The following is a 115,343-nucleotide window of genomic DNA, read 5'->3' as shown; positions in this document are numbered from 1 at the left end:
AAGCAGTAGAAGTGCAGGTGAGGAAATTGACTTTAATGGCGAAAAAGTGACGGTTTTAGATGTAGAAGAGTTTGACTTTTCGAACGCACATATTGGTTTATTTTCTGCTGGTGGCAGTGTGTCAGAAAAATATGCACCGATTGCCGCAGAAGCGGGTTGTGTTGTAATCGACAATACCTCACATTTCAGATACGACTATGACGTTCCTCTGATTGTGCCTGAGGTAAATGCACATAACTTAGCAGACTTTAGAAATCGCAACATTATTGCTAACCCAAACTGTTCTACGATTCAAATGCTGGTGGCGCTTAAGCCTATCTACGATGCTTATGGAATAGACCGTATTAATGTATCTACATACCAAGCGGTTTCTGGTGCTGGTAAAGAAGCGGTTGATGAGCTGGCAAAGCAAACAGCTAACTTAATGAATGCGCGCCCGATGGAAAATGATATTTTCCCTAAGCAAATTGCGTTTAACGTGATCCCGCAAATCGATGCTTTCCAAGAAAATGGCTATACCAAAGAAGAAATGAAAATGGTGTGGGAGACGCAAAAGATTTTAGGTGACAGTTCGTTAATGGTGAACCCAACAGCAGTGCGTGTGCCTGTGTTCTTTGGTCATGCTGAAGCCATTCATTTAGAAACGCGCATGCCATATGATTTAGAGCAGGTTAAGCAGCTGCTTAACGATGCCCCTGGTGTTGAACTCATTGAAGACGAAAACGATTACCCTACGCCTGTGTCTGACGCTAGCGGTAATGATACTGTTTATGTTGGCCGTTTACGCGCTGATATATCTCACCCACATGGTTTAAACCTATGGGTGGTTTCTGATAACACTCGCAAGGGTGCAGCGACTAACAGTGTGCAAATTGCTGAAGAGTTAATAAATAACTATCTCTAATTCGCAATGACAAAACCCTGCTTCGGCAGGGTTTTGCCGCTTTTTACAGCTGCCCGTTTAAAAACCAGCCAATATATTGACTATAAACAATATTCTTTGTTCACATCTTCTCATACTTTAGTACGCTCTAGGCACTATTTATCAAAGCTTTGCCATAGATATTCCAATGTAACTGGTTTATAGTTTGCAGTTGGAATAGAGCTTGCAAAAGCCACCATTAGCAATATTTTAATGTTTAGCACGATGTTGGACATGATATCTAAAGGATCAACATGCGCGGTTTAGTGTTTATTTGTTTCTTTGCATTTGCATTGATAACCATACCAGCCTACACACAAGACGGTACCATTTTAAAGGGCCCTAAGAATGCCGATTATGGTCAAATGGGTCGCTCTATTGGCCCAATAAAGCCCTCGGACACTTTGTGGCGAATTGCGCAAAAAATTAGGCCAGATGACGGCTCTGTTACTGTTTATCAGGTAATGAGCGCCCTTTATCGCAAAAACCCCAATGCTTTTTTAGATAAGAACCTCAATCATATTCGCGATGGCGCATATCTCAAAATACCGACCATTGCAGAAATGCGTCGAGAAAACCCTGCCATAGCAAAGCAGCGCTCAGATCAAGACGATGACTTGTGGGAGCTAAAAAAGAGCGGCATGCTCGACAACCAAACCATTGAAGAAGCGCAAAAAAAAGTTACTCAAGCTCGAAAAATCGATGTTGATAATGCACAACAGCAACTCACTTCGCAGCTTAAGTCATTGCAAATGGAGCAAGACGCTAAGTTACAAGAGCTACAATCACAATTTAAGAACTCTGTTCGCAGTGTTGAAGAAATACTAGAAGAGAACAACAAGCTAAAAGGCCAGCTAACAAGCATTTCTGAAGAGCTACAAAATGTTCGTAATCAGCTCGGCCAAGATTCTGAAATTCAGCAGCAGCTTCAATCAGTCATCGAACTCCAAAATGCCTTGATTGAACGTCAAAGAGCACAGCAACAAGAAGAACAAAGTACTGAATTACTCTCAAACCCTGTGATGATTGGAGTGTTAGCAACTTTACCTGCTTTATTAGTGATTGGTGGTTTAGTGATGTTCTTGCGTAAACGCAAGAGTGCCAATAATACTGATGACGAAGATGATTTCCTACCACAAACACCAGCTACACCAGCTACACCAGTTGCAGCCGAAGTTGCAGGAGTTGCAAGTGCAGCAGCGGTGGATCCACTCGATTTAGATGTACCGCCGTTAGATAGTAGCATGCCAGTCGAAGATAGCGTTCAGCTCGATGATGACATCCTGCCTGAAGATGATGAGGTTTTTGACTCTTTAGAAGATCATAAATTTGATGATATTTTAGATCAAGATGAGCTTGATAGTATTTTAGGGGGAGACATATCCTTTGAAGATGGTCTTGATGGTCTTGATGGTCTTGATGGTCTTGATGGTCTTGATGGTGATGATGATTTAGATGAATTCTTGCAACAAAGCTTTGATTCAGATGACATGGTCGACCTCGATGGTGATTCTAGCCCTATTGAAACTGACGAACTGTACAGTAAATCAGATGAATCCGCTGATGACGAGTTAGATGTTAGTGATGATGCATTAGCCGCATTAAGTGAAGAGCTAGCAACTGAACAGCAGGAAGATGTCGATGTAGATTCAATACTTAATGAGACATTGACTGATCAGGCAGAAAGTACTGACGACGACTTTGATTTAGATGATATTGACAGCTTAATTGACGAGGTTGCTGATCAGCCCCCAAAGAATGAAAGTATTGAAGGAGCAGATGAAGACTTCGAGCTGGATGATATCGATAACTTGCTAGATGAAGTCGCGCAAACTGATGAACCAGCAGTTGAGATCAGCGATGAAGATGATTTTGATATTGATAATATTGATGACCTCTTAGACGAAGTGGGCGGCACAGTAGAAGAGAACCCTGATATTGTGAGGAATGACTCACAATTGGTAGACGCTGACGGTGTTGATAGCTTGCTTGATGATATCGCTTCAGATGATCTTGATACTGATGACATAGACTCACTAATAGATGAAGCTCAGGGGCAGGGCGAACCAGAGAGTGTGCATACCGATGAGGGTGATGTTGATATAGATGACATTGATTCTTTAATTACGGAGTCAAATCAAGATGAGTTATCGATTAATGAAGATCCGTTAGAAGCAGATGACTTGGATCTCGACATGGATGATTTAATCGATGAACCAGGTTTTGAAGAAGGATTGAGTGAAGACACCGTTGATGAAATTCAAGAGACAGCCACACCTGAAACAACTGAGGAAGTTGTAACTTCGGAAGATGACATCGCACTTGATGATTTAGAAGACCTCCTCGAATATGATTTATTAACAGAACCGGCATTAACAGATGAAAGCGAGCTTGATGCTGCCTTTGATGAATTAACCGAAGAACCAGACTTTGAAAATGAGTTAAGTGAAGAAAACGTTGATGAAGTTCCAGAGACAGCCACACCTGAAACAACTGAGGAAGTTGTAACTTCAAAAGATGACATCGCACTTGATGATTTAGAAGACCTCCTCGAAGATGATTTATTAACAGAACCGGCATCAACAGATGAAAGCGAGCTTGATTCTGCCTTTGATGAATTAACCGAAGAACCAGATTTTGAAGAAGCGTTAAGTGAAGAAAACGTTGATGAAGTTCCAGAGACAGCCACATCTGAAACAACTGAGGAAGTTGTAACTTCAAAAGATGACATCGCACTTGATGATTTAGAAGACCTCCTTGAAGATGATCTATTAACAGAACAGGCATCAACAGATGAAAGCGAGCTTGATGTTGCCTTTGATGAATTAACCGAAGACCCAGACTTTGAAGATGAGTTAAGTGAAGAAACCGTTGATGAAGTTCCAGAGACAGCCACACCTGAAACAACAGAGGAAGTTGTAACTTCAGAAGATGACACCGCACTTGATGATTTAGATGACCTCCTTGAAGATGATCTATTAACAGAACCCACATCAATAGATGAAAGCGAGCTTGATGAAGCCCTTGATGACTTAATCGACGAGCCAGACTTTGACGAAGAGTTAAGCGAAGAGTTAAGCGAAGAGAACATTGATTTAGTTCAAGAGACAGCCATACCTGAAACAACAGAGGCAGTTGTAACTTCAGAAGATGACACCGCACTTGATGATTTAGATGACCTCCTTGAAGATGATCTATTAACAGAACCCACATCAACAGATGAAAACGAGCTTGATGAAGCCCTTGATGACTTAATCGACGAGCCAGACTTTGACGAAGAGTTAAGCGAAGAGAGCATTGATTTAGTTCAAGAGACAGCCACACCTGAAACAACTGAGGAAGTTGTAACTTCGGAAGATGACATCGCACTTGATGATTTAGATGACCTCCTTGAAGATGATTTATTAACAGAACCCACATCAACAGATGAAAACGAGCTTGGTGCAGTCATTGGTGGCTTAATCGACGAACCAGACTTTGAAGAAGAGTTAATTGAAGAACACACTGATGAGTTTCAAAAGTTAGTTGAAGAAAGCCAAGTTGAAGAAGCTGCAACTTCCGAAAATGAAGTATTCGAGCCTAAATCTGTGGAGCAGAGTATTGTTGATGAGTTAAACGCGATGAATCAACATACTTCAACTGATATTGATGATGACGTACCGACCGAACCTGAAGCTCAAACACCACAAGCACCTTTGAAAAGTGTTGATGAAATGCTCGATGAGCTCGAGTCGGAAGATGAGTGGCAAAGTAGTGATGAGTACGACGGAGAAGTGGAGCTTGGTGATGACCCGCTTTCAGACGATATTGATTTATCATCTGAAGAAGAGTTGCCAGAAGTTGATACTGTTACACCAAGTGCTGAATTAGAGAGTTATCCAGAATTAGATTTAGATGAAGAACTGGACGAGGACGTTCTAAATATCACTGAAACTGAACAAGAACTTTCTCAAGCATTAGAAGCAGGTAGTTCGCTAGAAGGCTCACTTGACGATGAGTTACTCACTGATGATGAACTTTCTTTTGATGATTTATTAGATGCTGATATTGAGCCAGAATTAGGTGATTTATCTGATACCGACATTGAACATGAAATCAACAGTGAAGAACCTGAAGTTGAACAAGGTGAGACTACTTCCTTAACAGATAGCATCGAAGATGAGCCAGAGATCGAAGACTTCCGAGAGTTTGATGAAGATGCCGCACTAGAGTCTGTAACTGAAGAACAAGCTCCAGAAATTCAGGATACACCAGCTCAAGAAGAGGCACTTCACGAAGAAGTTGAGTCGCCTTCTGAAGATGAGATAACTGTTGACACCATCGAAGATGAGTTGGAAATCGAAGACTTCCCTGAGTTTGATGAAGAGGCCGCACTAGAGGCTTTAACAGAAGAACAAGCTCAAAAAATTCAGGATACACCAGCTCAAGAAGAGGCACTTCACGAAGACGTTGAGTTGCCTTCTAAAGATGAATTAACTGTTGACACCATCGAAGATGAGTTGGAAATCGAAGACTTCCCTGAGTTTGATGAAGAGGCCGCACTAGAGGCTTTAACAGAAGAACAAGCTCAAAAAATTCAGGATACACCAGCTCAAGAAGAGGCACTTCACGAAGAAGTTGAGTTGCCTTCTGAGGATGAGCTACATGCAGACAACATCGAAGATGAGCTGGAAATCGAAGACTTTCCTGAGTTTGATGAAGATGCCGTACTAGAGGCTGCTACTGAAGCGCAAGCACTAGAAATTCAAGATACACCAGCTCAAGAAGATACAGGTCAGGAAGAAGTTGAATCTCTATTTGAAGATGAACTAATTGCAGACAACATCGAAGATGATCTTGAAATCGAAGAGTTCTCACATTTTGACGAAGCTGCCGCGCTAGAATCTGCTACTGAAGCGCAAGCACTCGAAATTCAAGATACGTCTATTCAAGAAGAGAGAGCGCTAGAAGAAGCTGAATCACCAATCGAAGACAACATCGAAGATGAGCTTGAAATCGAAGACTTCCCGGAGTTTGGTGAGGATGCAGCGCTAGAAGCTGTTACTGATGAGCAGACTCTTGAAGTTCAAGATGCGCCTATTCAAGAAGAGATAGCCCAGGAAGAAGCTGAATCTCTAATCGAAGATGAACTAATTGCAGACAGCATCGAAGATGAGCTTGAAATTGAAGACTTCCCGGAGTTTGATGAAGATGCAGCGCTAGAAGCTGTTACTGAAGAGCAAGCACTTGAAATTCAAGATACGCCTATTCAAGAAGAGCCTATTCTAGAAGAGATAGCTCAGGAAGAAGTTGAACCTCTAATCGAAGATGAGCTTGAAATAGAAGACTTCCCAGAGTTTGACGAAGCTGCCGCGCTAGAAGCTGCAACTGAAGAGCAAGCACTTGAAATTCAAGAGATGTCTATTCAAGAAGAGACAGCTCAGGAAGAAATTGAATCTCCAATCGAAGATAAGTTACTTGAAGACGCTATAGGCGATGAACTTGAAGGCGAAGCTCAAAATGAGCAAGCTTTAACGGATCTCGAAGAAATATCTCCTGAAGCGTTTTTAAATGAGTTAGATGATCTTGCCAACAACGAAGAAGTTGAATCGCCTGTTGAGATAGCTATTGATGAAGCGGCGATAGAAGATCAGTTTATGTCAGAGATTTCTGATACTGATTTTGATGCATTGCTGAATGATTTAGCTGAACCAGAACCAATCGATACAGAATCATTAGATGAAGTAGAACTTAATTTCGATGCGTTATTAAGTGAAGAACTAAACAAAGATCTTGGAACATTAGATACTGAAACTGTAAGTGGTGATGAAGTTTCTCAGCCAGACGTTGAAGAGTATCTAGAAATTGACGACTTACTCGCAGAAAGTGACGACTTTGAAACAGAAGAAGAGCCTTACCAAGAAGCGAATATGGATGTTGGCTTAGGCGATTTTGATGATTTACTTGCCGGCGAGAATGCCCTTGATGTGGATCTAGAAGCCGATGGCTTTTCTGCAAAGTTAGATTTAGCAAGAGCATATATTGAAATTGATGACAGTGAGAGTGCGCTTGCTATTATCGAAGAAGTGATAAATGCAGGGCCTGAATCAGTTCAAGCTGAAGCAAGTTCACTAAGAGAAAAAATACAGTCTTAGTGTATAAGCTGAGTTTTGGTCATTTTAACAATCAGTATAAAGGAGGCGTTAGCCTCCTTTATTTTTTCTAGCTCTCAGTTCTCTCTTTAATTCAAAGTCGCGATGGCTTAGAATGCTGCGCTAGTCTAGACAGAGGTAATAAATTCATGCGTGTAGCACTTGGTATCGAATATAACGGCGCTCAATACAGTGGTTGGCAAAGACAGTCTCATGTAAACAGTATTCAACAAGAGTTAGAAACTGTTTTGTCTCGCATTTGCAACCATGAAGTCGAAGTAGTGTGTGCAGGTCGAACTGATGCAGGTGTTCATGCGACAGGGCAGGTCGTGCATTTCGATACTCACTCAGAGCGAGATATGAGTGCATTTACGCTAGGCGCAAACTCTCAATTACCTGACGATATTGCAATACAGTTTGCACAAGTTGTCGATGATGAGTTTCATGCTCGCTTTAGTGCGACAGCACGCCGTTACCGCTACGTGATTTACAATAACCCTTATCGCCCAGGCATTTTAAGAAGTGGAGTGACGCATTACCATCATCCGCTTGATGAAAAGCTAATGCAAGCGGCTTGCCCGGTGATGTTAGGTGAGCAAGACTTTACTTCATTTCGTGCTGTGCATTGCCAATCAAACACACCATTTCGAAAAATGCTGCACTTAAGTGTCGAACGTGTAGGCAACTTTGTCATCATCGACGTGAAAGCCAATGCCTTTTTGCACCATATGGTGAGAAACATTACAGGCACTCTGCTTGATATTGGCACGGGTAAATATCCACCTGAATGGATGGCTGAGTTACTGGCACTCAAAGACAGAACTCAAGCAAGTGCAACAGCAAAGCCTAATGGGCTGTATTTAGTCGATGTTGACTACCCTGAGCAATGGCAAATTCCTTCGACACCACTTGGACCGTTATTCTTGCCAGATACTGAAATTGAGTGATTTTATAGCGAAAGCTTGGGTTAGTTAATGAATTATGGCGGCTTATTTAAGACTTATACGACCAGTTTTTTATACCTTTGTCTAATAAATCATGGTTTAATGAGTGCAGTTTGTCTGAATAAATACAGACGCCACAACACAGAATTAGCATAAGAGAATTGCAAATGAGTTGGTTAGAAAAAATTTTACCTAGAACCACCAAATCATCAGGTAATAACAAAAAAGAAGTCCCAGAGGGCGTTTGGGCAAAATGTTCATCATGTGATGCTATTTTATATAAAGCAGAATTAGAGAAGTCACACAATGTATGTCCTAAGTGTGATCACCACATGCGTATTAGCGCACGTCAGCGCCTTGAAATGTTTTTAGACGATGCTGATCGTAAAGAAATTGGCATCGAGCACGAGCCACAAGATGTGCTTAAATTTAAAGATTCTAAAAAGTACTCTGACAGAATCACAGCTGCGCAAAAAGTAAGTGGCGAAAAAGATGCCCTAGTTGCGATGACGGGTCGTCTTAAAGGTATGCCGGTTGCAGCTGTAGCTTTTGAATTCTCATTCATGGGTGGTTCAATGGCGTCGGTTGTTGGTGCACGTTTTGTTGATGCCGTAAACGAATGTTTAGAGCACAACATGCCATTAGTATGTTTCTCAGCATCTGGCGGTGCGCGTATGCAAGAAGCACTTATGTCATTGATGCAAATGGCAAAAACAAGTGCGGCACTGGCTAAAATGAGTGAAAGAGGCCTGCCATTTATCTCAGTAATGACCGACCCTACAATGGGTGGTGTATCTGCTTCACTGGCAATGTTAGGTGATATCAATGTTGCAGAACCTAAAGCACTTATTGGTTTCGCAGGTCCGCGTGTTATCGAACAAACAGTTCGTGAAACATTACCTGAAGGTTTCCAACGTTCAGAGTTCCTACTTGAGCATGGTGCAATCGACATGATTGTTGATCGTCGTGAAATGCGTGACACACTAGCACGTAATTTAGCGAAGTTTATGGACTTGCCATCTACTGAACAAGAGCATAGAGTAGCGTAAATTTTTTAATTTAAGCTGTTTTTATGTCACAAAATATACCTTGCCAATCATCAAGTCTTGATGATTGGCTTTGTTATTTAGAGCGTGTTCATCCTGCCAATATCGAAATGGGTTTGGAGCGCATCAAACAAGTAGCCGATTCGGTTAATCTTCTCAATTCTTCCTCGAAAATCATCATGATTGCCGGTACTAACGGTAAAGGTACCACCGCACGTTGCTTAGAAAGTCTGCTACTCGCTCAGGGTTACTCAGTAGGTACGTATGCTTCACCACATTTAATTCGTTATAACGAACGTGTTCGTGTAAATGGTAAAGAGTTAGACGATCAATATCATGTTGATGCTTTTGACTTGTTAGAAAAAGGCCGGGGCGAAACACCCCTGACTTATTTTGAATTTGGTACGCTTGGCGCTCTGGCGATTTTTAAACGCTGCGAAGTCGATTATGTCTTACTTGAAGTGGGTTTGGGCGGTCGATTCGATGCTACAAATATTGTCGAGCCGATTGCAAGCGTTATTACAACTATCGACCTTGACCATAAAGAGTACTTAGGCGATACGCGTGAATTAGTTGGCTATGATAAAGCAGGTATTTTCCGTGCAAATAAACCTGCGGTAGTGGGTGATCTAAATATTCCACATACAGTGACAGAGTATGGTGATGAGATTTCAGCTGAGCTCATACTCTCTAAGCGAGACTTTTTCTTTGAACCAAAACAATCATCGTTTGTTTGGCGTTATAAATCGCATTCGTTTGAGTTTGAAAAGCCAAGTATTCCGGCACAAAATGTCGCCACAGCTTTGACATTACTGACTCGTTTAGAGTTACTTCCTGAGCTATCAGTGATTGAAAAATGTTTAGCTGATTTAAAAGTAGAAGGCCGCTTTCAAAAGCTAAGTAACTCACCAATAGTATTTACTGATGTTGCTCATAACCCTGAATCAGCACGCTACCTAAAGCAAAAATTAGTAGAGTTGAAGCAGCAAGGGTTTAAAATACATGCATTAATCGCTATGCTTGCTGATAAAGATAAAGCCAGTGTAATCAATGAAGTGTCTGAACTAATTGATTTTTGGTCATTAGCGTCTTTAGATGGTCCACGTGCAGAGCGAGCATCGAACTTGTTACCTTTGCTATCGCAAGAACAACAGCAAAGCGCAAACATGTTTGATTCGGTCCATATGGCACTCGATAGTCAGTTATCGCAACTTGATGATCAAACGGCAATGATTGTATTTGGCTCCTTCTTTACTGTTGCAGAAGCAATTCAGTATTGGCAAAAATAGAGAGATAAGCTGTGAACTCAGGATTTTTAAACCGTTTAGTGGGTACTAGTATTGTGGTGGTTGCCGCCATCATTTTTATACCGAATATTCTTGATGGTGAAAAGGTTCACTTCAAAGACGGTTTTAAAGCCATTCCTGAGCGCCCTGAGTTCACTACAATTGAAATTCAGCAAGAGATTGACGCAAAAGCTGAGCTTGCCCCTGCTATTAAACCTGTAGCTTTGCATGATGAAGTTGCACTTGACGCTGAGCCAGTGTCTAAAGAAAAAGTAGATAGCTTAGAAATAAAAGACGTTGTGAACACAGCGGCAAACGATTCAGGCTCACAACCAATACAAGTTGTTGAAGAGGCAAAACCCGAAGTTGAAGAAGTAAAACCGCAACAGCAAGTGGTAGAGGCAAAAGTAACGCCTTTGCAGCGTTCAGAAGCGTCTAATTTAACCAGCATGGCGTATGTCATACAACTGGGCAGTTTTTCTCATAAAGCCAATGTTGAAGCCTTAATGAAAAAACTAAAAAATGCAGGTTTTACCGCATTTACCCGACCCATTAAAACGCGAAATGGCGAATTAACAAAAGTATTCGTAGGCCCTCAATTAGATAAAGCAGATTTAGAACAAAAATTGCCTGATTTAGAAAAGCTTACAAAACTAAAAGGCCGACTAACCCAATTCGATATAACAAAATGATCTGGTAATTGACGCGTGGCTCTTATAGAATGCGCCCCAAATTAACGACTTGTTGGTTATTATGAACTGGGTTGATTACGCGATTCTCGGTATAGTTGGTCTTTCCACCTTATTCGGACTAATGCGAGGCTTTGTAAAAGAAGCAATGTCATTGGTTGTTTGGATCAGCGCATTCTTCATTTCTAGTTTATTCTATCAATATCTAGCAACCTTCCTTACTTCCATTTCAGAACCCCTTTTAAGAAATGCGGCCGCAATTGCCATATTATTTTTTGCGACCATACTGTTGGGTGGGCTTGTTAATTATATTCTGTCAGAACTTGTGCAACGTACAGGCCTGTCAGGCACCGACCGTATCATAGGTATTGTGTTTGGTGCACTTCGAGGTGTGTTAGTCGTAAGCGCCTTACTGTTTTTTCTGGATGCGTTTACCGGTGCACCAGATGCACCTTGGTGGACAGCATCAACTTTGATCCCTGAATTTAGTTTTGTTATTGAGTGGTTTTTCTCGTACTTAGAAGACAACTCAAGCTTTTTAAATTCAGTCAACCGTTAATCGGAAACCGTTAATCGGCGAGGAAAAATTTAATGTGTGGTATCGTTGGTATAGTCGCAACATCTCCTGTTAATCAGGCTTTGTATGATGGCTTAACTGTTTTGCAACACCGCGGGCAAGATGCAGCAGGCATCATCACAATCGACAACAATACGTTTAGCTTAAGAAAAGCAAATGGTCTTGTTAAAGATGTGTTTCATACCCGCCATATGAAGCGCCTTCAAGGCAATATTGGTATCGGCCATGTGCGTTACCCAACTGCAGGCTCTTCAAGTTCTGCAGAAGCACAGCCATTTTATGTAAACTCTCCATTTGGTATTGCCTTAGCGCACAATGGTAACCTTACAAACGCAGAAGCGCTTAAAGAGTTATTATTTAGCCAAGCTCGCCGTCATGTAAACACCACTTCAGATTCTGAAATTCTTTTAAACATTCTAGCGCATCAACTTTGCAAATCAGGCAAGTTAAAGCTTGAAGCTGAAGATATGTTCAGTGCAATTTCAAATGTGAATGAGCTAGTTGTTGGTGGTTACGCAAGTATTGCGATGATCATCGGTCACGGTATTGTGGCTTTCCGTGATCCTAAAGGCATTCGTCCACTTGTATATGGTAAGCGTGAAACTGAAAGCGGTACTGAATACATGTTTGCTTCAGAAAGCGTAGCTCTTAAAGCCGATGGCTTCGAGTTTGTACGTGACGTAGCACCTGGTGAAGCGATTTACGTGACTGAAGATGGTCAACTATTCTCGCAAATGTGTGCTGTTAATACACAACACGCACCGTGTATTTTTGAGTTTGTATACTTCGCGCGTCCTGATTCTGTAATCGACAACATGTCAGTTTACGCAACACGTGTAAATATGGGTACTAAGTTAGGCGAAAAGATTGCACGTGAGTGGGCTGATAAAGACATTGATGTGGTTATTCCTATTCCTGAAACCTCGTGTGATGTAGCGCTAGAAATAGCAACGGTTTTAGACAAGCCTTACCGTCAAGGTTTCGTTAAAAACCGTTATATTGGCCGTACATTCATCATGCCAGGTCAAGAAATGCGTAAGAAATCTGTACGTCGTAAATTAAATGCGATTGACAGAGAATTCGAAGGGAAAAACGTATTACTTGTAGACGACTCAATTGTTCGTGGTACAACTTCAGCTCAAATCGTTGAGATGGCACGTGAAGCAGGCGCTAAAAACGTATACTTTGCTTCAGCTGCACCAGAAGTTCGTTTCCCGAATGTTTATGGTATCGACATGCCGTCCGCTGCTGAGCTAATTGCACACGGTCGTGAAGTAGATGACATTAACCAAAGCATTGGTGCTGATGGCTTAATCTACCAATCTATTGAAGATCTCATTGCTGCAGTTCGTCAAGAAAACCCAGATGTTACTGAATTCGAAACGTCAGTATTTGATGGTCAGTACATCACAGGTGATATCGACCAAGAATATCTAAATCGTATCGACGCGCTACGTAACGACTCTGCAAAGTCGACTCGAGAGCAAGCAATGTCAGCTTCACTTGAGTTACATAACCAAGAAGAGTCAGAAGGCGAGTAAATTAGTTAGCAATAACTAATAAATACACCTTAAATAAAAAGGAGCGATTATTCGCTCCTTTTAACTTTTGGATAAAAGCAAAAATTTAGGTGCTATTCAAAGCACCCTAACTAAAAGTAGGGCTAATTATGCCATTAGTCCATAAAATAGCTGTACCAGCCATAATAATTACTATTAAGACTAACCCGCAGGTCACAACAGAGCTAGCATAGATAAAGCCTCGCTCTTCGGGAATATGCATTAAAATAGGAACTCCGGTATAAAGTAAATAAACCGAATAAGCCAATGCTGCCATGCCTACAGTCACTACAAACCAAAGCTCAGGGAATACAGCTGATACTGCTGACATAAATACCGGTGTGGCCGTGTAAGCCGCGAGCTCTAAAGTTTGTGTATAAGTTGGTTTAGCCCCGAACGTGACAGCCATCCAATGTGCTAAATAGGCCAGTGCAAATACACCCATAATGAGTGCAAAATACATTGCGACACCAATAAGTAGCGCACTTTCATGTGTTAGAAAGGCAATATCTGACGTACCAATACGCCAGCCAATATGTACAGAAGAGATATAACCCATAATACTTGGGATCAGTGCGATAAGCGCGATATGAGACAAGCTGTATTGAATACTCTCATGACGATTATCTATGGTTTGCCACTCTTCGAGTGGGTGAGCGTACAAGCCCCATAAATGATTTAAAATCATAAGGCCTCCTTATCAGAATTTGGCAAAGGGTGTGTGTTTTTTATACATCTTTCATTGTTATTTATGCGTAAGAAGCATTTCTTTGTCAAGAAATGGTTAAACTTTCGTCTAATTGAAAAGTTTTAAATTCTTTGAACGCAATAATCTTCCTTTGATCCAATGCATTAGCCTGAGCCAGTTTTATGATACAATTCGCGGTAATTTTTATTAGAGCCACTTTGAGAGTCAGCCTTGGATAAGCTTTTAGAGCCAATAAATCAATTCTTACAATGCGAAACACCTATTAGTTGGATTGAAGCAGCAAAAGACCCTAAAAACCTACCTGTCATTTTAATTGACCACATGGTCTGTGAGCTAAAAGCAGCACAATCTGCCATGTATTTGATCCGTAAATACGCAGTAGATAAAGACAGTGGCACTGCGCTTCTAGAATGGCTGAAGCCGTATGAAGATTTTACCTATCGTAAAACAGGCAGTTGGCAAGACTTAGCTGATTGCAATAAGCTGAATAAATCTATGGTGCCTAAAGCACAGACCGCTTATGGCCAAGATTTAATTGATAAAATGGTCTTGCTTATCAAAGAAGAGTTACATCACTTTTATCAAGTATTAGAGATAATGCATGACTGCGGCGTTGAATACGAATATTGTGCATCAAGTCGCTACGCAAGTGGACTACTTAAACATGTTCGCACGTATGAGCCAGAAAAACTCATAGATAAACTGATCTGTGGCGCTTATATCGAAGCCCGCTCTTGTGAGCGATTTGCAAAACTAGCCCCACATGTAGACAAGAAACTCGGTGATTTTTATGAGTCTTTACTTCGTTCTGAAGCGCGTCATTATCAAGACTACCTGACGCTGGCAGAAGAAATTGCAGGGAAAGACATCTCTGAGCGCGTCGCATTTTTTGGTGAGGTTGAAGCTGAATTAATAGCCTCTCCAGATGAAGACTTTAAGTTCCATTCAGGTGCACCAATAATTTAATATTATTAGTCTAAATTAGTTTCAAAGCTATCCGCAATATAAAACAATAATAAGGAAAAAAGATGAAGAAGTTATTTGCTTTGATTTTTGTAACTTTACTAGGTGGTTGTGCAAGTTCTTATCACAATATAGATCTTGAAGGAGAAAGTGCTCTAGGAGGTGGTTTTAGGGATAAAAAAATAGCTGAAGGAATGTACAAAATTATGGCTAAGACAAATTTTGCTCCTTGGCTTAACTATTCTGCGGCACACAAGACGTTTAACCGTAGAGCCAAAGAGTTATGTGACGGAGATTATCAAATACTACGCACTACTGAATCCCAATCTGAGCATATGGAAACCGAGGGCTTAGCTAAATATATTATTTCTAAAGTCGATGGATATGTATTGTGTGAAAATACACTTACATCAAAAGAAGAAGCCAAAAGGCTGTTAAAGTTAGAATATTAATTCAGGTTGAATGGGATAAATTTAGTTGCTAAAAGCGATTATTTTACTGGGCGGACCAAATAATGCTCAAGGGGAGTTGTCTGAAATTGTCAAATCACGATGTAAGACAACTTTCGAATACCATTTAAATTATCCAGAGTTAAAGATCCTTTGTACTGGCGGGTTTGGTGCGCATTTTAATGTGACTGAACAGGCCCATGCAGACTACGTAAAGGCTTACTTAACAGCGTTGGGTGTCCCCGATACTCAATTTTTACCCATTTCCGAAAGCCGTTTTACGCTAGAAGATGCTTTGCTTGCAAAGCCTATCTTAAAAAGGCTGCGATTTCTGAAGTTGTACTGATCACTTCGAGTTTTCATATGAAAAGAGCAAAGTACATTTTCAACCGTCTTTGTCCTGAACTTTTGCTTGAATGTGTCGAAGCACCAACGCCTGTTTGTGATCATGAACTAGAAAAGTTATTAGCACATGAAGTAAAGGCGTTACAAAGAGAAGCTAAAAATATAGATACATTATTGGCTAGTGCTGATACCAATGCTCAATAACCTTGGTCATCTTGAGGATAAAGCCTAGGTCGCTCTATTCAGATTCTACATAGGGTAGTTATCAGTTAAAAGGGCTACCTTGGTGCAGAATTTGCTCATTTTCAGTCACAACTAAGTAAGAGCTTTGCGAATACCAATCACCGAGTACGGTTCTGGTTAAGGAATCTTCACCTTTTTCAATTGTGTGCACATTTGGTCTGTGTGTATGACCATGGATCATGTGTTTTACATGGTGTTTCGCAAACATGTCCAAAACTGCATCAGCAGTCACATCTAGAATATCTAATGGCTTGCCTTTTTGGCTCTCAATACTTTTTTGGCGCGCTTGTTTGGCGACTTTTCTTCTATAACTGAGTGGCATGGCTAGCATTAGTTTAGGCCACCACCAGCCTCGACTTTTTTTACGAAATTTTTGATAGGCAATGTCTTGTGTACACATTTCATCACCATGCAATATCACTGTAGGCGTACCGTATAAATCAATGACTTGTTGTTCAGGTAGTAATGTTATACCTGCTTGCTTTGCATATTTCTTCCCAAGTAAAAAATCTCGATTACCATGGGTAAAAAAGACTGAAATGCCTTTGTCTGACAAAGATTTCAACAGAGATGCAACTTCGTCGGTCAGTGTTGTATGACCGTCATCACCTATCCATACTTCAAAAAAATCTCCAAGAATATATAAAGAATCGACATCATCAGTCATATGTGTTTCAAGAAATAGCTTGAATGCATTGGTGATGTCAGGACGGTCTTCTGTTAAATGTAAGTCAGAGATAAAGTAGGTTTTGCGAGATGCCATTCAAAAAGCCTAAAAGAAAATGAATAGTGAGTGAGAAAAAGACAAGGCTAGGTGCATACCTAGCCTTAGTTGCTTAACACTCAGATTTAAGCAACAGTCACCTTCTCGATGATCACTTCTTCAAGTGGTACGTCTTGGTGGAAGCCTGTAGAACCTGTAGCAACAGATTTGATCTTGTTTACGATGTCCATGCCTTCTACAACTTCACCGAATACACAGTAACCCCAACCTTGCGAAGTTTCGCTAGAGAAGTTTAAGAAGTCATTGTCGTTCACGTTGATGAAGAACTGAGCTGTTGCTGAGTGAGGATCTGGTGTACGAGCCATAGCCAGCGTGCCAGTTTTGTTGCTCAGACCATTGTTCGCTTCATTTTGAATTGGTGCTTGAACAGACTTTTGTTCCATACCTTGAGCGAAACCACCACCTTGAACCATGAAACCGTCGATTACACGGTGGAAGATAGTGCCGTCATAAAAGCCTGATTTTGCATAGTTTAAAAAGTTTTCAACTGTTGCAGGCGCTTCTTCTGCAAAAAGGTTTACTTTGATTTCACCAAAGTTTGTTTGAAGTACAACCATTGTGGTTACCTATTCGATATGTTTTTATTAAAGGAATGTATTTTATAGCAGAATATAAATCGGTTAAAGCTTTGTGTTAATAGTGTATTTATCGGGAAATAGCTGCAATCGGGTATAGAGCAGGGCGTATTCAAGTGTTATGATTGCGGCTTATGTCTATTATTGGATTAGGAAACAGACTCAATGTTGCAGATATACAACACACTTACTCGTGAAAAAGCGCCGTTTAAACCTCTCGTCGAAGGCAAAGTCGACATGTATGTGTGTGGTATCACCATTTATGATTTCTGCCACGTGGGTCATGCGCGTACTTATGTTTCGTTTGATGTAATGAATCGCTACCTTCGCTATTTAGGGTTTGATGTGACATATGTACGTAACATCACCGATGTAGACGACAAAATTATTAAGCGTGCTACTGAAAACAACGAAGAGATCAACGATTTAACGGTTCGTATGACCAAAGCAATGCATGAAGATTTCGAAGCATTGAATATGTTGCCAGCTGATATTGAGCCAACGGTAACCGGCCATATGAATGAGATCATCGACATGATAGAACGTCTAGTTGAGAAAAAACACGCTTATGTTGCACAAAACGGTGACGTACTATTTGATGTATCAACATTCGAGCAATACGGCCAATTGTCTCAGCAAGATTTAGATATGCTGCAAGCCGGTGCGCGTGTTGAAGTCGCTGAAGGCAAAGATGATCCTCTAGATTTCGTACTTTGGAAGAAAGCCAAAGCGGGAGAACCTTCTTGGTCATCACCTTGGGGCGAAGGTCGTCCTGGCTGGCATATCGAATGTAGTGCAATGAGCCAAAAGCATTTAGGTGAGCACTTTGATATTCATGGTGGTGGTTCGGACTTACAGTTCCCGCACCATGAGAATGAAATTGCCCAGTCATGCTGTGCTAATGACGGTAACTACGTAAATACTTGGATCCACACGGGTATGGTACAAGTAAATAAAGAGAAGATGTCTAAATCATTAGGCAATTTCTTTACAGTGCGTGAAGTTTTAAAGCAATACGACCGCGAAACAGTACGTTACTTTTTAATTAACGGTCACTATCGTAGCCAGCTTAACTACTCGCAAGAAAATCTAGATCAAGCACGTTCTTCTCTTGAACGTATTTACACAGCGTTACGTGATGTTGAGTTAGTTGAAGTTGATTATAAGCAAACAGAATTTGCCAAGCGTTTTGAAACAGCGATGAACGACGACTTCAATACACCAGAAGCGCTGCCAGTCATCTTTGAATTAGCAAAAGAAGTGAACTTGCTAAAAGAAAAGGATGCAAAAGCGGCGGGCGAGCACGCGTTTATCCTTGTTAAGTTAGCTGAAGTTCTAGGTATTGCACAGCAACAGCCAGAGCAATTCTTACAAGGCGACCAAGATGACGACGAAGTCGCTAAGATTGAAGCGTTAATTGAGCAGCGTTTAACAGCGCGTGCGAATAAAGATTGGGCTGCTGCGGATGCAGCGCGTGATGCGTTAACTGCGATGGGCGTTGTACTTGAAGACAGTGCAGGTAAAACGACGTGGCGCAAAGCATAACCTAACGTTTTAAAGAATATAAAACCCAGCGAATATGCTGGGTTTTTTATTTCTTAAAGCTTGTTTTTAGCTATGTACTTTTATCGTTAAAGCTATATGTTTCTAAAGATGCTTATACTTGGTTCATTCTGACATTTAGATTTAATAGCTAAATCATCTATGTCTCTATTTAGCTGTTTCATATCTGTTTGGCACTCAATAATGGCTTCTCTTAGGATCATATAAATCGAGTTCACACCTCACACCTATACCTTCCCAAGCCTTGAGTTATCTGACTAGAATCAAAGTTTTAAGTTTCTCAACCTGTTAATAAAAGCTTTGTTGTGACAAAAATATGCGCAGTCCTATGATTATCCTTTTATTTGGCTTAGGGTTCAAAAAAGAAACACCTGCAAGGTATTTAATTTTTGAAACTACCTTGTTATCATGGTGTAAATTTTTCATAGATACCTATGACAATCTTCATAAACACCACTTTATTGTTTAGAGCTAAGGAAGTAGCTTTAATGGAAAGGATGTAATGAAAACGACCGAGCGACAAAAGAAGACTTTTAGCTTTAAGGTTGAAGCACAAAGATTCATAAGACAAATTCGAAGAGAGTTAGGGCTAAGCCAAGCTGAGCTTGCCAAAAAAATGATATCTGAGTGCGATCAATCAACCATCTCAAATTGGGAAAGCGGCAAAAATGAGATCCCATTAAGCAAATTTATCGACATACTGTTGATCAGTGGTCGTGATCCTGCCTCATACTTTGATATTTTTGGTAAGAAAAATGACAAAGAAAATAAGAATAATAAAGATGTTGAAGAGGTGAAAGAATGAGCGCTGCCTTATTTGATTATTTAATACCGATAACGTTTATTACTGGCTTGTTTGTATGTTGGAAAGATATTAATGCAAGGTTTACGATATCATGTTTTTTGATCCCAACAACAATTAGTACAATGACCTTAAGTTGGGCTATGTCGATGCCTGTAGGTTTTTATATTTGGTCGATTGTAACATCAGGTATTTTTCTGTGTTTTGTTTTTAGCAGGAGATATTTAGCTTATAAGTTTAAGCAGATACCGTTTTTTGAAGATGCATATAAACAACACACTTATTCAGTACAAGAAGCAGTTTTAATACTCATTTCTCTAGTTTGTATTTTTAATAATACGATAGCGTTAGTCGAAGTATGTCTGTATTTGAACTATTGGATCGATAATGCATATTACAAACTTTACGTAAGAGATAATTTACAAAGAATTATGATTATTATGTCTGCTGTTGTAGGTTTTTCGTATGCTATTAAGAAGGCTTATTATATTAGTCATCTTCAAAAAAGTTAAAATTTTGAATAGGCACAGTTTATTTTAAAGGTTTAATTCTTATGTTTTTAGATAAAAAGAGTTTAAAGAAAGTTGTAGGTGGAAGTCCTGCAAACGGCGGCACAAGTCCAGACCTTCCACCAAGGGAAGTTCAAGCTACACAACAGCAAAAAGTTGAATCAGCTTCAACTGATCCAACTAAACCAGTAGAACCAGCTAAGCCTTAGCTTAAGTCGTTCTAGAATCAAATACTAAAAAGCCGTTCAATTCGAACGGCTTTTATATTTCTAGCTTCTGACTCTTAGGTCTTCTCGAAACTAGCTAGTTTTCATTCTTTATCGTCACTACGCGTTGTGGGAATGGTATTTCAATATCTGCAGCTTTAATTTGCGCATAGATTTGTTGGTTAATGTCTAGCTTAGTATCAATAAGCTCAGTTGTAGGAGCCCAATAGCGATAACTTATTACAACAGCACTATCATCAAATCTTTCAATCCCAACTTTAGCGTGCGGCTCGTTGGCTACTTTTGCGTGGGAAGATAAAATTGATCTTATGACTGCAATGGCCTGATCACTGTCAGCACAATAAGCGATACCAATTTCACCCATTACTAATGAATTATTAAACGAGTTATGTAATACCTCACCAACAATATGTTTGTTAGGAATGGTGATCTCGACATTTTCTTCGTTGATTAAAATGGTGTGACCTAATTCAATCATTTTAACCTGACCCGACTCACCTTTAACTGAAATGGTATCGCCAACAACAAATGGGCGAGTTGCAATAATTGCTAGGCCAGAACCGTAGTTCGACAACATACCTTGCAGAGCCAAACCAGCACCGAGTGAAGCTGCACCAATTGCTGCAACAAATGGCGTTATACTGATCCCAAGTTTACCGAGTGCGATGACAACAAACATCACAATGAGTAAAACTTTAACCACATTGGCAATAAAATTTGTCAGTGCAATGTCTATGTTATGTTTAAGTAAAAGTCGCTCAACGGTTTTGGAGATTTTTTTAGATACCCATAAACCTATAATTAAAATCAGTATGGCCGCAACAACTTGCATACTGTAATTAACTAAGTAATCTTTAATGATGGTGTAATAGCGTTCAACTTGTTCTATTTCTTGTTGGATCACGATAAATACCTAATAAATTCAATAGCCAAATAATGATATAAGTATAGCGTACAGTATTGGTACCCAAAGCGCAGTGATTAATGCGCTAATTATCATAGATGCTGATGCAAACGCACCAGCTTGAGGGTGGTGCTCAATGGCTGTCGCAGTGCCGACACCATGACATACCACACCTAGCGCAATACCCTTTGCTCTTTGGTCTGACACTTTAAACAAGCTAAGTAGAGTTAGCCCAAATACAGCACCAAACATACCAATTAAAATCACCATAACAGCGGCTATTGCAGGTAAACCAGCTAAAAGATCAGTGATAATGAGCGTAATGGGCGTTGTGACAGAAAGTGCCATAAGTGAGTTATATAGTGCTTCAGGGGCCGAAAACAGATGACATAGCAAAAATGCAAGCCCAGTAGCACTGCTAACACCAATAAAGCTGCACACACATAATAAGCCAAAGCTTCGCTTGATATCATGAAATTGGGTGTACAAGGGGTAGGCTAAAGCGACAACTGCGATTTCTAAAAAGAGATGGATCGGCAAACTTGCAGAAGCAAAGTCTTCATAACTGACTCCAGTTAAAATTAACAACAATGAAAGTATTAAAATACTCACAAGAAGTGGGTTAAATAATGGGGAGTCAAATCTTGCATTAAGCTTTCGAGCCGCAAAAAATAAAACGATGATGAATAAACAGGTTATTGCAGAGGTAAACACTGAGAATAATAAAGCCTTATCCATTACTTCCTCTGCGTTTCGCAATATAAGAAACAAAAAATAGGCCAAATGAGGGAACCAAAATTAAAGTGCTCATTAGTAAGGGCCAGTGCATGGCAATTATATTGAGATGCTCAACAAGACCAACACCAGCAGGGATAAAAAACAATGCCATGTATTTCAAAACCGGCTGACTTGCAGGCGCAATCCACGCGGCTTTTATCACTCCGATACTCAGTAATAAAAACAGTAATAGCATAGCAATTAAAGCACTCGGAAAATTGATTTCAAAGAAATGCGTTGTGGCTTTGGCGATTATTAAACATGCAATCATCAACAACAGGCTTGTTAAAAATTGCATGACAGTAAAGAGTATCGGCTTAATTTTTATCATGATTTTATTTTATCAGCCTGTCATTTTGATGCGATGCGACTTATTTACCATTTCTTTCTTGGTTTGTAAGGTTTTGCATCCTCTTTTGTCGCATTATACATAGCGATACGGGTATTTTTATTTAGCAATAGTTTTATTTGTGACCAAGTTTCTTTGGCTAATAAACTTCTGCGATTGTATTGGAAACTTGCTTGGTTCACACGTTTAATCGCACTGATTGCATCAGGTGAGCGAATGGCTAATTGCTCAATAATGTCTTGGCTTCTCTGTTCAGGGTTTTGTGAAATTTCGGTGAGTAAACCCATCTCTTTAGCTTGCTGAGCAGAAATAGGGTTGCCAAGTGAGCTCAATAGCAGGGCATTATCATAATTGGTAAGTCCCATTAGCAATGGTGAGCTGCCCATATCAGGGCAGAGCCCCCAGCGGGATTCCATAATAGCAATTTGGCTTTGGTTATCAGCAATACGAATATCTGCACCGAGTGCAATATGAAAACCACCACCAAAACAATTACCTTTTAATAAGGCGATGACAGGGACTGGTATAGATTGCCATCCTAAAACCACTCTTTGTACTAGGTTCGCATTACCAGGTAACCACTTAAATAATAGCTTCAATATATTCAGTGGTTTAGCCATTACTGATTTGACATCTAACCCAGAACAAAAGTGCTCACCTTCAGCTTGTATAATCACAGCTCTGACATCTCGTTGTTTCTTTATTGCTTTAATGTGTTTGTCGAGTTGCACAAACATCTCAACACTTAAAGCGTTTTGCTTTTCAGGTCGATTAAGGGTGACATAAGCAATGTTGTTTACTATTTCAAGAGAAATCATAGAGGGCCTGTTTATTATAGTTGTAGAGCTAACACTCTAACTGGCTTTTTTTGCCATGTAAAATCATCAATTCGACTCAAGACCGTAGCCAAGTTATTGACGGTTTTGTATGATAACCCTACTATTTGTTAGCGAGTCAGTTCTATGTCAGCACGTCTTTGCAGTATTGAAGAAGCCACTCATCAAGCTTATGAAATTTTTCTTGAGTTAGCACCCCAAAACTTATCTGAATTAGACATAAATGAGTTTAATCAGCATCATGAAGAATATGGCTTTATAGAAGACAGTGAGCCAGACGATAGTTGGCAAGATTTTGTATCGCTAGAAAGTGACCTAGAAGATTTTGTACAAGTTTTAGTGGGTATTGAGTACGAAGATGATGACGAAGTACTAGCTAAAATACTTATCAGCCGCGACTTGGATGCGCCGTTTTGTCATGTGTTATGGAAGCAAGAAGCCGAAGAAAACACTCAATAAAAAAGCATGTTAAGAAGAAAAATAACAACGCCGGTACTAATAGCCGGAGCCAGTTTTATTGCTGTAAGCACACCTTGTTTTGCGGTAGACCCGTTTGAAGATTTTCGTGAATATGGAGAGCTTTCTGAAGAAGAAATCCATGAACTTCATAAAGGGGAATTCTTATACGGTGATACAGAGTTTGGTCTTATCATTAACAAGGGCAATGCTGAGAGTACGGCTTTCAAATTAAAAGGAAATTTATACCAAGATTTCACCCATTGGCGTAATCATTTCAAGTTTGATGGTTTATACCGTGAAGACACAGATGAAGAAACCGGTGAAGAAAACGTGTCAGCTGAGCGTTATTTTGTATCAATGCAGGGTAACTATAAAATTGGTCAAGACAATCAGTCACTGTTTTTATATGGCGATTATGAAGACGATGAATTTAGTGGTAAAGAATACACTGCAACTTTTGCACTAGGTTACGGTACTCGATTATTTGAAGGCCGAAAAAATACCATAGACCTGGATGTAGGCCCTGGTTTATCAGTCAGCCGCACCGATGATGAGGTGGATTTACTAGAAGGTGTAAGCCGCGTTCAGCAAGGCCAATTAATGCGATTTTCAGTGCAGTGGGAGCGTAAAATATCTGAGCGAACTCGCTTCAACCAAGATGTCAGTGTTGAGCGCTCTTTATCCGGACTGAATTCACGTGTTTTAAGCGAAACATCATTGGTAACGCAAGTTTTAGGTGGTATTGGCTTTAAAGTCGCCTACACATATCGTTATAACTCAAAACCAGAAGAAGATAAGCTGAAAGTTGATAGCGAGGTGAGCGCCACCTTGATTTATAGTTTTAGTGGCGGGTTACAAGATTTCACCCGTCCAACACCTGTTGTAATAGAAGATTAATCTAAAGAGAGTTTATGTATAAGAATACGCAGTTTGCTTGGGTAATTTGGGCAATTTTATTATGGATCAGCAGCTTCTTAGTAGTTGCAGCACAGCTCCTTGGTTTTAATATAGGTGTTGTCGGCTTTGCAGGCTTATTAGTGTTGGTTGCCATCGCATTTTATGGGCTAACTGTTGAAGTTGATCAGAAGAAAAAAACGGTAAGCTGGTGGTTTGGACCAGGGGTTGGCAAAAAAACACTTAATTTTGAAGAAATTGATTCAGTTAGCGCTGTTCGTAATTCTCTGCGCCATGGTGTTGGTATGCGAATTAGTAACGATGGTTGGGTATATTCAGCTGCTGGGTTTAGTGCCATTGAAATAGCGCTAAAAGACGGCATGAAATATCGTATTGGCACAAATGATAAAGATACATTACTGAGTAGTTTTCCCGAAGCATTGAGAAAGCAGCCTGAAATCACACCGACACCTAGTGATGATGATTTGGATGAAGAAAGTGGAGCACCGGTTAAGAAGCGTAAAGACCCATTTGATTTTCATTGATTGCTTCGAGTTTAAAAAAATAGCGCCATTCATAGGCGCTATTTTTATTTATACCAATCGGTTTAACTAAGAGGTCTATTTTGAGGTAAGAAAACCTTGTTGGTAGCACCGCAAATGAGAAATGTTTAACGCAGCTTTCATCAGGTTTAATCCGTCAAAATGAGTAAGTGTTATCGCAGATTGGTATAACAAGTTGTGGATTAATGGTCGTGTCCACAACCACCTGCGCCATGAACATGGCCATGTTGTACTTCAACAGCAGTTGCCTGGCGTACATCAATAATTTCAACATCAAAGGTGAGTGTTAAACCTGAAAGCGGGTGATTTCCGTCAATGATCACTTCATCACCTTCAATTCCTATGATAATCACAGTGTGTTCACCTTCATCCGTGGTTGCTCTAAATTGCATGCCTACATCGATATCCATACCTTCAAACATAGACTTTTCGACAACTTGAGTTAAGTTATCGTGACGCTCACCATAGCCTTGCTCTGGTTCAACGGTGATTGAGAATGTATCGCCAGCTTGTTTGTCGGTAATAGCAGCTTCAAGACCTGGTACTAAGTAACCGTGGCCTGCGATGATTTCTAGTGGTTCACCGTCATAGGTATTATCTATGGTATTTTGCTCATCATCCATTACTGAGAAGTGCATTTTGACAACGGCGTCTTTTGTGATTTTCATAATAGGATCCAATTATTGATCTTCAAGAGAATAAGGGAGAGGTTGGATTGAAACCAACTGCTCAGGAGAATGCTTTAGTCTTAGTGTAGCATCTAATTGAGTGTCGTTAGGTAACACAGCTAGTGCGCTATATTTATTTGTCTCACGGTTAAACACTTGGCTAACGACTTTACCAGCTCTACGCCAATTATCTTCAAGCTGAATTTCTAAATCACTCTCTTGCGTTGCTTGCTCAGCGTTACCTTGAACAATATACATAGCCCGTTTGTTTTTACCTAAATAACGCATGCGGGCAACGGTTTCCTGGCCCGTATAACAGCCTTTTTTAAAGCTAATTCCATCAAGCGCCTGCAAGTTAATCATTTGCGGAACAAACTCTTCAATATAATCACTATTCAAAGATGGTTCACCAGCTAAGATGGCTGCTTCTTCAAATACTACAGCATCGCTTTCCAGCTTAATCTCTTGGGGTAATTCAGCTTCATCATTGAGTAAAACGACTAAACGTTCGTTATCTAACTTTAAGGCGATACCTTGCTCAAACTCACAACAGTTCTGTTCGTCTAAGAATGAGACACCTAAAACTTCACAGGTTGCATTAAGATCAGAAGTTAAAATACCAAATAAGGCAGCGTTATCGATTAAATTGATATCAACATTAGCAAATACGCCATATTTTTTTAACTCACGCGCTGACGCTTCACATTCAGCTGGACTACCTAATAAATAAAATTGAGTTTGGTGTTTAAATAACTTGAATGCACCCCAAAGCTTGCCTTTTGGAGAGCAGTGTCCAGCCCATAAAAATTGTTGTTCGTTGATTAAATTTAAATCTTGAGTCAACTGGCCATGTAAGTAACTGAGTTGATCTTGGCCTGATACTGCGATGAGATGTTGATTCAAAGGAAAAGCACGGCTGTGCGACATAGTATTCATCCCTACGAAATGATTTGCGTTAAGTTTAGCGCATTTAAGTATTTGCTTAAATGGCAAATACTTAAATGCGTGTACTATGTGCAAAAATATTGCGTAATAATTAGCCTAAAATGATATGTGGTACAAAGCGGCTGAGATCTTGTGTGATCAAAGAGCTATCTTCACGAATACTCATAGCGACAGCTTCGTCGTTAACCATCCAACTGCCAATAAGTGGATAATGACCATCAAAGTTGGGAAGCGCATGAAAAGCTTGATATACGAAGCCCTCTTCACCATACCCACCCGAAGAGCTGGCGAGTAGTTTCCCTGCTTTGGTGATCTCGATATTTGCCCCTTCACGTGAAAATAAAGGTTTTTTGACTACACCTTGGCTTAAATCGAGTTTATGTTTGTCTTCTGCAAAGTAAGCAGGAAGCAGGTTAGGGTGCCCTTCGTACATTTGCCAAAGTAAGGGCAGAATGGCTTTATTAGAAATAATAGATTTCCATGCCGGCTCCAACCACTGCATCTTCAAATTAGAAAGTGCAGGAGCAAACTCGTCTGTAAACATAAACTCCCAAGGATAAAGTTTAAATAACCATTTTATGGGGTTTTCGTGAAGATCAGTGAGTTGTTCTGCCTCATTTAGTCCGAGATCTTCGACATAACAAAATGCGGTTTTGAGCCCGGCCTCCATGGCGCAACTTCGCATATATTCAACAGTGCCAAAATCTTCATCACTTTCTTTGCAGCACGCAAAAAAGAGTCTTTGTGAGCGGTGAAAGCGGTGCAATTGCCTAAAATGTTTAATGAGCGCTTCTTGTAAGGCATTAAACTGATCAGCTTGACGCGCTATTTTTCCGCTATTAACCATATCTTCAAGCCAGCGCCATTGAAAATATCCAGCTTCAAAGAGCGAGGTCGGTGTATCAAAGTTTGCTTCTAGTAATTTTGCAGGGCCTTGACCGTTATAACTGAAGTCAAATCGGCCATATAAATGTGGGTCACGCCGAAACCATGAGCGTCGAATTAAATCCCATTGTGCTTCAGGGATCGAAAACAGTCTCATCAGAGCGTCATCATCACAAACTTTATTTACAAGTTCTAACAACATCTGATTGAGTTCTACAGAGGGGTCCTCTATGTCTTGCTCTATCTGTTTTAAAGAAAATTGGTAGTAAGCACTCTCATCCCAATATGTTTGACCATGCATGGTATGAAAGTTAAAGCCACTTTCTTTGGCGAGTTGTTGCCAATGAGGGCGAGGTGAAGCTAAAATTCTAAGCATAGTGAGTTGCCAAACAGTATAGGTTAAGCAATATGCTTAACCGCCCCAACTGCTACGAGAAGCACTGCGACCAAAGCCTCCACGCTTGCGAGTAACTGGTTTGCGTTTGGCTTTATAGTTCACTTTGCTTGATTTTACGAGGGTTGAACCGCTGCTGTTAGCACTAGCAATATAATCGTTATTTGAATTACGATAGCTAAAGAAGTCGTCTTTACTGCGGTATAAAGGTTTTGCACCAGAGTAGTATTTTCCGCCTAGCATTGCGCGTTTATGTTTGCGCTTTTTCTTTAGTGCATCAAGTCCTTCATCAACTGCTTCGGCGACTAAACCTATCATGAACCCCGCCATCAGCGGTTGCCAAATCCCACTGTTGGATTCACATCTATCAAAGCCAAAATCACTTTCACACAGTTGTTCAGTTGCGTAGCGTGGCGCTTCGTCTAAATGTTGCTCTAAGGCTTGTTGGTATTCAGCCTGACAAGTTTCAATGTCGATACCAAATGAGTTACATTCAAGAGTGTCTTGAAATAGAAGTGCAGATTCATCACTGTCACCGCAGCCAGCCAGTGAGCCTGTCGCACCCATCAGTAGGGTTAATTTTATGTGTTTGCTACGTTTCATAACGCCTCCTAATAAGTCATACAGGCAGCGTTTAAAACTCCAGTAGCCAAAGAGGCCGCACCTAAAAATAAGCCCGCACTTAAGTGTTGCGCTTCAATTTTTTCAGACAGCTTCGGCATATATAAACGAACAGTAAAGAAAGTCACTAATTGCATTACACCTGCAATAATACCCCAAACAGCAAAGTCGATTAACGACACTGCATTTACCGCTGCACTGGCAATTGGCAAGATGAAACCAATGAGTGTGCCGCAGAAAGCGACAGCCGCAGCAGGGTTATTTTCTTTCATTAATCGCCATTCACAATGCGGCGTGATGTAGGTATAGACAAATAAAAAGCACAGCGTGATGATGTAACCAATCACAAAGTAACTAATAAAGGGTAAAAATCCTTGTAAAGATTCTAAAATCATTTTTATCTCTTCTTATAATTCTTTGAATAGTTTATTTAAGCTCTGATGTAAGCCAGTTGTTCAATCTCACGGTTTAATACAGTGTCATCGCCAACATTGAGTTCAATTAAACGTTTTAAATGGGTAACACTTTCAAGATCAATTTGATTGCAGTGTAAACCTAAATAATCAGTTTCGACATGACGTACTTCTATTTCCATTGAAATGAGCACATCGCTGTCAGGTAAATGGAACTTAAGATTTGCGGCTTCACCTTGTAATGGCACATAGCCGACAGGTAAAGTGATCAGCGCACCTTTGAGTGAGAGGTCAAGTACTTGGCAGTTATAATCACCACTGGCGGTCATTAAAGTTGCCGGATTTGAAAATAAGATACGTGTAAAACGTCTACGCTCTTCCATCGTGATCCTCTGATAATTCTGTCTATTTCAAGCCTAGATAGTAATACACTTAGACTCCAGTGTAAAAAAAGCCCTGCATATGCAGGGCTTTTTAAATCAATAGCTTAAAAAATAACTAACAATTAGCCAATTTTCTTGTATTTAATACGCTTAGGCTCAGCAGCTTGCGCGCCGTACGTCTTTTTAAGCCATGCTTCGTATTCAGTGTAGTTACCGTCGAAGAAGTTTACTTGGCCTTCGTCACGGTAATCTAGAATATGCGTAGCGATACGGTCTAAGAACCAACGGTCGTGCGAGATACACATTACACAACCCGGAAACTCTAAAATCGCGTTCTCAAGGGCACGTAGTGTTTCAACGTCTAGGTCGTTGGTTGGCTCATCCAGTAGTAAAACATTACCGCCAGCTTTTAACAGCTTAGCTAGGTGAAGACGGTTGCGCTCACCACCAGAAAGCTCTTTTACGAACTTTTGCTGGTCGTTGCCTTTGAAGTTAAAGCGGCCAACATAGGCACGGCTTGGGATCTCAAAGTTACCAATTTTAAGTACGTCTTGACCGTTAGAGATTTCTTGGAAAACAGTGTTGCTGTCGTCCATGTTGTCACGGAACTGATCAACCGCAGCGAGTTCTACAGTTTCACCAACATCAACAGTACCAGCATCTGCTTGCTCTTGGCCTGAGATCATTTTGAATAACGTTGATTTACCTGCACCGTTAGCACCGATAATACCAACGATTGCACCTTTTGGTACACTGAAGCTTAGGTTGTCGATAAGTACACGGTCACCATAACCTTTAGTTAGGCCATTTACTTCAATTACTTTATCACCTAGGCGAGGACCAGGTGGAATGAATAGCTCATTTGTTTCGTTACGTTTTTGGTAATCACTTTGCTGTAGTTCAGAGAACTGCGCCATACGCGCTTTAGATTTAGCTTGGCGACCCTTCGGGTTTGAACGCACCCATTCAAGCTCTTGAGCAATCGACTTTTGACGTGCTTTTTCAGCTTTTTCTTCTTGTTTTAGACGCGCATCTTTTTGCTCAAGCCAAGAAGAGTAGTTGCCTTCCCAAGGAATACCATGGCCACGGTCAAGCTCTAATATCCAACCCGCAACGTTATCTAAGAAATAACGGTCGTGGGTTATAGCTACAACAGTGCCTTCGTAGTCGTGTAAGAAGCGCTCTAGCCAAGCAACAGACTCTGCGTCTAAGTGGTTGGTTGGTTCGTCTAGTAATAGCATATCTGGTTTTTCTAGAAGCAGACGACAGATAGCAACACGACGACGCTCACCACCAGATAGGTGTTCAATCTTTGCATCCCACTCAGGTAGGCGAAGTGCATCAGCGGCGCGCTCTAAAGCGTTGTCTAGGTTGTGGCCATCATGTGCTTGGATAATCGCTTCTAGTTGACCTTGCTCTTTTGCAAGTGCGTCAAAGTCAGCCCCATCCATTGCATATTCCGCATAAACTTCATCAAGACGCGCAAGGGCGTTTTTAACTTCACTTACTGCTTCTTCAACGGTTTCACGAACCGTTTTGTTTTCGTCTAATTGCGGTTCCTGAGGAAGATAGCCGATTTTAGTTCCTGCAAGTGCATTAGCCTCACCTTCAAACTCTTTATCAACACCCGCCATAATACGTAAAAGAGTCGATTTACCTGCGCCGTTTAGACCTAGTACACCAATTTTCGCACCAGGGAAGAAAGATAATGAAATATCTTTTAAAATCGTACGTTTAGGTGGCACCACTTTGCTAACGCGGTGCATTGAATAAATAAACTTATCTGGCAATGCCATAGATGAAACCTTTCATGTTCAAAATTAACTAGCATATTGTAGAGTTTACCTAGCGATTTCGTCAATCAAACAGCAGGTTATCTCTTTTTTAAATCATTAAATTAGCTCAAAACTAATAGTGCCACACCAGAAAAAGCAATTAACCCACCCAATATCATATTTTTTGTTATGGGTTCTTTGCGCAGGGCACCAATGGTCATCACCATCAGTGGGGCGGTTGCGAAGATAGTTTGTGCGATGGCCGGATCGGTATGTTTGACTGAAATAAGCTGTAGCCATAAGCCGATAAAGGTGCCAAAGAATACAGCGGCAAAAAGCCAATGCTTTTGGCTAATTCCCTGTAAAGTGATGGCTTGCTTTAAATGTTGGTCTTTTAATACGGCAACGACACAAGCGACCGCTAGCGTGCCTGAAAATAAGCGAATAAAGGCGGCCCATAAGCTTCCTATTTGCTCTGCGTTCATCACTCCTTTTGACATCACCATGCCTGCAGCTTGGCAAGTTGCTGCGATGAGTGCGAACGCAACCCCTTTGATGTAAATGCTCTGTTCAACACTAGGTAACGGGTGTTTAGGTTTAATTGCTATTAGTACACCCATTGTGGTGATGAAAATGCCTAACCAAGCGAGGCTGTTGAGCCACACGCCAAGCAATACAATATTTAGTACACCTGCAATGGCTGGCGCGAGAGATTCAATGACCAGAGTTCGTGCAGGGCCAATATTTCTGAGGGCTGCAAAATAGGCGCTATCGCCAATAGCAATACCCAAAATGCCGCTGACAATAAGCCAAGCCCAAGAGCTGGCTAATTGAGGGAAAGGGCTGGAAGGCATAATTAGCAAGATTAATAACATCAGTGCACAAGCAATTATGCCTTTACTGACGTTTAATTGTAGTGGCGACAGATGATGACTAAAACGCTTATATATAATTGTCGATGACGCCCAGACTATGGCTGCACTGATTGCCGCAATTTCACCGATTCCCATTTTATGCTCGTATTTACTCTAACTATTTGGCGCATTATCAAGAATTAACACTATGATGCAAATATATGAGTTGAAGCATTTTGAGTACTTATATTTATACTTTTTAGCTTGGTTTAAATAATTTAGGCCTGATGTGATATTTTGCTGAAATTCAAGATGAATTATTCTAAATATTAGATTCTAGTTTCATAAAAGTGTTTATAAAAAAGATACAAATGGAAAACACATCTTATAGTCTGTCCCTAAATAAATACTTTAAGTAATTTGTATTATTAAAAAAGGTTACTTATTGATATAAGGTCATTTTTGACCTGTTTGATGTCCTAAAAATCAGTATTATATCCCTAAGCTCAGCAAAGTTACGAACTTACCTTGTTACATAAATTTATTTGTTAATGTTTGCCGAGTCCATGTCAAGCTAAATGATGTTGTCTTTATTGTGTAGGTATTTGATTGGAAGAAAGTAGTAAGTCAAAACACTTATAAAGGATTTATTTGTCGAACGTAAGACTAACTAGCACCTATCGCTGCACAGAAAACAACCCATTCATGCAACTAAGGAAAGGGATGATGCAGGTAGCTAATTCTAAAGCAAGATTATACAAACAAAAAAAAGCGCCTTTAGGCTCTGAAATTCTCAGGTTTGCAAGACGATTACGTGGTTATACACAGGCGGAATCTGCTGCAAATTATGGTATTGAAGAAAGGACATTAAGGCGTTGGGAAAATAGAGAATACAGTCCAAGGTGGAACGATGTAGTTGGACTTGTTGAAGATGTGTATTTATTGGATATCTTAGAAGTAATAGGAAAAATCAATGATTGTGACGCCAGTAACCATTAAGAAAATCCGAGCTATATTGAGACGTTGGGGTAAGTTTTGGCGTCAAAGAGAGTTGGGTAAAGGTTTTAGTCGTCAGGCGATTACCGAACAAATTGGGGCAGTAAAAAGTAATTTCTCTACTAGCGATATGATGCATGTGCCACATGAAATAGAACAAATTGATACCCTAATTTCAAAGTTAAGGCCCGAATGTATTAGAGCAATTAGAGCGCAATACTTAGTAGAAGGCAGTTTAGCGATTTCAGCAAAGCAATTAGGCTTTGAGACGAAGCGTTCAGCAGAGTTTTGGCTGTTTAAAGCTGAAAACGCACTATTGTTAGAACTTACAGAAGCTTAAAAGGAAAATGTATGTCGATTATGAATACAGTTGAGCAAATTAAGCGGCATGAAGGGTTTCGTCGCTATCCGTATTACTGCTCTGCAGGAAAATTAACAGTTGGGTACGGTCGAAATCTAGATGATGTTGGTTTAGATGAAGATGAAGCAGAGCATTTATTATCGGTAGACATTGAAAATGCTTTAATTGGAGTGAAAAGACGAATTGATACTGACTGCTGTAATGAAGCAAGGGTAGCTGTATTAACAAATATGGGTTTCAACCTAGGCATACAAGGTCTGATGAAGTTTAAGAAAATGATTGCCCATGTTGAAAAAGGTGATTTTGAGAATGCAGCGCTCGAGATGTTAAATAGTCGTTGGGCAAGTCAAGTACCTAATCGTGCTAATGAGCTTGCACAGCAGATGTTAACGGGAGATTGGCAAGAGTGAATTGGTTGAGCCAATTGTTCGCTAGTTCAGGCGAGCCAGTAAAGGCGATCAGTAATATGATCGATGAACTTTATACCAGCGACGATGAGCTTTTAGAGTTAGAAGCTTTAAAAGCACGCTTACAGGCCAAACAACGTGAATTACAAATCGAAGTAAATTCTATACAAGTTAATCATCGAAGTGTATTTGTCGCAGGTGCCAGACCATTTCTGATGTGGGTGTGTGGCTTAGGCTTTCTGTTTGCGTTTGTTATTAACCCAATCTTGCAATGGCTAATACCTGAGCAAGGAACACCTATATTGCCTTTGAATGTGATGTTAGAACTAACATTAGGCATGCTAGGTTTAGCTGGACTAAGAACAATCGAAAAAATAAAAGGAGTCGCTAAGTGAGGCAGCCAGAGAATTGGCAAATGAAAAAGGAGTTAAATCTTGCTCATATACTCACAACCATTGCTTTGGTTGTATCTGGGATTTTGTATTTGAATGATTTGGACAAACGAATTACGTCAAATTATCAAGAGTTAACTCATCTAAAACAGATTAGAAACGAAGATCAAAAACGAATAGAAAAGCGATTAGATTCAATAGATAAGAAGTTGGATGCTCTTTTGAGTGCAAAGCACAAGTAAACAACAAAAATTGAAATCTTTACGTCAACTTATACTTATTTTTCTTTGTAATCATTTTATAAATCAAGGAGGTTAACTATGACAAGTGCAATAGAATTATCTCAGCTAGCTCCCCCTAATGTAATAGAACCTCTAGACTTCGATACGATATTAGAAAGTCTGTTGTCATCTATTAACAAACAGATACCAGACTATGCGTTACTTGAATCAGACCCTGCAGTGAAAATATTAGAACTAGCCGCTTATCGTGAACTTCTTATTAGACAGCGTATCAATGATGCTGCTAAATCTGTTCTTTTAGCTCATTCGAGCGGGAATGATTTAGAAAATTTAGGTGCACTTTTTGGGGTTTACAAAGAATTAGACGAAGATGAAGAGAGGTTTAGAAAAAGAATTCCATTGTCGCTAGAAAGTTATAGCATGGCAGGAACTAGTGGAGCATACGAGTATCATTCTTTCAAAGCAGATAAAAGAGTAAAAGATGTTTTTGTAGAGTCATCAGCACCAGGAGTTGTTGATGTATATATTTTAGCTTCACAAATTAATATGTCTGCAGAGATAAAAGACAAAGTTAAGTCTTGGTTAAATAGTGAAGATATCCGGCCAATTACAGATCAAGTTTTCGTACACTTGGCTAATGTTGAAACTCAAACAATTAAAGCCGCCATCCATTTAAGCAAACATGCTTCCGAAGAATCAGTAAAACTTGAAATATACAAGGCATTAGATGTTTTTATTGCCGAGCATTACAAGCTTGGTAAAGAAATTCCATATTCTGCCGTAGTTGATGCTCTCCATCAGTCAGGTGTCAGAAAAGTAAAATTACTATCTCCTTCGGAGGATTTGATACCGGATGATAAAACCGCAATTAAATTATCAATCGATATCACGTTCTTGTGAGTTGCAATATGAGAACAATAGACAAAAAAAAACATGAGATTGTCAAAATCTCACAGTCAATTGAAAATACGGTGATTAATTCAGTTGAGCAGTTCAGCTCTTCGGAGGTTATTGAGCAGAATATTGCTCATCAGTGGGATCCATTGAGGTGCCCTGTGACATTACTGCCGTGGCTTGCTTGGTCCCTGTCAGTCGATGACTGGGATGAATCTTGGACTGAAGAAACCAAACGAGCAATGATAGCTAATTCGGTGAAAGTACATAAACATAAGGGAACGGTAGGCGCTGTAAAAAAAGCGCTGTCAGCTTTGGGTTTACAGATAGATTTCTTTGAATGGTTTGAAGATGTAGATGATGTCTATCTTGCTCCTTATCATAGCCGAGAGCCTAATACATTTATATTTATTGCATGGGCGAATGAAACACCATATACAAGTAAGTCGATTGTTTTAGATCAAACTTTGTATGACGCAATTTACAGAGTTACAAATCAAACAAAACCGCAAAAAGCACATTTTGATTTTTTAGTTGGCGTTAAAATGTCTTCAGCAATGTTGGCTGGTGCAATATCCAAGCAATCGGTCAGCAAGAGAAGTTATGCTCAAGTTTTGCCGCATGCTAAAACTCGTTATGCTTCAAATGAACTGTGGATTTTTAATGGGTTATCTAAATACAGAATGACTGCATTTAGAGCATACGCAATTTCATCGGGAAAAAAATCAGTCACTTTCAAAAATGAGATGATGCATAAGTTTGTCTGTCGAAAAGTCATTCCTAATATTTTTAGACAATATACTCAGACAGCTAAAACAAGAAAGCTTTCTTTAAATTCAACACAATTGAAAATTAATTTAGTCCAAGCTAAACGCTCAAGATTAAGTGTAATGCGTTTATATGGAGAAATAAATTAGAAAAATTTTAAACAACACAAGGAGTGCAAAGTGAGCACTATGATTCATCCAGTTATTACAACGGCTGGACTTAATGCTGTTTTTCGGGCGCAACAAAATAGTATAAAAGCAAAGATCACCAAAGTAGGATTGGGCTCAGGCATACACGAAGTTACTGAAAATACCACCTCTTTAGTCGATGAAAAATATCGTCTTGATATTGACCATTCTGAATATTTTGCGGACAACAAGCAACTACATTTAACAGTTCGTGATGACTCAGAAACTCTAAATGGGGGGTTTTGGGTTAATGAAATTGGTTTCTATGCTGAAGAAGAAGTAAATGGTGTTATAAATCATGTCTTATTTGCTGTTTATTCTTCTGAACAGCCAATAGCCTATAAATCTAATGATATAGATCTTCTTTTAGCATTTGATTTAGTGCTAACTGGTGTGCCTTCAGACTCAATCACGGTAATTGATAAAGGGGTTGATTTTAATATTCTGATAGCGCCTGAGCTTGCAAAGATGGGAGCAGCGCAAATCGGAAATATGAACCGTTATTTAGAAAATAAATTTGAACAAATTGCATTAAAAAAACAAGCAGAAGAAACGAAAGCTCAACTTGAGAAAGAACTTAGTTTTGAAAAACAACTTTCAAATGCAAAAAATAGAGAGTTTCTCGCTGCAAATGCAGCCTATCATATTGCCAATATGGCGCGCCACGTAAAAAACATAGTTAACTTGTGAGATTCCATAAATGAACAAAAGCAAGACTTCAAATAACTCTATATATAACGATGCGAAAAGAGGACTGGCGGCTTATAAAATGTACAAGCAACAATACGAGCAAGCCACCTTAGCCCAAAAGATGCAGAATAACAAAAGCATTTCTGAGCAACGGTTAGCGTCAGATGACTTTAGAAGTACTTAAATCAATACACTTGAAATCTTATAGCAAATTTAAAAATTTTTAGAGGCCCGCGTTATGCGGGTTTTTTATTTTATAAAGGAGAATATATATGTCGTTAGAAAATAACATCGCGACACTGGTTCAAAAGTCAGAGCAACTTACATCAACAGTGGATAATAAAGTCGCTGAAATTGATGCCAGTACAGCGAGTATGCTTCAACGGGTTGATAATGCTTTATCAGATAACCATGTAATTGGTGAAGGCATAAGAGGTACTCGTGGGTTTGCGATTGCTAATTATTTTACTTCAACAAGTGGAGTAACAAACATGCATGTGAAATTGCCATACAAAATTGACACGCATAACCATATGTTCCATATACACATAAAAGGGTACGCCTATGGTGAGAATGCTATCGTAGATGCCGTCTTTACTGGGTATTGTTACAAAAATGGGAATAGATTACATCAATCTAAAACGATGGGCACACATGAACCAATCGTTTATGTTGGTTCTGATCAGCATGTATATCTGAGACTATCATTTACAAACCAATATTACCTGACCTTATCTGCTGACTCTATTCGTGTTGGCAATGGTACTGTTTTGGGTGCAGGTGACATTGAGTTTATCAACAATACCGCAGCGGAACTTTAAGGAATTAAGATGGACAATTTAATCGCAACAGAACAAAGCCCTGAAATAGAGGCAAAAATTGCTAAAGAGACGGCTCGAATTACTTTAAGACACAAAATTAGCAACCGAGTTGCTGATGAAGGCAGTTTATTGGGATGCACGTCAGACATCAGTCATTTATTACTTGCTGAGCTGAGTGCTTTTGTTAATAAACTTAGTCAAGCTCAATCTCTAGCTGAAATGAGGGCTTCAACTAATTCATTAAAGTCTGCAATTGGTGATATTGAGAGTAAAATAGCGTCAGAAGAAGTTGTATTTCCATATCAGGTTAAAGGTAAACTAGCTTCTATAGAAGAGGCTTTAGACCGAGCGACTGAAGTGAGTACTCTTCTAAAATAGCATTAAATAAGTCGCCAAGTTGGTGACTTCAATTTAGAGGTCTACCATGTCTCTAACAAATTTTAGTGCGATTGACCTTAGCCGTTTTCCTACTCCAACCCTCATTGAAGCGCTCAGTTATGAAGACATTTACACAAATGTCTTAGCGGAGTTTCAATCGCGTTTTTCTGAATTCGACGCTTTAGTTGAAAGTGACCCAGTATTAAAAGTGCTTGAAGCATTTGCCTACAGAGAAATGCTCCTAAGGCAGCGAATTAATGAAAGTGCGGAACACGTGTTACTTGCCAAAGCCAGTTCAAAAGAATTGGACTACTTAGGCAGCCGGTTTGGAGTAGAAAGAGCGGCGGTGCTGTCGCACTCAGAAGACAATACATCAGAAAATTTTGAAAGTGACGAGCGCTTTCGACAAAGGATCAAACTGGCTTTAGAAGGTCACAGTACAGCAGGTCCTGCAGGTGCATACACATTTCATGCTTTTACAGCATCGCCAGCTGTGCATGACGTACATGTAGATGCGCCTGAGTTTGCATATATCGATCTGCCTGAAGAGATACAAAGCTATTTACCTGCGAATACACATCTCCTTTCATGCACACGAAATGCAAATTTATCAAAACCAGCCCCTGGTGATGTGGTTGTAACCGTTTTGAGTAATGAAGGAAATGGCGCCGCAAGTGAATCTGTTCTTAGTGAAGTAAAAGCTCATTTAGAAAGGGATGACGTCAGACCATTAACTGATAGGGTCAATGTGGTTTCAGCTGACATTATTGAGTTTAATTTAGAAGCGACTTTGTATTTTTATCCAGGTATGAATGCAGCTGAAATTATTCAAGATGCTAAAGCGAGTGTTAATCAGTTTTTTACAGAACGTGCGAAATTAGGACATGATATTTCAATATCTGCGCTTCATGCTGCGCTTCATGTAGCGGGGGTGCAACGAGCAGAAATTCATCTTCCTACTCAAGATATTTTGATAAACCAATATCAAGCTGCACATTGTTTAAATCTGTCTATACATGATGGGGGCGAGCATGTCTGATAATGCGTCACTGTGCCAAGGCGCTGACTTGGTAAAGGCATTAGACGCACTAAGCGAAACAGTACTGGATATACCCGTCGATCTTCATCGACTTTGGGACCCCTTTTCATGCCCAGTGACATTTTTATCTTGGTTAGCCGATTCACTCAGTGTCGATACTTGGGATGAAAACTGGCCTGAATCAGTTAAACGGCGGGTTATCGCTGAAAGTGTTCCCAGCCATATTAAAAAGGGCACAGTCGGTGCAATCCGCGCATCTTTGAATGCGCTTGACGTCGATGTGCAGTTGCAAGAATGGTGGCAAACAGGTGGTGTGCCGCACACAGCAAAGCTTACAGCGATTGCTAATGTAAATTTAACGAGTGACGGTGATACATTTCTCACGCCACGAAATCAAGCTCATATATGGCAGGTTGTCAGTGCGCATAAACCATTAAGAACACAAGTTGATTTCATAATTGGCGTTAATTTGCATAACCAAGTTGAGGTTTATGGTGGGGCAAGTACAACCAACCTTCAGCAGATTACATGGCAAGATATACCTAAGTTTCAGTTTGAGACTGCAAAACAAGGGCTATCAAGTATTGCTTTAAACGTGAACATGAGTAATGAGACGTTTTGTGATGCGGCGCGAGCAGAATTTAAGGGTAATACGTTTTTAACTAATCTTGCCTTGTCTACAAATGTTGAGAAACCTTATTTTGAGGATAAATCGAATTCAGAATTTAAAGAGTCTATTAATCTCTGTAACGGCGCATTTTTTCAAACGCTGAGCCGGCATCTTTTTAATGATGAACCTTACGGGCAATGCACAAGTCCGATTTCAGCATCTAGTATGGCAAGTCATATCGTTGTGCAATCAACTTCAATGACAATTATTTAAGGAAAATTTATGAATGCATATACCCCCGTGATCACTCAAAAGGGTATCAATGCGGCAGTGAGTGCTCAAGCGCAAGGCATTAAGATCCAAATAGGGCATATTGCTGTTGGCGATAAAGGTTACACACCTGACAGAAATATGACAGCTTTAAAAGGTCAAAAGAATACTTCTGCAGTGGAAGGAGCCACAGTGTCAGGTAATGGACAATTTCATGTCACCGCGGCGTTTAAAGACAATGCGAATTATGCAGTTAGAGAGGTGGGTTTTTACTTAAACGACCACGATGATGAGAGTCAAAGAACTTTGTTTGCAGTATGGTCGCACCCTGAAAATGTGCTTTTTTATCAAACGCCTATCGCGACAATTGTGCAAGGATTTGACTTACTCTTAACCGCTGTGCCTGCAGACAGTTTGGATTTCGAAGTAACCGGAGATCTAAACATTTTTTATGCAGACGAGTTTGCAGCCATGACGGTTGCCCAAACAAAGATGGCCGCGGCGCAAGCGCAATCTAATTTGCGTCAGGTTGAGTTTAACGATCGTCTACTTGCTTTAGGCGCTTAAACTCACAATAAAGGTCTGGGTGAAATATGTCTCAAGTTGAGCAGGCGCTGCACTTTTTTGTCGATGCAGATCCTCAGTTTGCTGATGTCAGTCATGATGGAAAGAGTGAGCTTGAACCTTTAAATTCAGTGAGTGCTGCGTTAGCTAAAGCGACCAATGAATCAAAGTCACTTGTTATTTTTCTTGCAGCCAATGGGTATGCTCATCAAATAGCGCAAGTCACATTGCCAAACTGCAATGTGAGATTTGAAACATATAGTTTACCAGGTTGGGAGCAGCCAAGTGTCGTTATAGATTGGCATGATGTCATTCAATTACAGCCTGCGAGTGATGAACAATGTAGATTTGATGTTTTACTCAAGGGCGAAATACACAAAGAGATCCGTCTACTAGCAGATAGATTATTTGCAGTGAATTCAGAGCTTAATTATCTAATTGCCAGTGACTCTGCTGAGTATCCAATCAAGATTAGTGCACAGCACTCGTTGGGTTCATCACTATTTGGTGTGTTTAATCATGCGAATGTGGCGAATAAATTGACCATAGCGTTTTTAGAAGTCGCCACGCTAGCTATCTCGCCTGATATGGTGCAAGTGAAAGGAAAAAGCGTCAATGAAACGACTTCTTACTTTGATGCGCAGGCAATTGCAAAATCGCCGCTAGTTATTAGTGTTAATGCGTTGAAAAGCAGTGAAAACAGCGCACCACTTTTACCTCCCGTTCTGAACGGCAGCTTTGTTTCAATGATGTCTGAAACACAACTTCATACCTATCAGCTTTAACTGATCATTACTCCACTTTTCAAAATATTTTTATCTTCTTTTAATAAAAAATAAAAGGACTACTTATGTCAACGCAAGCAAAAACGCTTGAGCAGTTAATTTCAGAGCTGCACACAACCAATGGTGATTTGGTTACGTCGAATAATGAACTGACCAACACTGTTGTGGGCAAAATGGGCGACATCAATAACGCCCTGAGTAACGCGCAATCATCAGTAGCAGATGCTGTCGCAACCGCCGATACGCGTATATCCGACGCCATTCGTACCTTTGCGGAAAGTCATGCTGATATGCGAATTAATTATTATGATAGGCAACTATTCTCAAAGAATAATTTGATTTCAGATCATGGCCTTGTGGTTGATCCAACTGATGAAACAAGAACAGAATGGCTCCAAGTTCCTTGTGCTAATGGTTGGGGAGTGAACACATATCCACATCATGGTGGTTTGACCAAAGTTCATACAATTTCAGGTTACTCCTATTCACCAGGTTATCATGAAACTCCACAGTACACTGAAGATTGGAGTCGAACTTATATGCAATTTGTCCTAACAAACATTGAAGCAAATAGTACTGAAATTAATGAAGTGATTGAATCAAACAACATTCCATTAGGTAAAGTAGGAGGGTGGTGGAATGGTGCAAGAGTTTACAACATTCCCTGTATCAAGGTGGATGGTAAACACCCGTATAGTAGACTATTTTTTAGATTGATAAATGTTGTCTCTAACAGTGTTACTGATCCTCAGAATTATCAGCCGCAGAATATTTTAACCTTTGGAGGAAATTGCAATTTTTCATTAGATCGTGTTGTCAATTATCCTCGAATCCCAGCATAGGTGAACCATGTCAGTACAATTAGAAAATGAGATTAAAAACTCAGTAGCAGCAACTTTAAAAGAAGAACAGCGAACTCAGATACTTTATTCAGTTGGAGACATACAATCTCTCCTAGGAACAACCTCTGACACCGTTCATCTATTGCTTTTTGAGTTTGCAAAATTATTAGATGAGCTTAGTAAAGTGTCATCAATAGATGAGGTTAAGGCGGCATCTTTTAATACTTCTCAAATATTCAGAAGTTTGTTGCAAAAACATACTAATGGCGAGTTTGAATTCCCATATGAACACAAGGGATTGGAAAAGGTCGAAGCTGATATTGAGCAACGAGCTCAAGGTATAACCAATATCATCAAGACTAATAATACTTAATTAAGAGTATATATTGATGCACTTTTAACAAATGCGTCACTCTCTAGCTTGTGACAGTTTAGATTGGTGTTAGTTACATTTTAAGCTGTTCATAAGCGCTTCCTTTTTAGTTTTAATCATCATTAGATGAAATACCATGAAATCACATGACTTTGATTTATCGTCATTACCTCAGCCTGATGTGATTGAAGCATTAGACTACGAAACCATTTATCAGCATCGTAAATCACGTTTTCGACAAATTGCCCCACAGTATGCTGAAGCACTCGAAATAGAGAGTGACCCGCTTGCCGTGTGTATGCAAGTTGAAAGCTATTATGAGTTGCTGTTACGCCAGCGAATAAACGAAGCAGCCACTGCGAACTTACTTGCAACTGCCATGCATCAAGATCTAGATCATTTGGGGGCTTTTTATGGCTTAACCAGAGCTGAAAAAGAAAAAGATGACAACTATAGACTAAGAATACGGCAAAAAACGTTGGCTTCTAGTACTGCAGGGAGCAAAGATCATTATCGTAATGCAGCACTAACTGCAGCCCCAAACTCGATAAGAGATGTTGAAGTCGATAGCCCTGAACCAGGAAAAGTGAGGGTCTCTGTTTTATTTTATTCACATGTTGATGCCTACACAGAGCTTGAAAAAGTCAAGTCACACGTATTGAGTGATAGCGTTAAAGTACTGACTGATGAGGTAGAAGTGAGTTTTGCCCAAGCTGTACCTATAGATGTTCATGCCGAGATATATCTTCAAGATAAAGTACCTGATTGGGTATTTACGCAGCTTGAGGGTAAGTTACAAGAGCAATGGTTGAATCAAGCTGCGTTAGGTGTAGCAATGACGCCAAGTTGGCTCAGTGCACAGCTCCATGTAGAAGGGGTGAAGCATGTTGAGGTGTTTGCTCCGAGTCAATTGGTCAATATCGCGTCGAACCAGTACGCTAAGTTAAGAGAAATAAAATTATGCTTAATGCGTTAACTGGCAATAATAAAGCACAGTTATTACCCCCTAATCATTCAGAAATACAAAGTAACATCCTCAATTATAAAGATTTAGAGCCAATATTAGGGCAGGGTATTTCACTGCTTAAAGGAATGAAATCGCACCCCCATGACAAGTTAAAGCCTTGGCTTGTTTGGGAATATGGCCTGGGCGCTCTGGTTTCTTATATAGATAACTTAGATGATGTTTTGCAAGAGGGCTTAACTTGGCAACGTATACGGGGCACCAAAGAAAGCCTTAAAATGGCTCTAAATTGGTTAGATTTTTCATCTGCAAAAATTGAGGAGTCAAATTCGCAACGTCACTTTTACCGATATCAAATTCATTTACAACACTATGCAAATTTAAATGATGTTCAGAAAATCACGCAACTTGCAGAGCTGAGTAATCCTTGTCGGGCCAAATTATCTCGTATTACTTACCAGCTAGACATTCGAGAATTAAAATTATCGCATGCCACTTATGGCGCACTTTTGAGTGATCAATCTGGTATACGTTATCGATTAAACAACGGTGAATTGGTCAGGATAAGTAGCTTGAGAAAGCACCAAAGCTGCTCACACGCATCTGTCTCTGCTAAGGTTGCTTATCAGCGTAAAGACAATTGTTTGTTTAGCATGGCTGTCTATCCAAAACTTGGGGCATTCAAATTAAGTGCTCAGCCTAAGTATAAACACTCATCCTCTTTATCACATAATCGAGTTTCAAGTCGTTACTTTCAACTTGGGCAAGCCTATTGGTCAGGTGGCTGGCAAGCACAAAGCTGGCTCAATCACTCTGGGCCCCAAGTCATCATTAAACATCAAGGTTTAAGCTAATTTAGTATTAAAAATAAGGAAACATAGTGGCAATTCTTACTCGTACAGGGCGGACCTTATTCGCTAAAACAATCGCACAAACTGATATTTATTTAGCTTGGGGACGTGGAGATGCAAATTGGCAAGACCCAACGCCTGAGCCAATTTCAGCAGCGCATCTACAAGCTGTCATTGGCTACAGAAAGGCAAAAAAGGTGGCATTTTGTGAACCTGATGACACTGGCGATATTATGGTTCAGGGGGGAAGGTTTTCACAAACTACTGAACCAACACAATATTTATATTGCCAGTTTACCTTTGATTTTCTTGATGCAGCAGGTGAAACAATTCGAGAAGTGGGTCTCATGTCTGGCACTGTTGCCCATCATAGTGTGCCTGAAGGACAAGTGTATTTGACGCCAGAACAAGTCGATGAACCTGGCACCTTATTACTGCTAGAGCATCGGGCGCCGCTGATTCGAGAACAAGGGGTGAGAGAAAGCTTTGAATTTGTGATTAGCTTTTAAAGGTTCAATATGATTAAAGATTATTACGACAAATTTGACCCTAACAAGGGCTATGAAAAAATTCTCTTTCGGGCAGGTAAAGGTTTACAAAGCCGAGAACTTAATGACCTCCAATCTCAATCTCAACATCAAATCAAAGGTATTGCTGATGTCATATTAAAAGATGGCGATTTAGTCAGCGGTGGAGAGGTTGTAATTGAGTATGATAAAGCTGCCGCCCTAATTCATAGCGGTGAAGTTTATATCAATGGTTTGGTTCGTAAGGTACCTAAAACACAACTCTTTATATCATTAACAGAGAGCATTGATATTGGTGTATGGCTGACTTATGAGACCATTACGGAAGAAGAGGATCCATCATTAAGAGATCCGGCAATAGATGCGATTAATTTTGACGAGCCTGGTGGTGCTCGATTAAAGCAAAATTGTCAATGGGGGCTGAAAAGTGATGCCTTAGCGCAAGAAGATGCTTTTTATCCAGTACATCGCATCGAACAAGGCGTGCTTATTATTAAGCAACCACCGCCTCAATTAGATGCAGTCACTCAGGCTTTAGCACGTTACGACCGAGAAGCGAATGGCGGCAGTTATGTTGTTGATGGTATGGCATTAAGCTATCGCGGCATGGATGCGCAAAAACAGTCATTTAGCTTAGCAGAAGGTAAAGCACACATTGAAGGTTATGAGGTGTCATTTGCCACAGCACGCAATTTAACGTTTGACTACAATCCTGATATTGGAGAGGTGAAAGAGGAGCCAAAAACGTTCCGTGCCGATAGTACGGGCAATATGCGTATTGATACGGATTTTTTCCCTGTCAAAGAGATTGAAGAAGTCAATGTCACCGTTGAGCGTAAAGTAAAACTAACTCGAGGTCAGCTCAGTGGCGGAGACGATTTGCTCCCTGATAATTCTGTATTAGAAATTATCTCAGTTAAACAAAATGACCTTACTTTTTCACTTGGTGAAGACTTTATCTTTTTAAGAAACCACATAAGTTGGCAATTAAATGGACAAGAGCCTGATATTGGCAGTCAATATGACATTGTTTATCGGTACAGAAAGCAACTTCAAGTCGAGTTCGATGAACGAGGGTATACCCTCAATGAGGCAGTTGTTGAAGAGGGTAAAATTGTCGAAAATGCTTTGATCACAACAGATTACACATGGTTACGCCCGAGAGTCGATTTAATTGTATTAGACCGTTTTGGTCAGTTTCAGCGCATTAAAGGCCAAGCGGCCCATCAACTACCAGTCGCACCCAATGCGCCTGCAAACCATTTAGCCATTGCTCAGGTCTCGCAAACATGGTTCATTGATACAGCCCCAGATATTGAAAACTTAGCTGTCAGAGCGGTTTCTATGTCTGAGCTTGAAAAAATGCAAAATCAAATTAGTGATCTTTATCAACTACTGGCGATTGAACGTCTTAGAAATGACGCCAACAGTGAAGACGCAACAAGTAAGTTTGGTGTTTTCGTAGATCCTTTCTTAGACGATGACATGCGAGATGCAGGTATAGAGCAAAGTGCGGCAATTGTTGATGGTGAGCTTACTTTGCCACTGAATGCTGATATTGCAGAGCTAACATTACCAAACCAAAACACTCTGACATTGCCTTACGCGTTAGAAAATTTGCTCGTACAAGAAATGCAAACAGGCAGTATGCGAGTCAATCCATATCAAGCCTTTGAGCCTGTGCCAGCATCAGTCAGCTTAACCCCTAGCGTTGACCATTGGACACAAACCAATACCAGATGGACAAGTACGATTACTCAACGATTTTGGTGGGCGAGGTTCAGCTGGTGGAGAAACAGAACGGTATTTAATACCCGTGTAGAGGCGGTAAACAGACAAACAACAAACGCGCAGTTTCTTCGAAGCAGATGGGTCCACTTTAGCATACAAGGATTTGGACCTGGTGAATCATTAAATACAGTCACCTTTGATGGTGTGTCTGTTACCCCGGAGGCACAATGACATTAAATGCAGATGAAAACGGCCAAATTAGTGGCCGTTTTTTTATCCCTGATAACATACCTGTAGGTAGTAAAAACGTAAACTTCATTGGCAGTGGCGGTTCGCGAGGTAATGCAACGTATACCGGCAGTGGCACGATCACAACACAGACATTACGTCGAGTCAGAACAGCAGTGGGGTGGCGATTTGATCCACTAGCACAAACTTTTACTCTGCCTGAAAGACGTTTTGTTGCGGGCATTGAACTGTGGTTCAAAAAGTTTGGAGACAAGCCTGTCAGAGTGCAAATTCGTGAAACCGAACTCGGTTTACCAAACGAAACAGTGCTTGCAGAATCGTCGCTTGAGGTGAGTAATTTAAAGCGCAATGATGAACCAACACTTTTTGAGTTTGCGCCTATTTCACTCGAAGCCAACGAAGAGTATGCCATTGTTGTTTTAACAGATGATGCGCTGCATGAAGTGGCCATTGCCGAATTGGGTAAATTTGATCAAACCCATGGTTGGGTTACCAGTCAGCCGTATCAAGTAGGGGTTTTATTATCATCAAGCAATGCATCTACATGGACACCCCACCAAAAAAAGGATCTTACTTTTAGGTTGAAGGGCGCTAAATTTATCGAAACCGAGCAAACAGTGTCTCTGGGGCAAGTTGCGCTTAATCAACACAGCGATTTAATGGCGATGGCAGCTGTAGAGAGGCCAAACAGTGAAACTCAGTTACATTTTAGTTTCTCTGGCGAGAAAACAGGGCAATTGACCCTTCAAGAGGGGCAAGCAGTACAACTTAGCCAATTAGTTTCTGAGCCTTTACAGGTGAGTGCCACGCTTAAAGGCTCTCACACACAGTCACCGGTGCTTTACAACAACCTGCAAACAGCACTGGGCAAAGTTGAAAATCAGGCTGATTATGTAACGCGTGCGATCCCTTGCATTGTCGGAGGCAGCTTAAAAATTAGCTTTGAGGCGCACTTACCTGGTGTCGCTAGAGTCGAGGTATGGGTTGAGCAAAATAGTCAGTGGGTCACAGTTCCTCAGTCTGATTCTCAAGCGGAAAGTGATGGTTATGTGTTGTGTCATTATGTTTTAGGGAATGTGACAAATACCCAAGCAAGGGTAAAGCTTGTGTTAAGTGGTTCAAACACTGATAGACCCCGCATTCGTTCACTTCGTGCATTTTCTTCATAGGCAGAAATATATGGTGGATAATAAAACAACTTACTTTCAGCTGCCTTTACCGCACCCCGAAAACCTATTACAGCAAGATGTTTATCGTATCGCGCAATCTATAGACGGCATAGATAACGAATTGCATCAACAGGCAATGCTTAAACAGCAACAAGCACAGTTACTGAATGAGCGATTAAGACGAGTAAAATTAAATCAATTACTCGGTGAACCTTTATTAACAATTTAAGAGGATACGATGGCGAGTATTCAAAATGCAGTGCAAGTAATGGTCGACAAATTGGTTGCCGATATGCAGGGGGAACACCCTCTTTCAGCAGAAGAGCAAGCACTGGTCAGTAATGCAATTACAAAATTAACAGACAATAGCAAACTAGAACAAGCTGTTGTCGCCGTGGCAGAGTCTCATATTAATGATGCCAGAGATGCGTTGCAGCAAGTTGTACAAACATCTGGAAGCTCTCTGACAAATGCAACTCAGGTACTAGAGCAAACAAGTGGAACTTTGGAGTCTAAATCGACGAAATTAGATTTATTAGATGCAATGCCATCGGCATTAAATCGACTTGAGCAAAAACAAGCAGAGCAAAGCACGCAAGACATAAAACCTCTATTTGCATTAAAACCGATTGATACACCTAGTACCAGCGCTAATAACAGGCGCTCTACCAGTGCTTTTGCGGTGTACGATAGCAGCGGAGAAACTTTTTTAGTTCGTCCATCTTTTACGGCTAATGCCAATACGCATCAGGCGAGGCTTGAGTACGTAAAGTTGCATGCCAATGGTGCGGCCGTAACATCTCTGTTCACAACATTTGTTTATAACAATGCTTTTGAGCAGAACCCAGCTGCAAAGATTTATAGCTATGGTTCTAGTGCGCTTATTCCTTTGGCCTCGAAAGATAATGGCAACACAGAGTATGAGGTAGTTTATAGTTCACAGGACTCACAAACGACCGCTGTGGCAAATTATGGTGGTATTTTCACTAAGAGTGCAGGTTTTTCAACCATGAGTAAACCCAAGCAAAACTTGGATGTCATGGATCAATTTGGTATTCGTACTTCAACCGATCACAGTTATACCAATACAGCAGTGTTATATGACAACCAAAAACACTGTCTTATCGTCGTCGATGAAGATACTTCACTCATCATTGAAAAATATCGAGATGGAAATGTCGTGACAAGCACAGCCATCGCCAATGCACAAGAACTACAAGCTTTCGTAGATTCTGGCGACTTTACAACAGTTAAATTTATATACAACCAGCTAGGAAACCCATACGGAATTAGTGACTTTAACCATTCAGAAGCAGCAATGACGGGCGCAGGTATTTCTTATTTCGGCTACTTTGGCACATATAATGGTGTGACAAAAATGGGCGAGAATAAATACAGTGCTCATTATCGATTTACTGCAGAGAAGAAATTAGAGCCGATTAACTTTTTCTTTCATGCCAGTACAGGCCACTGGAAAACTCAAAATGGTAATGGTACGCACTCTCCGGATGCAGAACTTAAGGTTGCTCTGACGACAACGACGGGAGAATTACTGGGTATGTATTCACATTTATCTAAAGCATACCATGTTGGCTATGACCCCGGCATTATCGGTGGGTCTATAACCTGTATTAACCCCTATTCGAATACGGGTATTTTAAATGAGCAATATACACATAATCACTATGGGCTTGGTCGTACCTGCCGCGCATTTTAAGGACTAACAACATGACATGTAATTATGATAAGAAACAAGGTATGTGTATTGATGGCAACTTTCATCTTGTACACCCTTACACGTGTGAACCTTGGACAGCGCAATCAGTAGCCTCTTTTGTAAAAGAGTACGCATCACAGCAAGAGGTAGTTTTGAAAGAACGTGTAGAGTCTGAAAAATGTCGTTTAGTTGAACTAGTGAAGCAACGTACATTTCAGAAACTCACGTCTGAGTACTGGCGTGTTGAGCGGGCGCAAGAGCATTTAATGATGGCTGAGCTTGGTCAAGATAATAGTGTAATTGAAAAGGCTAGGTCTCAATTAAACAGTGTTTTAACAAAGAGACAAGCTTGGCGTGAAGCCAGTGATATTGCAGAGGTTGCTCTACAAAGTACGAACACACTGGAGAGTTTAGAAAACTTTAGCTTTGATTTAGATTAATTCACATAAGGCTAATATTCATAACTGATTGTTAAGCGGTCATTTTTGACCTGTTTGCCCACCTTAAAATCTGTACAATACAGATAAGCTTGAAAAAGGAATGAGGAAATTTCAGGCATTTATAGTCATGCTTAAAAAGCATAATATGACTATTTAAATTGTATGGCCTGTTGTTACGTTAGAAGCTGCTTCTCGAACTGAAGTGGTTGTAACAGCGTGTTTACCATAAAGGAAGCTTTTCGCAAGGACGGTGCCATGTTTACATGCGCAAGGATGGGAAAAGTAAGCATTAAAAAGCCTTAAACTACTCATGTAGTTTGAGGCTTTTTTATTTTAAGGGTGGGGTATGTGTTTTTATCATTATGCTTCATAGGTCAACTTTGACCTGTTTTAAGTACCATAAATCATTAAGATATTCCTAAGCTTGAGAAAGCTAAACACAGTTATCCCTGAGCAAAAGCGCATGATAAATATGCGCTTTTTTATTTTTAAAGGAAGCCTACATGGGATCAAAAACATTAAACTTATCTCAAGTGCCTGTGCCTGATGTCATAGAGCAAGTAGACATTGAAAACCAGTTTAATCTCTTGAAAGCTAAATTTTTGTCTACAGCGCCTGAGTTATCTGATGCACTCACGCTTGAAAGTGATCCCGCATCAATTTTATTGCGCACCATGGCTTATCAAATAAGCTTAGATAAACAAGCAATAAATGACGCTGTTCAAGCAAATATGTTAGCCAGTGCAACTGGGTTTGATTTAGATGCCATTGCTGCAAGATATAACGTGACAAGAAAACCTGAAAGCGCTGAATCAGATGATGAATTCAGGCAAAGGGTTCAACTATCCTTTGATGCTCTTAATACAGCAGGTAGTCAGGAAGCCTATGTGTTTCATGCTTTATCAGCAGATGCGAGCATAAAAGATGCTTATGTTGAAAGCCCAGAGCCTTGTGAAATAAACATCACCTTGCTCAGTCACGACAATGATGGTCAAACATCAAACAGCGTGCTTAATAAAGTCAGAACTATGTTTGATGCAATCCCCATTGAAGATATGGGGTCAATGCCATTATCAAAAATCAGACCAATGGGTGACAGAGTGTCTGTGTATTGTGCCGATATCATTCATTATCAAGTTAAAGCATCTTTGAAAGTGCTCCCCGGCCCTTCAATAGAAAAAATTCAAACCCATGCAGTTCAAGCAGTAAGTGACTACTGTGATGGCCGTCACTTCCTGGGGAAGAAAGTCTCTTTAGCTGGCATTTTAGCAGCGTTGCATGTGCCTGGAGTCGACGAAGTAGAGCTTATACAACCATCATCAGACATCAGTGCGCTGCCCCAACAAGCTGCTAAGTGTGCTGGCTTTGAAGTCGATGTGGAGTATCTAAATGAATAACTTGATGCAGACTTTGCCAACGGAGGTTATGCAGGCATTGGGTCAAGTTGTTCAAAGTGACGATACAGTCAGAACGTTACTGTTATCACTCTTATGTTTATCACAAAGAAGTGATGCAGAACTCGTTTGGTTAGCAAAACTATGCGGGTGCGAGCCACAAAAGGTGTTGGATACGCCGACGATTTTGCACCGATGTACAACAGCACAATTGATCAAATTGGTGCAACAGCCTGAATTTTGTGATGAGCATCAGCTTCGTTATTTTGCGAAAAAACTGAGTATTGAAAATTTCACAAACGAACAGGAACTAAGAGATGCTATTATAAAAGCGTGTGTACTTAATGACACGCGCTTATTATTGCATAGTTTATGGCATCCAATGTTATGCCCAGTCTCCTTATTACCTTGGTTAGCATGGTCTGTTTCAGTTGATGAATGGGATGAGTCGTGGAGTGAGGCGCTTAAAAGACAGGTTATTCGAGATGCATTTGAAGTTCATAAATATAAAGGGACACCTTATGCGCTGCAAAAAGCGCTAGACAGCTTAAATATTAAAACTGAAGTGAAAGAGTGGTGGCAGCAAGATGATGCGAGGCGAGGCACGTTGCAAGTATGGGCGCTTATCAATAGTAATCTAGATAAGCACCAACAAGGCATTTTGACGACAGAAATGATGCGTAAGATCCAACGCGTGATCAATCGAGTCAAGCGCGGCTCTATTCACATCGATATACAGTTGGGGTTGGCATTTAAAGAGCAAATGGGTGTTTTTGGTGCAGCATTCAACCCTATTATTCATCGTGATACGAGCTTCACTGGCTCAGGGGTAAAGCCGCCTCAAAAGAAGGGGGTAGCCTCTCTCTTTGGTAATAGTACCTTACGTCAATGCCATCAAATATCTCTTTTAGGTGGAGAAGTGAAGCCTGAACCTGTTTTGCAACAACTCTCTGTTGGGGCAGGATTCAATTACTTAAAGTCTTATCATCTCTCTGTCTTAGGTCAAGGTGTTCTTCCTAATAACCATGTTGGTATAAGTCACCTAAGCGCTTTACCTAGGCAGCTGATAATTCAACATTTTAATTTATAAGGAGCGACCTATGTCAGCATTAACTTTGCAGTTTACGCAAGTCGGGCTTGATGCACTATTAGTAGCAAAAGCCAATGGAAAAAAAGCGCAGATCAGCCATATGGCGTTTGGAGATGCCAGCTACAGCCCTTCTCAAACACAAACCAGCTTAAGAAGCTTAAAAGAATTACAGCCAATTCGTGATGATAACTATCAGGCTGACGAGAACCATCAGGTCACCGTTGTTGCATTGTTCGATAAGGCCATAACCGCACCAGAGTATGCAATTCGTGAAGTCGGAGTATTTATTCAAGTTGATGAACCGGCTGGTAGCGATGAAAACTTAATTTTATTAGGGGTCTATTCAGAACCAAATCGAACATTGGGGTATCGCACCCCTGATGTCAAAATATTGCAAAGTGTCACCTTAAGTTTGGCGCAGTTACCTTCTGGCAGTGTAGAAATAAAACCGGGCATAGATAATTTTAATGTTTTACTCGACAACGAGTTAGCAGACTTAACCTTGGTACAGATTGATACGATGCATCGTCAGCTTAAACAAGAGTTTAGAATAGCCCAGTTAGAACGAGCTTGATGAAATTCTCTCTCATAACGTCCAATGAATAAATGGAAAATCAATTTTAATAAAGGCAGGATATGTCAAATCAAAACCTTACAATTACCGAAAAGCTAACTCATGTTTCAGAGCGAGCAAATGCGCTATGTGATACGGTTCAAGCACAATTAGGCAACATAAACTCAACTCTAGATAGTAAGCTACTAGAATTCAAGACTCAAATGGAAAACGCATTAGGTGACTTTAATCATGATACTAATCATGCCATTCAAGAGGTTGAACAGCTTAAAAGCGAGGTTATAGCGGATAACAATCAAAAGCTAGCTGAGTTCAAGGCTAAATATCATAACGAAACTCATCTGGATTTGTTAACCATGCCACTGAATAAAAATGCCTTTTTAATTGCTGGTGAAAATGGAAACCCTTTAGATGGATACGGTTCAGTAGGCAGCGTTAATATCTATGCTGTTCACCCATTCACAAAAGGTTTTGAAGGACCATACCTTGATAGTCCGCCAGCTAATACTGCAGAATCTTTAGAATCTGCAACAGATTCAACCCCTTTTTACTTTGGAAGGTATTACAAGGGACCTCGTGCTAGCCGAGGTGGTTTATATGATGGTTGGAATGGTCTGGGTACAGTAAATCATGGTCATTTGTTAAAAGTGCATAAACCAGCGGGAGAGCAACATCATTATAACAATCGCTTGTTGATACCAATTCAACATTTTAAACGAACAAAAGCGCGATTGAGAGGTTATGTCTACGTTTCAAAGGGTCCATTGTCTTTCCGCGCTGGTGTTACTGACTCCAATATTCAGATTGATGTACCTAACAGAGGCGAGTGGTATTTCATTGATGAAATTATAACTAATAGTGAAATTACAAAAGGATATTTCAGTATAGTGATTCAACATGAAGAAGAGTGTGAATTGTACTTTGCCATGCTGAACATTCACTCCGTACAGGGTAACCATTCAAATGAAACATTAATTCAAAGAGATTTTTAAGCATGGAAATTAAATATAATAATGAAAAGGTTGTTTTTCACTCACTAGTTTCTCTTAAAGATGCGGCCATAATGCTGAATGCGCCTGATATTGATAGCTTAGAGGTAATTTATACATTTAATGAAATTAATTTACTTAGAGTTAAAGCATATAAAGCTGAATCTGACCCACTTTATATGTCTTGGCAATTCGACCAAACGAGCGAAGCTGAGCAAGCTTGGCGTTCTAAAGTTGAAGAAATCAAAGCACGATATCCTTTTCCTGCTTAAATAGTTCGCATTTTATTCGGGCATTTCGTCCATTCTCGCTCTGTTAGAGCATTTTCCGTACAAAGAGACATGTTATGCAACGTTATACCTTAGTTAACAAGGTACACGAGTGTTTGTCTGTGGGTCTTCAAAATGTGCAAGTTGGCTTATTAAAGCCTATTCAGCCATACCCAGACCTCACTCAGATTGCTCAGTTAACCATAAAATTGCTCAATGAAAGGCAGGCCAGTGAGCTGCAAGCCAAAGGGGCAGAGTCTGGCGTGACTTATGGGCCAGCTTCTAATAAAAATCTGAGCCCGAATCCCTGCGATCGTCGAGTGATTTCACTGCAATTAGAACTCGAGCTAGAAGATACTGAACAACAAGTCATTGCACGGCTTGATCAGATCATAAACGAAGCAGAAACGCTTGTTACGGTGGACGAAATGCCCGTACCTTGGCAGCACTTTATCGCGATGTCGTGTGATTTTTCTTTTCGTCACCAGGCTGCATCAACATTGGGCAAAGCAGTGTTAATTTGGGATTTCTATTATCAAGTTGAACCCCCAGCAGAGCCTGATTGTCCGCCAATCACGCAAGTTTATTTGGGTCAAAAAGATGAGACTCATCACTTAATCTATGACAGTCAAAATCTGTAATAAGGAGTTGAAATGTTGTCGAATCAACACCAAACAGATCTGGCTTTATCAGATATTCAACAGCGATTGGCTAAGTTAATTAACGTCGGTACGGTGGAAGAAGTCGATTATGAACAGGCTAAAGTACGCATTCGTATGGGGGAGTGGCTGAGTGCCAAGCTACCTTGGTTAACAGGGCAAGCCGCGCATGATATGACTTGGCAAGCCCCTGAAGTTGGTGAGCAAGTTTTAGTTTTAGCCCCCAGTGGAGATACAGCACAAGGCGTAATTTTAGGGTCACTGTACTCCAGAAAAGACACGCATCACAGTCAATCCCAGGTGCTTTCAGATAAAACGGAAGATCAAAGTTTAATCACCCGTATTGCTGAGCTGACGCCTGAAACCAGTGCTGATGTACAGCGCACCCGATATAAAGATGGCGCACTGGTTCAATATGATCGAGCCAATCATCGATATGATATTTTTGTGCCTGACACCGAAGGCGATGAAAAAGCGCAAATCAATATTTATTCTGGCAATGCCATTAACATTGAATGTAAGCATGATGCACACATCAAAGTTGGGCGTAACGCAACAACTCATATTGTGGGTCAAGCGACGGTAAACATTGATGGAGAAGCAAACGTTTCGGTCAAAGATAAAACCAATGTCCATTGCGATAAAAGCATTAATTTGCACGCAGTGGACGAGTTAACTTTGTCATCAGATTCTAAGGTGAATATTCAAGGTGCAGCGGTAGACATCAATGCGGACGGTGCAATCAAGGTAAATGCGGGCGGACAACTTAAGTTAAATGGTGCATCGATAAGCGCACAGGAGTAATGAATATGCCAGCAGTTGCTTTGGACGGCGCAATAACGAATGTTCATGTCGGGTTTGCACCAGGTGTGATTAACGCAACCCAATCTAGTTTTACTGTGGGTGGAAAGCCAATACTAAGACAAGGTGATCCCATCGCGGATCATGTGCTCATTGCAGATCCAACGAAAAAGCACATGGGTATGTCGGTCTCAGCTGGGGCCAGTACTTTTACTGTGGCAGGCAAGCCAGTTGCAAGAATGGGAGACGCTACAAACTGTGGTGGTTTAATTGCCATTGGGTTTGGGAGTTTTTCAGTAGGAGGGTAAACAATGATTGGCATGAATGCCAAAACAGGCAAACCATTAGGTGGGGTAGAACATTTAAAGCAAAGTATTCGTGACATTGTCACAACCCCTCTGGGGAGTAGAGTAATGCGAAGAGATTACGGATGTGGACTATTTGATTTAATCGATAGGCCATTTTCGCAGTCCTTGGTGGGTGAAGTCACCATGAGCATTGCCACCGCACTCGATAGATGGGAACCAAGGTTTGCTTTAGAGGGCGTGTCTGTTAGCCCTAACGGCGAAGGTAAATTGATATTGTCTATAGAAGGATTGTATTTAATCAACGACGAACCTGTAACTATCGAAGGTATACAGGTCTAACTTTTCATAAAACCCAGAGTTCAGTATGTCTGTTCTCTATTTTCATTTTAAGCCACGTTGTATGCAACCGCATGCCGTGGTTTTTTTATATCTAAATTGACATATCTTTAAAGGAGATATCTATGTCACAATTTCTACACGGTGTAGAAGTCATTGAGGCGCAAACTGGTACGCGCCCAGTTAAGACTGTTAAGAGTTCTGTAATTGGCTTAATTGGTACAGCGCCATTTGCAGATACAGACATGTTCCCTGCCAATACGCCCGTATTGGTTGCTGGCCGTCGTGCAGATGCTGCGCCGCTTGTGAATACTGAAAATGCAGATTTCATAGCTAAACTAGCTGAACGAAAAGAAGCAGCTGCGCTTGCAGCAACTCAAGATGATAGCCCAGCTTACTTAACTGCGCTTGAGAAAGCATACAAAGCAAACAATTCAGAAGCGCTAACTGATGAGCAGAAAACTGCAGTAAAAGAAAAGGTTGCAGCTAAAGCAAGAGAATCAGTGGAAGACATTGCCGACTCAGATAAGGGCACATTGTTCAGTGCCATTGACGGCATTTTTGACCAAGCGGGTGCGGCAATTGTGGTGGTGCGTATTGAGGAAGGCCTTGACGACAAAGCAACTGCCACCAATGTTCAAGATAATGTAAAAGCATTTTTAGACGCTGAGTCTGAGCTTGGCTTTGCGCCTCGAATTTTGATTGCGCCAGAATTTACGCATCAGTTTGATGCTGATAATGGCAGTGCAAATCCAGTGGTTGCAGAAATGATTGGTGTTGCTGAGCGTTTGCGTGCCGTTATTATTGCTGATGGCCCAAGTGCAGATGAAAATGTAGACCTAACTAAAGCTAACAGTCTGGCTATTCAGTACCGTCAAACAATCGGCTCTCGTCGAGTATTTGTGGTTGACCCAGGCGTAAAAGTGATGAAAGACGGTATGCCTAAAGTCGAGCCTGCAAGTGCGCGAGTTGCAGGTATGTTGGTGAAGTCAGACAATGACCGAGGCTTCTGGTGGAGCCCGAGTAATACCAATATGAATGGCATTTTAGGCTCAAGCCGTGCGATTGACTTCCAACTAGGTGACCGCAATGCACGTGCAAACCTATTAAATGAGAACGAAGTAGCGACGATTATTCGTCAAAATGGCTTTAAGCTTTGGGGTAACCGTACTTGTTCTGATGATCCTAAATGGGCATTCCTTTCAGTGGTCCGTACCGCAGATATGATTAATGACTCACTGCTTCGTGCTCACATGTGGGCAGTAGACCGCAATATTACAAAAACGTATGTACAGGATGTGGTTGAGAGTGTGCAAGCGTATCTAGACAGTCTAACTGCACAGGGTGCAATTTTGGGTGGTAAAATTTGGGCGGATGAAGACCTTAATACACCAGCAAATATTCAAGCGGGTAAAGTGTTCTTTAGCTTTGACTTTACGCCACCAACACCTGCTGAACACATCACTTTCAAAAGCATTCTAACTAATAACTACCTTGAGGAAATCGTATAATGGCTGCGTCTCCAAAAATTCTAAAAAAATCACAACTATTCGTCGATGGCAAAGGTTACTTAGGCATTGCAGATGAAGTTACATTACCAAAAATTACAGTCAAGACACGTGAAGTCACTTCAGGTTTTCAAGCGCCAGTTGAACTAGATGTGGGCCAACTAGAAAAGTTAGAAGGTTCTATGACACTGCTTGAGTACAACTCAGATGCAATGAAGTTACTTGGTGGCTGGGATGATAAAACGGTTGGCGTCACCATTCGTGGTGCTATCCAAGCTCAAGGCAATGCACCTCAGCCTGTAGTTGTTTCTTTGCAAGGTTTCTTCAAAGAAGTGGATATGGGTAACTGGAAAGATGGCGAAGAAGCTAAACTAACGCTTCAATACGCTGTACAGAAATATAAGTTAGAAATTAACGGTGAAGTTATTTATGACATCGACTTATACAACGACAAGCGCATCATTAATGGTCGAGATCAAATGGCGCTGCTTCGCGCGGCAATCGGAGCTTAATGTATGACTGAAATCATTGAACTGAATTACCCAATTACGGTCGACGGGCATGAGTATGCAAAATTGACGATGAGGCGACCAAAAGTACGCGATCGTTTGATGGTTGATAGAGCTGATATCAGCGAGTCAGAAAGTGAAATCCGTTATTTCTCACATCTTTGTGAAGTGTCCCCTCAAGTTGTTGAAGAGTTAGATTGGAGTGACTTTGTTAAGTTACGCGAAGCGCTTCAAGCTTTTCTCGTATCCCGCCCAGCCGTTTAAAAGCAATGGTTATTGCCCTAGCGAAGTATACAGGGTGGGGATTACAAGAACTCAACAGCCTAACCGAAGAAGAGCTTATCGAGTGGTTTGAAGCGGCAGTTGATTACAAAGAATCAATAGAGGCGGGGTAACCCGCTTCTTTTTTTAGTATTAATACTTCAATGACTTATAAATAAAAAAGGTCATTTAAATATCAATATTTTGTTGTGTTGCCCTTTCACAGCAAGTCATTACTCATTCCTAAACATTCTCATTCCCAGGTATTGCTATGAAAAATCAGGGAAAGTCAAAAAATGACTTATCAAAAAATAAAGTTAAAAATCGTTTGGCTAAGCAATTAGACACTAACATTTATACGAAATTGGGTGAGACGATTTCTCAGTTGAAAGATCAAAGTTCCTCGCCACAAGTTTCTTCAATTACAACAGTACTGACTGAGTTTGCAAATGCACAAGTTAAAAATTTACTTGGCGGGGGGAGTGATTCGTTTTCAAAACACATGAAATCGTTCAAACCAGAATCCCACAAAGATGTTTACTCGACAGGAAGTTTTGAAGACCAGTCCAGCAAGGCACCAGATAGTGTCACTCAAGTCGACATAAAACACAAAGCGCCCGATGTTGGCTTAAACAGTGTGGCTGATGCAATTGCGGCATTAGATTTTTCGCAGATGCAACAAGCGGTAAAAATAGACTTGAAACAGCTGCAGACAACAGTACCTAAACTGATTGATAGTTTACAGGTGAGTGAGATGTATCAGGCTGTTAAGGAGTCTGTGGCAACGAACTTGAGCAGTGTGCAAATTTCACATTTTAGGCGAGAACTAACAGCACTCGAAAATGCTGCACCAAGTATTAGTCAGTCACTCAAGGTAGAAGAGATCAACGATGTGGTGACCATCGCTGGCCAGCAACTTAACCAATTAGATTTAGCTGGTGCCTTGAAAAAAGAGGCTGATCAGATTTTAGTCTCATCACCAGCCTTTGTTGAAAGTTTAGGTTTTGAATCGATCTCAAACACCATTGAAAATGCGTTGCCTGCTGTGGATATTAGTGCTGTCGTTGAAGACAATTTAAATTCACTTACAACAGCTACACCTGAGTTACTAAATGCATTCAGTTTTTCAAATACGGCCGATCTGGTTGAACAAGCATTACCAGCGATTAAGCGTTTAGACACAGCTAAAATAGCAGCGGGTGATTTAACAAGTTTACACAACGCTTTGCCAGAACTGTTGTCCGCAATCGATCTGACTGAATTGCAAAAATCTATTTCGCAAAATATACCTGCACTTTCACAGCTAGATATCGCAGGAGTAATGCAAGGTGATCTCGCTTCTTTAATAGACACATTGCCAGATGTGATGCATTCAGCAGGTCTTAAAAATGTCTCGATTGAATTGGCAAAAGCATTACCTGCATTAAAACAATTAGACATCAAGGGCATGGCTCATGGTGACATATCAAGCTTAGTCAATGTCGCCCCTAAACTATTGAATGCGGCGGGGCTAGATCAAGCTGCCAATGTTTTTAGTAATGCTCTGCCAGCGATGCAACAATTAGATCTAAAGAGTCTTGCAGATGGTGATGTTTCAAGTTTAATTGAGGCTGCCCCCAGTTTATTTAGTGCTTTTGGACTAAATGATACATCTACTGCCATTCGCAAAGCGCTTCCTGCGATACAACAATTAAATCTCAAAAACATAGCCGATGGTGATATATCGAGTTTGATGCAGATAGCACCTGACCTATTTGATGCAGTTGGCTTAGACCAAGCCTCAGAAGTAATGAGCAAGGCCTTACCAGCTATTGAGCAGTTAAACTTAAGTCATATTGCTCAAGGTGATATTTCGAGTTTAATTGAGGCTGCCCCTGGCTTACTCAGTGCAGTTGGGTTTGATAAGCTTGGCACAACCATAGGCAATGCTTTACCTGCGCTAAAAAAACTTGATGTTAATGGCATTCTATCTGGCGATATAAATTCATTGGTGCAACAAGCGCCTGCATTACTGAATGCGTTTGGATTACAAGATGCTGCAGGCTTTGTGACTAAGCATGCGGGCTTGATAAATAAATTAGATTTTAATGGGATTTTAAAGGGGGATCTTACTTCAATAAGTAATTCAATGCCCGAAATTCTGTCGACCATTGGTTTGGACGATATTGGATTAGAATCCTTATTTGATGACAATGAACCTGAACCGAAATCATCAAAAAAGAAAAAGCCAAGTGCGAATAAAAGACGCAAGAAAAGATCAAATAGAGCGCTTAAAAAGTCTAAATCGGCTTTTCGAACACTTGAATCGGATTTTGTTGAGCCAGCGCAAACACAATTACAAAAAGGGAATAACCCTCAGAATAAACCGACCAATTATAAAAGTGCGAAAGTAAAACAATCAGCAACCAATAAGCTCCTTAAAAATTCAAACGTAATGACTAAATCGAGCGGTTGGTTTAAGGGGTTAATGAAAGGTCCAATGAAGTTATTGGGTAAAGCGTCTGGCCCAATCAATGCCATCTTAGGTGCCGCTGATGTTGCGTCAACTCTTAACGATGATTCCCTTACAAATAAAGAAAAATCGAGTGAAGTAGGCGCTTCAGTGGGTAGCACAGTCGGGTCTACTGCGGGCATGGCCATTGGTGCTACCTTAGGATCAATTATACCTGGATTTGGCACCGCTGTTGGTGGCGCAATCGGCAGTTGGGTTGGTGGACTTGCTGGTGAAGCTGTTGGTGGTTGGCTAGGTGACGGCGTTGGTTCATTGTTATATGGAAACAATGATAAAGCATCGTCAGAATCAAATGGCAATCGCGAGACTGAGCAAACGCTTTCACTCGCAACCCGTCTTTCGCAAAATAATGTTAAAGACAGCCTGTCTGCTTCAGATAATACATTATCAACTAATGTTATTCAGTTTCCTGCAAGTCAGGCTGTCCAGTTAATGTCTGGATCAAATAATGCGCAAGGCCCATTAAGCGTAGCCACTGACATGAAAGAAATGGCAGGGGAAACAGATAAAACCTCATTTGAGCATGTCGCTTTAAATGCCAATGTTGTTTATTTACAGGGCATTAATAGGTCAGTCGAAGATAATGACAGCACTTCGGGTAGCAAGGAGTTTGCTCAGATATCGGCAGTAAATACAAAGTTTAACTCGATAGAGCGCTCTCTTGCTACATCCACAAGCGCTGAAGGGGTGTCTCAAAACACCACGAAAGAAAATCCGTTTTTTGAGAGTGCACTCAATTTTGTTAAAGACCATGTCATTAATGAAGCTGGTGCCGTTCTTGGCACGATGGCTGTTATTGAGCAATTCTCTGGCGCTGAAAATAAAAAAGGGAAAAAACCTCGCAAAAGAAAACATCCTAAGCATCATAAACTTGGCGATAACAAGAAGACGATGCGTAATAAAAAGTCCGCCAAATCAGGGTTTTTCTCTAAGAAATGGCATAAGTTTAGAAAACAGTCACCTTTAGAAAAGGCGTCATCAATTGCAAATTATGGCAGTCATATTTTGAATGCGCATACTGTACTCGATGCTTTGACGAGCAAAAACTTAAATCGTGCAGAGAAGGTAGATAAAGTCGGCAGTACTTTGGCTGGCGCAGCAAGTGCTGAGATAATTTCAAGTATGTTTGGAAAATCTAAACACCCATTACTCCGTGCGATTGCTCCTGTTGGTGCTTACATTGCGAATACAAAAATCTCGCAAGCTTCAAATGGGATGTTCAGTTCACTATTTGGTTTAAATAAAGATGAGTCTGTAAAAGGAAGCCAAGATGTTTCTATATTGGCTTCCCCAGAAAAGCTCAACAGCAAGCCACAGAATAAACAAGAACACCCTGAGGCACAAAAGCAACCAATTAATATGACGGTGAATGCCAATATTTCTGTGCATGGTACTGCCAATCAAAAGCCAGAAGACATTGCTTTAGAAGTGAAAAGAGTTTTGGAAATGCAGCAAGAGCAAGCATTAAGAGATGTTTCATCGCGATATTACAACCAAGTCGCTTAATTTTTAACAGCATGATTTATATCACTAAAGCCATTCTATCGTCAGAAAGGCTGAATTATATTTAAGAGGTTTTAATGGAAAAAGTCAGACAATCTAATTACATGATGATGCTAGGAGGGTTTGAGTTTTCTGTGAGTTCGGCTGCATTTGATAAATTAAGCTATAACACCACTTATCGATGGAAATCTCATGATACGGCAACAGATAAAAACAGCCCTGTTATGCAATTTATCGGTATTGGCGACCAGACAATGGAGCTAGAGGGAACGATTTACCCCCAGCTGGTCAGAGATGGCTTACATCAGTTGGATAAGATGAGAGCAGAAGCCGTCAAAGGGCAGCCTTTGAAGTTGGCTTATGTAGAAGACAAGGGTAAATCAAGCCCGAATGTAGGTCGGGTAATAGGAGATTTTGTGATTGAGTCAATAAATGAAACACGGACTTTATTTCTGAACGATGGCATCCCAAGAGAAATTCAATTCACAATGCGGCTTAAGCGTTATGATGGAAGTGAGGGTAAATAAGTATGGCTGGTGTCTATTACATTACGCGAGACGGGGATTGCTTAGACCTTATTTGTTATAAACATTATGGTGTGATGTCAGGTGCTGTGGAAATGGTGCTGGATAATAACTATGGTTTGGCAGAACTAGGTGCAATTTACCCTGAGAATATTCGAATATATTTGCCAGACATGCCAGTAAAAGAGGTGATTAACGAAATTAATATTTGGGATTAGTTTATGAAGCATTTTCAGCCATTTTATTCAGTAAAAACTTCAGGAAATGAAATTGCTAAAAAATTACGAGATCGCCTTGTAGAAGTCTCAGTGACTCAGCGATGTGGTCTCGTTAGCGATACCTGTCATGTTAAGTTTGATAATTTACCCTCGGCGCAAATTAAGCTACCAAAAGAAACCGATACGATAGAAATCGCAATGGGCTACAAGTCTGGTACTGAGGATGCGGATGCGAAGTTGATTGGACTTGGAAAATATGTAGTAGGGGAGTTTCAAGTTAAAGGGCCAATTAGATCTCTTGATATTTACGGTAACAAGTTAAATTGGCATGAGGGGTTTAAATCACCAAAGGCATTTACATGGGAAAGTAGTAATGAAAATCCATTGTTACTAAGGGATCTAGTCAATGCTATTGCCGATAAAAATAGTCTGAATGCAGCAGTGGACGAAAGTTTAGGGCAAACGGTTTTACCACACATTGAGCAAAGTGAAAGTGATATGCAGTTACTAACTCGATTGGCAAATCAGTATGATGCTTTTATGAAGGTCATTGAAGACAAACTATTATTTATACCTAAGGGAACTGGTAAAACGCTCTCAGGAAAATCTGCGAAAGCTTCAATAATTTCTCCTTCTCAAATTGTTGATTGGCGTTTTAAACAACATAACAGTCAAATCATTAGAACAGTTGAAGCTAGGTATTATGATTTCGAGTTAGCTGAACAAAATACATTCAAACAAGGTAGTGGCGAGCCGAGTTATCAACTTCCCTATATTTACAGCGATGAATTTAATGCTGAACAGGCTGCAAGAGGAAAGTTGCAACAATTTAAACGGACACATCAAGTTTTATCCTTGGTTGTATGGGGAGATGCGAATATAAAAGCAGGAACCGTCATCAAATTCGAAGGTGACAAGCCACCAGTAAATGGGTCCTGGTTTGTTGAAACCGTCACGCACACTATAAATGGCTTAGGTTTTATTTCACATGTAACGTGTGAAAGTCTTAACAGCTAGATATTTTACTTCCAGAATCTACTTTCTTCTCAACCAAAGCCATCGACCTGTTTTTTTACTATTTAAAAGAGGAGGTTGATGTGCCCCTTCTGATTTAGGGCATGCAGATTTTAAAAAATAAATCTTAATCTTCAACTATTTATTTTAGAGAATATTTTTTGTATGCGTTTTTTCTTAGCTTCTAAAGTATTTCTCATTAAATTTTCTGTGTACCTTTAAACCCTAAAAGCAGTCTTTATTTTAGACATCTAAACATCTAGAGGTTGAATTTTTCGGCTTTACGTTCATAATGACAGCCATAAATTAAGTTGGGGGAAATTGTATGCCGATCACCGTAAAAGATGAGTTACCTGCTATTGCCACACTCAGACATGAAAATGTCTTCGTGATGCCGAAATCACGTGCAAGAACGCAGGAGATCCGTCCTATGCGCTTGGCAATTCTCAACCTCATGCCCAACAAAGTTGAAACCGAAGTGCAGTTTATTCGTTTGCTTGCGAATACCCCGCTTCAGGTTAACGTCGATTTATTACGATTAGATACGCACCGTAGTTCAGAAAATTCTGAGCAACACTTAGATATGTTCTATCGCTACTTTTCTGATGTAAAAGATGAAAACTACGATGCCATGATTATCACAGGTGCACCGCTGGCTCATCTGGAATATGACGATGTCATTTACTGGCAAGAACTCAAAGAGTTATTTGATTGGGCTGAAAACCATGTGACCTCAACATTATTCTCTTGTTGGGCAGCTCATGCGGGCTTGTACCATCATTATGGTTTAAAGCGTGAACTGCGTGACGATAAACTATGTGGCGTATTTAAGCACCGTTGTTTGTTTGAGCATGGTGCGCTAACTCGTGGTTTTGACGATGAGTTTTTAGTACCGCATTCTCGCTATGGTCACATTGAACTAGCTAAAATACAAAATACGCCTGAACTTGCGGTGTTAGCTGGCTCTGAAAAGGTCGGTGCGTATTTAATTAAAAACCAGTCGGGAAGTCAGGTTTTTTTAACAGGCCACCCTGAATATGATGCTGATACTTTGCAAAAAGAATATTTACGCGACCTAGCCAAAAGCCCGGATGCGCCTAAGCCAGAAGGGTACTTTCCGAATAACGATGCTGAACAAAAGCCGAGTAAAACATGGCAAAGTCATGCCTTTTTGTTATTCTCAAATTGGCTGAATTATTACGTTTACCAAACAACCCCATACGATATTAACCTAGTTAGCCAAGATGTAAGGACTAACAACTATGCCGAATAAAAGTGCAGCCTTAAAAGAGGCTTTAAAACAACGTATTCTTATTTTAGATGGCGCCATGGGTACCATGATCCAAGAATATAAATTTGAAGAAGAAGATTATCGCGGCGAGCGCTTTAAAGATTGGCATGTGTTAGTGAAAGGCAATAACGATTTATTAAGCCTAACTCAACCTGATGTCATTGCAGATATTCATCGTAAATATCTAGCTGCAGGTGCTGACATTATTGAAACAAACACCTTTAATGCGACTACCATTTCGATGGAAGATTACGAAATGGGTAGTTTGAGTCGTGAAATCAACCTTGAGTCGGCTAAATTAGCACGTAAAATTTGTGATGAGTTCACTGAACAAGAGCCGCACAAACCGCGCTATGTTGCAGGTGTACTAGGTCCAACATCTAAAACGTGTTCAATCTCACCAGATGTGAACGACCCTGGTTATCGTAATATTACCTTTGATGCATTGGTTGAGGCGTATATTGAGTCTACGCTTGCTTTGATTGAAGGTGGTGCAGATTTAATTTTGATTGAGACGATTTTCGATACTTTAAATGCTAAAGCTGCATCATTTGCTGTAGAAGAAGCGTTTGAACAAGCAGATATTACACTGCCAGTGATGATCTCAGGTACTATTACCGATGCTTCTGGTCGCACACTATCAGGCCAAACAACAGAAGCTTTCTATAATTCAATTCGCCACATTAAACCTATTTCAATTGGTTTGAACTGTGCTTTAGGCCCAGACTTATTACGTCCTTATGTTGAAGAGCTGTCGCGCGTGTGTGAAACCTTTACTTCAGTGCATCCTAATGCGGGTTTACCGAATGAATTTGGTGAGTACGACCTAGAAGCCGATGAAATGTCAGTAGAAATAATCGACTGGGGCAAAGAAGGCTTCATCAATATCGTCGGTGGCTGTTGTGGTACAACACCTGAACATATTAAGGCATTTGCTAATGGCCTTGCGCAAATTAAACCAAGATCTCTGCCTGAGCTAGATGTGCGTATGCGCTTAGCGGGCCTTGAAGCGTGTAACTTGAATTAGGAAGTATCAGATGACGCAACAAAATACCGCAATTTTTACCAACGTTGGTGAGCGTACCAATGTTACTGGTTCTGCAAAATTCAAACGCCTAATTTTAGAAGAAGATTACGAAACAGCCCTTGATGTTGCGCGTGAGCAAGTAGAGAGCGGCGCACAAGTTATCGACATCAACATGGATGAAGCCATGTTAGACTCGAAAGCGGCGATGACCAAATTCTTAAATCTGATTGCTTCTGAACCAGACATTTCTCGCGTCCCTATCATGGTTGACTCGTCTAAATGGGAAGTCATTGAAGCGGGCCTAAAATGTATTCAAGGTAAGGCGATCGTTAACTCGATTTCACTGAAAGAAGGTGAAGAGCCGTTTATCCGTCAGGCTAAAATCATCAAGCGATTCGGCGCTGCAGCCGTTGTCATGGCATTTGATGAAACAGGTCAAGCCGAAACAGCCGACCGCAAATTCGAAATTTGTGAACGTTCTTACCGTATTTTGGTGGACCAACTAGGCTTCCCACCCGAAGACATCATCTTTGACCCGAATATCTTTGCGGTAGCAACAGGTATTGAAGAGCATGATAACTACGCGGTCGACTTTATCGAAGGCACACGTCGCATTAAGCAAAACTTGCCGCACTGTAAAGTGTCGGGCGGTGTATCGAACGTATCTTTCTCGTTCCGTGGCAATAACCCAGTACGTGAAGCCATTCACTCAGTGTTCTTATACCACGCCATTCAAGCTGGCATGGACATGGGCATTGTGAATGCTGGTCAGCTTGCAGTTTATGATGATATTCCCCTTGAGCTGAGAAAAGCCGTAGAAGATGTTGTATTAAATACCGATCCTGGCGCAGGTGAGCGACTGGTTGAGTTGGCACCTAAATATTCTGGCTTGGCACAAGCTGAAAAAGTGGAAGATTTAGAGTGGCGAACTTGGTCAGTCGAAAAGCGTTTAGAGCACGCACTTGTTAAAGGCATAACCGAATATATTGAAGAAGATACCGAAGAGTGTCGCGCTTCAATGGACAAACCAATTCAAGTGATTGAAGGCCCGTTAATGGATGGCATGAACGTAGTGGGTGACTTGTTCGGTGCCGGTAAAATGTTCTTGCCTCAGGTTGTAAAATCAGCCCGTGTAATGAAACGTGCGGTTGCTTACCTTGATCCTTATATCGAAGCGGAGAAAGAAGAGGGCGCCACCAATGGTAAAATCATCATGGCAACGGTTAAAGGCGACGTACACGACATCGGTAAAAACATTGTGGGCGTAGTACTGCAATGTAATAACTATGAAGTGGTTGATTTAGGCGTGATGGTACCAGCTGAGAAAATTTTGCAAACTGCCATTGATGAAAAAGCCGATGCCATTGGTCTATCGGGCCTTATTACGCCATCGCTCGATGAAATGGTTCATGTTGCGAAAGAAATGACGCGTCGTGGTTTTGATATTCCATTATTAATTGGTGGTGCTACCACTTCTAAAGCTCATACTGCGGTTAAAATTGAGCCTCAATACGACAAAGGTGTAGTGTATGTAAACAATGCCAGCCGTGCGGTAGGTGTGGTATCCAGTCTATTGAGCAAAACACAAAAACCGGAATTTTTAGCAAAAACCACAGCCGAATACGAAAAAGTGCGTGAGCAACAAGCACGCAAAAAGCCACGTAGTAAACCTGTAACTATCCAACGTGCCCGTGATAATGCCGCAAAGCTTGATTGGGATAGCTACATGCCACCTGTTCCGAAAAAGCTCGGTGTTACAGAGTTTAGAGATGTAAGCATCACAACATTACGCGAATATATCGACTGGACGCCTTACTTCATGACTTGGTCATTGGCTGGTAAATTCCCTCGTATTCTCGATGACGAAATTGTCGGTGAAGAGGCGAAAAAGCTTTATCACGATGCCAATGCCATGCTTGATGAGTTTGAAAAAACACAAGCGCTGAAACCACTTGGTGTGATTGGCTTATTCCCAGCGAATCGTGTAGGTGATGACATTGAAATCTACACAGATGAAACTCGTTCTGAAGTATTAGAGTTAAGTTGTCACTTACGTCAGCAAACGGAGAAAACTGATTTTCCAAATTACTGTTTAGCTGATTATGTCGCGCCGAAAGGCACACCTGACTACTTTGGTGCATTTGCTGTAACTGGCGGCCTAGAAGAAGACGACTTAGCTGAAGCGTTCGATGCACAGCAAGATGACTACAACAAGATCATGGTTAAGGCGGTTGCTGACCGTTTAGCCGAAGCGTTTGCTGAATATCTTCATGAGCAAGTTCGTAAAGAGTACTGGGGTTATGCAGCTGATGAAAACCTCAGTAATGAAGAGCTTATTCGCGAAAACTATCAAGGTATTCGTCCTGCTCCAGGTTATCCTGCATGCCCTGAGCACACAGAGAAGAAAAAGATCTGGTCGTTACTGCAAACTGAAGATCGCATCGGTATGCAGCTAACTAGCTCATATGCAATGTGGCCGGGTGCTGCCGTATCGGGGTGGTATTTCTCTCACCCTGATTCAAAATATTATGCGGTGGCGCAAATCCAAAAGGATCAGGTTGAAGACTACGCCAAGCGAACCAACATGAGTCTTGAAGAGGCAGAGCGCTGGTTGTCACCAAACCTTGGCTATGAGCCTGAATAAGCTTCAGCTTAATATCAAATCACTTTCAAAAGCACTTACTTAGTTAAGTGCTTTTTTATGCAACACTTTTCCTGTAGAGCTTTTACTTAGAACCGAGATTACTTTTGTACGAAAACTTCTTATAATTAATTAGGGATGAAATTAATTATTCATGAAGCTTTTATCTAACCTTATATTTTCTTGATTTAAATCGTGCAAATTAGATTGGTATTTTTATTTATAGATGAAAGCTATTCTTGACAAAAAGGTCTTCCATGCTCGGACAACAAGCAAAATTCAACAAAGCGGTGTTTTACCCCGCCTCTATCGTGATCCTTCTAATGGTGTTAGCCACAGTTTCTGCGCCGAATATGGCAAAGTCATTATTTGCAGATATTCAAAATGCTATCACGATAAATGGCAGTTGGTTCTATGTACTTACCGTTGCCATTATTTTGGGCTTTGTATTGTATTTAAGCTTGTCGCGATTTGGTTCTGTTAAGCTTGGGCCTGATCATGCGACTCCTGATTACTCATTAGGTACTTGGATCTCTATGCTCTTTGCAGCAGGCATGGGAATAGGCTTGATGTTTTTTGGCGTGGCAGAACCTATTATGCACTATTTGTCTCCGCCAACGGCAGAGCAGGGCTCTTTAGAAGCCATCAAAGAAGCCATGAAAATTACCTTTTTCCATTGGGGTTTTCATGCTTGGGCCATTTACGCCATCGTTGCTTTGGTATTGGCTTATTTTAGCTATCGTCATAAGCTACCTTTAACATTACGCTCTGCGCTTCATCCAATCATTGGCGATAAAATTTATGGCTGGCAAGGTCACTTAGTCGATATTTTTGCGGTTGTGAGTACGGTTTTCGGTGTGGCGACTTCATTGGGTTTAGGTGCAAGTCAGGTAAATGCCGGACTTAATTATTTACTTGAATTTGACGTCAGCCAAACAAATCAAGTCATTATCATGGTGGTCATCACTGCATTGGCGTCAGTGTCGGTGGCAACAGGATTAGATAAAGGCATTAAAATGCTTTCAGAAGCCAATATGCTATTGGCGATAGCGTTGCTTGCATTTATCTTCATACTAGGTCCTAGCGTATTCTTACTTCAAGCCTATGTGCAAAACGTTGGCGCTTATCTCTCAGAAATTGTCTCGAATACATTCAACTTATTTGCTTATGAAAAGAAAAGTTGGATTGGCGGTTGGACCATTTTCTATTGGGGTTGGTGGTTAGCTTGGGCACCTTTTGTCGGTTTATTTATTGCACGTATTTCAAAAGGCAGAACCATTAGGGAATTCGTATTAGGCGTGATGGTGGTGCCAACGGCATTTACACTGCTTTGGATGACTGTTTTCGGAAATAGTGCAATTTACATGGTGGTTGAGCAGGGGGCTCAGCAAATTGCAAATATGGTGAGCGAAAACTCTGCTGTGGCTTTATTTGTGTTCTTAGAACAATTCCCTTGGTCAACAATATTAACGCTTTTGTCGGTGGCCATGATTGTGATTTTCTTTGTCACATCTTGTGATTCAGGCGCTATGGTAATCGATATGCTGTGTTCAAATGGTGAGAATGATACACCAGTTTGGCAGCGTCTATTCTGGGCAATAAGTGTTGGTGTTGTTGCAGCTGTGCTCAGTTTAGTAGGTGGTCTAGAAGCCCTGCAAACTATGACGATTGCCAGTGCTTTGCCATTCTCACTTGTGCTTCTGTTTTCATGTTTTGGGTTAGTGAAAGCCCTTGAAGTAGAAAGCGCAAAGCGTGAGAGCTTGCAGCATCATGCTGTGATAAATATGAGTGGAGAAGAAACCGCAGATTGGAAAGAAAAACTGAATAACATAGTCTCAACGCCAGATAAAAAAGACATCAATCAGTTTTTAAATAAAGAAGTGAAACGTGCGTTCAAAGCGTTAAAAGCACAGTTTGAACTAAATGATATTGAGGTAGAAATTAAAACTTCAGAAAAGAGTATTTCTCTCGTCGTGAACCACGGTGAAGAGCATGACTTTATTTATGGTGTGTATAAAAAAGAACACGTGCAACCAAGCTTTAGTCATGATCAAGAAGAAGGCTTTGAGAGTTATTACCGTGCAGAAGTTCATCTACTTGAAGGTGGTCAGGATTATGACATTATGGGCTGGTCTGAAAGCGCTGTGATCAATGATGTGATTAATCAATATCAAAAGCACATGCACTTTTTGCACATTTTACGTGATGAAGGACCTGTTTCGTAAGCGTATTAGTTATGACTGAAAATATGCGTTGAGTGCATATTTTAGAACTTAAAAAGGGTGACATTATGTCGCCCTTTTAGTTATTTAATTCTCTTATAAAGAGAATGTTCTTGCTACTGAAAGTACGATACGTTCATCTGCTGTATCCCAATCTAGGTTGGTATTTTCAGCGGCCACTTCAATATTAAAACCTTCGTAGCTTGTCTGATAAGCTAGACGATAGTGATGGTAAGATTTGCCAGTTGCTTGCCAACTATATTTATCACCATCTAATGAATTTGAGATATCAAAACTGGCCCTTAGGTTGTGGTTCGGCGCAAGCTCGACGGTGTGTGCCACCATCGCTATCGTATGGCCTGCATCTGTTCCGAAATAATCCCAGCTATACCAGAAGTTAAACTCGGTATTACCTAGCTCATTGTTAAAACCGAACTTGGCATATACTTCAGGGTAGTTACCGTCACTAGAAGCGCTGTCACCATGATACGTGTAATAAGCGATACCATAGTCAATGCTCCATTGGCTGTTTAATTCAGCGTAGCGGCCTAAATAGAAATCCCACTCTAAGTTAGTGTCAGTACCAAAATCGACATTCGATGCCCAAGAGCCAGCATATACGCCATTATCGAATGCTTTATCAAGGCTCGCTTGAATAGCAGGGCCATTATCGGTTTGGCTAACACCATTGAAAGTATAATCAGATGCGCCAGTAATGGTTGTACTCCAATCTGCCATTGCCAAATTTGAGCATAGCGCGAGAGAAATAAGAGATGTTTTAATCATTGTTGTCATAATTAGCTTACTGTTTCTATTTTTGTATAGTCGATTTCATTTTCTTTTGGTGAACCTTCAATATTGGCTACGGCTTTGTACTTTTGCACTAAGATGTAACCAAAACAGGCGAAGAAAATGCCGATCACAATGGCGCCAACCCATTGTATCTGTAAAAAGTTAAGTTTGAATAGTAGGGTCAACAGAGACAGTGCCGCGATGTTTAGCGCAATGTATTTTGCTTTGCCTAGTTTTTGAACTGTGAGTCCTAAATTATCTGTATATAAACGCACAAGCGAGTCGAGTGAGTTGATCACAAATACAATACCAACAAATACCATAGCAAAATTCACTAAACCATCTGTGGCAATGCCTGCTTCATGGTAGTGGTAAAGCACCGCGAACCAAGCTGCAATTGGAATTGATGGGAATACCAACATCGCAGCAAGTACTTGATAGGTCTTTAGTCCGCCCACGAAACGTGAAGTAAATTGACCGATCATGATGCTCCAAGCAAACCACCAGAATAAGTAAAACTCATGGTAATCGTTAATCGGCAATACAAATTGATGCATGTTGGCAAAATAGTCGCCGATCAAAGTAAAGTTATTGAAGTAACCCGAAATCGCACTGTCACCAAATACGAAGGCATTGGCCCACATTAACGCAATTAACCCAATGAATACCCAAGTGGTAGTGATACTTAAAAAGCGCACATATTTAATGTCAGTGCTTGAGTAAACAGCAAACGCTATGGCTGCAAATACAATGAGATAGAAAGTTGGAATGACCGACTCGCCATCACCCATACTCGGTAAATACCAAGGTAAGTTTGAAAGTAATAGATATGCAGTAAACGCACAGGTACCGATGATCACCACGTTATTAATAAGTTTTACTAGAGGGATCTCGAAGAACTTTACTTTAGGTTCAATTACACAGAAATAAAAGCAGGTAAGGAAGTAGAATCCCCAGATCAGGAAACCCCAAAAACCAAACTCGATAGCAAGTGGGTTTGTGAAGCCATATTCTGGGCTTGCGTTTATGTCTGCATAACCAGCAAACTCAGTGAGTGGAAACATCACTAAGCCAACATCTAGGCCTGAAGTAAACAAGATAGCAATAAAGGTAAAGGTTTTGACCGGTGTCACACCGACCACTTCGACGTTGCCCCATTTATATATAATGAAAGCAATTGAAAGTAGGGTAAATAAAATGCCCGCACTAAGCCATAAGGTCATTGTCACACTCCCAAAATAAGTAGAAATAACTCATATTTTCTCCCGTTATGATTGTTATATGTCGTTGCTCTCATTCAACCTAAACGGCTCACAGTGAGAACAAGGTGCAGCAATAAAGTGCACCTGTGTGATTCTTTTTATCTTTGCTTGTTACGCCAATCTTCATGTAAATGCACCTTGGCATTCATAGGTGCTAATGGTGCGTTTCCTAAAATCATATCTGCGGCTTTTTCAGCGACCATAACAGTCGGTGCATTCAAATTGCCATTTGGAATAGTTGGAAAAATGGAAGAGTCCACCACTCGCAGGCCTTGAATACCGTGAACTTGAGTTTGTGAGTTCACAACGGCCATTTCATCTTCGCCCATCTTGCATGAACAAGAAGGGTGGTAGGCACTCTCAACGGCTTGTCGAACAAAATCATCAATCTGTTCATCGGTTTGAATATGTTCACCAGGTTGAATTTCGCCATCGCGATACTCATCAAAGGCAGGTTGAGAGATGATCTCTCGCGTGAGGCGCACACAGGCTCTAAAGCCTTCAATGTCGTCTTGGTGTTGCAAGTAATTAAACTGAATTTTCGGCGGCACCTGCGGGTCACTTGACTGAATGGTCACACTCCCTCGGCTCTTAGGTTTGTTATGCCCGACATGCACTTGGAAACCATGGCCATCAAATGCAGACTTACCATCGTAACGGATCGCCGCTGGTAAAAAGTGATATTGAATATCAGGCCATTCAATACCTGCTTTTGAGCGAATGAAAGCACAAGATTCAAAATGATTAGTGACGCCAAGGCCTGACTTATTAAACACCCATTCAGTGCCAATCAAGCCCTTTGAAATCAAGCCAAGTTTACCGTTTAAAGTAATTGGCTTTTTACACTTGTATTGGAAATAAAACTCAAGGTGATCTTGTAAGTTTTTACCGACTCCCGGCAACTCATGCTTAACTTCGATACCCGCATTTTCTAAGGCTTTGCGTTCACCGATACCAGATAATTGCAGAATATGAGGAGAGCCTATTGGGCCCGCGCTTAATATAACTTCTTTACTAGCATCCGCTTGGCATACTTTATCACTCACACGATATTCAACGCCTGTTGCTTTTTTATCGAGCAAACAGACCTTACTGACAAGGGCACCTGTGACCACAGTTAAATTATTGCGATGTTTAATTGGGTCTAAATACTCGCGAGAGGTTGAGCTACGCACGCCGCCTTTTACTGTCATGTGCATAGGGCCAAAGCCTTCTTGCTGCTCACCATTGTAGTCCCTTGTGACTGGGTATCCGGCTTGAGCGCCCGCATCAATAAAGGTGCTATAAAGCGGGTTTTTCATTTCATTACCGTTGTTGACGCCCAGTTCACCTCTACCACCACGATAAGTGTTTTCGCCTTGGTACCAGCTCTCAGCTTTTTTGAAATAGGGCAAGCAGGCTTGGTAACCCCATCCTTGTGCACCGTGCGCTTGCCATTCATCAAAGTCTTTGGCGTGCCCTCTAACGTACACCATGCCATTTATTGATGATGACCCACCTAATACTTTGCCACGTGGGCAGTGCATTTTTCGGTTGTCTAAATAAGGTTCAGCTTCAGTATGAAATTGCCATGCATACTTGTCAGTATTCATTGGAATAGACAGCGCAGTAGGCATCTTGATAAAAATACTTTTATCAGAGCCACCTGTTTCTAGTAATAGCACCTTGTTTTTTGCATCCGCTGAAAGGCGATTTGCCAGCACACAGCCCGCAGAGCCTGCACCGACGATGATGTAGTCGTACTGCATATTAGACTCCTAAAATGGGCTTTCGATTTGACTCATACCCACATAAACCGACTTGGTTTGTGTATAGCTATTTAAAGTCTCGATGCCATTTTCGCGACCAATACCTGATTGTTTGTAACCGCCAACGGGCATTTCGGCAGGGGAGTTGCCATAGCTATTTATCCAACAAATACCGGCCTTAAGCTGGTGGATAACACGGTGCGCGCGTTGAATATTTTGACTAAATACACCGGCGCCTAACCCTAGCTCAGTATTGTTAGCGCGCGTGATCACATCAGCTTCATCTTCGAAAACTAACACGCTCATAACTGGGCCAAAGATCTCTTCTCTGACAATGGTCATGTCGTCAGTACAGTCAGTAAAAATAGTTGGTGCAACGAAGTAACCATTAGGGGCAGATTCAGGCGATAAAGCATGGCCACCAGTTAGTAAAGTGGCACCTTCGGCTTTGCCTTTTTCGATGTAATCCAGCACCAACTCTTGGTGTTTTTTGGAAATAAGCGCGCCCAGATTAACATTAGGATTAAGGGGATCTCCTGCGATAGTATTTGCTTCAGTGCGCGCTTTAAGCTCTTTAATAAATTGCGTATAAACCGATTTGTGAACATATACACGAGTACAGTTAGTACAGATCTCGCCTTGAGTATAAAAATTGCCCAACATGGCCGCACTTACAGCTTCTGCGATATCGGCGTCATCAAATACGATTAAAGGTGATTTGCCGCCAAGCTCCATGGTCACATCTTTTAAATTCGATGCTGCGCTCTGCATGACTTTTTTACCTGTGCCAACTTCGCCAGTGAACGATACTTTTTCGATCTCAGGATGTGTTGTCAGCCATTGTCCGACTTCTGCAGCACCCTGCACGACGTTGAATACACCTGCAGGCATGCCTGCTTCAATGAAGACTTCAGCCAGCTTAATTGCACCTAGAGGTGTTTCTTCTGATGGTTTAAAGATTAAAACATTACCAGCAGCAAGAGCGGGGCCTGATTTCCAACAGGCAATTTGTAGCGGGTAGTTCCATGCGCCGATACCTGCACAAATACCTAAAGGCTCTTTGCGGGTATAGAAAAAGTCGTTACCAACGGGTTGTTGTGTACCGACTTGTGTTGGTGCAAGACCTGCAAAGTACTCAATCACGTCAGCGCCAGTTTGAATGTCGACGCAGTCCGCTTCTTGAATTGGTTTTCCTGTGTCTAATACTTCAATTTTTGCTAGCTCGTCGTTACGTTCACGTAATAAGTACACTGCTTTATTTAGAATTCGACTTCTTTCGATTGGAGCCATTGCTGACCAAGCTGCAAAACCTTCGCGTGCACTGGCAATGGCTTTTTCTTGAATTGACTCATCTGCAACTTCGACATGGTAAATCACTTCGTCAGTTGCAGGGTTTTTCACTGCAAAAGTTTCTTTGCTTTGGTTTGGCACAAATTGGCCATGGATAAAGTTCTGATAAACAGGTGTGGTCATTTTTAAGCTCCACAAGATGAAATGAGGGAAGACACATAATGTTTTGCAAGCTGCTCAGCTTGCTTAAATTCTTGCTCGGAGGCCTTACTTAAAACAGCCCTTAGCCATAAGCCATCGATCGTACCCGCTGCTAATTTAGCCGCGCGTTTGGCATCGTTTTCTGGCATTAACGTTTTGAAAGAAAAGGCTAGGTTACTGTATAAGCGTTTTGCATTTACGGTTTGTAATCGGTGCAATTGTTCATCGTGCATTGATTGCGCCCAAAAACTTAACCAAGTTTTTGTGCTACTGGTTTGTTGTTGAATAACTGAAAAGTTAGCTTCAACAATGAACATTAACCGCTCTTCAGCAGAGCAATGTTGCTGAGTTTTACTGATCAAACTGGTTTTCAAACTATTTAATAAAAAGCGTACAGTGGCCTCGATGAGACCCTGTTTTCCCCCAAAGTAATGGCTAATGATCCCTGAGGATAAGCCCGCTCTCTTACTGATGCTGTTTATGGTCGTGGCATGTAAGCCCACTTCTGCGACCGACTCTAACGTTGCTTCAATGAGTTGTTGGCGACGTATCGGTTCCATTCCTACTTTTGGCATAACTTTTTATTAATTGACCATTCAATTAAAATAAATTCTATAGAGTTCTAAGTAGTTCTTCAAGTTTATTACGAATTCTGAACTTTTTTTTAGATGATTTAATTTCCCTATCTTATTGTTTTTAATGGTCTTTGTTTTGTGTTTTTTTACTTTCAATTATTTTTGTTTGAGTAGTTAAATTTATAGTTAAAATAATTTGTGTTTGTAGCTTTTTTCTGGCTGTAAATGCTAATTTGGTTGTTTAGTAGCAATCTATATAAGTATGTCATCTCACGTGTAAATACATACTTGTATGGTTAGTAACATTTAATTATTTTTTGGGCTTTTCTAGTAAATGGACTAATGATAAGAAGCTTATTTGGTAAATGGCTTTATCGCATCTTTTACTATTAACCAAAATAAAAAGGTTAGTACCCTAAGCTTTTACGAAATATATTAAATAAAAACAAATTAGAAATAAAAAATGCAACATTACAAGTGTCACTAACCAGAAATCAACTTATTTTCGTTTTAGAAAAATTACTTTCATATCTAATTATTCTCCACATAAAAATAAAAGTTATACCTAAAAGATAAAACTTTAATAAAAAATCATTTAAAAACATATATTTAGAATTCTAACAGGGAGGCTTAACTTCTGTTCGGTCAAAAAGTTCAAAAAACAAACTTGATGATTTGAGTTCTAATGATTAGTATAGTAACTGAATAAGCAAAATATAGAGGAAATCATGAATACATATAAAAACCTTACAGAGTTTTTCTGTTTTTACACTATTCTTTCTGTTGGTTATGTTTTCGCTTTATGTTCTGAAATCGTAAACTACAGCCCAAAGTGGTCTCTCTCGAACCGCTAACATCAGTATGGTCAGTTCGCTGACCTCCAAAACCTACTCACTCACAACTAAACTGTCGTCAGAATTATTATCAGTCCTTTTTTGAGATGTTCAATTCTAGGTATTTCAAATACCGAGTTTTATTTCATAACAATTACCTTTCTTAATTTAGAACAGATACCTTAAAAAGAGCGTCCCATGATCCGTTTAAGTTTTAAAACATTATGTTACTGCCTGCCATTTTACACATTTACATTGACTAGGCTGTCAATGTATTCATCCGAGCTAAACCGAGTAGAACATTTTTTGAAGTTGGCTTCGGCAACATCACTTGTCAAAGATAGTCTTTGCAGGATATTAAAAAATATTTGATACGTTTTAAATTGCTTTGAACCTATTTGTTTTGCTGACATAGAATTTTATAAGTGTGTACACCAGAGTTTTGATAAAACTGATCCAATCTTCACGCAGATTGGCATCAGGGAATAAGAATTTATCTTCTGAGGTAATATTTTTAAAACTACGTAAAATAAGCTTATAAATATAGCCATTCTAACTAGTTTTCTCCTCAAACGGTAATTTGATTCGAGTTCTAATAATTGTTAATATATTTCGAATACAAAGTATTTGAAATCCGCTTTTCGTCACATCTGCCTTGGGTGGATTTATAAAACAATGAAAAAAAATAATCTTAATGATTTGCGTGATTTTTTGTGTATCTTAAAGTTTCAAGTCAAACTATTTTCGATAATGGTTTGTATTTAGCAAGTGTTTTCTCGCATTAACTTATTTTGGAGAGATAATGTCAGCTGTATCAAACAGTTATTACGACTGCGATGAAATTGTTGAATTTAATCAAATCCGCCACGGTCAGTTAAATAGCCGAATTTATGTTACTGACGCGACTATAAAGGCACCTAATACGTTTCATGATGTGTTGCTTCAAGTTGCCCTTTCACAAGGGTACGGCAAAATTATTGCGAAAATAAAAGGCTCGCAGTTACTTTCTTTTTTAAAAAAAGGCTACAAAATTGAAGCAACAGTACCTGGTTACTTTGGTAATGAGGATGCGGTATTTATTTCTTATTTTCTCGATAAAAATCGAGAGTGCAGCAAGTTAGCTACACAATATGATGCGGTTGTTGCTGATGCGATTAAAGCAAGAGTTTGGCATGCTGGACAATTTAATGAACCCGTTCAATTTAGAAAGTGCAATCAAACAGACCTTCGAGCACTTAGTAAGCTTTATGCGCAAGTATATTCTAACTACTCGTCACCCATTAGTAATGAAAACTTTATCAAGCTAAGTATTGAACAAGGCATACAATACTATTGTGCGGATTATATGGGGATCCTAGTAGGGTGTTTGCGAGTCGAATTAGATAAAGACACTAATAACGCGCGTGTATACGATTTAGGTGTAATGTCACAGTTTCAAAATCAAGGTATTGCATCAGCCCTGTTGAATAGAGTTAAGTATGCTTTGCAGCAACAAAATATAAGATATGTTTATACTTTATGCCTAGCAACGTCTTTACCTATTAACAAGGTGTTTGCACAGCAACAATATGAATATGGCGGTCGGTTAATGAATAATAACCGGATCGAAGATGAATTTAAGTCAATGAACTTATGGTTCTGTAAATTAGATAGTTAATCAATAAAATTGGGCAGCAACCTAGTAGCTGCCCAGTTTTGCGAAGGCTATTCAGTCCCTTGCTTTTGACTGCTCAAATGCATTGGATCGATTTCAAGTACTGGCGCTGCATCAATCTCAGTCGCATCCATCATACAAGCAATGCGCTGCATAGAAGAAAGGAGCAAAGATTGTTCCCACTCTTCTAATTGACAAAATTTCTGTATGAAATGCTCTTGTAACGGTTGCGGCGCATCAATTAAAGCGGCTTTGCCATCATCTGTTAAGAATAGGCTTACACGGCGTTTATCTTCGGAGCTTCGAACCCGTTGAATTAAGTTTCTATTCTCAAGTCTATCTAATATATTGGTAACCGTTGCTGCACTGAGATTGATCTGCTTAGCCACCAAGCTTGCAGTGACCCCTTTTACTCTAGCAATTTCTTGCATGATTAATAATTGTGGTCCTGTAAGGCCAGAAGATTTGTTCAATTGCTTGGAATGTAAATCAATTGCACGTATGACTTTTCTAATTGAGACGAGTAGCTCTTCGTATTTTTCCATGATCACGCCACCTTATTAAATTTTGAAAGAATAATACCACTAAGATATTCATTGAAACACGAAATATTTGATAAGCGCTTTGTAAGTTTGTTCCTATAAATACATAACTTGTAAATTTTTTGTTCTTTTATAAAAAATAAATTAATCCTTTTGCATTAAATTTATTGATCTTAATGCTGTCGCTCATATAATGTTCACAAAAAGTGCATAGTCTGCACGAGTGTGATGGTGTTATCTATGCGGTATATCTTCTTAGTCCTGTCCTTGCTTTTCTCTTCTTTAGGGTTTGCTAAACCTCCTATGGTGATAGACATCATTCAAAGTGAAAACTTCACACATAGATATCAAAATTTCTTAAATGGTCGTTCAGTCCAAGAAGTTAATGACTTTCATGCAACGACTAAAGGCTCTCACATAGAAATTGTTGAAATGATCCTTTTACAGCAAGCCCTAATTCTAGGTGGAATAGATAAACCGATTGTTTTTAACCCGAAACCCTCAGTAAACATTTTAGAATATTCAGATTTGATTTCTGGCGACAGCCTTATTTTGGCACGCTCAGTTTGGCATGAAGATATTCTCGATTATCGGGGCTCACTCTATGTCAGTGAACCCCTTGTTAAGTTTGGTGAATATGAAGCTGGTTTATATGTGGCAAAGCGTAACCTTCACCTTCATAACATTCAAAAAAACCAACTGGATAACTTAACAGTAGTTGCTAATCCAAGGTGGAAAGTAGATTGGCGAGCTTTACATAATACGGAATTGAACATAGTCAGCTTTATAGGTCCTTGGGAAACCATGTTAGAGATGGTTGAAACCAACGTTGTCGATACCATGTTGATTAATTTTAGTGTAAGCGAAACCCTTGAATTAAACTTCGAAAATAGGCTTTATGTTCCAATTAATAATTTGAAGGTTTTTTTACCTGATTCAAGACATTTTGTAGTCAGTAAGCGTCACCCAGAAGGAAAAGCGGTATTTGAGGCATTAAATAAAGGTTTAGCGATTTTGCGAGAAAATGGCACGATAGAAAAAGCGTTAAAGCAGTCAGGTTTCATAAATGAGAAGGTCACGGATTGGCAAACAATAAATATACAGATGTTAAATCCGGGGCAAAAATGAGTAAATGTTTTCAAACGTTTTTTGCATTACTGTTTTTCTTTTATGGCTTCGAAGCTTTAAGTAAAAGCACCTCGACGACAAAATTGCAGACTAAGCGTTTTGCTGAGCTGCCAGCAAAGCTAGAAATTTATAAAAAAGCAGTTTTAGCCACCTATGATTTAAAGCTACTTCCAAATTTAAAATCTTTAGAGCAAGAGGCTCAAGCCATAGATAATAAAAGTGTGCAAGCCGAGGCACTTTTGCTGGTAGCGCTTCTAAAACATCGTTATGGAGATTACCGAGAAAGCTTAACGTTAAATCAAGCCGCTTTGGATATTGCTATGGAATTGCAAGATCCAGGCTTACTAATAAAAGTATATTTATCAATTGTTGGTTTAGAAGTGTCACTGGAGCGTTTTAAACAAGCCAATGAAAAAATGCAAAAAATTGATTTGTTGATGGCGCAATTACCAGCGGTGAGCCGTTTGAAAGCAAAAATAAATTTATGGAAATCACGTATTTATTTTCATCAAGGCAGCTATTTACAAGCGCTTTATGTGCTTGATAGTGCAATAAATAAGTCGAATGCCAATAAGGATGTTTTTGTTGAGCTATTAATTGAAAAAGCAAAAGTTAAACTGAGGCTCGGTGAGCATATTGAGGCACAAGACTTACTAGATCAGATTGCTCATTACAATATTGGCAATCAATACCAATACACCCAATTGATAATTAAAGTTCTACAAGCAAAGGTTTATTTACAGGCTGGTCTGTTTGTAAAAGCAATTTTAACTGCGCAAGATGCGTTAAAGAGTACTTTTCATACCCGTTTCTTAGAGCAGCAAGCCGAATTACAACATACTTTGGCGTCGAGTTTTGCTCAAATTCAAGATTATCAATGGGCTCATTTATATTTGAAGCGTTTTGCATTTACACAAAAGGCATTAGACCTTCAGAAGAGAAACAACAAACTCCTTCAATTAGAGGCCAAATTTGATTTTGAGCAGCAGAAGCAGCAGCTGACTTTGCTAGAAAAAGAAAATGCGATAAAGCAGCAGCAGATTATGCAACAAAAACAGGCAATCGAAAATACTGCGCTTACCCAGCAACGTATTATTCTCATTGTTGTACTGCTTTTTACCTTTTTGTTTTTTATGTACTGGCGTTGGCAAAGTAAACGCACATTAAACATTTTAGAGCAGCAAGTTGCTGAGCGAACTCAGGAACTGGCGCTAAGAAATAAACAACTACAAACATTAAGCTACACCGATAGTTTAACGAACTCTTTCAATCGCCACTTTTTATTTACGCATATTGACGAGTATTTACCTCAGGGGAATTTCTCAGAGTCAACTATTATGTGTTTGATAGATATCGACCACTTTAAGCAAATCAATGACAGTTATGGGCACAGCGCGGGTGATGTGGTGCTGAAGTCGTTTGTTAAAGTGCTAAAGAGTACGATTAGGCAAAATGACGTTGTAATCCGCTGGGGTGGAGAAGAGTTCTTGCTGATTATGCCGAACATTTCTCGAAAGGCAGCTGCGGAAATTCTTGAACGGATCAGACTAAATATTGAAGAGTATGATTTTACTGCGAACAACGAGCGTATTTCTGTGACAGCTTCATTTGGTTTTACACCTATTCCGCTAGTTCCCGACAAATCAATTTTAGATTGGGAGCAAACAATTGAACTGGCAGACTTCTGCTTATATCTAGCGAAAAATGGAGGGCGGAATGCTTGGGTTGGTGCGACAGGGCTGGTCGATCATGAGCCTTTTGATGCAAAATCAATTTTACGAGATACACGAGCCCTAATTACGCAACGTAAGTTAAAAGCAATCTCAAATCGTGAAGATATTATAAAGTCGCTTTAACATGATAAACTTGGCAAAAAGTTTGTCACAAAGAGCGTACTAGTGCAGCCAATAGAGTCGGTTTATTCACAACTTAACGAATCTCTCATATCTCACCCCACGGTATTATTAAAAGCGCCACCTGGTGCGGGTAAGTCAACTTGGCTGCCAATGCAATTAATGCAATCAGGACAATATAAAAAAATTGTCATGTTAGAGCCAAGAAGACTAGCAGCACGCAATATTGCAACATTTTTAGCCTCTCAATTGGGGGAGGCTGTCGGTGAACAGGTCGGTCTCAGAATTAAACAAGAAGCGAAAATCAGTGCACAGACTCGTTTAGAGATTGTCACCGAAGGGGTCTTAACACGCATGCTGCAGCAAGACCCGGAATTAGACGGTATTGATCTACTTATCTTTGATGAATTTCATGAGCGCTCTTTACAAGCGGATACAGCACTTGCTTTATCACTCGAAAGTCAATCTGGTTTGAGAGATGATCTAAAAATCTTAGTTATGTCTGCAACCTTAGATTCAGCGCGTTATCAAACCTTTTTAAATTGCCCTTTAATTAGCTCTGAAGGGAGAAGTTATCCAATAGAAGAAATTTATTCACCACTTCGAAAAGAAAGTGATTGGTTAGCAGCAATGCCGAGCCTTGTTAAACGTGCAATTGATGAACAGTCAGGTAGCATTTTGGTGTTCTTACCTGGGCAGAAAGAAATTAACTTTGTGGCTCAGAATTTGGATAATCTAGATAGCAATATTGATATTGTTTCATTATTTGGAGAGCAAAACAAAGCCCAGCAGCAAAATGCGATAGCGCCGGCACCAAGTGGACGAAGGAAAGTCGTTTTAACAACCAATGTAGCAGAAACCTCTTTGACTATTGAAGGGATCCGTGTCGTTGTTGATTGTGGTAAAAAACGTGCTGCGGTTTATAACTTAAACACAGGTGTTAGTGAATTAGAAACTCATTCAATCTCAAAAGCTTCAGCAGTTCAACGTGCTGGTCGCGCAGGGCGTATCGAACCTGGGGTCGTTTACCGCCTCGGAGAAAAGGCTCACTTTGAGCGACGAGTGACACATGATTTACCGCAAATTAAGACATCAGACATCAGCAGCTTATTACTAGAAGCCAAGGTTTGGGGTTGTGAAGTAAATGACTTACCTTTGTTGGATCAACCGTCTGATGCGCAAATTAATAAAGCGATAAAACTTTTACAGATGTTAGAAGCGCTAGATGAACATGGCAAATTAACAAAACTGGGTACGCAAATTCATAGCTTTGGGACTGAGCCTAGACATGCACACATGCTAATAAAAGCGCGAGAATTAGAGGCACAAATAAACGGCTTAACTTCGTTGGCTTGTGCCTTAATCAGCATGTGGGAGCAAGGTAAGGCATTAGATAGCGATATTGCGATTTCGTTAGCGAAACAATTGGCTAAACCAAGCTCTAATTTCAAACAAAGCTACCAACATTGGTGTCGCCGCTTAAAAACTGACAAATTAACAGACCTACCGACTTCTTACATTGGGCTTTTGGTTGCATTAGCCTATCCAGACAGACTAGCTAAACGAAGAGGCCAAGGCTTCTTAATGGCAAATGGTGCAGGGGTAAAGGTGTATGAGCAACAATGGCCAAGTGCAGAGTTTCTAGCCATAGTTTCTTTAGGGGGTAAACAAGGCGCGCAGGTGTTTGAAGCAGTTCCTTTTGCTTTAGAAGAAATCGAAAATTATTTACCTTTTTTAATCACAGACAAAACAATATGTGAGTTCGATAACAAGCTAAGTAAATTTTTGCACGAAGACAGAAAAATGCTCGGGCAAATCGTGTTAAGTTCTGCACCCAGTAAGAACGAACTCAATACTGAAGTGCGTACACAGGCTTGGCTGACATTGTTAAGAACTCAAGGTTTTAGTATTTTCAATGATTATGTTGAGTGTGAGCAGTTACTTACTCGGTTTTCTCTTGCATGTCAGCATTATCCCGATTCATTCAAACTGCTTTCAGAGCAAGCATTGCTCAGAGACCTAACTTGGCTTACCCCCTATTTGGATCAGGCAAAGCAAATTGAAGGGTTAAAAAAACTACCTTTCAAAGATGCCTTATTAAGTTGTCTAGAATGGTCTCAACAGCAGTTATTAGAGCAATATTTACCGTTGCGAATAAAAGTCCCTTCAGGCTCCAATATAAAACTCACATATCAAGCCGATGGACCAGCTAAATTGAGTGTAAGGATGCAAGAAGTTTTCGGTATGCTAGAAACCCCAAAACTGTGTGAAGGTCGACTACCACTATTAATGGAATTGTTGTCACCCGCACAGCGTCCGTTGCAACTAACTCAAGATTTAGCGCATTTTTGGTCTAATAGTTATAAAGAAGTTCAAAAGGAAATGAAAGGTCGTTACCCGAAACATTTCTGGCCCGATGACCCTGCAAGTAGCCCAGCAACGAATAAAGTAAAAAGCCGCATGTAGCGGTTTTTTACTATTTTCTTTGTAAGAAACTGTAATTGTTTGTGTGAGGTTTTGAAGGCGTGCGGGGCGTATAACTTAAATTACCATAGCTAAGACACAGATTGCTCAAGATAAACTTTACTAACGTGTGAATAGTAAATTTTACAATTTATAATTCACAATTTTGCATTTTCACCAAGCTTTGCTAATTGTTGATATATATTCAACATAGGAGTTTGCGATATGAAAGTGTACTTACCGATAGTTAGTTTTACGTTATTGAGTTTGGTTGGATGCGGCTCTGGGAGTTCTTCTGAAACACAGAGCCCAGAACAAACATCGACTCCAACTCAAACTTCTTCTGAAACTCAAACTACTTCAGATACTCAATCCGATACACAAACAAATCAAACTGATGAAAGTGTTTCTAAAGGGCTACGTTTTCCGAAAAGTTTAATGGTCTCTTCACCCTTTGCGACTAAGGTCAATCAGGCTCAGTCTACTAAAGGAATGGGTTATGCTCCAAGCACTGCATTTTATGGCCCCAGTGTTCCAAGCTATTTCGAAGCGACAGAGCAGATAGGCCAGATTTTAGAGGGTGAATTAGCTATTTCAGATGCATTTGATGTTACAGAGTTCTATCGAGTCAGTATTAATGCTGATTGTTTTGGTCCACAGTTGAAATACCAAGATCACCCCGAAGCCGCCAGCTCTGCAAGCGCTTCAGGCACACTGCCAAGCGGTGATCTAGGTTTATGGCTAGCTGAAGACAGCAGTGGGAATGCGTGCTCAGTTGCTCAGGTCAATGCATTACTCAGTGGTATTGAATCACAAACTCAAATGGCTTTAATGGTTATTGCAAGTTTTATCAGTGTTGCTGATAGTGAAGGGGAGTCCTTACCTGAAGACGGTGCAAGTATTGATTTAACCACTTATATGAATGCTCAAGGCATAACAGATGTTACGTTTGATTCAGCTACAATTTCATTGTCATCAGGTATTTGGGTTTATGCTTCAGAATTGGATTATCAAGTTTCTGGGGATGATTATCGCATCACTATTTCTATGACACATACGCCGTCAGATGAGGAAACAAACTATACAGGCTTGTTACAGTACAGTGTTGAAGGCAAAGAGGGTGTTGCAGGTATTTCGTGGCCGGGATTTAACTGCAGCCAAAATGAAAGAACCTTTGCTGCTTCTTTAAGTTATAACAGAGCCGATGATGAGATGAATTTACAACTTCGTAATGCAACCTTATGTGGCCATAGTGTGAATAATATTTATAACGCCAATGGCTTAGTGGATGTTGACAATACTTACAGCAGTTCAAACAGTGATGGTTGGAGTGAAAACTTTGCAATCTTAGGGGCTGACTTTGATTTAACGTCTTTGTCTGGCAGTTATAGTTATGTTTGGCAAGCCGGGGTCAATGATTCTCATAGCCGTATTTTTAACATCGGCTTCAATGATACAAGTTTAGATAATGGCGAAGCGCACTTTGGTTACGGTGAGCAAGTAACTGATACTGATGGTTGGATCCAAGGCTTTATTTGTAATTGGGCAGGACCTGGGGCGAGTCATACATTGATTTCAAAAACGCAACGCCAGTTTTTTGAGTATGACAGCGGTCTAGGTGTTTACATTGGTACAGAGCATCGAGCAAATATAGAGTACGCCCCAACAACAAGTTGTGATTATGACGGAACAGGCAGTTTTGTATTTGATATAGATTTAAGTGATGTATTAGGCGATAACACGCTAGAAGATAGCAGTTTAATTTTCACAAATGACCTTTGGGGGTCAAGTGATACGAGTTTAGCAGTCCCTGAAGCTTTAGCCGCAAGAGGTATAAACGTACCCAGTGTGCCTTATAATTGGCCTAAAGATGAATAGCAGTTTCATCAAAGAGGATGGCATGTTTAACGTGTCATTCTCTTTACAAAAATCACTACGAATAAAGCCAATGAGAAGCTACCAGTAAATGCTTCTATGGTTGCAATGAAACGTGAAAACCCGATAGGTGTAATATCGCCATATCCTAATGTAGTAAAAGTAACTACGCTAAAATAAATACTATTAAGTAATGCACTGATATTCTCGACAAAAGAATTAGAAAAGTTAATAGAGAGTATTTTATCTTGATAGCTGATCCCAAACATAAAATACAAAAAAGCACATACAACTATCATTGTTAGGCTAAACCGGATGACATTTGCGGGTTTTTCTCCATAACCACAAAGTAAGTCGACGGCTGCACTCATAAAGCGTTTTTGAGAATGCTTAGGATATTGATAATGGCGCATGCGTAATTCTTTATAAGTATAATTCCCCGCCATTTCGAACAAACCTTGTTGTTCTGCGCCTTTTCTGAGCGTGCGATAGGTTTCTTCTGACTGTAGGTAGAAATCGGCTGCATCATCTTTAAGTTTTTCTTTTTCTGCTAGTGCAGCTTCATTCTCTTGCTGCAATTTGCCGCTCAAATCTATGTTATCGATTCGCGTGTTGTTTAGTTTTATGCCTAATAAGTTGGTGTTAGAGAGCTTGCAGCAGTGTAGGTTTGCATCATGCAGATCTGCTTTCATTAATGAAGCATGCTCAATTTTGTTATTGAATAAATGAGCACCACGTAAATTGGCTCGATAGAAGTTGCTATAAGATAAATCATAGCCTTGGTGATCATTGTGCTTGACTAAATTAATGCCTTCTAAGTTAGCTCTTTTTAATTCAAGACCCTGAAGTAGACCGCCTCGCTTGGCATAGCGCTCGAGTTTTTGCGATAATTCAAGCCCACTTTTATCGAACTTTGCATCATGCCAAAAGCAAAGACCAGAACCCATATCGATTTCTTGGCATTTATGGCCATCGGGAGATTGATATTGGCATGTAGGTTTGTCAGCCATAAGCTCACCCCTTTTAGGTTCAATACACTAAAGGTAGCAGTAAATTTATGGTATTGAATGTGAAGTAAAAAAAAAATTTGTAAATGTTTGATTATCAATTAAAGCTAAGTAAGCGAAGAAAAACAGTCGCAATTAAGGTTACACCAGAGCATGTTATGGTTTTAGCACCTGAAAATGTGTGTCATGTTTCCATGCGACAATGGCTAGCGACAAAGCAGCCTTGGGTAAAGCAACAACAGCTCAAGTTATTGGATGCCCCGAGCCTTCAGAATCCAATGAGTAGCAGAACATTGTTAATTTTCGGCGTTCATTATCAAATAGTAGTAGACGCTGTAAGCACAAGCTCGATATGTCACCAAAAGAAAATGATCTTTTTACCTCAATCTTTAACTGAAAATGCAAAAAGGCTACGTGCAACGCTAATTCAACTTTTAGTAAACGAACTTGCTAAATATCTAGATGAGCACTTAACCCAATATGCTGAGGCCATGAAATGCTCAATATCGTCAATTAAAGTTAGAGAGTATAAAAGCCGTTGGGGAAGTTGCAGTAGTAAAAAAGCACTGACATTTAATTGTTTGTTACTCGGCGCACCAAAACACATGATTAATTACGTAATTGTTCATGAGTTAGCACATTGTCATGTATTGGCTCATAATGCACATTTTTGGGCGATTGTAGAAAAGCATTTTCAAGCACATAAACAAGCTAGGAGGTGGTTTAAGGTAAATGGCAAAAGCCTGATGATTGAATAAAATTTATGAAATAGAGAAGTGGTGGAGGGAGCTGGATTCGAACCAGCGAAGGCAGAGCCGTCAGATTTACAGTCTGATCCCTTTGGCCGCTCGGGAACCCCTCCATAGGGGATATCTAATTTTGTACAACTTGGTGGAGGGAGCTGGATTCGAACCAGCGAAGGCAGAGCCGTCAGATTTACAGTCTGATCCCTTTGGCCGCTCGGGAACCCCTCCAAGTTGTAATGTGTTGTTATGGTGGAGGGAGCTGGATTCGAACCAGCGAAGGCAGAGCCGTCAGATTTACAGTCTGATCCCTTTGGCCGCTCGGGAACCCCTCCTAAACAACGGCGCTGATAATAACAAAGTTTTTTATTAAGTAAAGAAAACAACTAAAGAAAATTTAAAAAATGCCGATAAAAATATAACTTTTAATATAATCGGTGAAACTCTATGCAATTAGAGCACATTTTAAACAAGGAGCATCAGCTTGGTGACACGCTAGCAAAAAGCGTGGCACAAGATCGTCGTGCTGACTTTGCGCTTTGTTTAGCAATGCTTTCACCAAACGCGCTAGATTTCAGTGAATTTCATTTACCAGAGTCAGAATTAATTGAACCAGACAGAAGTGAAGCAGCGTTAAAAAAAGAGTTAAATCTTGGTCCGCAACAACAAATGGCTCCCACAACTTTTGATATGACCATAGGGCAAAGTAATAGCCGACTTCTCCTTGAGCAAGGGCTTACAGAACTAAGATTAAGACATTGTCTTTCGCCAGAACCTTTACATATCAGAGACGATAAGAAACACATTGAGTTAGCTATTATTGATAATTGTGAACCTACTGTGCAGGCTAAAATTTTCGCTCAAAGAGCTGGCGCATTAGAGATAGATAAACCCAAAATAGATGCTGCGGGTTTTTATGATCAACTAGCAAGTGGAGAAATGCAAAAGGCGGTTCAGTTGTCCGCCTAATGTGAGATGATAGTAAGTGAACTTGAGTGCGGTCTAAATCAGCCAGCATGACACTTCTTAAATTTTTTGCCACTGTCACAGGGGCAAGGATCATTTCTAGATACTTTTAACTCAGGCACATCATATAGTTGGCCATCTAAGTAACGCCATGCCCCTTCTTCTTTAATGAATCTTGAAACCTCATGTATTTGGCAATGTTTTCCGTCTGCCAAATAATGTGCTTTAAACTCAACATAATCAAACTCAGGTTCAGTGTTTGTTGCGACGATCTCGAGTTTGATAAAATTGGCAAATGAAGCGAATGCAGCGATGTCTTCAAGGCTGTGATTACTTTGCTCAGATTTGGCATAAGTCTCAAGTATATACTGTGCATTATTAGTCGCATAAGCACTGTAACGAGAGCGCATAAGCTGCTCTGCTGTTTCAGGTAACTGTTGCTTTGTAATGAACACATTGCAGCATGATTCATAAGGTTGAGTTTTAGAACAGTAACACATAAGAAAATCTTTTATTAACTTGCTATGCGCTCTATTGTACACGCTTTGCTGCTGGTTTCAGTAAAACAGTATAGCGAGATATCTGTTTGGCTTAAGTGCATTTGTGAAAGCAGCTCTGAATTCGTAATACCAGTCCATGTAATTACCGCTGCAAAATTGCCATTATTTAACGCTGAATTTAGTACATATTCTAAATCAACGATGTGTTTTTTTCTGATCACTAATAATTTACTTGAGTCTATCGAACTGGCTTCAAGCATATCTTTATTTGGGATATGGTCAGGTGCAATTAAAAGTGTCCAACCTTGCTTGTGATTACATTTGTGAATGATCTTAAGTAATTCAAGACTGGCACAAATCTCATCAGGTGTTTCAACAAAGTTTACTGCATTTGCGGTATCTACTTTTTTTACTGAGTTTGGTAAAACTGCGTTTGTCTGTAACATAATCATCTCACTGGTTTTTTATACAGTATTTATATACAGTAGTTTATACAGTGTTTTATTGCAAGGATAAATGTTACTTTTTTAATCAGTCTTTATGTGGTTTGTTTATAAGTGTCTATAATACAATAACTTATAGGTTTTATTTAAGGGTGGATAGAGTCACATTGTTTTTACACAGTAGTTTCATACAGTGGTTTTTACAGTGAACACTGTATAAAACTACTGTATGAAGAAAATAGACTTAACTAGACTGGAATTGTAATTGATGTATTTGCTCGTACAGCGTGGCAGCGTAGCATTGTGCGTCTTTGATTCTTTTCGTTGTTAAATGCGGTTTAATTTGTTCGATGACTGCGGTAGCAGCCTCCACACCTTGGCTTTGAGCAAGTGATAACCAAGCCATGGCATGAAATGCACTCTGAGGCACACCTTGCCCTTTTATAAACATCAGTCCTAAATAAAACTGTGCTTTGTTATCTCCTGACATAGCTGCCATGCGAAGCCACTTTGTTGCCAGCGGATAAGATTTTTCTTGTAGGTAGTACAACCCCTTTTTAAAAGCAGTGACAGAATCATGCTCTTTTGGATAGCGCAACTCACCATTAGGAGGTGTTGTAACAAACTCAAGCACATTAAATAGCTGTTGCTCTAAGTCGTGATGCGCCGCACTATTATCTGGCGATTTATCCATACTCTACCTATTTTTGAAAAGCTTAATATTATTGTAGTCAAAACTTTGTGACCATGTTGGCCATAATTTTAGTTATGCTAAATTCTTGCCAAATGATTAGCTAATTATATATTTTTACGGTCATTATGCAGTTATTTTTTAAAGCTTTTTGTAATGAGATGCCTTCATTATTCATATTAAGGTGCTAAAGCTCCTCCTTATTACCTTTTATGTCACAGCATCTCTACTGCTGTATCGACTGGCTCACATCGAATAACCATGCTTTGCGAGCTCAGTCAGCTAGCCTCAGCCTTGTGTATATACCAAACAAACTGCGGTAAAAATTGAATCTAAAAGATTAATAGGCCTGACTAATAACCTTAGCTAAAAGAAACAGCAATTGCATTTTTAATCACTGTCATTAACCGCTAAAATAGCGCCGTTTTTACAAGAATTATAAATTTCTTTTAACTTTTACCAATGGAAACATCTATGCTCGAAAAGCTATTTTCTATCAAGCATCAAGGCTCTAGTGTGAAAACAGAGTTAATTGCTGGCCTCACGACTTTTCTAACTATGGTTTATATCGTTTTTGTCAACCCGGCCATGTTAGCGCAAACAGGTATGGATTTTGGCGCGGCCTTTGTTGCTACCTGTATTGCTGCAGCAATTGGTTGCTTTATTATGGGTTTTTGGGCGAATTACCCGCTAGCACTTGCTCCGGGCATGGGGTTGAATGCCTTCTTTACCTATGGTGTTGTTCTAGGTATGGGTTATAGCTGGCAGTCAGCATTAGGAGCCGTGTTTTTATCTGGTTGTATCTTTCTTGTTCTAAGTTTATTCAAAGTGCGAGAGTGGATTATTAATGCAATACCATTGGTTTTAAAGCAAGCCATAGCGACAGGTATTGGCGCATTTTTGGCCTTAATCGCTTTAAAAAATGCAGAAATAATTGTCGCAAGCCCAGCTACATTCGTTCAACTAGGCGATATCACAAGTGCAGGCCCGCTACTGGCTATTTTAAGTTTCTTCGTTATCGCAGCATTAATGTTTAGAGACGTTAAGAGTGGCGTTCTGATCAGTATTTTTATAGTAACGATTACTGCATGGGCATTAGGTTTGATTGAATATCAAGGTATTATTTCTGCACCGCCAAGTATTGCCCCGACTATTATGCAGCTTGATATAGCGGGTGCGCTTGAACTTTCAATGTTAAGTGTTGTATTTGCTTTTCTATTTGTAGACCTATTCGATACTTCAGGCACATTGGTGGCTGTCACCCAAAAAGCAGGCTTAGCTGATGAGCAGGGCAGAATGCCCCGTTTAGGCCGCGCGTTATCCGCTGATAGTACAGCTACAATCGCAGGCTCTATGTTAGGTACTTCAACAACAACTTCTTATATTGAATCTGTATCTGGTGTGTCGGTAGGGGGCAGAACGGGCTTAACAGCGGTTGTTGTCGGTGTATGCTTCTTATTAATGACTTTCTTTGCACCATTGGCAAAAATGATCCCGGCTTATGCCACTGCCGGCGCGATTCTTTATGTAGCAGTTTTAATGCTACAAAACTTAAAGTTAGTGAATTGGGATGATATGACAGATGCGATCCCGGTTAGTGTCGTTTTATTGATGACACCACTGACATTCTCAATTGCGCATGGTATTGCATTAGGTTTTATCGCGTATACGGCAGTAAAATTGGTATGTGGTAAGAAAGATGAAATAACGATTAGTGTTTGGGTGCTAACCGTACTGTTTTTAGTTAAGTTTGCACTAAGTTAAAATTGATTAATACCAAAGAAAAAGTGTTACCACTTTTTCTTTGGTGCAAATAAAACATCCAAATCGTCTTGCTCTTGTTCTTTTTTCTGTTTTACAGACGATTCATTCGACGCTTTTAATTCATTACTGATTTCGTTTAAGTATGCTTCTAACTGTTGCTTTTTATTGGTTACATACTCATCAGAATAGGTGACTGCACAAATAGTAGCATAGGCCTTTTCAAAATATTGGCGTGCCGATCCGACCATGTTTGCTGTTCTTGCTGCAACTCCGCGTTTAATTTGGCTTTCAACATTAATTTTAAGTTGTAGCTTTTCAAGCCTTCTATCTTCAGCAACAAATTTTTGAGTGTCTACTTTGCCTTTTGAGTGCTCTGAGCGAAGTACACTACGTAACTTTTTAATACCTTGAACAAGAGCAATAAGTTGTTTATCACTGTCTGGTAAACTTAGGTTATCTGAGTTATTAATATTTTCAGGCGTAGAGCTCATACGCTCTTTTGACTCGTGAAGACGGTTTTTCAACTCTCTAGAGGTTGGAGAAAGATCCACCATGACTGAGAGCGCGTCATGTACACGGCGTTGTAGCACTTGGACCATGACCTCAGACATAGGAATGTTACTACTGTTAACAATGACGTCTTCAGACTCTTCAATTATACGTTTTTGTTTAGCAAGCTCTTTTCGACGCTCAGCTTCTTGCTTCTCTTTATGCTGTTGAATTGCACTGACCCATACGGCAATGATGATCAAAGCAATGATAAGCATAATAATAATCGAAACAAACATAGCAACTTCTCAATCATAAAGTTTTGAAACCATTTTTTATCTTACATGAAATAATTCTTTACTGAATAGGTCAACACGATAATCTGATAAAAAATACATTTATTTCATAGCTTTTTATTATAGTTTAAGAAATAAATTCTGTTCAGTCATAAACAAATTTAGCAATTGCTACCTGAACGAGAGTAAATATGCTAGCCTTAGAAAACTAGGGCAAAATGCAGTAGGGCTCAATCGTGACGCCGTTGCTCATGAAAAAACTAAAACAATAAAAATATTATGAAATTACAACAATTAAAATATATTGTAGAAGTCCTCAATCACAATCTTAATGTTTCGGCGACAGCTGAAAGCCTGTATACATCTCAGCCTGGTATTTCTAAACAAGTTCGTATGCTTGAAGATGAACTAGGCGTTCAAATCTTTGGCAGAAGTGGTAAGCATCTTACGCATGTTACCCCAGCAGGTAATGAAATCATCAATATCGCCAGAGAAATCCTATCTAAAGTAGAAGGGATCAAAGCGGTTGCGAATGAGCATACTTTACCAGATCAGGGCAAGTTAAATATTGCGACGACTCATACTCAAGCTCGTTATGCATTGCCTGGTGTGATACAAGGTTTTATGCAGAAATATCCTGCGGTTTCTCTTCATATGCATCAAGGCACACCACAACAAATTTCGGATGCAGCAGCCCGTGGTGATGCAGACTTTGCTATCGCAACTGAAGCATTGCATCTTTATAGTGATTTAGTCATGTTGCCTTGCTATCACTGGAATAGAAGTATCGTGGTCACCAAAGATCACCCACTTGCACAGCTAGGTAAGAATATTTCTGTTCAAGATATCGCGAAGTATCCATTGATCACTTATGTATTTGGTTTTACTGGTCGTTCAGAACTTGATAAAGCGTTTAACGCTCATGGTCTAGAGCCTCATATCGTATTTACAGCCACTGATGCTGATGTTATCAAGACTTATGTTCGTTTAGGCTTAGGTGTTGGTGTGTTAGCAACTATGGCAATCGATACACAAACTGATGACGACTTGGTTTGTATTGATGCAAGTCATTTATTTGAAGCGAGTACAACTAAGATAGGCTTTAGAAAAGGCAGTTTCTTACGTGGTTATATGTATGACTTTATTGAACGCTTTGCGCCACATTTAACTAAAGAGCTGGTCGAAAAAGCAAGCTTACTGCGTAATCAAGACGATGTTGATGAGTTATTTAAAGACATTAAATTACCAGTTAAATAATTATTTTCACAAATGAAAAAAGGCAGCAATTGCAGCCTTTTTTGTGTCTAGCTATTATCAGTTATTAACACTCGATAATATTAACCGCAAGACCACCACGTGCAGTCTCTTTGTATTTGGTTTTCATATCGTTACCAGTATCAAGCATGGTCTTAATAACCTTATCTAACGATACTTTTTGATCGCCCGTGCCACGCATAGCAAGACGTGAAGCATTGATGGCTTTTACTGCACCCATAGCGTTACGTTCGATACAAGGGACTTGAACTAAACCACCAACCGGGTCGCATGTTAAACCTAAGTTATGTTCCATACCGATTTCTGCCGCGTTTTCAACGTGTACAACATTGCCGCCCATGATTTCAGTAAGCGCACCTGCTGCCATTGAGCAAGCTACACCGACTTCACCTTGACAACCAACCTCTGCACCTGAAATTGACGCGTTCTTTTTATAAAGAATACCAATCGCAGCAGCGGTTAATAAATAACGTGTGGCAATTTCGGCATCGACTTCTTTGATGAATGTATGGTAGTACATTAATACTGCAGGTAAGATCCCCGCCGCACCATTTGTCGGTGCAGTTACTACACGGCCGCCAGCTGCGTTTTCTTCGTTTACGGCTAGAGCGAATAAATCAACCCAGTCCATTGCACGTAGTGGGTCGTTGTTATTTTCAACGTTTAGTTTTAAGTATAAGCTTGGTGCACGACGTCTTACTTTTAAGCCGCCCGGTAAAATACCCTCTGTACGCATACCACGCTCAATACAGGCTTTCATAACACTCCAGATGTTAAAGAGTTCGTCTTTAATATCTTTTTCCGTGCGAAGTGTTTTTTCGTTTGCCATCATTAGAGATGACACACTTAAGCCTGTCTCTTTACACATATCCAATAACTCTTGAGCATTATTGAAAGGGTAAGGGGCTGGATTTTCTGCGCGAATATCGAGAGCAGCTTGTTTTTCTTGATCGAAGGCTTCTTCGGTCACAATAAAACCGCCGCCGATAGAGTAGTAAACCTGGCTATGAATTAGCTCTTCACCAGAGTACGCAAAAATTTCCATGGCATTGGAATGCTTAGGCAGCGTTTTACGACGGTGGAAAACGATCGCACCTTGCTTTGGAAAAGCTGCCTTATGGGTTTTATCTAAATAAATAACTTGTTCGTTTTCGATGGTGTCTAAAATTTCAGGCACTGCATCGGCATCGATGGTTTCAGGGTCGTAACCTGCTAAGCCTAAAATCACCGCCTTACCTGAGCCGTGACCAACACCAGTTTGACCAAGTGAGCCATATAGCTCTACTTTGACAGAAGTAACCTTGTCGATTAATTGTTTTTCTTGTAAATCTTTTACATAAAGACGTGAAGCGCGCATTGGGCCGACCGTATGTGACGATGACGGACCAATCCCGATACTGAACATATCAAATGCACTAATCATAAACTTCTACTCAACATTGCCTTTGAACGGACGCACATCATAACGTTAAAGTATTTTAATGTAACTATTTTGCGCTGGCTAAGTGGTGGTTAGTTGACCAGTTGCGCAAAGTTTTTAACTAATTTAGCCGTCGCGCCCCATAGTAGGCCATGCTCAGTAGGAAAAATATCGAATTTTCGGGCTTTTCCGCCTAATTGTACTTCTATTGAGCGCCAGTTTTTTTCGTCAAATAAACGCTCGAGTGAAATTGTAAATACGCGTTCCACCTCATCGCTGTTAGTGTGCCATGAGGCGTGAGATTGAAGTGTTGCGACAATAGGCGAGATGGTAAAGCCTGTTAAGGTGTTATGGGTAGGTAATTGGCCGATAGAATTGATATGGCTTGGGCAAATACCCAGCTCTTCATTGGTTTCACGTATTGCTGTGGCTTGCAAGGACGGGTCAAATTGCTCAAATTTTCCACCAGGAAAGCAAATTTGGCTAGGGTGATGTTTTAAGTAGGCTGCGCGTTTGCAAAATAATAAAGCGGCTTTGTTATCGACCTCAAGCAAGGGCAATAATACGGCACTTGCTCTGGTATTTTCAAAGTGGGCAGAGTCAATGAGAGGCGCACTGAGGTTAAATTTACATAAAATGTCAGATAACTTCATTTGCTCCTCCCGTTTTACTACTTAGCTATTACTCAGTATAGGTAATATTTTGTTTACCTTGTCTAAAGTTTCTTGGTATTCCAATGCGGCTTTTGAATCAGCAACAATGCCTCCGCCAGCCCAGCAATGAATCTTATCCTCACTGCATATCAAAGTTCGAATAGTAATTGACGTGTCCATCTTGCCACAGGCACTGATATAACCGATAGAGCCACAATATACATTGCGACGGTGAGGCTCGAGTTCTTCAATAATTTCCATGGCACGAATTTTTGGGGCACCAGTGATTGAACCACCCGGGAAAGCCGCTTCTAATTGATCAATTGCCGTTTTGCCCTCAGCTAGCTCGCTTTGAACTGTGCTGACTAAGTGGTGAACAGCAGGGAAGCTTTCAATATCGAATAGTTTAGGTACAGTCACAGTACCCGGTTTGGCGACTTTACCTAAATCATTACGAAGAAGGTCAACGATCATCACATTTTCGGCGCGATCTTTAGGACTATTCTTTAGTATTTCGGCTTGCTCTTTATCGGCTGTTGCTTCTTTTAGTCTAGGCAGTGTGCCTTTAATTGGTTTAGTCTCAACTTTGCCATCTTCAACAAGAATAAAGCGTTCTGGCGACACCGATAAAATAGACCCTTGAGGGTGATTTATAAAAGCAGCAAATGGTGCTTTGTTGTGTGCTCTAAGAGTTTTATAGGCTGACCAAGGGGCGCCATTATATTCAGCACTGAAGCGCTGAGCTAAGTTAATTTGATAACAGTCGCCACTTTTTAAATAAGCTTGAATTTTATCAAACTGTTTTTCATAAGCACTTTTATCAAGATTCGATTGCCACTCAGAGGTGAGCTTAAAAGGAACTGCTTTTGCAGCTTGTTTGTTAATTGCCGCTAAATATGTGTCAAGGCGATCAAAGTTTGGCTGAGAAACATAAAACCACTCGGATGTCTGATTATCAAAAATCAGTGCATCTAAATATAGACCTGCACTCATATCAGGCATATTAATGTCTTCGATTGCCAACTCGGGCATGGACTCAATATAACGACCCAAGTCGTAACCAAAGTAACCCAACCATCCACCGGTAAAAGGTAAATTTTCAGCGGCTTGTGTATTCGATAAATCACTTAATAGTGATTGCATAATGGCAAAACAACTTTGCGCTTGTTGTTTACCATCCAAAAATACGTGCTTATTTTTCGCTTCGACGAGGTGTTTTGGCTCAAAACTGATGATGTCGTAACGGCTATTTTCGTGTTGCGCGTTACTTGAATCTAATAAAACTGCGTGAGGCAAATGGGCGAATTGCTCAAAAACTAACTCAGTAGATAGCTTAATGTCTAATTTTTTACAATTGATTTGCTCATTTATCATTTACTTGAACCTGAAAACTAGCCCGAAACGGGCGAGGAGGGTATCATATTTGCCAGTTTTACAATAGTGATGTGTATATCACTTAAAACCGTCAACATGTTAAAGGCGTAAGCTATATTTGACTTACGATTATTAAGGAACCGTCATGAGTATGATCCGTCAACAAGACTTCATCGACAGCATTGAAGATGCATTGCAGTATATCTCTTATTACCACCCACTCGATTTCGTTCAAGCGCTAGAAAAGGCTTACCATAAAGAAGAAAGCAAAGCGGCTAAAGATGCGATTGCTCAGATCTTAATTAACTCTCGTATGTCTGCTGAAGGCAAGCGTCCACTGTGTCAAGACACAGGTATCGTTACGTGTTTCGTTAAAGTAGGTATGGATGTTAAGTGGGATAAAACAGACTTAACTGTACAACAAATGGTTGATGAGGGTACACGTCGCGCTTATAACAGCACTGACAATCCACTTCGTGCATCAATTGTTGCTGATCCTGCTGGCGCACGTAAAAACACCAAAGATAATACACCATCAGTAGTACACATTGACATGGTACCAGGTGCTGAAGTTGAAGTAATGATCGCAGCGAAAGGCGGCGGTTCAGAAAACAAAACTAAAATGGTTATGCTTAACCCATCTGACGACGTTGCTGCTTGGGTTGAGAAAACACTTCCTACTATGGGCGCAGGCTGGTGTCCACCGGGCATGCTAGGAATAGGTATCGGTGGTACAGCTGAAAAAGCAGCGGTACTAGCGAAAGAGTCACTGATGGATCCGGTTGATATTCACGAGCTAATTGAGCGCGGAGCAGAGACAGCTGAAGAAAAGCTACGTTTAGATATCTTTGAGCGTGCTAACAAGTTAGGTATTGGTGCACAAGGCCTTGGTGGTTTAACAACGGTTGTTGATATCAAAATCAAAACAGCACCAACACACGCTGCATCTAAGCCAGTTGTAATGATCCCGAACTGTGCAGCAACACGTCACGTTCATTTCACGCTAGACGGTTCAGGCCCAGCAGATCTTAAAGCACCTAAAGTTGAAGATTGGCCAGAGCTGACGTTTGAAGTGGGTGAAGACACACGTCGCGTAAACTTAGACACACTAACGAAAGAAGACACACTAGATTGGAAGATGGGTGAAACTGTGCTTCTTTCAGGTAAAATCTTAACAGGTCGTGATGCAGCGCATAAGCGTCTTCAAGACATGATCTTGTCAGGTGAAGGCTTACCTGAAGGTGTAGATTTCGAGAACAAGTTTATCTACTACGTAGGTCCTGTTGATGCAGTAGGCGACGAAGCTGTAGGCCCTGCAGGTCCAACTACAGCAACGCGTATGGATAAGTTCACCGATCTAATGCTAGAAAACACTGGTATCGTGGGCATGATCGGTAAAGCTGAGCGTGGTCCAGCGACAGTTGAATCTATCAAGCAAAACAAATCAATCTACTTAATGGCAGTAGGTGGTGCAGCTTACCTAGTATCTAAAGCAATCAAGAAAGCGCGCGTAGTAGCGTTCGAAGATTTAGGTATGGAAGCAATCTACGAGTTTGAAGTAGAAGATATGCCAGTAACAGTTGCAGTAGACAGCGATGGTAACAACGCGCACACTGCAGGCCCTGCGATTTGGAAAGCGAAAATCGAAGAGCTAGACAGCAAATTAAAATAAGCAATTAGCTTGTTTTAAATGGAAAAAGGAGTGAATTTTCACTCCTTTTTTATGCCTGATAATGACTGAATATTATTGAGATTGGGTATTATCCAGTCCAATTGTATAAATATAAGGATGGTCATAGTGAAGTATTTTGAAGTGCCAAAATGTTTTCATGAAGTATTTGGAGAGCAACAAACTCGATTAGAAGTGTTTTTAACAGTATTGTTCGCTTGTATTGCGACAATAGTTACTTTTTTCTTATCAGGTTTATCGCTTAATCATTGGCAGGTAATCGCCGCCTTTTTAATTGTGTTTGATGTTTATGCAGGCTGTATCGCTAACTTCAGCCAAGGAACAAATCAGTTTTACGCTCAACGTTATAAAAGTAGATTAATATTCATCACGATACATTTTCATAACGTGATCATTGCGTTACTACTTGATATGTATGTTCAAGAAAGTTTATTGATTTGGGGTTATACAATTGTTTCAGCGTGTATTGTTAATTTTTTAAAGAGTAATAGACTACAAACGTTTATTGCCGCCAATTTATTTTGTTTTGGTATTTTAGTACTACTAAGTTTATCTATGCCAAATTGGCTGATACTCATCAGTTTATTCTTTATGTTTAAAGTCATTGTTAGCTTTGCTGTTGATCATCAAAAGCAAAAATAAATACACAAATGTAACTCAACTCTCGTTTTTATAGCCTCACAAAGCTACGCTTTTAGATTTAAGCCTGATTATTATTTGTCAGTATCAGGCTTACTTCATCACTCCCAAGTAAATTCTTCAAATTCAAACTTGAAAACCAATTGATTAACTGTAATGATAATGATTATCAATTGTGATTTTAAAGTCGGTTCATATGTGTTTGAAAGAAACTATTGCTTGTTACACACCTTGTTTAAAAAACCACTGTCGAAGACCTCAATTAGAAGCACCTGTTTTGGTATCTCAATATATTGAGGGCAGTTTGGCATTAGCAAAATGGTACGGCAGCAGTCACTGCACATTGTTACAAGAACTGTATTTAAAAAAAAGTATTCAATGAGTTACTCAATAAAATTGCTGATCCACTCGTACATGAGTCAATCAGAAAGCAATGTTTTGAGCAGCTATATAAGCCTCTTCTCGCTTTGAAGCGATTCTACAAACAGCAGCAAGCCGATAAACAAAAATATTTGGCGCTGGAGCTTGAAGCAAGAGTGCTGTGTCGTGAATTTAATCCATTTTTATAGGAGTCAAAGATGACTACATTTCGCCAAGAATCAGACAGCATGGGTGTTTTAGATGTGCCAGAAGCCGCACTTTATAAAGCGCAAACCCAGCGTGCAGTCAATAACTTTACAGTTAGTAAGTTAACTATGCCGCAAGAGTTTATCCGAGCACTTGCTTACATTAAACAAGCTGCGGCAGAAGCAAACGCAGAGTTAGGGCACCTTCCACAAGATAAAGCACAGGCAATTGCCAAAGCAGCGCAAAGTATTATTGAAGGTGAGCATTTAGACCAATTCCCGGTTGATGTTTTTCAAACAGGCTCTGGCACCAGTTCAAATATGAATGCCAATGAAGTGATCGCGACGCTCGCAACACAACAAAGCGGTATTCAGATCCACCCTAATGACGACGTAAATATGGGTCAAAGCTCAAATGACGTGATCCCAACCGCTATTCACGTCAGTAGTGCGGTCGCAGTAGTTTATGAGCTATTACCTGCACTCAAACACCTATCACAAGTGATAGAGCAAAAATCTAAACAAGTCGGTCATGTAGTTAAAACAGGTCGTACGCATTTAATGGATGCAATGCCAGTTACATTTGCACAAACTTTAGGTGGTTGGCAGCATCAAATTGACTGTGCTTATCAAGGTATATTAAGCAGCGTAGAAAGGGTCTACGAACTTGCACAAGGTGGTACGGCTGTGGGCACGGGTGTAAATGCCGATGCACAATTTGCTAAGGTTTTCACGCAATATTTAAGTACAAATATTGGCATTCGTTTTAAACCAAGTAGCAATCATTTCTATCACATTGGTTCTCAAGACGCGATTGTAGGCCTTTCAGGACAATTAAAAGCAATGGCTGTGGCAAATATGAAAATTGCCAATGACTTACGTTGGATGAACTCAGGCCCACTGGCAGGTCTCGCTGAGATTGAACTAGAAGCGTTACAGCCAGGCTCTTCAATCATGCCTGGTAAAGTAAACCCGGTTATACCTGAAGCTGCAGCCATGGTCAGTGCACAAGTGATTGGTAATGACACGACAATTTCGGTAGCGGGTCAATCAGGTAACTTTGAACTCAATGTCATGCTGCCTGTGATTGCGCATAACATCATTGAAAGTATCGATATTTTGGCAAATGTCAGTCGACTCCTCGCCGATAAAGCGATTGCAACATTCAATGTGAACGAAGAAAACGTCAATAAAGCACTTGCAAAAAATCCTATTCTAGTGACGGCTCTCAACCCAATCATAGGTTATGAAAAAGCGGCATTTATTGCCAAAACAGCTTATAAAGAAGGCCGCCCAATAGTTGACGTGGCGAGCGAGCATACCGATTTATCTGTGAATGAACTCAAAGAATTATTGAACCCAGAAAAGCTGACTAAAGGCGGTTTTTAAATTAAAACTTCTATCGTCTAGCAACTCTTAACTTTTAAAAGGTGAAACATATTTGTTTCACCTTTTTTGATCTGTAAATCAGCTTCTGTAATCTCATGTAATTACCTTTTTTTTACCTTTGGGCTACATTTTGTTTTCTTGGGAATGTAAACATCGCGTAGAAAACTTAATGGATTGAGTAGTGTTGCGGTGAATCAAATCTTCATTGGCGATTAGCCATAAATTTTATCTGTGAATACGTTAAGGAATTAGGATGACTCACTACAAACTTGGTGCTGGTATTCAGGCAAAAACAGTATCTAACAATCAGAGAGTTAAAGTGGCAATTGTTGGGGCTGGCATGTCAGGCCTTTATAGTGCATGGCGCTTACAAAACGAAGCTGGCATCGAAGATTTCGCCATACTTGAACGCTCAAACAGAACAGGTGGACGATTAGATTCTGATTTGGTTAATTTCAAAAACCAGCATCATGAAGCAGGAGAGCCTGAATACATCGAAGTAAAAGAAGAGCAAGGCGGCATGAGGTTCCTATTTGACGATATGGATACACTTATGGCACTTTTCCTATCGCTCGATCTCGAAGATCAGATTGTGCCTTTCCCAATGAATAGTGGCGGTAATAACCGTTTATCGTTTAGAGGCAAAAGCTTTTCTGTAAACGACGCGCAAAAAGACGACTATGCGATTTGGTCAGAGTTATACAATCTTGCGCCCAGTGAACAAGGCGTCAACCCTAAGGATATCGTTAATGTCGTTTTCAATCGTATTTTGAAAGCAAACCCTCAATTCAAAGCGCGCCCTGAATCAAAAGGGCCTGAGTTTTGGCAAAACTTCCGATTAGACTGTAAATGGAATGGTAAAGCACTAAACCAGTGGACATTATGGGATTTATTCACTGATATGGGCTACAGCCAAGAGTGTATTACCATGCTTTATCGTGTACTGGGTTTTAACGGTACATTTTTATCTGGCATGAATGCAGGTGTTGCTTATCAATTACTTGAAGATTTCCCTGCAAATGTACAGTTTAAAACTTTCACACAGGGCTTCAGTACGTTACCAAATGCACTGGTAAAACAAATAGGCACTGAAAAGATCCATTTAGAAACTTCAGTTGAAGGCATTGAGTTTGATGAGTGTAATCAAGAGTATATCTTAACGTTAAAGCAAGGCCCGTGCGGAAAAGAGACGAAACTGATTGCTGAAAAGGTGATTTTGGGTCTGCCTCGATTAGCGCTTGAAAAACTTTTTTTGAAATCAAATGCATTCAATAACCTTCCAGTTGAAAAGTCAGAACCACTTTGGAACACATTACAGAGCGCAAGCAATCAGCCGCTATTAAAAATTAACCTTTATTACGACAGTGCATGGTGGGGAGAAGGTTCAACGGGCAGACCTGCTGTAGAATTTGGTCCTAACTTTGCTGATTTACCTACCGGCTCTGTTTATCCATTTTATGCGGTTGACGAGAAGTTAGCTGCACAATTGATGTATCAAGAGAGTGGTCAAACTGCGTCTAAAGAAACTCAACTAGAGTTAGATAAAGTGGCAAAGGCGAAATATAAAAAGCCTGCAGCACTAACTATTTACTGCGATTATATGAACATCAATTTTTGGAGTGCACTACAGGCATCAGGGCCTAAATATCAACACCCAAATCAGCAAGATTATGTTGAAAGTGTACCCGCTGATATGTACCCAGCTACAACGGCAGTTGTCGAGCAGGCCACTAAATTCTTTAAAGAAATTTTCAACACCCATTATGTTCCAGCGCCAATTCTAACCAGTGCACGTATTTGGCAAGGGTCGGTTAATTTTGATGTGCCTGCCGAGCAACAATTTGGTTATGGCGTGCATCAATGGGCGGTTGGCGCAGACGACCGTCAGGTAATGAAAGACCTTGTTGAGCCTTTACCTAACTTGTTTACTTGCGGTGAAGCATTCTCAGATTATCAAGGATGGGTTGAAGGTGCGCTGCGCTCGACAGATTTAGTCCTTCAGCAAGGCTTTAATCTAAACACGTTTGCTTCGCTACACCCTGATGCGTCAATTGTTATTCGAGAAAAATACAACGCACGTCGTGAATCTCTGATCAATAAATACTTTGATTTAGGGTATCGAGAAACAACCGAAGTTGAAAAAAGTGAATGTCATATTGAGACACTTCAAACGGTACTTGGCGTCGATTTAACCTACTTCGATAAAGCTTAAAGACTTCCCCAAGACTTAGGGCCTTTTTGGCCCTTTTTTCATTGTGTATTTCCAGGAAAGAAATTATGAATATCACCGAGAATTTTACCGTTGCAGATTACTTAAAAGTAAGAATGGAACAAATAGGTATCGAACAAATGTTTGGGGTAGCAGGTAATTATACGGCTGCGTTATTAGACACGATTTTGGCAGATGATAATTCCCCGATAAAAATATCAGGCAACGCCAATGAAATTTGTGCAGGCTTTGCCGCTGATGCCTATGCAAGATTAAAAGGCGTGAGTGCACTTTATGTGACTTATAGTGTGGGGGCATTTAGTTTACTCAATACGATTGCCGGCTCTTATGTCGAGCAAGTGCCTGTGATTTTAATAAACGGTGCCCCAACAAATAAAGAAGACCAAATTTCAAAACAAGCGGGCTTACTTTATTCTCATACAACAGGATATGAGTTTGTAGACATTCATATGTTTAAACCTGTGACTGTCGCAGCTGAGAGGATCACCAATGCCAAACAAGCGCCTTATCAAATTGATGCCGCGATTACCGCTATGTTGACAGAGCGTCGCCCCATATATTTTGAAGTAGCTGAAGATGTGTGGCGTGCGGATTGTCAAAAACCAAGTGGTAAACTTAGCTCTGGTGTGGGTGCAACGGTTACAGTGAGTGAAGCAAAACCAGCAGCTAAAGCTGCGGTAAATTTAATGCGCAGTAAACCAAAAAGTATTTTCTGGGCAGGTGTCGAATTACAAAGGTATGGCTTGCAAGACAAGTTCTTATCATTGCTCGATTTTATTAATGAAACCCATACTGTGCCGGATCAACATATTCATTTTGTGACATCAGCATTGAGTAAGTCAGTCATAGAAGAATCACATCGTTATTTTGAAGGCTGTGTCACATTAAAAAAACAAGAAGTTGATAATTTAGTGGGTGAAGACGGCGTGTTAGTTGGTATTGGTGCATGGACCACAGGTAAAGATACCGGCAATGAAGATATACGCAGCAGTAACACTATTCTAGCTGCTCACGGTGGGGTGTTTGTCGGCGCTGAGTTTTATGCATCAGTGACTCTAGAAGCCTTTATTGATACTATGTTGGCTGAATTTATTGATATAGCTGCGAAGAAGGAGTTGCTAGAGCTCGCAGGCTTACGTACTCAAAGACATACGAGCTTTAAGCTTATGTCGAGCCAAAGCAGTCTAGTGCAACCTTTAGGGTATGACAGCTTTTTCTCAGCTATGAGTCAGTGGCTTACCGAAGATGACATCATGGTCGTCGATGCCGGCTTCCCTTTAATTGGTGCGCAGAGTGTTAAAGTACCGAGTCGAAATGGCTTTGTTGCACAAGCTGCTTGGCTTTCTATAGGCTATTCAGTGCCTGCAGGCACTGGTATTAAATGTGCATTTCCTGATAAGCGCGCCATTGTTGTGGTCGGAGATGGCGCATTTCATGAAACTTGCCAAGCGGTTGCCGATCAAAATGCTTATGGGCAGAACACGGTTGTATTTGTTATTGCAAATGGAATTTACGGCATTGAGCAATACTTAGTTAATCCGAATCCATTTAGGCAACCCCCAGTCGATTATCCAGATAAATTATTAAATGATGTATATCAATATAATGATTTACCCAATTGGGAAATTGCAAAAATCACTGATGCATTTGGTGGGCAAGGCCGTAAAGTGACCTCTGTTGAGCAATTATACGGGGTGCTAGAAGAAATTCGCGCTGATGAGCATAACAATTATGTTGTTGAACTCTGTATTCCTAAAGACAATGTGCCTAATGCAATTGCGGTTGAAGCTGACAGTGCAGTGGGGGAAGATGAAATCGATAACCCAAACTGGCCACCAGCAGGGAAATTTTAACTTATCGAATGAACAAACAAAAAAGGTAGCTAAATAGCTACCTTTTCTCGTTTTAGGGCTTTAGATTAAGCACCAGCTTCCATGATAGAAGTACTACCCGTTTTCGCTAATTCAGCAAGATCTTTGTCGATCCAGAATAGTGCTTTACCATCTTCACCAATAAGCTCTAGCTTATCTAAAATACCTTTGAACAGCTTTTCTTCTTCATGTTGTTCAGCAACATACCATTGTAAGAAGTTAAACGTAGAGTAGTCATGTGTAGTGAAAGCAACATGAGTTAGCTCGTTAATTGCTTTAGTGATAGTGCACTCATGCTCAAGAGTGGTTCTAAATACATCACCTAGAGAATTAAACTCATGAGGAGGCGCTTCAATGGCACCTAAAATTGGTAATGCACCGGTTTCACTTACATAAGTGAATAAACGGTTCATGTGTTCCATTTCTTCAACGGCATGCTTTCTTAAAAACTCAGCAGCACCTTCGAAGCCTTTGTCTTCACACCAAGCACTCATCTGTAAGTATAGGTTTGAAGAATAGAATTCTAAATTAATTTGCTCGTTTAATTTTTCAACCATTGCTGGGGCTAACATAGCGGTTACTCCTCTAAGAATTTATGCACGCATTGTTCTTTAATACGCTCATGAATACAAGTAGATCATAAAGAAAAACAAATAAAAATAACAATTTAGGCGAGAAAAAACGCAAAAATCCAGTTAAGCAAAAAGCGCAATCAATCTCATTAAAGCTCACCGACTAAAAAGTGGTGTGCAATAAAAATTTAGGTACAACTATAAGTAAGAATGCGAATGATTATTTCAGTTTTGTACCTTTGCATAGGTACTTTTTATCGCTCGCTGAACGGGCGCATTTCTTACAAATAAAGTGACTGGGTGAAACAATATCTCCAAGCTGAGATAGTTTGCTTTCGATGTCTTTTCTTTTCCACTCACACAGGGTTTTACTCATTTATACCTACTACAAAATAGTTAAATACAAATAAACATTATTATCATGTTTAAATCAAAGGGTGCTTTTTACATTAAATATGGACAGATTACTAGCACAATAAATGAAGAGTTTAGAGCTAAAAAAGCCAAGACTATGAATTGCCTTGGCTTTGTTGACGGGTAACTATTTTATAGATGGGATTGTAAAAACTTTAAGTAAGCATCAGATGCCGTGATGCGGTTTTTCTTTTTAGTAAAACCGTGGCCTTCATCTGGGAATAGCACGTACTCAACCGGTGTGCCATTCTTCTTAACCGCTTCAACCAGTTCATCACTTTCAACCTGTAAGACACGAGGATCGTTTGCACCTTGCACAACCATTAACGGCTTCACAATATTATGTGCATGGAATAGCGGGGAGATAGCTCTATGCCTTGCCTCATCTGTTGCAGGATCACCCATTTCGTCATACAAGGCTTTACGGAAGCTTTCCCACCAAGGTGGAATAGACTTAAGCGTTCTCACCCAGTTTGTCACGCCGAATATGTTAATTCCGACTTCAAATTCTTCAGGTGCAAAGGCCAATGCAGCAGCCGTTAAATAACCACCGTAACTGCCACCCATAATGCCGATTTTGTCTTTATTAACCCAATCTAAGCTTTGTAGGTATTTTTTACCCCAAATAAGATCGTTCAAGTCATCTTTACCATGCTTCTTATCATCTAAATGAAAGAAGGTTTTACCATATCCACTACTACCGCGGTTATTGATGGCATACACGGCATAGCCATGATTCACTAAATGTTGGATTTCAGGTCGGTAGCCTCTGACACTTTGTCCACCTGGACCACCATGAACAAAAATAACAACTGGCACAGGAGAAGCTTTAGACGCTTGCTTTGGTTTATACATTACTCCTGGGACTTCTAAACCGTCGAAGCTGTTAAAGCGTTCTATGGTACTGGTCACTAAATGGTTTTCATCTATGGCTTTATTCAATGAAGAAGTTAACTGAGTAGCTTGTTGAGCACCAAACTGCCAAACATATAAGTTGTGTGGAGAGGTATCTGATGTCAGATAAAAAGAAATTTTCTGCTCGTCTTTAGAGAAGTTAACACTTCTTAAATTACCAGCGGGTAATTCTGGCATCTGGATGGTTTTTTGCGTATTTAAATCGGTGGCGACCAATTTTGTCATTGAATCTTCATTAACAAAATGAACGCGGTAACGGCCCGATTCTGAGAAATACATATGGGTGATATCCCAATCTGCAACTAAATAAGGTTTATGCGCTTGGGTCGTTAAATCGTATTGCCAAATTTGTGCAAATTCACCATGGGCATTCGTTTGATAGTAAAGTGTTTGCCCATCTTTAGAAAATGAATTAGCTGAAAACGTTGCATCATGCTCTACGTTAGAGAGTAAAACTGGTTTTTGACCTTTAGCTTGGTTATCAACCAAGAACAAGTCAGAATCTTTATTGCTATTTGATTTACTCAATACAAAATAGCGCTCATCAGGACTGACTGTTTCAATGTTTAAGCCTGACTCATTCTTATATAATAAAGAACGCTCATAAGTTTTAGCATCGTACTTATATAAGTCCATAAAACGCATATCGCGTTCATTACTCAGTACGTAAAAATGGCTTTTATCACCCGAAAAGCCAAACATGGTTGCGCGTGTTTTTGGACCTGGTGTTAAATCTTTAACAGAGCCATCTAGCTCACGTACATATAGGTGGAATAACTCATTGCCGCCCGCATCTTTAGTAAATAAAACGCGATCATCATTTGGAAAATAGCCAACAGGGTAAGTCGTATCAGTATTATTGGTCAGTTGCGTTTTATTACCTGTTTTAGCATCCACTTGATACAGGTTGAAAATTCCAGTTTCATCACTACTGACTAAAATGCTTTTCCCATCATTAGAAAAACTACTGCCCATAACGTTAACAGTATCGTAGAAGGTTTCAGCACTATATTGTTTAAATGCTTGAACACTTGCGGCTGACTTAACTTCTAAATTCTGTTGGGAAGAAGTCGTGCTGCATGCGCTCAAAAGCGAGAGTACCGCACAGGTAAGTAAAGATTGTCTGATCATATTTATTCACACTTGCTTTGATTAAAAATAAGCGAGCAACCCCCCGTTGAATAAGGTTGCTCACTTGGGTTTCAATTAAAATTGATATTTAAGACCTAGGCGGTAGCTTCTTCCTACCACATCATATAAAAGACTGCCTTGGTTAAGTCCTGGTAATCTTGGAGGTCGTTTATCAGTGAGGTTATTGACGCCTAAATACATAGATAAAGAGTCAAGCCATTGATAGTTAATTTGCAGGTTATGGCTGGTGTAGCTACCTACTTCATTCGCAAACGCTGAAGGGTAGTACTCATCAGAGCGCGTTTTATCAAATGTAGAACTGCCAACATAGTTGCTATTTAAACTTGCTGTTAGATCATTGTAATTATAAGAAGTGCTAAAGTTTGCTCTTACACGAGGGTAAGTCACTGAGCCTGCTTCGTTCTCAATAGGTAAACCTGCTTTCGGGTTTTGCTCGTTAATGCGTTCCGCTAGGTATGAGGCATTGACTCTGAAGCTGAGTTGCCCAAAACCAGTTTCGTAACGTAATGCGGTTTCTAAATCAACACCTTTTGCTGAGAAGCGAGCGGCATTTACGGCATTAACGCCAACAAATAAAATGTTGCCGTTTTCAGCGCGTTTCACTTTGCTACAAAATGCGTCATCAAGCTGGCTGCCATCAACACAGTTTGACAAGATATCACTGCCATCGATTTGCGTGATGGCATCTGTGATTTCAATATCCCAGTAATCAACAGCAATATTTAGGTTAGCATTAGGCGAATAAGTTAAACCTAGCGTAAAGGTATCAGCTGTTTCTGGTTTGAGTTCGGTATTACCGGTAGTGTGTGTCAGCACAGTACCGAATGACGCGTTTGAGGTAAATTCAGCATCTAAGCCTAACAACTCACAATTTGCTTTACGATTTGCAGCAACAGCGGGCTCTGCATCTAAATTATCTTTGTGACATGGGTCGACCAAACGGGCTGCACCAGAAGAAGCCGGCGCAAACAGTTCTTGAATATTCGGAGCACGTACTGCACGAGAATAACTAGCACGAGAGCCAATGTCATAACCAAACTGCCAGTTTAAAGACGCTTTATAGGTGCTATCTCCACCAGTGATACTGTGATCGGCATAGCGTGCAGCCACTTCTATATCAAGCGTTTCAATTAAGGGTAAGTCTGCCAATAAAGGTACGCTGACTTCACCAAAAATTTCTTTTACGTTATAGCTACCTTCTACAGTACTAAAAAAGCTATTAGTAGCAGGGGTTTGACCTGTTGTTGTGCCTACTAGACCAAGGCCTACGCCATTTTCATCACGTCCTTGAGTGAGAGGATCAGGATCAGAAAGCGAACGCTCGTTTCGGTATTCAAGACCTGCTGCAAATGCAATAGGGCCCAAATCGGTATCGACTAAGTCACCATGAAACACAAAACTGGCAATGGTTTGCTCCATCTCTTGTTTGTTATGCAGTTTCACACCAGCGTAGTCTAATGCCGCCTGGCTGGCTTGTTTGAAGATAGGGTTATACGGCACACAGGCAGGATCGCTGGTATCACGACAAATGGCATTTCCACTGGCGTCTGTGGTTGCATCTAGTGAGCGGTAGTAGCGCTCATTGAATGTTGTGAGCTCATAAATATCAGCGGTGACTCTGCCGTGTTGCACATAAGTATCAAAATCGTAATCAGCAAATGTTCCTTCAGCACCTAAAGTGATCTGCATGGTTTCACGAATGTTTTCAGAGCTTGATGGTAAACCGACCACTGCTAATGCGGCATCTTGCACATTACGCTCTTGCATTAATGTTCTTAATTCACTTGGTATAAATGGGTTATCTTGCTTTAAGCTGATCAATGGACCGAAGTTATCATCGTGGAAAATACTTGCCTGACCAATCGCAAAAGACTCAACCTTACCGTATTTGCTATCAAGATAAAGGCTGACGTCGTCACTCAGATCGTATCTAGAGCCTAAATTCATTAAGAGTCTTTCACTAGGCGCAATGGCGTAGTTAGTTTCAGAGATCCTAAATCCATCACCGTTAGAGCACGTAACCGGACCATCACAAAAATCACCATTTTGGAAAGGTCTAAAGTGGCCATCTTCGCGGTCGATGGTAAATGTGTCGTAACCTACATGACCAAACGGAAATGCAATAGGATCATTTGCGAATGTGGGTACAGGGATCTGGCTGATAGGGGCATCGCCAAAGAAATAGTTACTATTAGGTAAGTAGATTAAGCCCTCGGCGCTGAGCGCTTGGAAACGTAAATCTTCTACAAATACAGTATCTGAAATACCGTCATCAGGACCAGTATTTTCAGGGTTTGGTAAAAAAGAATGGTTTTTATTGGCATAGTCACGCGCCGTAACTGAAAGCGCATCACGGTCTGAATAACTGACGTGAAAAGTAACATTACCCGCGCTATCTGCAAAGTCTGTACCCCAAGTCAGCGAAATATCATTGCTTTTTGCATCATCTTCAGCACTTTGTGCATAAGATGCATCAAGTTCGAATCCAGTGAAGTCCTTCTTCATAATAAAGTTAACAACACCAGTTACCGCGTCAGCACCATAAATAGCAGATGCACCGCCGGTAATAATTTCGACACGCTCAATAAGTGAAGTCGGGATCATAGAAATGTCGACAGCAGAATTACCGGCATCACCCGATACATGACGACGACCATTGACGAGTACTAAGCTTCGCTCTGTACCTAAACCACGTAAGTTTATGAGTTCTTGACCTGCAGACTGAAGGCCTGTGCCATTGCCTGTCGCCGTAGTTGAACCTACACCACTGATCATAGCGGGCAGTTTATGCATTAAGTCGCCAATATTCTTTACACCCGATTGCGCGATTTCTTTTGCATCAATCATGGTTGTTGGTGTTGTCATTTGCGCACTAGTACGCGCAATACGAGAACCTGTAACCTGAATCTTTTCGACTTCGTCTTCATTCACCTGATTGGCAAAAGTGTTACCTGAGAGTAAAAGAGAACTCGCAACGAGTCCTTGCATAATTGCTGATAATCTTAAGTTCATAAGAGAACACCCTGTTGTTGTATTTTATTATTTTATATCTCAAAGTGTATCTGAGATACGATCTAGGCTATCAGCACTTAAAGCATATGTACAATTTTTATTCTCATGTGAGACTAAAGATATGTGAAAGTTTGTGAAATAAGTAAATCTAAATTGTAAATTATATTGTTTTACAATGGGTTATAGGTGTTTTTGGTGCAGAAGAGTAAGCACATTGTGTGCTTACATAGTGATTTAAAGTGAAAAGTCACGTTAGAAAGGTTTACTGGTGTTCAAAATATATACGGTAAGTGCTCGACCAAATAGGAAAGTTCACATGGGTTGAGTAGCAAATGTAGTCTTCGATATCGACTCGCGCGATATCTAATAAATAGCGCAGTTTGTCTTTGTGATCTTGCTGCAATTGAAAGTGCGCTAAATTATCTGTGGTTTGAGAAATTTTGAGCTCAGGAAACTCTGGAAATCTTTCAGTCCACATATCACTTGCTTTTAATTTGCCATCTTCGACCTTTTGATTGTTGTGATAGCAGCCAATATTCACGGTACTACATTTATCAATTTGCTTTTCTATCAGCACTAACATGGTCATGGCTTTGGTTGGATTTTTAATTGATAAGCTGGTGGAGCTGCACGGACTGCTTTGATTGAGTGGGTTCATCACTTCATCAGGGTTATTAACCACAAAGGTTGCATCGCAGCTATCACTTGGTAGCGGATCAAACACTAAACCTGAATTACTCGGTGAAAAAGTACTAAAGGCATTTAAAAATCCAGATGTAGAGTACTCTTCAGATACACCAATGGTAAAAAGATTGGTCTCTAATCGACTTTGCTGAGAAATATTCAGTGGTTGAGTAAAGTTATCAGGATTAGGGTGAGTATAAAACTGCACAAAAGGCACTGCACCGGCTTCGCGTTTAATACCCGATTTACTTATCAACGCAACCTCTTGTAAAAAAGCAGGGTTTGCTTTGTTTTCTTTAAGAATATAAACACAGAATACTTCTTCGACGCTGAATCCAAGTAAAGACTTTGCGGCATAATAAAGCTGCGCTTTGTGGTCATCACCGTGCATGGTATTTTGTGTTTTCTGTT

General features: G+C 40.3%; 111 protein-coding genes and 3 tRNA genes (2 of these 114 cut by a window edge). 78 read left to right on the top strand and 36 right to left on the bottom strand.

Annotation, left to right across the window (positions count from 1 at the left end):
- From CWB72_RS10745 to purF, 8 genes are all read left to right on the top strand, one after another.
- Nucleotides 1-904, top strand: partial view of an aspartate-semialdehyde dehydrogenase gene (locus CWB72_RS10745; RefSeq protein WP_138631267.1) — the 3' portion only. It extends 113 nt beyond the left edge of the window; the window shows 904 of its 1,017 coding nt (coding positions 114-1,017); its start codon lies beyond the left edge, outside the window; its stop codon occupies nucleotides 902-904.
- 272 nt (nucleotides 905-1,176) lie between these two features.
- On the top strand, nucleotides 1,177-7,056 hold the full coding sequence (locus CWB72_RS10740) for a FimV/HubP family polar landmark protein (RefSeq protein ID WP_138631265.1): 5,880 nt from the start codon (nucleotides 1,177-1,179) through the stop codon (nucleotides 7,054-7,056).
- Between the two features lie 146 nt (nucleotides 7,057-7,202).
- Nucleotides 7,203-8,000, top strand: a complete 798-nt coding sequence (gene truA, locus CWB72_RS10735; protein WP_138480924.1) for a tRNA pseudouridine(38-40) synthase TruA — start codon at nucleotides 7,203-7,205, stop codon at nucleotides 7,998-8,000.
- 164 nt (nucleotides 8,001-8,164) lie between these two features.
- Nucleotides 8,165-9,046 carry an acetyl-CoA carboxylase, carboxyltransferase subunit beta gene (gene accD, locus CWB72_RS10730; RefSeq protein WP_130255744.1) on the top strand — a complete coding sequence of 294 codons (882 nt, stop codon included), beginning with the start codon at nucleotides 8,165-8,167 and terminating at the stop codon, nucleotides 9,044-9,046.
- A 23-nt stretch (nucleotides 9,047-9,069) separates the two neighbouring features.
- A complete protein-coding gene (gene folC / locus CWB72_RS10725; RefSeq protein ID WP_138631263.1) occupies nucleotides 9,070-10,332 on the top strand; it encodes a bifunctional tetrahydrofolate synthase/dihydrofolate synthase in 1,263 nt (420 codons plus the stop codon).
- 11 nt (nucleotides 10,333-10,343) lie between these two features.
- A complete protein-coding gene (locus CWB72_RS10720) occupies nucleotides 10,344-11,021 on the top strand; it encodes an SPOR domain-containing protein (protein WP_138631261.1) in 678 nt (225 codons plus the stop codon).
- 61 nt (nucleotides 11,022-11,082) lie between these two features.
- On the top strand, nucleotides 11,083-11,577 hold the full coding sequence (locus CWB72_RS10715; RefSeq protein WP_058030237.1) for a CvpA family protein: 495 nt from the start codon (nucleotides 11,083-11,085) through the stop codon (nucleotides 11,575-11,577).
- Nucleotides 11,578-11,609: 32 nt separating this feature from the next.
- Nucleotides 11,610-13,136 (top strand): amidophosphoribosyltransferase, encoded by a 1,527-nt coding sequence (purF, locus tag CWB72_RS10710; protein WP_130255740.1) that lies wholly within the window; start codon nucleotides 11,610-11,612, stop codon nucleotides 13,134-13,136.
- Nucleotides 13,137-13,242: 106 nt separating this feature from the next.
- Here the strand turns inward: purF and CWB72_RS10705 are convergent, their stop codons facing one another.
- Nucleotides 13,243-13,842 carry a Yip1 family protein gene (locus CWB72_RS10705; RefSeq protein ID WP_138566075.1) on the bottom strand — a complete coding sequence of 200 codons (600 nt, stop codon included), beginning with the start codon at nucleotides 13,840-13,842 and terminating at the stop codon, nucleotides 13,243-13,245.
- A 231-nt stretch (nucleotides 13,843-14,073) separates the two neighbouring features.
- Between CWB72_RS10705 and miaE the strand changes: the two genes are divergently transcribed.
- The 4 genes from miaE to CWB72_RS20860 all read left to right on the top strand — a co-directional run bounded on the left by miaE (nucleotide 14,074) and on the right by CWB72_RS20860 (nucleotide 15,824).
- Entirely contained in the window at nucleotides 14,074-14,829 is a 756-nt protein-coding gene (gene miaE, locus CWB72_RS10700; protein WP_138631259.1) for a tRNA isopentenyl-2-thiomethyl-A-37 hydroxylase MiaE, read from the top strand.
- Nucleotides 14,830-14,891: 62 nt separating this feature from the next.
- Nucleotides 14,892-15,278, top strand: coding sequence for a hypothetical protein (locus CWB72_RS10695; RefSeq protein ID WP_138566073.1), 387 nt, complete (start codon nucleotides 14,892-14,894; stop codon nucleotides 15,276-15,278).
- A 25-nt stretch (nucleotides 15,279-15,303) separates the two neighbouring features.
- Nucleotides 15,304-15,621, top strand: coding sequence for a YdcF family protein (locus CWB72_RS20865; protein ID WP_252371528.1), 318 nt, complete (start codon nucleotides 15,304-15,306; stop codon nucleotides 15,619-15,621).
- A 17-nt stretch (nucleotides 15,622-15,638) separates the two neighbouring features.
- Nucleotides 15,639-15,824 carry a hypothetical protein gene (locus CWB72_RS20860; RefSeq protein ID WP_354384663.1) on the top strand — a complete coding sequence of 62 codons (186 nt, stop codon included), beginning with the start codon at nucleotides 15,639-15,641 and terminating at the stop codon, nucleotides 15,822-15,824.
- Between the two features lie 61 nt (nucleotides 15,825-15,885).
- Here the strand turns inward: CWB72_RS20860 and CWB72_RS10685 are convergent, their stop codons facing one another.
- On the bottom strand, nucleotides 15,886-16,626 hold the full coding sequence (locus CWB72_RS10685) for a UDP-2,3-diacylglucosamine diphosphatase (protein ID WP_138631257.1): 741 nt from the start codon (nucleotides 16,624-16,626) through the stop codon (nucleotides 15,886-15,888).
- 86 nt (nucleotides 16,627-16,712) lie between these two features.
- Nucleotides 16,713-17,204: a peptidylprolyl isomerase gene (locus tag CWB72_RS10680; protein ID WP_138631255.1), complete on the bottom strand. Its 492-nt coding sequence runs from the start codon at nucleotides 17,202-17,204 to the stop codon at nucleotides 16,713-16,715.
- 183 nt (nucleotides 17,205-17,387) lie between these two features.
- Here CWB72_RS10680 and cysS point away from each other — a divergent pair, with 183 nt between their 5' ends.
- The 3 genes from cysS (at nucleotide 17,388) to CWB72_RS20565 (ending at nucleotide 20,305) form a co-directional block, all read left to right on the top strand.
- Entirely contained in the window at nucleotides 17,388-18,767 is a 1,380-nt protein-coding gene (gene cysS, locus CWB72_RS10675; protein ID WP_138631253.1) for a cysteine--tRNA ligase, read from the top strand.
- A 520-nt stretch (nucleotides 18,768-19,287) separates the two neighbouring features.
- Nucleotides 19,288-19,590 (top strand): helix-turn-helix domain-containing protein, encoded by a 303-nt coding sequence (locus CWB72_RS10670; protein WP_138631251.1) that lies wholly within the window; start codon nucleotides 19,288-19,290, stop codon nucleotides 19,588-19,590.
- A gap of 550 nt (nucleotides 19,591-20,140) precedes the next feature.
- Nucleotides 20,141-20,305, top strand: coding sequence for a hypothetical protein (locus tag CWB72_RS20565; protein WP_171037273.1), 165 nt, complete (start codon nucleotides 20,141-20,143; stop codon nucleotides 20,303-20,305).
- 94 nt (nucleotides 20,306-20,399) lie between these two features.
- Here CWB72_RS20565 and CWB72_RS10665 read toward each other — a convergent pair whose 3' ends face one another.
- Genes CWB72_RS10665 through CWB72_RS10650 form a run of 4 tightly spaced genes read right to left on the bottom strand, consistent with a single transcriptional unit; the run spans nucleotide 20,400 to nucleotide 23,171 of the window.
- Complete coding sequence (locus tag CWB72_RS10665; RefSeq protein WP_138631249.1) at nucleotides 20,400-21,227, bottom strand: mechanosensitive ion channel family protein; 828 nt, start codon at nucleotides 21,225-21,227, stop codon at nucleotides 20,400-20,402.
- An 18-nt stretch (nucleotides 21,228-21,245) separates the two neighbouring features.
- On the bottom strand, nucleotides 21,246-21,965 hold the full coding sequence (locus CWB72_RS10660; RefSeq protein WP_138631247.1) for an LrgB family protein: 720 nt from the start codon (nucleotides 21,963-21,965) through the stop codon (nucleotides 21,246-21,248).
- The gene (locus CWB72_RS10655) at nucleotides 21,958-22,335 is read right to left on the bottom strand and encodes a CidA/LrgA family protein (RefSeq protein WP_138566064.1); all 378 of its coding nucleotides are present in this window, start codon (nucleotides 22,333-22,335) and stop codon (nucleotides 21,958-21,960) included. Before CWB72_RS10655 ends, CWB72_RS10660 begins: the two co-directional genes overlap by 8 nt.
- A gap of 44 nt (nucleotides 22,336-22,379) precedes the next feature.
- The gene (locus CWB72_RS10650) at nucleotides 22,380-23,171 is read right to left on the bottom strand and encodes a crotonase/enoyl-CoA hydratase family protein (RefSeq protein WP_138631245.1); all 792 of its coding nucleotides are present in this window, start codon (nucleotides 23,169-23,171) and stop codon (nucleotides 22,380-22,382) included.
- A 144-nt stretch (nucleotides 23,172-23,315) separates the two neighbouring features.
- On the opposite strand from CWB72_RS10650, the gene CWB72_RS10645 reads away from it, so the two are divergent.
- From CWB72_RS10645 to CWB72_RS10635, 3 genes are read left to right on the top strand one after another with little or no spacing between them, the layout of a single operon-like run.
- Nucleotides 23,316-23,648, top strand: coding sequence for a DUF440 family protein (locus tag CWB72_RS10645; protein ID WP_130255432.1), 333 nt, complete (start codon nucleotides 23,316-23,318; stop codon nucleotides 23,646-23,648).
- 6 nt (nucleotides 23,649-23,654) lie between these two features.
- Nucleotides 23,655-24,545: a DUF481 domain-containing protein gene (locus CWB72_RS10640; protein WP_138631243.1), complete on the top strand. Its 891-nt coding sequence runs from the start codon at nucleotides 23,655-23,657 to the stop codon at nucleotides 24,543-24,545.
- Between the two features lie 14 nt (nucleotides 24,546-24,559).
- Complete coding sequence (locus CWB72_RS10635; protein ID WP_252371527.1) at nucleotides 24,560-25,087, top strand: hypothetical protein; 528 nt, start codon at nucleotides 24,560-24,562, stop codon at nucleotides 25,085-25,087.
- A 200-nt stretch (nucleotides 25,088-25,287) separates the two neighbouring features.
- Here the strand turns inward: CWB72_RS10635 and CWB72_RS10630 are convergent, their stop codons facing one another.
- From CWB72_RS10630 to CWB72_RS10595, 8 genes are all read right to left on the bottom strand, one after another.
- Complete coding sequence (locus tag CWB72_RS10630) at nucleotides 25,288-25,773, bottom strand: FKBP-type peptidyl-prolyl cis-trans isomerase (protein WP_138631241.1); 486 nt, start codon at nucleotides 25,771-25,773, stop codon at nucleotides 25,288-25,290.
- Between the two features lie 12 nt (nucleotides 25,774-25,785).
- Nucleotides 25,786-26,700, bottom strand: coding sequence for a CAF17-like 4Fe-4S cluster assembly/insertion protein YgfZ (gene ygfZ, locus CWB72_RS10625; protein WP_138631239.1), 915 nt, complete (start codon nucleotides 26,698-26,700; stop codon nucleotides 25,786-25,788).
- Nucleotides 26,701-26,809: 109 nt separating this feature from the next.
- Nucleotides 26,810-27,979, bottom strand: coding sequence for a glutathionylspermidine synthase family protein (locus tag CWB72_RS10620; protein WP_138631237.1), 1,170 nt, complete (start codon nucleotides 27,977-27,979; stop codon nucleotides 26,810-26,812).
- A 36-nt stretch (nucleotides 27,980-28,015) separates the two neighbouring features.
- Nucleotides 28,016-28,600, bottom strand: a complete 585-nt coding sequence (locus tag CWB72_RS10615) for a DUF1190 domain-containing protein (RefSeq protein ID WP_138566058.1) — start codon at nucleotides 28,598-28,600, stop codon at nucleotides 28,016-28,018.
- A gap of 8 nt (nucleotides 28,601-28,608) precedes the next feature.
- On the bottom strand, nucleotides 28,609-29,013 hold the full coding sequence (locus CWB72_RS10610) for a DUF350 domain-containing protein (RefSeq protein ID WP_138631235.1): 405 nt from the start codon (nucleotides 29,011-29,013) through the stop codon (nucleotides 28,609-28,611).
- A 35-nt stretch (nucleotides 29,014-29,048) separates the two neighbouring features.
- Nucleotides 29,049-29,414 carry a PilZ domain-containing protein gene (locus CWB72_RS10605; protein WP_130255424.1) on the bottom strand — a complete coding sequence of 122 codons (366 nt, stop codon included), beginning with the start codon at nucleotides 29,412-29,414 and terminating at the stop codon, nucleotides 29,049-29,051.
- A gap of 122 nt (nucleotides 29,415-29,536) precedes the next feature.
- Nucleotides 29,537-31,210 carry an energy-dependent translational throttle protein EttA gene (gene ettA, locus CWB72_RS10600; protein ID WP_058030209.1) on the bottom strand — a complete coding sequence of 558 codons (1,674 nt, stop codon included), beginning with the start codon at nucleotides 31,208-31,210 and terminating at the stop codon, nucleotides 29,537-29,539.
- A 101-nt stretch (nucleotides 31,211-31,311) separates the two neighbouring features.
- Nucleotides 31,312-32,199, bottom strand: coding sequence for a DMT family transporter (locus tag CWB72_RS10595; protein ID WP_138631233.1), 888 nt, complete (start codon nucleotides 32,197-32,199; stop codon nucleotides 31,312-31,314).
- 567 nt (nucleotides 32,200-32,766) lie between these two features.
- Between CWB72_RS10595 and CWB72_RS10590 the strand changes: the two genes are divergently transcribed.
- From CWB72_RS10590 to CWB72_RS10375, 46 genes are all read left to right on the top strand, one after another.
- Complete coding sequence (locus CWB72_RS10590; protein ID WP_138631231.1) at nucleotides 32,767-33,042, top strand: helix-turn-helix domain-containing protein; 276 nt, start codon at nucleotides 32,767-32,769, stop codon at nucleotides 33,040-33,042.
- Nucleotides 33,017-33,379, top strand: coding sequence for a hypothetical protein (locus CWB72_RS10585; protein ID WP_138566053.1), 363 nt, complete (start codon nucleotides 33,017-33,019; stop codon nucleotides 33,377-33,379). The genes CWB72_RS10590 and CWB72_RS10585 overlap by 26 nt, the downstream gene beginning before the upstream one ends.
- 11 nt (nucleotides 33,380-33,390) lie before the next feature.
- A complete protein-coding gene (locus CWB72_RS10580) occupies nucleotides 33,391-33,810 on the top strand; it encodes a glycoside hydrolase family protein (RefSeq protein ID WP_138631229.1) in 420 nt (139 codons plus the stop codon).
- A complete protein-coding gene (locus CWB72_RS10575) occupies nucleotides 33,807-34,202 on the top strand; it encodes a 3TM-type holin (RefSeq protein WP_289508445.1) in 396 nt (131 codons plus the stop codon). The genes CWB72_RS10580 and CWB72_RS10575 overlap by 4 nt, the downstream gene beginning before the upstream one ends.
- Nucleotides 34,199-34,441, top strand: a complete 243-nt coding sequence (locus tag CWB72_RS10570) for a hypothetical protein (protein ID WP_138566050.1) — start codon at nucleotides 34,199-34,201, stop codon at nucleotides 34,439-34,441. Before CWB72_RS10575 ends, CWB72_RS10570 begins: the two co-directional genes overlap by 4 nt.
- 78 nt (nucleotides 34,442-34,519) lie before the next feature.
- Nucleotides 34,520-35,341 (top strand): baseplate assembly protein, encoded by an 822-nt coding sequence (locus tag CWB72_RS10565; RefSeq protein WP_138566049.1) that lies wholly within the window; start codon nucleotides 34,520-34,522, stop codon nucleotides 35,339-35,341.
- Between the two features lie 8 nt (nucleotides 35,342-35,349).
- Nucleotides 35,350-36,252, top strand: coding sequence for a phage tail protein I (locus CWB72_RS10560; RefSeq protein ID WP_138631225.1), 903 nt, complete (start codon nucleotides 35,350-35,352; stop codon nucleotides 36,250-36,252).
- 39 nt (nucleotides 36,253-36,291) lie between these two features.
- Nucleotides 36,292-36,981 (top strand): phage tail-collar fiber domain-containing protein, encoded by a 690-nt coding sequence (locus CWB72_RS10555; protein ID WP_138631452.1) that lies wholly within the window; start codon nucleotides 36,292-36,294, stop codon nucleotides 36,979-36,981.
- A 10-nt stretch (nucleotides 36,982-36,991) separates the two neighbouring features.
- Nucleotides 36,992-37,165: a hypothetical protein gene (locus CWB72_RS20560; RefSeq protein WP_171037270.1), complete on the top strand. Its 174-nt coding sequence runs from the start codon at nucleotides 36,992-36,994 to the stop codon at nucleotides 37,163-37,165.
- An 88-nt stretch (nucleotides 37,166-37,253) separates the two neighbouring features.
- Nucleotides 37,254-37,802 (top strand): hypothetical protein, encoded by a 549-nt coding sequence (locus tag CWB72_RS10550; RefSeq protein ID WP_138631223.1) that lies wholly within the window; start codon nucleotides 37,254-37,256, stop codon nucleotides 37,800-37,802.
- A 9-nt stretch (nucleotides 37,803-37,811) separates the two neighbouring features.
- The gene (locus tag CWB72_RS10545; RefSeq protein WP_138631221.1) at nucleotides 37,812-38,180 is read left to right on the top strand and encodes a hypothetical protein; all 369 of its coding nucleotides are present in this window, start codon (nucleotides 37,812-37,814) and stop codon (nucleotides 38,178-38,180) included.
- 46 nt (nucleotides 38,181-38,226) lie between these two features.
- The gene (locus CWB72_RS10540) at nucleotides 38,227-39,219 is read left to right on the top strand and encodes a baseplate assembly protein (RefSeq protein ID WP_138631219.1); all 993 of its coding nucleotides are present in this window, start codon (nucleotides 38,227-38,229) and stop codon (nucleotides 39,217-39,219) included.
- Nucleotides 39,212-40,102: a phage tail protein I gene (locus CWB72_RS10535; RefSeq protein ID WP_171037269.1), complete on the top strand. Its 891-nt coding sequence runs from the start codon at nucleotides 39,212-39,214 to the stop codon at nucleotides 40,100-40,102. The genes CWB72_RS10540 and CWB72_RS10535 overlap by 8 nt, the downstream gene beginning before the upstream one ends.
- A gap of 9 nt (nucleotides 40,103-40,111) precedes the next feature.
- Nucleotides 40,112-40,666: a phage tail-collar fiber domain-containing protein gene (locus CWB72_RS10530; protein ID WP_138631215.1), complete on the top strand. Its 555-nt coding sequence runs from the start codon at nucleotides 40,112-40,114 to the stop codon at nucleotides 40,664-40,666.
- Nucleotides 40,667-40,692: 26 nt separating this feature from the next.
- The gene (locus CWB72_RS10525) at nucleotides 40,693-41,448 is read left to right on the top strand and encodes a hypothetical protein (RefSeq protein ID WP_138631213.1); all 756 of its coding nucleotides are present in this window, start codon (nucleotides 40,693-40,695) and stop codon (nucleotides 41,446-41,448) included.
- Between the two features lie 65 nt (nucleotides 41,449-41,513).
- Nucleotides 41,514-42,290, top strand: a complete 777-nt coding sequence (locus CWB72_RS10520) for a hypothetical protein (protein WP_138631211.1) — start codon at nucleotides 41,514-41,516, stop codon at nucleotides 42,288-42,290.
- Between the two features lie 7 nt (nucleotides 42,291-42,297).
- Nucleotides 42,298-42,663 (top strand): hypothetical protein, encoded by a 366-nt coding sequence (locus tag CWB72_RS10515; protein WP_138631209.1) that lies wholly within the window; start codon nucleotides 42,298-42,300, stop codon nucleotides 42,661-42,663.
- A gap of 136 nt (nucleotides 42,664-42,799) precedes the next feature.
- The gene (locus CWB72_RS10510; protein WP_138631207.1) at nucleotides 42,800-43,639 is read left to right on the top strand and encodes a baseplate J/gp47 family protein; all 840 of its coding nucleotides are present in this window, start codon (nucleotides 42,800-42,802) and stop codon (nucleotides 43,637-43,639) included.
- Nucleotides 43,624-44,481 (top strand): phage tail protein, encoded by an 858-nt coding sequence (locus tag CWB72_RS10505; protein ID WP_138631205.1) that lies wholly within the window; start codon nucleotides 43,624-43,626, stop codon nucleotides 44,479-44,481. The genes CWB72_RS10510 and CWB72_RS10505 overlap by 16 nt, the downstream gene beginning before the upstream one ends.
- 26 nt (nucleotides 44,482-44,507) lie before the next feature.
- Nucleotides 44,508-44,987, top strand: a complete 480-nt coding sequence (locus CWB72_RS10500; RefSeq protein WP_138631203.1) for a hypothetical protein — start codon at nucleotides 44,508-44,510, stop codon at nucleotides 44,985-44,987.
- A 9-nt stretch (nucleotides 44,988-44,996) separates the two neighbouring features.
- Nucleotides 44,997-46,967: a DUF4815 domain-containing protein gene (locus tag CWB72_RS10495; RefSeq protein WP_138631201.1), complete on the top strand. Its 1,971-nt coding sequence runs from the start codon at nucleotides 44,997-44,999 to the stop codon at nucleotides 46,965-46,967.
- Nucleotides 46,964-48,154 carry a hypothetical protein gene (locus CWB72_RS10490; protein ID WP_138631199.1) on the top strand — a complete coding sequence of 397 codons (1,191 nt, stop codon included), beginning with the start codon at nucleotides 46,964-46,966 and terminating at the stop codon, nucleotides 48,152-48,154. The genes CWB72_RS10495 and CWB72_RS10490 overlap by 4 nt, the downstream gene beginning before the upstream one ends.
- A 10-nt stretch (nucleotides 48,155-48,164) precedes the next feature.
- The gene (locus CWB72_RS10485) at nucleotides 48,165-48,383 is read left to right on the top strand and encodes a hypothetical protein (protein WP_138566034.1); all 219 of its coding nucleotides are present in this window, start codon (nucleotides 48,165-48,167) and stop codon (nucleotides 48,381-48,383) included.
- Nucleotides 48,384-48,392: 9 nt separating this feature from the next.
- Complete coding sequence (locus CWB72_RS10480; RefSeq protein WP_138631197.1) at nucleotides 48,393-49,871, top strand: hypothetical protein; 1,479 nt, start codon at nucleotides 48,393-48,395, stop codon at nucleotides 49,869-49,871.
- A gap of 11 nt (nucleotides 49,872-49,882) precedes the next feature.
- Nucleotides 49,883-50,311: a hypothetical protein gene (locus tag CWB72_RS10475; protein ID WP_138631195.1), complete on the top strand. Its 429-nt coding sequence runs from the start codon at nucleotides 49,883-49,885 to the stop codon at nucleotides 50,309-50,311.
- A gap of 503 nt (nucleotides 50,312-50,814) precedes the next feature.
- Nucleotides 50,815-51,708, top strand: coding sequence for a baseplate assembly protein (locus CWB72_RS10470; RefSeq protein WP_138631193.1), 894 nt, complete (start codon nucleotides 50,815-50,817; stop codon nucleotides 51,706-51,708).
- Nucleotides 51,701-52,795: a phage tail protein I gene (locus CWB72_RS10465; protein WP_138631191.1), complete on the top strand. Its 1,095-nt coding sequence runs from the start codon at nucleotides 51,701-51,703 to the stop codon at nucleotides 52,793-52,795. Before CWB72_RS10470 ends, CWB72_RS10465 begins: the two co-directional genes overlap by 8 nt.
- 10 nt (nucleotides 52,796-52,805) lie before the next feature.
- Complete coding sequence (locus CWB72_RS10460) at nucleotides 52,806-53,369, top strand: phage tail-collar fiber domain-containing protein (protein WP_138631189.1); 564 nt, start codon at nucleotides 52,806-52,808, stop codon at nucleotides 53,367-53,369.
- Nucleotides 53,370-53,431: 62 nt separating this feature from the next.
- The gene (locus tag CWB72_RS10455; RefSeq protein ID WP_138631187.1) at nucleotides 53,432-54,361 is read left to right on the top strand and encodes a hypothetical protein; all 930 of its coding nucleotides are present in this window, start codon (nucleotides 53,432-53,434) and stop codon (nucleotides 54,359-54,361) included.
- Between the two features lie 2 nt (nucleotides 54,362-54,363).
- A complete protein-coding gene (locus tag CWB72_RS10450; RefSeq protein ID WP_138631185.1) occupies nucleotides 54,364-54,630 on the top strand; it encodes a hypothetical protein in 267 nt (88 codons plus the stop codon).
- Between the two features lie 74 nt (nucleotides 54,631-54,704).
- Complete coding sequence (locus CWB72_RS10445) at nucleotides 54,705-55,268, top strand: hypothetical protein (protein WP_138631183.1); 564 nt, start codon at nucleotides 54,705-54,707, stop codon at nucleotides 55,266-55,268.
- Between the two features lie 12 nt (nucleotides 55,269-55,280).
- Complete coding sequence (locus tag CWB72_RS10440) at nucleotides 55,281-56,090, top strand: phage baseplate assembly protein V (RefSeq protein ID WP_138631181.1); 810 nt, start codon at nucleotides 55,281-55,283, stop codon at nucleotides 56,088-56,090.
- A gap of 5 nt (nucleotides 56,091-56,095) precedes the next feature.
- A complete protein-coding gene (locus CWB72_RS10435; RefSeq protein ID WP_171037268.1) occupies nucleotides 56,096-56,395 on the top strand; it encodes a PAAR domain-containing protein in 300 nt (99 codons plus the stop codon).
- A gap of 3 nt (nucleotides 56,396-56,398) precedes the next feature.
- Nucleotides 56,399-56,734 carry a GPW/gp25 family protein gene (locus tag CWB72_RS10430; RefSeq protein WP_138566022.1) on the top strand — a complete coding sequence of 112 codons (336 nt, stop codon included), beginning with the start codon at nucleotides 56,399-56,401 and terminating at the stop codon, nucleotides 56,732-56,734.
- 122 nt (nucleotides 56,735-56,856) lie between these two features.
- Nucleotides 56,857-58,242 (top strand): phage tail sheath C-terminal domain-containing protein, encoded by a 1,386-nt coding sequence (locus CWB72_RS10425; protein ID WP_138631177.1) that lies wholly within the window; start codon nucleotides 56,857-56,859, stop codon nucleotides 58,240-58,242.
- Complete coding sequence (locus CWB72_RS10420) at nucleotides 58,242-58,751, top strand: phage major tail tube protein (protein ID WP_138566020.1); 510 nt, start codon at nucleotides 58,242-58,244, stop codon at nucleotides 58,749-58,751. The genes CWB72_RS10425 and CWB72_RS10420 overlap by 1 nt, the downstream gene beginning before the upstream one ends.
- A gap of 3 nt (nucleotides 58,752-58,754) precedes the next feature.
- Nucleotides 58,755-59,012: a phage tail assembly protein gene (locus CWB72_RS10415; RefSeq protein WP_138566019.1), complete on the top strand. Its 258-nt coding sequence runs from the start codon at nucleotides 58,755-58,757 to the stop codon at nucleotides 59,010-59,012.
- A 5-nt stretch (nucleotides 59,013-59,017) separates the two neighbouring features.
- The gene (locus CWB72_RS21020) at nucleotides 59,018-59,143 is read left to right on the top strand and encodes a hypothetical protein (protein ID WP_283234786.1); all 126 of its coding nucleotides are present in this window, start codon (nucleotides 59,018-59,020) and stop codon (nucleotides 59,141-59,143) included.
- Between the two features lie 137 nt (nucleotides 59,144-59,280).
- The gene (locus CWB72_RS10410) at nucleotides 59,281-63,027 is read left to right on the top strand and encodes a hypothetical protein (RefSeq protein ID WP_138631175.1); all 3,747 of its coding nucleotides are present in this window, start codon (nucleotides 59,281-59,283) and stop codon (nucleotides 63,025-63,027) included.
- Between the two features lie 74 nt (nucleotides 63,028-63,101).
- Entirely contained in the window at nucleotides 63,102-63,551 is a 450-nt protein-coding gene (locus CWB72_RS10405) for a phage tail protein (protein WP_138631173.1), read from the top strand.
- A gap of 2 nt (nucleotides 63,552-63,553) precedes the next feature.
- Nucleotides 63,554-63,766, top strand: coding sequence for a tail protein X (locus CWB72_RS10400; protein ID WP_138631171.1), 213 nt, complete (start codon nucleotides 63,554-63,556; stop codon nucleotides 63,764-63,766).
- A gap of 3 nt (nucleotides 63,767-63,769) precedes the next feature.
- Complete coding sequence (locus CWB72_RS10395; RefSeq protein ID WP_138631169.1) at nucleotides 63,770-64,783, top strand: phage late control D family protein; 1,014 nt, start codon at nucleotides 63,770-63,772, stop codon at nucleotides 64,781-64,783.
- Between the two features lie 322 nt (nucleotides 64,784-65,105).
- Complete coding sequence (locus tag CWB72_RS10390) at nucleotides 65,106-66,053, top strand: homoserine O-succinyltransferase (RefSeq protein WP_138631167.1); 948 nt, start codon at nucleotides 65,106-65,108, stop codon at nucleotides 66,051-66,053.
- Complete coding sequence (locus tag CWB72_RS10385) at nucleotides 66,043-67,098, top strand: homocysteine S-methyltransferase family protein (protein WP_138631165.1); 1,056 nt, start codon at nucleotides 66,043-66,045, stop codon at nucleotides 67,096-67,098. The genes CWB72_RS10390 and CWB72_RS10385 overlap by 11 nt, the downstream gene beginning before the upstream one ends.
- Nucleotides 67,099-67,108: 10 nt before the next feature.
- On the top strand, nucleotides 67,109-69,742 hold the full coding sequence (metH, locus tag CWB72_RS10380) for a methionine synthase (RefSeq protein WP_138631163.1): 2,634 nt from the start codon (nucleotides 67,109-67,111) through the stop codon (nucleotides 69,740-69,742).
- Nucleotides 69,743-69,996: 254 nt separating this feature from the next.
- Nucleotides 69,997-71,964 carry a BCCT family transporter gene (locus CWB72_RS10375; RefSeq protein ID WP_138631161.1) on the top strand — a complete coding sequence of 656 codons (1,968 nt, stop codon included), beginning with the start codon at nucleotides 69,997-69,999 and terminating at the stop codon, nucleotides 71,962-71,964.
- Between the two features lie 93 nt (nucleotides 71,965-72,057).
- On the opposite strand, the gene CWB72_RS10370 is transcribed toward CWB72_RS10375, so the two are convergent.
- From CWB72_RS10370 to betI, 5 genes are all read right to left on the bottom strand, one after another.
- Nucleotides 72,058-72,756 carry a TorF family putative porin gene (locus CWB72_RS10370; RefSeq protein ID WP_138631159.1) on the bottom strand — a complete coding sequence of 233 codons (699 nt, stop codon included), beginning with the start codon at nucleotides 72,754-72,756 and terminating at the stop codon, nucleotides 72,058-72,060.
- Between the two features lie 2 nt (nucleotides 72,757-72,758).
- Complete coding sequence (locus tag CWB72_RS10365) at nucleotides 72,759-73,976, bottom strand: BCCT family transporter (protein ID WP_138631157.1); 1,218 nt, start codon at nucleotides 73,974-73,976, stop codon at nucleotides 72,759-72,761.
- Nucleotides 73,977-74,113: 137 nt separating this feature from the next.
- Nucleotides 74,114-75,763, bottom strand: coding sequence for a choline dehydrogenase (gene betA / locus CWB72_RS10360; protein WP_138631155.1), 1,650 nt, complete (start codon nucleotides 75,761-75,763; stop codon nucleotides 74,114-74,116).
- A 9-nt stretch (nucleotides 75,764-75,772) separates the two neighbouring features.
- Complete coding sequence (betB, locus tag CWB72_RS10355) at nucleotides 75,773-77,236, bottom strand: betaine-aldehyde dehydrogenase (RefSeq protein WP_138631153.1); 1,464 nt, start codon at nucleotides 77,234-77,236, stop codon at nucleotides 75,773-75,775.
- Between the two features lie 2 nt (nucleotides 77,237-77,238).
- Nucleotides 77,239-77,829 carry a transcriptional regulator BetI gene (gene betI / locus CWB72_RS10350; RefSeq protein ID WP_138631151.1) on the bottom strand — a complete coding sequence of 197 codons (591 nt, stop codon included), beginning with the start codon at nucleotides 77,827-77,829 and terminating at the stop codon, nucleotides 77,239-77,241.
- A gap of 1,635 nt (nucleotides 77,830-79,464) precedes the next feature.
- On the opposite strand from betI, the gene ablB reads away from it, so the two are divergent.
- Entirely contained in the window at nucleotides 79,465-80,319 is an 855-nt protein-coding gene (gene ablB / locus CWB72_RS10345; RefSeq protein WP_138631150.1) for a putative beta-lysine N-acetyltransferase, read from the top strand.
- Between the two features lie 47 nt (nucleotides 80,320-80,366).
- On the opposite strand, the gene CWB72_RS10340 is transcribed toward ablB, so the two are convergent.
- On the bottom strand, nucleotides 80,367-80,861 hold the full coding sequence (locus CWB72_RS10340; protein WP_130255412.1) for a MarR family winged helix-turn-helix transcriptional regulator: 495 nt from the start codon (nucleotides 80,859-80,861) through the stop codon (nucleotides 80,367-80,369).
- 237 nt (nucleotides 80,862-81,098) lie between these two features.
- Here CWB72_RS10340 and CWB72_RS10335 point away from each other — a divergent pair, with 237 nt between their 5' ends.
- The 4 genes from CWB72_RS10335 (at nucleotide 81,099) to CWB72_RS10320 (ending at nucleotide 88,180) form a co-directional block, all read left to right on the top strand.
- Nucleotides 81,099-81,986, top strand: coding sequence for a hypothetical protein (locus CWB72_RS10335; protein ID WP_138631148.1), 888 nt, complete (start codon nucleotides 81,099-81,101; stop codon nucleotides 81,984-81,986).
- Entirely contained in the window at nucleotides 81,983-83,842 is a 1,860-nt protein-coding gene (locus CWB72_RS10330; RefSeq protein WP_138631146.1) for a GGDEF domain-containing protein, read from the top strand. The genes CWB72_RS10335 and CWB72_RS10330 overlap by 4 nt, the downstream gene beginning before the upstream one ends.
- A gap of 42 nt (nucleotides 83,843-83,884) precedes the next feature.
- Nucleotides 83,885-86,305, top strand: coding sequence for an ATP-dependent helicase HrpB (gene hrpB, locus CWB72_RS10325; RefSeq protein ID WP_138631144.1), 2,421 nt, complete (start codon nucleotides 83,885-83,887; stop codon nucleotides 86,303-86,305).
- 222 nt (nucleotides 86,306-86,527) lie between these two features.
- Nucleotides 86,528-88,180 carry a hypothetical protein gene (locus CWB72_RS10320; RefSeq protein ID WP_138631142.1) on the top strand — a complete coding sequence of 551 codons (1,653 nt, stop codon included), beginning with the start codon at nucleotides 86,528-86,530 and terminating at the stop codon, nucleotides 88,178-88,180.
- Between the two features lie 26 nt (nucleotides 88,181-88,206).
- Here the strand turns inward: CWB72_RS10320 and CWB72_RS10315 are convergent, their stop codons facing one another.
- The gene (locus tag CWB72_RS10315; RefSeq protein ID WP_138631140.1) at nucleotides 88,207-89,187 is read right to left on the bottom strand and encodes an ion channel; all 981 of its coding nucleotides are present in this window, start codon (nucleotides 89,185-89,187) and stop codon (nucleotides 88,207-88,209) included.
- An 83-nt stretch (nucleotides 89,188-89,270) separates the two neighbouring features.
- Here CWB72_RS10315 and CWB72_RS10310 point away from each other — a divergent pair, with 83 nt between their 5' ends.
- Entirely contained in the window at nucleotides 89,271-89,942 is a 672-nt protein-coding gene (locus tag CWB72_RS10310) for a M48 family metallopeptidase (RefSeq protein ID WP_138631138.1), read from the top strand.
- 19 nt (nucleotides 89,943-89,961) lie between these two features.
- Here CWB72_RS10310 and CWB72_RS10305 read toward each other — a convergent pair.
- The 3 genes from CWB72_RS10305 to CWB72_RS10295 all read right to left on the bottom strand — a co-directional run bounded on the left by CWB72_RS10305 (nucleotide 89,962) and on the right by CWB72_RS10295 (nucleotide 90,262).
- Nucleotides 89,962-90,046: transfer RNA gene (locus CWB72_RS10305), tRNA-Tyr, on the bottom strand.
- A gap of 27 nt (nucleotides 90,047-90,073) precedes the next feature.
- Nucleotides 90,074-90,158: transfer RNA gene (locus tag CWB72_RS10300), tRNA-Tyr, on the bottom strand.
- 19 nt (nucleotides 90,159-90,177) lie between these two features.
- Nucleotides 90,178-90,262: transfer RNA gene (locus CWB72_RS10295), tRNA-Tyr, on the bottom strand.
- A gap of 112 nt (nucleotides 90,263-90,374) precedes the next feature.
- Here CWB72_RS10295 and CWB72_RS10290 point away from each other — a divergent pair.
- On the top strand, nucleotides 90,375-90,896 hold the full coding sequence (locus tag CWB72_RS10290) for a VC2046/SO_2500 family protein (protein ID WP_138631136.1): 522 nt from the start codon (nucleotides 90,375-90,377) through the stop codon (nucleotides 90,894-90,896).
- Between the two features lie 38 nt (nucleotides 90,897-90,934).
- Here CWB72_RS10290 and CWB72_RS10285 read toward each other — a convergent pair whose 3' ends face one another.
- From CWB72_RS10285 to CWB72_RS10275, 3 genes are all read right to left on the bottom strand, one after another.
- Nucleotides 90,935-91,348 (bottom strand): YchJ family protein, encoded by a 414-nt coding sequence (locus CWB72_RS10285; protein ID WP_240700967.1) that lies wholly within the window; start codon nucleotides 91,346-91,348, stop codon nucleotides 90,935-90,937.
- Between the two features lie 59 nt (nucleotides 91,349-91,407).
- A complete protein-coding gene (locus CWB72_RS10280; RefSeq protein ID WP_138631134.1) occupies nucleotides 91,408-91,839 on the bottom strand; it encodes a SulA-like leucine-rich domain-containing protein in 432 nt (143 codons plus the stop codon).
- A gap of 241 nt (nucleotides 91,840-92,080) precedes the next feature.
- Complete coding sequence (locus tag CWB72_RS10275) at nucleotides 92,081-92,530, bottom strand: tetratricopeptide repeat protein (protein ID WP_130255912.1); 450 nt, start codon at nucleotides 92,528-92,530, stop codon at nucleotides 92,081-92,083.
- Nucleotides 92,531-93,001: 471 nt separating this feature from the next.
- Between CWB72_RS10275 and CWB72_RS10270 the strand changes: the two genes are divergently transcribed.
- On the top strand, nucleotides 93,002-94,291 hold the full coding sequence (locus tag CWB72_RS10270; protein ID WP_138631133.1) for an NCS2 family permease: 1,290 nt from the start codon (nucleotides 93,002-93,004) through the stop codon (nucleotides 94,289-94,291).
- A 26-nt stretch (nucleotides 94,292-94,317) separates the two neighbouring features.
- Here CWB72_RS10270 and CWB72_RS10265 read toward each other — a convergent pair whose 3' ends face one another.
- Nucleotides 94,318-95,079 (bottom strand): hypothetical protein, encoded by a 762-nt coding sequence (locus CWB72_RS10265; RefSeq protein ID WP_138565917.1) that lies wholly within the window; start codon nucleotides 95,077-95,079, stop codon nucleotides 94,318-94,320.
- Nucleotides 95,080-95,355: 276 nt separating this feature from the next.
- Here CWB72_RS10265 and cysB point away from each other — a divergent pair, with 276 nt between their 5' ends.
- A complete protein-coding gene (gene cysB, locus CWB72_RS10260; RefSeq protein WP_130255915.1) occupies nucleotides 95,356-96,333 on the top strand; it encodes an HTH-type transcriptional regulator CysB in 978 nt (325 codons plus the stop codon).
- Between the two features lie 64 nt (nucleotides 96,334-96,397).
- On the opposite strand, the gene CWB72_RS10255 is transcribed toward cysB, so the two are convergent.
- From CWB72_RS10255 to pabB, 3 genes are all read right to left on the bottom strand, one after another.
- The gene (locus CWB72_RS10255; RefSeq protein WP_138631131.1) at nucleotides 96,398-97,774 is read right to left on the bottom strand and encodes an L-serine ammonia-lyase; all 1,377 of its coding nucleotides are present in this window, start codon (nucleotides 97,772-97,774) and stop codon (nucleotides 96,398-96,400) included.
- An 89-nt stretch (nucleotides 97,775-97,863) separates the two neighbouring features.
- Nucleotides 97,864-98,424 carry a CoA pyrophosphatase gene (locus CWB72_RS10250; protein WP_138631129.1) on the bottom strand — a complete coding sequence of 187 codons (561 nt, stop codon included), beginning with the start codon at nucleotides 98,422-98,424 and terminating at the stop codon, nucleotides 97,864-97,866.
- A 21-nt stretch (nucleotides 98,425-98,445) separates the two neighbouring features.
- Nucleotides 98,446-99,798, bottom strand: coding sequence for an aminodeoxychorismate synthase component I (pabB, locus tag CWB72_RS10245; protein WP_138631127.1), 1,353 nt, complete (start codon nucleotides 99,796-99,798; stop codon nucleotides 98,446-98,448).
- Between the two features lie 145 nt (nucleotides 99,799-99,943).
- On the opposite strand from pabB, the gene CWB72_RS10240 reads away from it, so the two are divergent.
- The 5 genes from CWB72_RS10240 (at nucleotide 99,944) to CWB72_RS10215 (ending at nucleotide 108,165) form a co-directional block, all read left to right on the top strand.
- Nucleotides 99,944-101,470 (top strand): fumarate hydratase, encoded by a 1,527-nt coding sequence (locus CWB72_RS10240; protein ID WP_138631125.1) that lies wholly within the window; start codon nucleotides 99,944-99,946, stop codon nucleotides 101,468-101,470.
- A 126-nt stretch (nucleotides 101,471-101,596) separates the two neighbouring features.
- A complete protein-coding gene (locus tag CWB72_RS10235) occupies nucleotides 101,597-102,130 on the top strand; it encodes a hypothetical protein (RefSeq protein ID WP_138631123.1) in 534 nt (177 codons plus the stop codon).
- Between the two features lie 575 nt (nucleotides 102,131-102,705).
- A complete protein-coding gene (locus CWB72_RS10225; protein WP_138631121.1) occupies nucleotides 102,706-104,082 on the top strand; it encodes a class II fumarate hydratase in 1,377 nt (458 codons plus the stop codon).
- 253 nt (nucleotides 104,083-104,335) lie between these two features.
- Nucleotides 104,336-106,294 carry an FAD-dependent L-amino acid oxidase gene (locus tag CWB72_RS10220; RefSeq protein ID WP_138631119.1) on the top strand — a complete coding sequence of 653 codons (1,959 nt, stop codon included), beginning with the start codon at nucleotides 104,336-104,338 and terminating at the stop codon, nucleotides 106,292-106,294.
- Nucleotides 106,295-106,359: 65 nt separating this feature from the next.
- Nucleotides 106,360-108,165 carry an alpha-keto acid decarboxylase family protein gene (locus CWB72_RS10215; protein WP_138631117.1) on the top strand — a complete coding sequence of 602 codons (1,806 nt, stop codon included), beginning with the start codon at nucleotides 106,360-106,362 and terminating at the stop codon, nucleotides 108,163-108,165.
- A gap of 65 nt (nucleotides 108,166-108,230) precedes the next feature.
- On the opposite strand, the gene ftnA is transcribed toward CWB72_RS10215, so the two are convergent.
- The 4 genes from ftnA to CWB72_RS10195 all read right to left on the bottom strand — a co-directional run.
- Nucleotides 108,231-108,755, bottom strand: coding sequence for a non-heme ferritin (gene ftnA / locus CWB72_RS10210; protein ID WP_058029484.1), 525 nt, complete (start codon nucleotides 108,753-108,755; stop codon nucleotides 108,231-108,233).
- 546 nt (nucleotides 108,756-109,301) lie between these two features.
- On the bottom strand, nucleotides 109,302-111,215 hold the full coding sequence (locus CWB72_RS10205) for a S9 family peptidase (RefSeq protein WP_138631115.1): 1,914 nt from the start codon (nucleotides 111,213-111,215) through the stop codon (nucleotides 109,302-109,304).
- 75 nt (nucleotides 111,216-111,290) lie between these two features.
- Entirely contained in the window at nucleotides 111,291-114,248 is a 2,958-nt protein-coding gene (locus tag CWB72_RS10200; protein WP_138631113.1) for a TonB-dependent receptor domain-containing protein, read from the bottom strand.
- 262 nt (nucleotides 114,249-114,510) lie between these two features.
- Nucleotides 114,511-115,343: the 3' portion of a hypothetical protein gene (locus CWB72_RS10195; protein WP_130257249.1), read on the bottom strand. It continues 367 nt past the right edge of the window; only the last 833 of its 1,200 coding nucleotides appear in the window; its start codon lies beyond the right edge, outside the window; it ends in the stop codon at nucleotides 114,511-114,513.

Source organism: Pseudoalteromonas phenolica, from assembly GCF_005886345.1.
In the GTDB taxonomy this organism is placed as follows: Bacteria; Pseudomonadota; Gammaproteobacteria; order Enterobacterales; family Alteromonadaceae; genus Pseudoalteromonas; species Pseudoalteromonas phenolica_A.
This window is presented reverse-complemented; position numbering and strand designations above follow the sequence as displayed.

Bases quoted from the DNA above. Each gene is read 5' to 3' on its own strand.
- truA (WP_138480924.1), top strand. From the start codon at position 7,203: ATGCGTGTAGCACTTGGTATCGAATATAACGGCGCTCAATACAGTGGT.
- ablB (WP_138631150.1), top strand. From the start codon at position 79,465: ATGTCAGCTGTATCAAACAGTTATTACGACTGCGATGAAATTGTTGAA.
- CWB72_RS10680 (WP_138631255.1), bottom strand. From the start codon at position 17,204: ATGGTTGTACTTCAAACAAACTTTGGTGAAATCAAAGTAAACCTTTTT.
- CWB72_RS10455 (WP_138631187.1), top strand. From the start codon at position 53,432: ATGTCAAATCAAAACCTTACAATTACCGAAAAGCTAACTCATGTTTCA.
- CWB72_RS10425 (WP_138631177.1), top strand. From the start codon at position 56,857: ATGTCACAATTTCTACACGGTGTAGAAGTCATTGAGGCGCAAACTGGT.
- CWB72_RS10520 (WP_138631211.1), top strand. From the start codon at position 41,514: ATGTCAACGCAAGCAAAAACGCTTGAGCAGTTAATTTCAGAGCTGCAC.
- CWB72_RS10510 (WP_138631207.1), top strand. From the start codon at position 42,800: ATGAAATCACATGACTTTGATTTATCGTCATTACCTCAGCCTGATGTG.
- CWB72_RS10335 (WP_138631148.1), top strand. From the start codon at position 81,099: ATGCGGTATATCTTCTTAGTCCTGTCCTTGCTTTTCTCTTCTTTAGGG.
- CWB72_RS10320 (WP_138631142.1), top strand. From the start codon at position 86,528: ATGAAAGTGTACTTACCGATAGTTAGTTTTACGTTATTGAGTTTGGTT.
- purF (WP_130255740.1), top strand. From the start codon at position 11,610: ATGTGTGGTATCGTTGGTATAGTCGCAACATCTCCTGTTAATCAGGCT.
- CWB72_RS10415 (WP_138566019.1), top strand. From the start codon at position 58,755: ATGACTGAAATCATTGAACTGAATTACCCAATTACGGTCGACGGGCAT.
- CWB72_RS10205 (WP_138631115.1), bottom strand. From the start codon at position 111,215: ATGATCAGACAATCTTTACTTACCTGTGCGGTACTCTCGCTTTTGAGC.
- CWB72_RS10220 (WP_138631119.1), top strand. From the start codon at position 104,336: ATGACTCACTACAAACTTGGTGCTGGTATTCAGGCAAAAACAGTATCT.
- CWB72_RS10480 (WP_138631197.1), top strand. From the start codon at position 48,393: ATGGCGAGTATTCAAAATGCAGTGCAAGTAATGGTCGACAAATTGGTT.
- CWB72_RS10610 (WP_138631235.1), bottom strand. From the start codon at position 29,013: ATGATTTTAGAATCTTTACAAGGATTTTTACCCTTTATTAGTTACTTT.
- CWB72_RS10740 (WP_138631265.1), top strand. From the start codon at position 1,177: ATGCGCGGTTTAGTGTTTATTTGTTTCTTTGCATTTGCATTGATAACC.
- CWB72_RS10375 (WP_138631161.1), top strand. From the start codon at position 69,997: ATGCTCGGACAACAAGCAAAATTCAACAAAGCGGTGTTTTACCCCGCC.
- CWB72_RS20560 (WP_171037270.1), top strand. From the start codon at position 36,992: ATGAACAAAAGCAAGACTTCAAATAACTCTATATATAACGATGCGAAA.
- CWB72_RS10440 (WP_138631181.1), top strand. From the start codon at position 55,281: ATGTTGTCGAATCAACACCAAACAGATCTGGCTTTATCAGATATTCAA.
- CWB72_RS10460 (WP_138631189.1), top strand. From the start codon at position 52,806: ATGTCAGCATTAACTTTGCAGTTTACGCAAGTCGGGCTTGATGCACTA.
- CWB72_RS21020 (WP_283234786.1), top strand. From the start codon at position 59,018: ATGGTTATTGCCCTAGCGAAGTATACAGGGTGGGGATTACAAGAACTC.
- CWB72_RS10590 (WP_138631231.1), top strand. From the start codon at position 32,767: ATGATGCAGGTAGCTAATTCTAAAGCAAGATTATACAAACAAAAAAAA.
- CWB72_RS10495 (WP_138631201.1), top strand. From the start codon at position 44,997: ATGATTAAAGATTATTACGACAAATTTGACCCTAACAAGGGCTATGAA.
- CWB72_RS10275 (WP_130255912.1), bottom strand. From the start codon at position 92,530: ATGGATAAATCGCCAGATAATAGTGCGGCGCATCACGACTTAGAGCAA.
- CWB72_RS10580 (WP_138631229.1), top strand. From the start codon at position 33,391: ATGTCGATTATGAATACAGTTGAGCAAATTAAGCGGCATGAAGGGTTT.
- CWB72_RS10215 (WP_138631117.1), top strand. From the start codon at position 106,360: ATGAATATCACCGAGAATTTTACCGTTGCAGATTACTTAAAAGTAAGA.
- CWB72_RS10560 (WP_138631225.1), top strand. From the start codon at position 35,350: ATGAGAACAATAGACAAAAAAAAACATGAGATTGTCAAAATCTCACAG.
- CWB72_RS10595 (WP_138631233.1), bottom strand. From the start codon at position 32,199: ATGGGAATCGGTGAAATTGCGGCAATCAGTGCAGCCATAGTCTGGGCG.
- CWB72_RS10435 (WP_171037268.1), top strand. From the start codon at position 56,096: ATGCCAGCAGTTGCTTTGGACGGCGCAATAACGAATGTTCATGTCGGG.
- CWB72_RS10640 (WP_138631243.1), top strand. From the start codon at position 23,655: ATGTTAAGAAGAAAAATAACAACGCCGGTACTAATAGCCGGAGCCAGT.
- CWB72_RS10450 (WP_138631185.1), top strand. From the start codon at position 54,364: ATGGAAATTAAATATAATAATGAAAAGGTTGTTTTTCACTCACTAGTT.
- CWB72_RS10585 (WP_138566053.1), top strand. From the start codon at position 33,017: ATGATTGTGACGCCAGTAACCATTAAGAAAATCCGAGCTATATTGAGA.
- CWB72_RS10490 (WP_138631199.1), top strand. From the start codon at position 46,964: ATGACATTAAATGCAGATGAAAACGGCCAAATTAGTGGCCGTTTTTTT.
- CWB72_RS10705 (WP_138566075.1), bottom strand. From the start codon at position 13,842: ATGATTTTAAATCATTTATGGGGCTTGTACGCTCACCCACTCGAAGAG.
- CWB72_RS10555 (WP_138631452.1), top strand. From the start codon at position 36,292: ATGATTCATCCAGTTATTACAACGGCTGGACTTAATGCTGTTTTTCGG.
- CWB72_RS10340 (WP_130255412.1), bottom strand. From the start codon at position 80,861: ATGGAAAAATACGAAGAGCTACTCGTCTCAATTAGAAAAGTCATACGT.
- CWB72_RS20565 (WP_171037273.1), top strand. From the start codon at position 20,141: ATGTTTTTAGATAAAAAGAGTTTAAAGAAAGTTGTAGGTGGAAGTCCT.
- CWB72_RS10695 (WP_138566073.1), top strand. From the start codon at position 14,892: ATGAAGAAGTTATTTGCTTTGATTTTTGTAACTTTACTAGGTGGTTGT.
- CWB72_RS10445 (WP_138631183.1), top strand. From the start codon at position 54,705: ATGCAACGTTATACCTTAGTTAACAAGGTACACGAGTGTTTGTCTGTG.
- betA (WP_138631155.1), bottom strand. From the start codon at position 75,763: ATGCAGTACGACTACATCATCGTCGGTGCAGGCTCTGCGGGCTGTGTG.
- CWB72_RS10525 (WP_138631213.1), top strand. From the start codon at position 40,693: ATGTCTCAAGTTGAGCAGGCGCTGCACTTTTTTGTCGATGCAGATCCT.
- CWB72_RS10670 (WP_138631251.1), top strand. From the start codon at position 19,288: ATGAAAACGACCGAGCGACAAAAGAAGACTTTTAGCTTTAAGGTTGAA.
- CWB72_RS10550 (WP_138631223.1), top strand. From the start codon at position 37,254: ATGTCGTTAGAAAATAACATCGCGACACTGGTTCAAAAGTCAGAGCAA.
- CWB72_RS10280 (WP_138631134.1), bottom strand. From the start codon at position 91,839: ATGTTACAGACAAACGCAGTTTTACCAAACTCAGTAAAAAAAGTAGAT.
- CWB72_RS10365 (WP_138631157.1), bottom strand. From the start codon at position 73,976: ATGACCTTATGGCTTAGTGCGGGCATTTTATTTACCCTACTTTCAATT.
- CWB72_RS10660 (WP_138631247.1), bottom strand. From the start codon at position 21,965: ATGGATAAGGCTTTATTATTCTCAGTGTTTACCTCTGCAATAACCTGT.
- CWB72_RS10385 (WP_138631165.1), top strand. From the start codon at position 66,043: ATGCCGAATAAAAGTGCAGCCTTAAAAGAGGCTTTAAAACAACGTATT.
- folC (WP_138631263.1), top strand. From the start codon at position 9,070: ATGTCACAAAATATACCTTGCCAATCATCAAGTCTTGATGATTGGCTT.
- metH (WP_138631163.1), top strand. From the start codon at position 67,109: ATGACGCAACAAAATACCGCAATTTTTACCAACGTTGGTGAGCGTACC.
- CWB72_RS10370 (WP_138631159.1), bottom strand. From the start codon at position 72,756: ATGACAACAATGATTAAAACATCTCTTATTTCTCTCGCGCTATGCTCA.
- betI (WP_138631151.1), bottom strand. From the start codon at position 77,829: ATGCCAAAAGTAGGAATGGAACCGATACGTCGCCAACAACTCATTGAA.
- CWB72_RS10650 (WP_138631245.1), bottom strand. From the start codon at position 23,171: ATGATTTCTCTTGAAATAGTAAACAACATTGCTTATGTCACCCTTAAT.
- betB (WP_138631153.1), bottom strand. From the start codon at position 77,236: ATGACCACACCTGTTTATCAGAACTTTATCCATGGCCAATTTGTGCCA.
- CWB72_RS10635 (WP_252371527.1), top strand. From the start codon at position 24,560: ATGTATAAGAATACGCAGTTTGCTTGGGTAATTTGGGCAATTTTATTA.
- CWB72_RS10630 (WP_138631241.1), bottom strand. From the start codon at position 25,773: ATGAAAATCACAAAAGACGCCGTTGTCAAAATGCACTTCTCAGTAATG.
- CWB72_RS10405 (WP_138631173.1), top strand. From the start codon at position 63,102: ATGGAAAAAGTCAGACAATCTAATTACATGATGATGCTAGGAGGGTTT.
- CWB72_RS10390 (WP_138631167.1), top strand. From the start codon at position 65,106: ATGCCGATCACCGTAAAAGATGAGTTACCTGCTATTGCCACACTCAGA.
- CWB72_RS20860 (WP_354384663.1), top strand. From the start codon at position 15,639: ATGAAAAGAGCAAAGTACATTTTCAACCGTCTTTGTCCTGAACTTTTG.
- CWB72_RS10655 (WP_138566064.1), bottom strand. From the start codon at position 22,335: ATGATAAAAATTAAGCCGATACTCTTTACTGTCATGCAATTTTTAACA.
- CWB72_RS10430 (WP_138566022.1), top strand. From the start codon at position 56,399: ATGATTGGCATGAATGCCAAAACAGGCAAACCATTAGGTGGGGTAGAA.
- CWB72_RS10270 (WP_138631133.1), top strand. From the start codon at position 93,002: ATGCTCGAAAAGCTATTTTCTATCAAGCATCAAGGCTCTAGTGTGAAA.
- cysS (WP_138631253.1), top strand. From the start codon at position 17,388: ATGTTGCAGATATACAACACACTTACTCGTGAAAAAGCGCCGTTTAAA.
- CWB72_RS10315 (WP_138631140.1), bottom strand. From the start codon at position 89,187: ATGGCTGACAAACCTACATGCCAATATCAATCTCCCGATGGCCATAAA.
- CWB72_RS10330 (WP_138631146.1), top strand. From the start codon at position 81,983: ATGAGTAAATGTTTTCAAACGTTTTTTGCATTACTGTTTTTCTTTTAT.
- CWB72_RS10715 (WP_058030237.1), top strand. From the start codon at position 11,083: ATGAACTGGGTTGATTACGCGATTCTCGGTATAGTTGGTCTTTCCACC.
- CWB72_RS10540 (WP_138631219.1), top strand. From the start codon at position 38,227: ATGTCTCTAACAAATTTTAGTGCGATTGACCTTAGCCGTTTTCCTACT.
- CWB72_RS10605 (WP_130255424.1), bottom strand. From the start codon at position 29,414: ATGGAAGAGCGTAGACGTTTTACACGTATCTTATTTTCAAATCCGGCA.
- CWB72_RS10685 (WP_138631257.1), bottom strand. From the start codon at position 16,626: ATGGCATCTCGCAAAACCTACTTTATCTCTGACTTACATTTAACAGAA.
- pabB (WP_138631127.1), bottom strand. From the start codon at position 99,798: ATGATAAATGAGCAAATCAATTGTAAAAAATTAGACATTAAGCTATCT.
- CWB72_RS10250 (WP_138631129.1), bottom strand. From the start codon at position 98,424: ATGAAGTTATCTGACATTTTATGTAAATTTAACCTCAGTGCGCCTCTC.
- CWB72_RS10485 (WP_138566034.1), top strand. From the start codon at position 48,165: ATGGTGGATAATAAAACAACTTACTTTCAGCTGCCTTTACCGCACCCC.
- CWB72_RS10225 (WP_138631121.1), top strand. From the start codon at position 102,706: ATGACTACATTTCGCCAAGAATCAGACAGCATGGGTGTTTTAGATGTG.
- CWB72_RS10420 (WP_138566020.1), top strand. From the start codon at position 58,242: ATGGCTGCGTCTCCAAAAATTCTAAAAAAATCACAACTATTCGTCGAT.
- CWB72_RS10515 (WP_138631209.1), top strand. From the start codon at position 42,298: ATGTCAGTACAATTAGAAAATGAGATTAAAAACTCAGTAGCAGCAACT.
- CWB72_RS10410 (WP_138631175.1), top strand. From the start codon at position 59,281: ATGAAAAATCAGGGAAAGTCAAAAAATGACTTATCAAAAAATAAAGTT.
- CWB72_RS10240 (WP_138631125.1), top strand. From the start codon at position 99,944: ATGAGTATGATCCGTCAACAAGACTTCATCGACAGCATTGAAGATGCA.
- CWB72_RS10400 (WP_138631171.1), top strand. From the start codon at position 63,554: ATGGCTGGTGTCTATTACATTACGCGAGACGGGGATTGCTTAGACCTT.
- CWB72_RS10530 (WP_138631215.1), top strand. From the start codon at position 40,112: ATGAATGCATATACCCCCGTGATCACTCAAAAGGGTATCAATGCGGCA.
- ygfZ (WP_138631239.1), bottom strand. From the start codon at position 26,700: ATGTCGCACAGCCGTGCTTTTCCTTTGAATCAACATCTCATCGCAGTA.
- CWB72_RS10465 (WP_138631191.1), top strand. From the start codon at position 51,701: ATGAATAACTTGATGCAGACTTTGCCAACGGAGGTTATGCAGGCATTG.
- CWB72_RS10265 (WP_138565917.1), bottom strand. From the start codon at position 95,079: ATGTTTGTTTCGATTATTATTATGCTTATCATTGCTTTGATCATCATT.
- CWB72_RS10620 (WP_138631237.1), bottom strand. From the start codon at position 27,979: ATGCTTAGAATTTTAGCTTCACCTCGCCCTCATTGGCAACAACTCGCC.
- CWB72_RS10505 (WP_138631205.1), top strand. From the start codon at position 43,624: ATGCTTAATGCGTTAACTGGCAATAATAAAGCACAGTTATTACCCCCT.
- CWB72_RS10200 (WP_138631113.1), bottom strand. From the start codon at position 114,248: ATGAACTTAAGATTATCAGCAATTATGCAAGGACTCGTTGCGAGTTCT.
- CWB72_RS10545 (WP_138631221.1), top strand. From the start codon at position 37,812: ATGGACAATTTAATCGCAACAGAACAAAGCCCTGAAATAGAGGCAAAA.
- CWB72_RS10470 (WP_138631193.1), top strand. From the start codon at position 50,815: ATGGGATCAAAAACATTAAACTTATCTCAAGTGCCTGTGCCTGATGTC.
- cysB (WP_130255915.1), top strand. From the start codon at position 95,356: ATGAAATTACAACAATTAAAATATATTGTAGAAGTCCTCAATCACAAT.
- CWB72_RS10645 (WP_130255432.1), top strand. From the start codon at position 23,316: ATGTCAGCACGTCTTTGCAGTATTGAAGAAGCCACTCATCAAGCTTAT.
- CWB72_RS10535 (WP_171037269.1), top strand. From the start codon at position 39,212: ATGTCTGATAATGCGTCACTGTGCCAAGGCGCTGACTTGGTAAAGGCA.
- CWB72_RS10255 (WP_138631131.1), bottom strand. From the start codon at position 97,774: ATGATTAGTGCATTTGATATGTTCAGTATCGGGATTGGTCCGTCATCG.
- CWB72_RS10475 (WP_138631195.1), top strand. From the start codon at position 49,883: ATGACATGTAATTATGATAAGAAACAAGGTATGTGTATTGATGGCAAC.
- ettA (WP_058030209.1), bottom strand. From the start codon at position 31,210: ATGGCATTGCCAGATAAGTTTATTTATTCAATGCACCGCGTTAGCAAA.
- CWB72_RS10310 (WP_138631138.1), top strand. From the start codon at position 89,271: ATGTTTGATTATCAATTAAAGCTAAGTAAGCGAAGAAAAACAGTCGCA.
- CWB72_RS10290 (WP_138631136.1), top strand. From the start codon at position 90,375: ATGCAATTAGAGCACATTTTAAACAAGGAGCATCAGCTTGGTGACACG.
- CWB72_RS10565 (WP_138566049.1), top strand. From the start codon at position 34,520: ATGACAAGTGCAATAGAATTATCTCAGCTAGCTCCCCCTAATGTAATA.
- CWB72_RS10395 (WP_138631169.1), top strand. From the start codon at position 63,770: ATGAAGCATTTTCAGCCATTTTATTCAGTAAAAACTTCAGGAAATGAA.
- ftnA (WP_058029484.1), bottom strand. From the start codon at position 108,755: ATGTTAGCCCCAGCAATGGTTGAAAAATTAAACGAGCAAATTAATTTA.
- CWB72_RS10615 (WP_138566058.1), bottom strand. From the start codon at position 28,600: ATGAAACGTAGCAAACACATAAAATTAACCCTACTGATGGGTGCGACA.
- accD (WP_130255744.1), top strand. From the start codon at position 8,165: ATGAGTTGGTTAGAAAAAATTTTACCTAGAACCACCAAATCATCAGGT.